Source organism: Herbivorax alkaliphila (assembly GCF_030848475.1).
In the GTDB taxonomy this organism is placed as follows: Bacteria; Bacillota; Clostridia; order Acetivibrionales; family Acetivibrionaceae; genus Herbivorax.
Genome location: NZ_JAVDDS010000012.1, coordinates 1 through 81,471 on the forward strand (window position 1 = coordinate 1; position 81,471 = coordinate 81,471).

At 29.7% G+C, this 81,471-nt stretch carries 72 protein-coding genes, 4 tRNA genes and 1 pseudogene; 48 read left to right on the plus strand and 29 right to left on the minus strand.

Annotated elements, in window-relative coordinates; translation table 11 throughout:
- Positions 1-433 precede the first annotated feature (433 nt).
- The 13 genes from RBH29_RS06060 to rpmH form a co-directional block, all read right to left on the minus strand.
- The gene (locus RBH29_RS06060) at positions 434-1,321 is read right to left on the minus strand and encodes a polysaccharide deacetylase family protein (RefSeq protein WP_306695882.1); all 888 of its coding nucleotides are present in this window, start codon (positions 1,319-1,321) and stop codon (positions 434-436) included.
- Positions 1,322-1,640: 319 nt separating this feature from the next.
- Complete coding sequence (locus RBH29_RS06065; RefSeq protein WP_306695883.1) at positions 1,641-3,776, minus strand: methyl-accepting chemotaxis protein; 2,136 nt, start codon at positions 3,774-3,776, stop codon at positions 1,641-1,643.
- Between the two features lie 506 nt (positions 3,777-4,282).
- The gene (gyrA, locus tag RBH29_RS06070) at positions 4,283-6,775 is read right to left on the minus strand and encodes a DNA gyrase subunit A (protein ID WP_306695884.1); all 2,493 of its coding nucleotides are present in this window, start codon (positions 6,773-6,775) and stop codon (positions 4,283-4,285) included.
- A 489-nt stretch (positions 6,776-7,264) separates the two neighbouring features.
- Positions 7,265-9,388, minus strand: coding sequence for a methyl-accepting chemotaxis protein (locus RBH29_RS06075; protein WP_306695885.1), 2,124 nt, complete (start codon positions 9,386-9,388; stop codon positions 7,265-7,267).
- Between the two features lie 237 nt (positions 9,389-9,625).
- Positions 9,626-10,459, minus strand: a complete 834-nt coding sequence (gene noc, locus RBH29_RS06080) for a nucleoid occlusion protein (RefSeq protein WP_306695886.1) — start codon at positions 10,457-10,459, stop codon at positions 9,626-9,628.
- Between the two features lie 264 nt (positions 10,460-10,723).
- Positions 10,724-11,446: a 16S rRNA (guanine(527)-N(7))-methyltransferase RsmG gene (gene rsmG, locus RBH29_RS06085; RefSeq protein WP_306695887.1), complete on the minus strand. Its 723-nt coding sequence runs from the start codon at positions 11,444-11,446 to the stop codon at positions 10,724-10,726.
- Position 11,447: 1 nt separating this feature from the next.
- Positions 11,448-13,343 carry a tRNA uridine-5-carboxymethylaminomethyl(34) synthesis enzyme MnmG gene (mnmG, locus tag RBH29_RS06090; protein ID WP_306695888.1) on the minus strand — a complete coding sequence of 632 codons (1,896 nt, stop codon included), beginning with the start codon at positions 13,341-13,343 and terminating at the stop codon, positions 11,448-11,450.
- A gap of 21 nt (positions 13,344-13,364) precedes the next feature.
- Complete coding sequence (gene mnmE, locus RBH29_RS06095) at positions 13,365-14,744, minus strand: tRNA uridine-5-carboxymethylaminomethyl(34) synthesis GTPase MnmE (protein ID WP_306695889.1); 1,380 nt, start codon at positions 14,742-14,744, stop codon at positions 13,365-13,367.
- Between the two features lie 266 nt (positions 14,745-15,010).
- A complete protein-coding gene (jag, locus tag RBH29_RS06100) occupies positions 15,011-15,631 on the minus strand; it encodes an RNA-binding cell elongation regulator Jag/EloR (RefSeq protein ID WP_306695890.1) in 621 nt (206 codons plus the stop codon).
- A 9-nt stretch (positions 15,632-15,640) separates the two neighbouring features.
- On the minus strand, positions 15,641-16,537 hold the full coding sequence (locus RBH29_RS06105; protein WP_306695891.1) for a YidC/Oxa1 family membrane protein insertase: 897 nt from the start codon (positions 16,535-16,537) through the stop codon (positions 15,641-15,643).
- Positions 16,538-16,556: 19 nt separating this feature from the next.
- Positions 16,557-16,769 (minus strand): membrane protein insertion efficiency factor YidD, encoded by a 213-nt coding sequence (gene yidD / locus RBH29_RS06110; RefSeq protein ID WP_306695945.1) that lies wholly within the window; start codon positions 16,767-16,769, stop codon positions 16,557-16,559.
- 40 nt (positions 16,770-16,809) lie between these two features.
- A complete protein-coding gene (gene rnpA / locus RBH29_RS06115) occupies positions 16,810-17,148 on the minus strand; it encodes a ribonuclease P protein component (RefSeq protein WP_306695892.1) in 339 nt (112 codons plus the stop codon).
- Positions 17,149-17,364: 216 nt separating this feature from the next.
- Entirely contained in the window at positions 17,365-17,499 is a 135-nt protein-coding gene (gene rpmH / locus RBH29_RS06120) for a 50S ribosomal protein L34 (protein ID WP_069195390.1), read from the minus strand.
- A 745-nt stretch (positions 17,500-18,244) separates the two neighbouring features.
- Here rpmH and dnaA point away from each other — a divergent pair.
- The 12 genes from dnaA (at position 18,245) to RBH29_RS06180 (ending at position 29,939) form a co-directional block, all read left to right on the plus strand.
- Positions 18,245-19,582, plus strand: a complete 1,338-nt coding sequence (dnaA, locus tag RBH29_RS06125) for a chromosomal replication initiator protein DnaA (protein WP_306695893.1) — start codon at positions 18,245-18,247, stop codon at positions 19,580-19,582.
- A gap of 329 nt (positions 19,583-19,911) precedes the next feature.
- The gene (gene dnaN / locus RBH29_RS06130; RefSeq protein WP_306695894.1) at positions 19,912-21,012 is read left to right on the plus strand and encodes a DNA polymerase III subunit beta; all 1,101 of its coding nucleotides are present in this window, start codon (positions 19,912-19,914) and stop codon (positions 21,010-21,012) included.
- Between the two features lie 12 nt (positions 21,013-21,024).
- A complete protein-coding gene (gene yaaA, locus RBH29_RS06135) occupies positions 21,025-21,234 on the plus strand; it encodes a S4 domain-containing protein YaaA (protein ID WP_306695895.1) in 210 nt (69 codons plus the stop codon).
- 197 nt (positions 21,235-21,431) lie between these two features.
- Positions 21,432-22,541: a DNA replication/repair protein RecF gene (recF, locus tag RBH29_RS06140; RefSeq protein ID WP_306695896.1), complete on the plus strand. Its 1,110-nt coding sequence runs from the start codon at positions 21,432-21,434 to the stop codon at positions 22,539-22,541.
- A 104-nt stretch (positions 22,542-22,645) separates the two neighbouring features.
- A complete protein-coding gene (gene remB / locus RBH29_RS06145) occupies positions 22,646-22,924 on the plus strand; it encodes an extracellular matrix regulator RemB (RefSeq protein WP_306695897.1) in 279 nt (92 codons plus the stop codon).
- A 16-nt stretch (positions 22,925-22,940) separates the two neighbouring features.
- Positions 22,941-24,860, plus strand: a complete 1,920-nt coding sequence (gyrB, locus tag RBH29_RS06150; protein WP_306695898.1) for a DNA topoisomerase (ATP-hydrolyzing) subunit B — start codon at positions 22,941-22,943, stop codon at positions 24,858-24,860.
- Between the two features lie 1,188 nt (positions 24,861-26,048).
- Entirely contained in the window at positions 26,049-26,828 is a 780-nt protein-coding gene (locus tag RBH29_RS06155; RefSeq protein ID WP_306695946.1) for a ParA family protein, read from the plus strand.
- Positions 26,821-27,681 carry a ParB/RepB/Spo0J family partition protein gene (locus tag RBH29_RS06160; RefSeq protein WP_459076761.1) on the plus strand — a complete coding sequence of 287 codons (861 nt, stop codon included), beginning with the start codon at positions 26,821-26,823 and terminating at the stop codon, positions 27,679-27,681. Before RBH29_RS06155 ends, RBH29_RS06160 begins: the two co-directional genes overlap by 8 nt.
- A gap of 208 nt (positions 27,682-27,889) precedes the next feature.
- Complete coding sequence (locus RBH29_RS06165) at positions 27,890-28,414, plus strand: DUF4446 family protein (protein ID WP_306695899.1); 525 nt, start codon at positions 27,890-27,892, stop codon at positions 28,412-28,414.
- A gap of 27 nt (positions 28,415-28,441) precedes the next feature.
- The gene (locus RBH29_RS06170) at positions 28,442-29,182 is read left to right on the plus strand and encodes a hypothetical protein (protein ID WP_306695900.1); all 741 of its coding nucleotides are present in this window, start codon (positions 28,442-28,444) and stop codon (positions 29,180-29,182) included.
- Positions 29,183-29,747: 565 nt separating this feature from the next.
- A tRNA-Ser gene (locus RBH29_RS06175) sits at positions 29,748-29,838 on the plus strand.
- 7 nt (positions 29,839-29,845) lie between these two features.
- Positions 29,846-29,939 (plus strand) — tRNA-Ser (locus tag RBH29_RS06180).
- Between the two features lie 126 nt (positions 29,940-30,065).
- Here the strand turns inward: RBH29_RS06180 and pssA are convergent.
- The 3 genes from pssA to RBH29_RS06195 form a co-directional block, all read right to left on the minus strand.
- On the minus strand, positions 30,066-30,614 hold the full coding sequence (gene pssA, locus RBH29_RS06185) for a CDP-diacylglycerol--serine O-phosphatidyltransferase (RefSeq protein ID WP_306695901.1): 549 nt from the start codon (positions 30,612-30,614) through the stop codon (positions 30,066-30,068).
- Positions 30,615-30,922: 308 nt separating this feature from the next.
- Entirely contained in the window at positions 30,923-31,423 is a 501-nt protein-coding gene (locus tag RBH29_RS06190; RefSeq protein ID WP_306695902.1) for a hypothetical protein, read from the minus strand.
- Between the two features lie 31 nt (positions 31,424-31,454).
- Positions 31,455-32,099, minus strand: coding sequence for an S-layer homology domain-containing protein (locus RBH29_RS06195; protein WP_306695903.1), 645 nt, complete (start codon positions 32,097-32,099; stop codon positions 31,455-31,457).
- A gap of 252 nt (positions 32,100-32,351) precedes the next feature.
- Between RBH29_RS06195 and RBH29_RS06200 the strand changes: the two genes are divergently transcribed.
- Entirely contained in the window at positions 32,352-32,858 is a 507-nt protein-coding gene (locus RBH29_RS06200) for a hypothetical protein (protein WP_306695904.1), read from the plus strand.
- Between the two features lie 182 nt (positions 32,859-33,040).
- Here RBH29_RS06200 and RBH29_RS06205 read toward each other — a convergent pair whose 3' ends face one another.
- Positions 33,041-34,756, minus strand: coding sequence for a VanW family protein (locus tag RBH29_RS06205; RefSeq protein WP_306695905.1), 1,716 nt, complete (start codon positions 34,754-34,756; stop codon positions 33,041-33,043).
- Between the two features lie 553 nt (positions 34,757-35,309).
- Here RBH29_RS06205 and RBH29_RS06210 point away from each other — a divergent pair.
- The 7 genes from RBH29_RS06210 to RBH29_RS06240 all read left to right on the plus strand — a co-directional run bounded on the left by RBH29_RS06210 (position 35,310) and on the right by RBH29_RS06240 (position 40,010).
- A complete protein-coding gene (locus RBH29_RS06210) occupies positions 35,310-35,786 on the plus strand; it encodes a metallophosphoesterase (protein ID WP_306695906.1) in 477 nt (158 codons plus the stop codon).
- Positions 35,787-35,951: 165 nt separating this feature from the next.
- Positions 35,952-36,260, plus strand: coding sequence for a DUF2508 family protein (locus RBH29_RS06215; RefSeq protein ID WP_306695907.1), 309 nt, complete (start codon positions 35,952-35,954; stop codon positions 36,258-36,260).
- A 174-nt stretch (positions 36,261-36,434) separates the two neighbouring features.
- The gene (locus RBH29_RS06220) at positions 36,435-36,707 is read left to right on the plus strand and encodes a pro-sigmaK processing inhibitor BofA family protein (RefSeq protein ID WP_306695908.1); all 273 of its coding nucleotides are present in this window, start codon (positions 36,435-36,437) and stop codon (positions 36,705-36,707) included.
- Positions 36,708-36,978: 271 nt separating this feature from the next.
- Positions 36,979-37,557 carry a 2-oxoacid:acceptor oxidoreductase family protein gene (locus RBH29_RS06225; protein WP_306695909.1) on the plus strand — a complete coding sequence of 193 codons (579 nt, stop codon included), beginning with the start codon at positions 36,979-36,981 and terminating at the stop codon, positions 37,555-37,557.
- Complete coding sequence (locus RBH29_RS06230) at positions 37,554-37,862, plus strand: 4Fe-4S binding protein (protein ID WP_306695910.1); 309 nt, start codon at positions 37,554-37,556, stop codon at positions 37,860-37,862. The genes RBH29_RS06225 and RBH29_RS06230 overlap by 4 nt, the downstream gene beginning before the upstream one ends.
- A gap of 16 nt (positions 37,863-37,878) precedes the next feature.
- The gene (gene porA, locus RBH29_RS06235) at positions 37,879-39,063 is read left to right on the plus strand and encodes a pyruvate ferredoxin oxidoreductase (protein WP_306695911.1); all 1,185 of its coding nucleotides are present in this window, start codon (positions 37,879-37,881) and stop codon (positions 39,061-39,063) included.
- An 11-nt stretch (positions 39,064-39,074) separates the two neighbouring features.
- Positions 39,075-40,010, plus strand: coding sequence for a thiamine pyrophosphate-dependent enzyme (locus tag RBH29_RS06240; protein ID WP_306695912.1), 936 nt, complete (start codon positions 39,075-39,077; stop codon positions 40,008-40,010).
- Between the two features lie 255 nt (positions 40,011-40,265).
- Here the strand turns inward: RBH29_RS06240 and RBH29_RS17835 are convergent, their stop codons facing one another.
- The 3 genes from RBH29_RS17835 to RBH29_RS06250 form a co-directional block, all read right to left on the minus strand.
- Complete coding sequence (locus RBH29_RS17835; protein ID WP_373463298.1) at positions 40,266-40,388, minus strand: cyclic lactone autoinducer peptide; 123 nt, start codon at positions 40,386-40,388, stop codon at positions 40,266-40,268.
- Between the two features lie 59 nt (positions 40,389-40,447).
- Positions 40,448-41,281, minus strand: coding sequence for a hypothetical protein (locus RBH29_RS06245; RefSeq protein WP_306695913.1), 834 nt, complete (start codon positions 41,279-41,281; stop codon positions 40,448-40,450).
- A 75-nt stretch (positions 41,282-41,356) separates the two neighbouring features.
- Positions 41,357-42,076, minus strand: a complete 720-nt coding sequence (locus RBH29_RS06250) for a helix-turn-helix domain-containing protein (protein WP_306695914.1) — start codon at positions 42,074-42,076, stop codon at positions 41,357-41,359.
- A gap of 527 nt (positions 42,077-42,603) precedes the next feature.
- On the opposite strand from RBH29_RS06250, the gene RBH29_RS06255 reads away from it, so the two are divergent.
- Positions 42,604-42,864: a hypothetical protein gene (locus RBH29_RS06255; protein ID WP_306695915.1), complete on the plus strand. Its 261-nt coding sequence runs from the start codon at positions 42,604-42,606 to the stop codon at positions 42,862-42,864.
- 292 nt (positions 42,865-43,156) lie between these two features.
- Complete coding sequence (locus tag RBH29_RS06260; protein WP_306695916.1) at positions 43,157-44,152, plus strand: CotS family spore coat protein; 996 nt, start codon at positions 43,157-43,159, stop codon at positions 44,150-44,152.
- Positions 44,153-44,278: 126 nt separating this feature from the next.
- On the opposite strand, the gene RBH29_RS06265 is transcribed toward RBH29_RS06260, so the two are convergent.
- Positions 44,279-45,949, minus strand: a complete 1,671-nt coding sequence (locus tag RBH29_RS06265) for a formate--tetrahydrofolate ligase (RefSeq protein ID WP_306695917.1) — start codon at positions 45,947-45,949, stop codon at positions 44,279-44,281.
- Positions 45,950-46,212: 263 nt separating this feature from the next.
- Between RBH29_RS06265 and yabG the strand changes: the two genes are divergently transcribed.
- From yabG to RBH29_RS06290, 5 genes are all read left to right on the plus strand, one after another.
- Positions 46,213-47,088: a sporulation peptidase YabG gene (gene yabG / locus RBH29_RS06270; protein WP_306695918.1), complete on the plus strand. Its 876-nt coding sequence runs from the start codon at positions 46,213-46,215 to the stop codon at positions 47,086-47,088.
- A gap of 236 nt (positions 47,089-47,324) precedes the next feature.
- Entirely contained in the window at positions 47,325-47,588 is a 264-nt protein-coding gene (locus tag RBH29_RS06275; protein WP_373463299.1) for a Veg family protein, read from the plus strand.
- A gap of 294 nt (positions 47,589-47,882) precedes the next feature.
- Complete coding sequence (locus tag RBH29_RS06280) at positions 47,883-49,457, plus strand: DUF3794 and LysM peptidoglycan-binding domain-containing protein (protein WP_306695919.1); 1,575 nt, start codon at positions 47,883-47,885, stop codon at positions 49,455-49,457.
- Positions 49,458-49,873: 416 nt separating this feature from the next.
- Positions 49,874-50,728 carry a 4-(cytidine 5'-diphospho)-2-C-methyl-D-erythritol kinase gene (ispE, locus tag RBH29_RS06285; protein WP_459076762.1) on the plus strand — a complete coding sequence of 285 codons (855 nt, stop codon included), beginning with the start codon at positions 49,874-49,876 and terminating at the stop codon, positions 50,726-50,728.
- 4 nt (positions 50,729-50,732) lie between these two features.
- On the plus strand, positions 50,733-51,419 hold the full coding sequence (locus tag RBH29_RS06290; RefSeq protein WP_306695920.1) for a GntR family transcriptional regulator: 687 nt from the start codon (positions 50,733-50,735) through the stop codon (positions 51,417-51,419).
- 184 nt (positions 51,420-51,603) lie between these two features.
- Here RBH29_RS06290 and RBH29_RS06295 read toward each other — a convergent pair whose 3' ends face one another.
- Positions 51,604-51,810: a heavy-metal-associated domain-containing protein gene (locus RBH29_RS06295; protein ID WP_306695921.1), complete on the minus strand. Its 207-nt coding sequence runs from the start codon at positions 51,808-51,810 to the stop codon at positions 51,604-51,606.
- A gap of 259 nt (positions 51,811-52,069) precedes the next feature.
- Between RBH29_RS06295 and RBH29_RS06300 the strand changes: the two genes are divergently transcribed.
- From RBH29_RS06300 to RBH29_RS06315, 4 genes are all read left to right on the plus strand, one after another.
- Positions 52,070-53,677 carry an ATP-binding protein gene (locus RBH29_RS06300; RefSeq protein ID WP_306695922.1) on the plus strand — a complete coding sequence of 536 codons (1,608 nt, stop codon included), beginning with the start codon at positions 52,070-52,072 and terminating at the stop codon, positions 53,675-53,677.
- A 166-nt stretch (positions 53,678-53,843) separates the two neighbouring features.
- Positions 53,844-54,578: a PspA/IM30 family protein gene (locus RBH29_RS06305; protein WP_306695923.1), complete on the plus strand. Its 735-nt coding sequence runs from the start codon at positions 53,844-53,846 to the stop codon at positions 54,576-54,578.
- 50 nt (positions 54,579-54,628) lie between these two features.
- Complete coding sequence (locus RBH29_RS06310) at positions 54,629-55,420, plus strand: hypothetical protein (protein ID WP_306695924.1); 792 nt, start codon at positions 54,629-54,631, stop codon at positions 55,418-55,420.
- Between the two features lie 47 nt (positions 55,421-55,467).
- The gene (locus RBH29_RS06315; protein ID WP_306695925.1) at positions 55,468-56,397 is read left to right on the plus strand and encodes a C40 family peptidase; all 930 of its coding nucleotides are present in this window, start codon (positions 55,468-55,470) and stop codon (positions 56,395-56,397) included.
- On the opposite strand, the gene RBH29_RS06320 is transcribed toward RBH29_RS06315, so the two are convergent.
- Positions 56,390-57,514: an MGDG synthase family glycosyltransferase gene (locus tag RBH29_RS06320; RefSeq protein WP_306695926.1), complete on the minus strand. Its 1,125-nt coding sequence runs from the start codon at positions 57,512-57,514 to the stop codon at positions 56,390-56,392. The two genes, RBH29_RS06315 and RBH29_RS06320, sit on opposite strands and share 8 nt — an antisense overlap.
- A gap of 210 nt (positions 57,515-57,724) precedes the next feature.
- On the opposite strand from RBH29_RS06320, the gene sleB reads away from it, so the two are divergent.
- The 3 genes from sleB to RBH29_RS06335 all read left to right on the plus strand — a co-directional run bounded on the left by sleB (position 57,725) and on the right by RBH29_RS06335 (position 61,139).
- Positions 57,725-58,420: a spore cortex-lytic enzyme gene (sleB, locus tag RBH29_RS06325; protein WP_306695927.1), complete on the plus strand. Its 696-nt coding sequence runs from the start codon at positions 57,725-57,727 to the stop codon at positions 58,418-58,420.
- A gap of 17 nt (positions 58,421-58,437) precedes the next feature.
- Positions 58,438-59,829, plus strand: coding sequence for a germination protein YpeB (ypeB, locus tag RBH29_RS06330; protein WP_306695928.1), 1,392 nt, complete (start codon positions 58,438-58,440; stop codon positions 59,827-59,829).
- A 272-nt stretch (positions 59,830-60,101) separates the two neighbouring features.
- Positions 60,102-61,139 carry a CPBP family intramembrane glutamic endopeptidase gene (locus RBH29_RS06335; protein ID WP_306695929.1) on the plus strand — a complete coding sequence of 346 codons (1,038 nt, stop codon included), beginning with the start codon at positions 60,102-60,104 and terminating at the stop codon, positions 61,137-61,139.
- Positions 61,140-61,160: 21 nt separating this feature from the next.
- Here RBH29_RS06335 and RBH29_RS06340 read toward each other — a convergent pair whose 3' ends face one another.
- Positions 61,161-62,201 carry an ATP-binding protein gene (locus RBH29_RS06340; RefSeq protein WP_306695930.1) on the minus strand — a complete coding sequence of 347 codons (1,041 nt, stop codon included), beginning with the start codon at positions 62,199-62,201 and terminating at the stop codon, positions 61,161-61,163.
- 15 nt (positions 62,202-62,216) lie between these two features.
- The gene (locus RBH29_RS06345; protein WP_306695931.1) at positions 62,217-63,188 is read right to left on the minus strand and encodes a DnaD domain-containing protein; all 972 of its coding nucleotides are present in this window, start codon (positions 63,186-63,188) and stop codon (positions 62,217-62,219) included.
- A 413-nt stretch (positions 63,189-63,601) separates the two neighbouring features.
- On the opposite strand from RBH29_RS06345, the gene RBH29_RS06350 reads away from it, so the two are divergent.
- From RBH29_RS06350 to RBH29_RS06375, 6 genes are all read left to right on the plus strand, one after another.
- Positions 63,602-63,678 (plus strand) — tRNA-Arg (locus RBH29_RS06350).
- A gap of 306 nt (positions 63,679-63,984) precedes the next feature.
- Positions 63,985-65,322 (plus strand): ABC transporter substrate-binding protein, encoded by a 1,338-nt coding sequence (locus RBH29_RS06355; RefSeq protein WP_306695932.1) that lies wholly within the window; start codon positions 63,985-63,987, stop codon positions 65,320-65,322.
- A 257-nt stretch (positions 65,323-65,579) separates the two neighbouring features.
- A complete protein-coding gene (locus RBH29_RS06360; protein WP_306695933.1) occupies positions 65,580-66,458 on the plus strand; it encodes a carbohydrate ABC transporter permease in 879 nt (292 codons plus the stop codon).
- Positions 66,459-67,310: a carbohydrate ABC transporter permease gene (locus RBH29_RS06365; RefSeq protein WP_306695934.1), complete on the plus strand. Its 852-nt coding sequence runs from the start codon at positions 66,459-66,461 to the stop codon at positions 67,308-67,310. It begins immediately after the preceding gene.
- Positions 67,311-67,561: 251 nt separating this feature from the next.
- Positions 67,562-68,560 carry a sensor histidine kinase gene (locus tag RBH29_RS06370; protein WP_306695935.1) on the plus strand — a complete coding sequence of 333 codons (999 nt, stop codon included), beginning with the start codon at positions 67,562-67,564 and terminating at the stop codon, positions 68,558-68,560.
- Positions 68,561-68,570: 10 nt separating this feature from the next.
- Entirely contained in the window at positions 68,571-69,326 is a 756-nt protein-coding gene (locus tag RBH29_RS06375) for a response regulator transcription factor (RefSeq protein ID WP_306695936.1), read from the plus strand.
- A gap of 310 nt (positions 69,327-69,636) precedes the next feature.
- On the opposite strand, the gene RBH29_RS06380 is transcribed toward RBH29_RS06375, so the two are convergent.
- A complete protein-coding gene (locus RBH29_RS06380) occupies positions 69,637-70,704 on the minus strand; it encodes a DUF5050 domain-containing protein (RefSeq protein ID WP_306695937.1) in 1,068 nt (355 codons plus the stop codon).
- Positions 70,705-70,952: 248 nt separating this feature from the next.
- Here RBH29_RS06380 and RBH29_RS06385 point away from each other — a divergent pair, with 248 nt between their 5' ends.
- From RBH29_RS06385 to RBH29_RS06405, 5 genes are all read left to right on the plus strand, one after another.
- Positions 70,953-72,491 carry an RsiV family protein gene (locus tag RBH29_RS06385; protein WP_306695938.1) on the plus strand — a complete coding sequence of 513 codons (1,539 nt, stop codon included), beginning with the start codon at positions 70,953-70,955 and terminating at the stop codon, positions 72,489-72,491.
- An 84-nt stretch (positions 72,492-72,575) separates the two neighbouring features.
- A tRNA-Ser gene (locus RBH29_RS06390) sits at positions 72,576-72,667 on the plus strand.
- A gap of 689 nt (positions 72,668-73,356) precedes the next feature.
- The gene (locus RBH29_RS06395; RefSeq protein ID WP_306695939.1) at positions 73,357-74,103 is read left to right on the plus strand and encodes a DUF6577 family protein; all 747 of its coding nucleotides are present in this window, start codon (positions 73,357-73,359) and stop codon (positions 74,101-74,103) included.
- 12 nt (positions 74,104-74,115) lie between these two features.
- Entirely contained in the window at positions 74,116-75,231 is a 1,116-nt protein-coding gene (locus tag RBH29_RS06400; RefSeq protein WP_306695940.1) for a nucleotidyl transferase AbiEii/AbiGii toxin family protein, read from the plus strand.
- 55 nt (positions 75,232-75,286) lie between these two features.
- The gene (locus RBH29_RS06405; RefSeq protein ID WP_306695950.1) at positions 75,287-75,547 is read left to right on the plus strand and encodes an ATP-binding protein; all 261 of its coding nucleotides are present in this window, start codon (positions 75,287-75,289) and stop codon (positions 75,545-75,547) included.
- Positions 75,548-75,641: 94 nt separating this feature from the next.
- On the opposite strand, the gene RBH29_RS06410 is transcribed toward RBH29_RS06405, so the two are convergent.
- Together RBH29_RS06410 and RBH29_RS06415 are read right to left on the minus strand one after the other, a co-directional pair.
- Positions 75,642-76,367: a M48 family metallopeptidase gene (locus RBH29_RS06410; RefSeq protein ID WP_306695941.1), complete on the minus strand. Its 726-nt coding sequence runs from the start codon at positions 76,365-76,367 to the stop codon at positions 75,642-75,644.
- Positions 76,368-76,371: 4 nt separating this feature from the next.
- Positions 76,372-77,361: a type I restriction enzyme endonuclease domain-containing protein gene (locus RBH29_RS06415; RefSeq protein ID WP_306695951.1), complete on the minus strand. Its 990-nt coding sequence runs from the start codon at positions 77,359-77,361 to the stop codon at positions 76,372-76,374.
- A gap of 504 nt (positions 77,362-77,865) precedes the next feature.
- Here RBH29_RS06415 and RBH29_RS06420 point away from each other — a divergent pair.
- The 3 genes from RBH29_RS06420 (at position 77,866) to RBH29_RS06430 (ending at position 79,787) form a co-directional block, all read left to right on the plus strand.
- Complete coding sequence (locus RBH29_RS06420; protein ID WP_306695942.1) at positions 77,866-78,945, plus strand: ATP-dependent nuclease; 1,080 nt, start codon at positions 77,866-77,868, stop codon at positions 78,943-78,945.
- A gap of 96 nt (positions 78,946-79,041) precedes the next feature.
- On the plus strand, positions 79,042-79,329 hold the full coding sequence (locus tag RBH29_RS06425; protein ID WP_306695943.1) for a UPF0175 family protein: 288 nt from the start codon (positions 79,042-79,044) through the stop codon (positions 79,327-79,329).
- Complete coding sequence (locus RBH29_RS06430) at positions 79,323-79,787, plus strand: DUF3368 domain-containing protein (RefSeq protein WP_306695944.1); 465 nt, start codon at positions 79,323-79,325, stop codon at positions 79,785-79,787. The genes RBH29_RS06425 and RBH29_RS06430 overlap by 7 nt, the downstream gene beginning before the upstream one ends.
- Positions 79,788-80,197: 410 nt before the next feature.
- Here the strand turns inward: RBH29_RS06430 and RBH29_RS06435 are convergent.
- Positions 80,198-80,783 (minus strand): annotated as a pseudogene (locus tag RBH29_RS06435) (IS110 family transposase); the annotation flags it as partial.
- Positions 80,784-81,471 lie beyond the last annotated feature (688 nt).

Below are 81,471 nucleotides of genomic sequence, written 5' to 3' on the forward strand. Positions count from 1 at the left end.
CATATTAACACGCTGCACTTCTTATGTCAATACTTTTTTAAAAAAAGTTTTTTTGTCATGTCATCAATCAGCGACAGCTATATTAATATATCAACTTAATTGATTGTTATCAACCAACCTTCATTATCATTTATCACAATTAATTCAATTTGTATTTATATTTCTTAGTTTTACTTGATTATAAGACTTTTTAATAAATAAAGCTCTCTTTTAAACTTTTATTTTATATACAAAACGCTATTTAAAGCAGCAATAATGTTTCTTCCTTAGATATAGCAGTGTCTCTGATATAAGTTTTAATACTTAGCTTTAACTTAAAAATTTATCTTGTTCTAAGACTCCACCTTCTATAAGGTAGAATTGCTCTTATAAATCTTCAGGTGGAGTTGAGTCTCCACCTGAAGCCTCGATGTTTAACTTTAGCTAAACGAGTTCACTTTCTATCATTAATATCAATAAGTTCTGGAACCGTCACAAATTCAACTCCATCTTCTTGAAGTTCAGGAATTATTTCATGCAATGACTGTACTGTACCCAGTAAATCCATAGTCCAATGTCCTCCATCGTGCATAAGTATAATTGCTCCTGGATGAATATTGCTAAGAACATTGTTTTTTATTTGTTCAGGTGAAAGCTGCATCCAATCTAAAGAATCAACTGACCAGCCAATAGCTGAATTTCCCAATTCACCAACTTTCTCAACTAATTCTTCATTCAGTGCTCCATAAGGTGGCCGAAATAAACTTGGCTTATATCCCAGTATTTCATTTAGTACATTTTCTGTATCTGTAACTTCCCACTCTAATCTTTCCACACCCTCTTTGCTGAGATTAGGATGCCAGTAAGTGTGATTTCCCACTGCATGTCCTTCCTCAACTATTCTTTCAGTTATACCTCTATGTGCAGCTGCTCTTGCTCCAACTAAAAAAAATGTGGCTTTAGCATCATATTTCTTTAAAATATCGAGAATTTGAGGTGTATACCTAGGATCTGGACCATCATCAAAAGTTAGTGCAACTCTTTTATCATTCAATGAACCTCGAAGCACTAAAATATTCGGATATTTTTGTTGAAGCAAATTATTTGATATTGGATTAGGTTTTCTCCCTTCTATTTCAGCTCCTCCTTCAAGCTTCATCATCTCAATTTGTTCATCTGTTAAATTAATCCATTGGCCGGTACGGGGTATGTTTCCCATATCAGGTATTTGTTCTCCTTCTAAAGGATTTTGTTCTGATTGATATTTACATGATACAAGCATTATAAGTATTATGATAGAAATAAAATAAAAATACCTTTTAAATAATAGTTTGTTTTTCAAAAGTTTATCCTCCCTCATAAAAAATACAAGAATTTAATAACACATACCTTATTATTAAATGTACCAAAGAAAATTATTACTCAAAATTAATTTACCATAAAGTACAAAAAACGTTCAGTCAACACTGAACGTTTTTTACTATATATATTATCTTATTCTAAGACCCCACCTTTCATAAGGTGGAGTTGAGTCTCCACCTGAAGCCTCGATGTTTAATTTTAGCTAAACGAGTTCACTTTTATAAATGAAAAAATTCATATTATAATTTTTAACTTTATAAAAATTATCCTTTACGCACCTACAAATGTTTTTATATCAGTTATTCTATTTTAAAAACTGATATTGATTCATTAAGTTTTTTAGACATTTCATCTAGGTTTTTCGATAGTTGGGATAACTCTTCTGATGATGCTACCTGTTCCTGAGTTGTAGCTGAAACTTCTTCAGCTATTGATGCGGTTTCCTGAGATATTGCAGATATATTTTGTATTGATTCTGAAGTATCTTTTTTTGATTCAAGAGCACTTTTTATTGACTGAGATACATTATCTACTCGTTCTATTAAACTTTCCATTGATTTATGTATAGATTTAAATGAATTATCTGTTTCTTTAACAATATTTAATTGCTCTTCCATAAACTCATTTGCATTGTGTGCAACTTTTGTAGTGTTGTCAGTCTTTTGAAGAATACCATCAATTATAATTTTAATTTCTTTTGATGACTCTTTAGATTGATCTGCTAACTTTTTTACCTCATTTGCAACTACAGAAAAACCTCTTCCTGCTTCTCCTGCTTTTGCTGCCTCAATTGAAGCATTTAGTGAAAGAAGGTTTGTCTGATCTGCAATTGTAGATATGGTTTTTATTATTTTAACTATTTGTTCCATATCTTTACTTAAATTATTTATATCTTTAATAACCTGCCCAGATGCAGAGCTTGTTTGAAATGCTTTTTCATTTAAGGTTTTTACTATATTTAATGCATTATGACTTAGTTGCTTTGTTCCATTCGCCGTTTCAGCCACAAAATCCATGTTTTTATCCACTTTGTTAATGTCCTCTGATAAAACATTAATGCTTTCAACGCCACTTGATGAATTTTCAGCCTGTTCACTTGCACCAATAGCCACCTGATTCATTACCTCACTAATCTGTTTTGAAGCAATTTTAGATTTCTCAGATGCTGTATTAACTAATAATGAGTTTTTTATAACTTTTTGAGATGAATTGCTTACCTGTCCAATAAGTTTTCTTATATTTTTTATCATATGGTTAAATCCTCTTATTACGTCTGCTATTTCATCTCTACTGTTATCTTCTATATCATGAGCTAGATTTCCCTCTTTACCCTCATTAATTAATTTTCCCATGTTTTTAAGAGGAAATGATATACTCATGGATATAAGATATGAAAATATTATTGAGAAAATTATACAAATGGCAATAAAGAACATAACAGAATTCTTTATTGTATTTGTATCTTCATTAATATATGAAAAAGGTATTTTTCCAACTAAAATCCAATCAGTTCCCTCAATAGACTTATACGAAACCATATGTCCATCAAAATCAAAGTTTGTCGATGTAGAATCCTCATTTGTAAGTATTTTATTTACAAAATCTTTATTCTCATGGTTGCTGCCAAGACCCTCCATTCTCCTGTTCGAGACATATCTTCCGTTAGAATCAATAATAAATAAATCTGCACCTTCCCCAAGATTAATGTCACTATATACATTTAAAAAACTCTCATTTCTCAATCCAATCATAATATAACCAAGTCTTTCGCTTGTTCTAAGATTATTTATTCTCCTTGTAATTATTAAATGATAAGATTCATCGTATTCAACTGGTGTCCAAACAGGACTTCCACCTCCATCTTCAGCAAGTTCTCGTATTCTTTCTCCTTCTTCTATTAAATGATTATTTAAATAATGATTTACTGAATAATGAATCATTTCATCTTCTAAAAATATTGATCCAAAATTGACAGACCTTACTGATGCTAGCCTTCTAGTAAGTACATCTCTTAAATCAGAATTTGCCCTGTGTATTTCATATTCATTTTGGCTTTCATCATTAATAATTCCTAGTGCCTCCTGTACATCACTTGAATGAGCTATTTCTAAAGCATAGTTACCGTGTTTTTCTAATTCTGAATATAAATTACTTTCAGCTTGTTCAATAATTTGTTGAGAATACATTTCTATTTTAGTCTCTATAGAATTTTTTGATAAATTATAAGAAAAAACTCCAAGCAAAACTAAAGGTATTATAGAAAGAATAAGAAATGATGCCATCAATCTAAATTTAACTTTTACTCTTCTAAATACACCAATAACAGTTACTAAAATTGCTAATATAAAATTATTACTACTTTTTTCTTTTTTATCATTATTTTTTTTTAAGATTTTCTTTTTCCCTTTTATCTTTTTGTATAGATTTTTTATCATTATGCTTTCACCTCATTAAAAAAATTAATCCACAGATTATAAATAAAAAAGTCGGCTTCGCCGATTTAAGGCTAGGGTAATTCTTTAAAGTACAGCTTTTCGGTAGACTTTTTTGATGCCAGAAAGCAATGCACTTTATTAGCCATTAAAAAAATTTTATAATTTTACTTTGCCTTATTAAGAACATCGGCAAATTTGTCTTTATTTTTTACTGGTGTTTTTTATTTAAAACTTTAGAATAAAGCGAAAGCACTATGATAGGGTTAAATTGGCATTATATAATAGCTTGTAACTGAAAAAAGCTAAAGCACTATGATAGGATATAAAAACATATTTAAAAGCGAAGGTTCTAATCCCTTCGCTTTTATATTCTTCTAAAACAACACCTTCTACAAGTTGTTGTTTTTCTTATAATCTTAAGGTTGAGTAGAATCTCCCCTTTAAGCTTATATTTTTAGCTAGCTAAAAATATTCATTTTTCTTTAAAACCCTATTAGAGTAAAATTCTAATCTTCTTCTGTTTCTTCTTCACATTCCTCATTATCATCAACTTCATTTATTATCCTTGCAACACTTACTAAATATGTTTTAGAATCCATTCTCATAAGTGTAACTCCTTGAGTTGCTCTTCCTAAAAGACTAATATCTTTAGCACTTATTCTTATAATTGTACCATCTGAACTGATAAGCATAACGTCATCATCTTCACAAACCAGCTTTGTACCTGCAATTTTTCCAGTTTTCTCTGTTACTCTATATGTGAGAATTCCTTTTCCTCCTCTGGTTTGCACCTTATACTCGCTAAGCTCTGTCCTTTTTCCAAAACCTTTTTCTGTTACAACTAGAAGACTTGTATTTTCAATAAATGCTCCCATTCCAATTACTTCATCACCTTCTGAAAGCTTGATACCTCTCACGCCCTGAGATACTCTTCCTAATGGTCTTGCATCCTTTTCATTAAATCTTATTGACATTCCATTTCTAGTAACAAGAATAATATCCTTTTCCCCGTCAGTAAGTCTTACATCTATAAGTTCATCATTTTCTCTTAATGAAACAGCTGTAAGACCTCCTTTTCTTATATTGTTATATTCCATAAGTCTGGTTTTTTTGACTACACCATTTTTAGTTGCCAGAATAAGAAATTGATTTTCTTTATATTCTGTAATTGGAATTACAGTTTCAACTTTCTCATCCTGATCTAATTGCAACAAATTAACAATAGCTGTTCCCTTTGCCTGACGTCCTGACTCAGGTATTTCATAAGCTTTAAGCCTATAAACCTTACCTTTATTGGTGAAAAAGAGCATAAAATTATGTGTTGATGTAATAAATAATCTTTCTACAAAATCTTCTTCTCTAGTGCTTAATCCAACAATCCCTTTTCCTCCTCGTCTCTGGCTTTTATAGGTATCAGCAGGAATTCTCTTTACGTAACCATAATGAGTAAGGGTTATAACACTTTCCTCTTCTTCAATTAAATCTTCAATATCTATATCACTTTCATCTGGCACTATTTGTGTTCTTCTCTCATCCGCATATTTATGCTTTATTTCATTTAATTCATCTTTTATAATATTTAAAACCATAAATTCATTTGCCAAAATATCCTTAAAATATTTTATCTTTTTTAAAAGTTCCTGATATTCATTTTCAAGTTTTTCTCTTTCTAAGGCTGTAAGCCTTCCCAGTCTCATATCTACGATTGCCTGTGCCTGCTTATCAGTAAAAGAAAATCTTTCCATTAAACTTTCTTTTGCAAGAGCTTCACTTTTCGATGCTCTAATTATTCTTATAACTTCATCAAGATTATCTATTGCTATTTTTAATCCTTCTAAAATATGAGCTCTTGCCTCAGCTTTATTGAGGTCAAATTTTGTCCTTCTTACAATAACATCTTTCTGATGATTTATATAATAATCAATAGCCTGCCTCATATTAATTACACGAGGCTCAAATTTTTTATCCTCTGTCTGAACAAGGGCAAGCATGTTAACGCTGAAACTATCTTGAAGCTGAGTGTTTTTATAAAGCTGATTTAACACAACATTTGCATTTGCATCTTTTTTTAGTTCTATAACAATTCGCATTCCATTTCTATCTGATTCATCTCTTAAATCAGAAATGCTTTCTACTCTTTTATCTTTAACCAATTCAGCAATTTTTTCAACTAATCTTGCTTTATTAACCTGATAAGGCAATTCTGTAACAACTATCCTCTGCTTATTTGTGTTCATTTGTTCTATATTTGTAACGGCACGAACTACCACTCTTCCTCTTCCTGTTTTAAAAGCATCTCGAATTCCCCTTTTTCCAACTATAGTTGCACCTGTAGGAAAATCAGGACCTTTTATTACCTTATTGAGATCTTCAGCTGTTATCTCAGAATCATCTATTACCTTGTTTATTCCATCTATAACTTCTCCTAAATTATGAGGTGGAATATTTGTTGCCATACCAACAGCAATACCTGAAGATCCATTTACCAAAAGATTTGGAAACCTAGAAGGTAATACAACAGGCTCAAATTCATGATCATCAAAATTAGGTTTAAAATCAACAGTATCTTTATTTATTTCCTTCAACATTTCCAGAGAAATTTTAGACAACCTAGACTCTGTATATCTCATTGCTGCAGGTGGATCCCCATCTACAGATCCAAAATTACCATGACCGTCAACAAGCATATATCTAAGAGAAAATTCCTGTGCCATACGAACCATACTATCATATACTGCTGCATCTCCATGAGGATGATATTTACCCAAAACTTCACCCACTGTAGTTGCACACTTTCTGTGTGTTTTATCAGGAGTAAACCCTAGACCATGCATTGCGTAGAGTATTCTTCTATGTACAGGTTTTAAACCATCCCTTACATCTGGTAAAGCACGGTCTATTATTACACTCATTGCATAATCTATAAATGACTTTTTCATTTCTGACTCAATATCAACAGGTATAATCCTTTGTGTGTTTGTTTGATTATTATCTGACATCTCTGTACCTCTTTTCCTATATTTCTATTTCAAAATGTTCTATGTTAATAAGTAATGGTTAAGAACTAACATCCCTTTTCATCGCTCAAAAACCGTTAAATCATTGGAGTTTTGTGCTTGAGAATAGGGCGTTATTTCTAAGTTAGTCCAAAAAATTCGCTGTCTACCATGAATTTTTTTATTTTTTAGAGAACTCTGTGGTTCTTTTACGATAAATTTTAAATTATTAGTCATTCATATCTATTTTAATAAAGATTTATAATACTGTCCACTTTTTTTAGTATATTTTTCACCACTTATAAGTATATTAAATTTATTCCCCTGTTAAAAGCCTTTCACCTCAAGACTTTAACCAAAATTTTAGATATATTACAGCTACATATATAAAAAGAGCATAATATGAAATTATGCCCTTTTTATTACCAAATTATTCTTTTTAATCATTATACGTTATAATATTTATTTAGCTTTAGCTAAACGAGTTCACTTTTACTCTGTTTTAAAAACTGATATTGCTTCACTTAGCAAATTCGCCATTTTATCAAGGTCTTCAGATAAATTTGTTAGTTCCTCTGAAGTGGCTGCCTGCTCCTGTGTTGTAGCAGATACTTCCTGAGCTATTGAAGCAGTTTCCTCGGAAATAGCTGAAATATTTTGTATTGATTCTGAGGCTTCATCTTTTGATTCTAAAACTTTTTTAATAGAACCAGATACTTCCTCAACACAATCCATTAAATTTTTCATAGATTTATTTATTTCTTTAAAAGAATAATCAGTTTTTTTAACTATCTTTAATTGTTCGTTTACAACTTCATTAGCCTCATAAGCAACATCTTTTGTATTTTGGGTTTTTTGTAAAATATTCATTATTATATTTTTTATATCTTTAGATGAATCTTTAGATTGATCTGCAAGTTTTTTAACTTCATTTGCAACTACAGAAAAACCTCTTCCTGCATCACCTGCTTTTGCAGCCTCTATAGAAGCATTTAAAGAAAGCAGGTTTGTTTGATCTGCAATTTGAGACATTGTTTTAACTATCTTCACTACTTGTTCCATATTAGCACTTAAAGAATCAATATCCTCAATTACTTTTTCTGATGCTGAATTTGTTTGAAAAGCTTTATCATTTAGTAATTTTACAATTTCAATAGCATCGTAACTAAGTTTTTTTGTATTGTCTGCAACATCAGATACTGTTTCCATACTATTTTCAACTTTATTAATTCCCATTGCAAGGGTACTTATACTTTCTGCACAACTTGCAACGTTTTCAGCTTGATCTGCTGAACCAACTGCTACCTGCTGTATAACTTCACTTATTTGTTTTGAACTTACATTAGATTTATTTGCTGAACTATTAACCAGTTTAGAACTTTTTATAACTTTTTTAGATGAACTTCCAACCTGATCTATTAACTTTCTTATACTTACTAACATATGATTAAAACCTGTTATTACATCTGTTATTTCATCTTTTCCATTATCATTTATAGTTAAAGCTAAATTTCCTTTTTTTGCTTCATTAATTAAATTTCTCATTTTATTTAACGGCTTTGCTATGCTCATAGATATAATGTATGAAAGCATCATGGAAATTAAAATAAACAGTACAACAAAAAATATCATTGACAGTCTTATTCTGTTAGGCTCTTCATTTATATATGAATAAGGTATTTTTCCTACTAAAAACCAATCAGTACCACTTATCTTTTCGTAAAAAACCGCATGTTCATTAAAACTTATAGAAGTATTATCAGCTTCAAGATGTAAGTTATTAATTAAATCAGGCTCATCATAATATTCACCAAGGTTTGTCATATTCCTGTTTGATACATTTCTTCCTTCTGAATCAATAATAAATAAATCTGCCCCATCTCCTAAATATATATCTCTATATAAATTACCAATAACACTATTTTCTATGCTCATAAATAAATATCCCTGTTTTTGATTTGTCCTCAAGTCATAAATTATGCGTGCAGATAATAAATAATAGTCATTATCTCTTTTAACTGAACTTATTATTGTAGATCTTTCATTTTCTTCTATAAGTCCTTTCATGTCCTCAATAACTTGCTCATCATCGAAAAAACTATTACTGCGTAAATCTATTTGTGAATAATTATCCGGTAGTACTCTAGCAAATGAAATAGAATTATTGTTAGACAGTCTTGACACTAAAAAGTCACTTATTTCTCTTTCTGCTGATATATTGTTTTGATTTGTGTCATCATTAAGAATTCTTATATTTTCCTGTAACGTTTGTGAAGTGCTCAATTCAAAAGAAAAATCTCTAAGACTTTCTAATTCATTATCTATATTATTCTCAACTTGATCTACTATTTGATTTGTGTAATCATTAATTTTAGTGTTTATTGAGTTTTTTGATATAGAAAAGGAAAATACACCTGTAATTATAAGGGGTACTGTTGATATAGCAATAAGAGTTATTATTAATCTGTTTCTAACTTTTGTTCTTCTAATTATATTATAATCTTTATCAAATACCTTTTTAAAATCTGTATCTTTTATTTTTTTTACCTTATCAATAAAATTATCTTTTAAATTTTTTAGTAGGATTTTTGATTTATTGCTAAATTTACCTTTCATTATTTCTCACCTCAAAATATATTTAAAATTAATCTTTCCTAATATATTTATCGGTATAATTTAATAAAAATTAAACTAATTTTTCTGGTAAAATATTAATTATATTTTAAAACCCCACCTTATATTAAAGTGAATTTTCTATTATAGCCTTCAGGTGGAGTATAATCTCCACCTGAATCTCTTATAATATATACATCTATCGTTTAAAGGGTTAAAAATCAGATTATTTTTTAGCCCTTACTTAGGCACTCTTACAATAAATTCATAATAGCTTCCTCTGTCAAATTGAGCTGCTTTTGCATCCACTCCTGACTTTTTCATAAGTTCTATAGCTTGCTTTATTGTATTTACAAATATTCTGATATCTTTTATAGCTTTAGTAAACTGTGGTTTGTTTTTCTTTTCTTTTTGTCTTTTAGTATACTTTTCAATTGCCCTTTCTATTAAATCCTCTGTTTTCTTAACATTCAAACCTTTTTCACATACATGCTTCAAAACTTTTAGTTGAAGCTGTTCATCATGGAGTTTTAGAAGTGCTCTTGCATGTCTTTCGGTTAAATTATTATCAGAAAGCATTTTTTTAACAAGTGGGGGAAGTTTTAATAATCTTATTTTGTTTGCTATTGTAGATTGACTTTTACCAATTTTATGAGCAAGTACTTCTTGTGTAAATCCATGATCATTAATTAAATTATTATATCCTTCAGCCTCTTCCATATAACTTAAATCTTCTCTTTGAAGATTTTCTATAAGAGCTAAAACTGCAGAATCATTGTCATTAATATCTACAATTATAGCTGGTATATCTTCTAATCCAGCCATTTTAGAAGCCCTTAATCTTCTCTCACCTGCTACAAGCTCATACATATTGTTTGATATTTTTCTAACACTAATAGGTTGAATAATTCCATATTGCTTTATTGATTCACAAAGTTCTTCCATTGGAATTTTATTAAATTGTTTTCTAGGTTGATATGGATTTGGTCTAATGCTTTCAACTGGTAAATTAATAATGTTTTTTAAATTCTTTTTGTTTTCCTCTCTTGCTATTTGTAATCTGTTTTCTAACATAGGGCACCATCCTTTGCAAATTTATTATATTTATCATTTGTTAAACTTTTATCTAGCAATAGTACTTATATATATCTTATATTTTTGTTGAGGCAATACTTATTTCTCTAATTTATATATACCACTATAAGTTATAGATGTAAAATACTTATTGCATTTAATAAAAATATTGTACAAATGAATATTCTACCACGAATGTATAAATCCTTTTTTTTAAACAAAGAATCGTTCGCCCAAATGCTTTGTATTACTGCATTTTACGAGTTAAACCAAAGGCTTTTTTGAAGGTTTTCCACTTTTTCTGGGATATTTTGTCGGTGAATGTCGAAACTTTTTTATAATTATTATATTTCTTTTTATATCTGAAAAAGGTAAATCAAATTTAATAACATCTTCAACTTTACCTCCTAATATATCCAGAGCCTTTTTAGAATTGTCTAGTTCTTCCACTTTACTGCCTTTCATTGCAATAAAAAGACCTCCTACCTTTACAAATGGCAGACAGTATTCAAGCAAGACAGGTAAATTTGCAACTGCTCTTGCCAAAGCTATATTAAATATTTCCCTAAAATCTTTTGATACACCTTTATCTTCAGCTCTTGAATGAATAGCTTTTATGTCTTTTAAATCTAGCTTATCTATTACTTCATTTAAAAATTTGACTCTCTTTTCAAGAGAATCTAAAAGTGTTATATTTAAGTCTTTTTTTATAATTTTTAAAGGTATTCCCGGAAATCCTGCTCCAGTACCTACATCAATTATATTTTTGTGTTCTTCTTTTATGAATGGAGATATACTTATTGAATCAATAAAATGTTTAATTATTATTTCCTTTTCATCTTCAATTGCTGTTAAATTTATTTTTTCATTCCACTCTAATAAAATGTCTTTATATTTAAAAAAATTATCAATATCTCTCTTTTCCAAATCAACATCAAATTTTGATGCTCCATTTAATAGAAGTTCACTCAAGCTGTATTCATTCAATTTATAAATCTCCTCTCTTTTTTAAAGATTCTAAATAAATTAAAAGCACTGAAATATCTGCAGGAGATACTCCCGATATTCTTGAAGCCTGTCCAACCGATTCAGGTTTAACCTTATTAAGCTTTTGCCTTGCTTCAATTCTAAGCCCTTTTATTTCTTCATAATTTATATCTTTATTAAGTTTTTTCTTTTCAAGCTTCTTAAACTGTCCAACCTGCATCATCTGCCTTTTTATATACCCTTCATACTTTACTGTTACAGAAACCTGTTCTTTTATTGTAAAACTTAAATCAGGCATATTATCATCAATTTCTTTTAGTGAATCATAACTTATTTCAGGTCTTTTTAATAAATCTTTAAGTTTAACACCGCTTTTAATAGGTGTGCTGTTCATTTTTTTTAGGTATTCTATTTGTTTTTCTTTCGGCGGAACTACAGTCTTTTCTAACCTTGAAATTTCTTCTTCTATACGTCTCTTTTTTTCTTTAAATTTTAAATATCTCTCTTCAGATATCAAACCTTTATCATATCCTAAAGGAGTAAGTCTTAAATCTGCATTATCCTGTCTTAAAAGTAGTCTATATTCCGCTCTTGAAGTCATCATCCTGTAAGGTTCATTTGTTCCTTTTGTTACAAGGTCATCTATTAGTACCCCTATATACGCCTGAGATCTATCTAATGTTATAGTCTCTTCTCCTTTTATTTTAAGTGCTGCATTAATTCCTGCTATGAGTCCTTGAGCTGCCGCCTCTTCATATCCAGAACTTCCATTTATTTGACCTGCAGAAAAAAGCCCGTCTATATTTCTAAGTTCTAATGTAAGTTTAAGCTGAGTTGGATCTATACAATCATACTCAATAGCGTAGGCACTTCTCATAACCGAAACATTTTCAAGACCAGGTAGAGTTTTTATCATTTCATTTTGTACATCTTCTGGAAGACTTGATGACATACCCTGTAAGTACATTTCCTGTGTTTTTAGACCCATTGGTTCTATAAATATTTGATGTCTTTCTTTATCCTTAAATCTTGAAACCTTATCTTCTATTGACGGACAGTACCTTGGACCTATTCCCTCTATTAAACCCCCAAATAAAGGAGATCTATGAAGATTATTTCTTATAACCTCATGTGTCTTTTTGTTTGTATAAGTAAGATGGCATAAAATCTGCTCTATGTTAATTTCTTCATTTTCAAAAGAAAATGGTATTATTCTATCATCTCCCGGCTGTTCTTCCATTTTAGAAAAATCTATACTTCTTTTGTTCACACGAGCAGGTGTTCCTGTTTTAAATCTCAATAAATCTATATTTAGTTCCTTTAAACTGTCTGAAAGTTTATTAGCAGGAAATAGACCATCAGGACCACTACTATAACTTATATTACCAATTATTATTTTAGACTTTAAATATGTTCCTGTGGTCATAATCACAGCTTTGCATTTATATATTGTACCTGTATGTGTTTTTACACCTGTTACTTTTTTTCTCCCACCTATATCTTCTGTAATTAATTCAATTATTTCTGCCTGTTTTAAATCTAAATTTTCCTGCATCTCCAACACATTTTTCATTTCCGACTGATATTCTCTTCTATCTATCTGAGCTCTAAGTGAAAAAACCGCCGGCCCCTTTGCTCTGTTGAGCATCTTTGACTGTATAAGTGTCTTGTCTGCAATTTTTCCCATTTCTCCACCTAAAGCATCTATTTCCCTTACAAGATGCCCCTTAGCAGTACCTCCTATGCTTGGATTACATGGCATATTTGCAACACTATCTAAATTAATTGAAAAAATTACTGTTTTAATATTCTTTCTAGCTGATGCCAATGCTGCTTCACATCCAGCATGTCCTGCACCAATAACAACAACTTCATATTCACCTGCAATAAATTCCATAATTATCCCTTCCATTTCTCGCTATTTACCAAGACAAAATCTTGAAAAAATTTCATGAATTACATCATCCTTTACAGATTCACCTGTTATTTCTCCTAAAAAATCTGCCGCACTAACAATATCTATTGACATTAAATCTAAAGGCATTTTATTTTTATATGCAGCCATTGCATCATCAATACTTGAAATTGCCTTATCTATTAAAGATTTATGCCTTATATTTGTCAAAAGTATTTGATTGTTTAAATTAATTTCTCCCTTTGCAAAAAGTTTAGTTATCATATCTCCTATTTTGTCAATTCCTATTTCTTCTTTTAGTGATGTTTTTATATATTTTATTTCCTTAAGATTTTTTTCTATATTATTAACATCTTTTTCACTTACCTTATCAATTTTGTTTATCAAAACAATAAGTTTTTTTGATGATATTTTTTCTAGTATAGCAGAATCTTCATGGGTAAAACCTTTTTTAGCATCAATCATCATAATAACAAGTTCTGCTTCTTCAACTGCCCTATGTGCCTTTTCAACTCCTATTATTTCAACAGCATCTTTTGTCTCTCTAATTCCTGCAGTATCAATTATTCTTACTGGAACCCCATTAATATTTACATATTCTTCAAGTATATCTCTTGTAGTACCTGGTATATCAGTTACTATAGCTCTGCTTTTTCCTGATAATTCATTTAATAAAGATGATTTACCAACATTTGGTTTTCCAATAATAACTGCATCAATACCTTCTCTTAAAATTCTACCTCTTTCAAAATTTTTAATTATTTCCTCTAAGTTTTCTTTTATAATTATTATTTCCTCATATATCTTTTTACCTGTAATTTCTTCTATATCATGTTCTGGATAATCTATAGAAACTTCAATATGAGCCAGCATCTCAATTAATTTTTTTCGGAAATTCTTTAGTTTAAAAGACAGCTTTCCTTCAAGTTGATTTACAGCTGCTTTTGAACTTTCTTCTGTTTTTGAATTTATAACATCAATAACAGCTTCTGCCTGAGATAAATCAATTCTTCCATTTAAAAATGCCCTTTTAGTAAATTCCCCAGGCTCAGCTGGTTTTGCACCTTGCTTAAAAACCAAATCTAATATTTTTTTTAAAACAACCATTCCACCATGACAGTTAATTTCAATAATATCTTCACGAGTAAATGTATTTGGTTTTTTCATTTTAGTAAGAAGCACTTCATCAATGGTATCCTCTTTTACAGGATCAATAATTTTTCCATAATTTATGGTATGGGATTTTATTTTATCAAAATTATTTTTTCCTTTAAAAATGGTTTTTGCTATCTCAAAAGATTTATCTCCACTTATTCTTATAATACCTATGCCGCCTGTTCCATGAGGAGTTGAAACAGCTGCTATTGTATCTTCAACAATCATTTTATTCCTCCAAGTACTATAAAATATTCTATGTTTTTATAATTTTAATGATATACTTTTTTATAAACTATATTTTTAAACAAAATGGTTCAAGAATTAATATCCTGAACCATTCAATAAGCAACATAATTATTTAGCTTATGCACTAAAAAGCTTTTTATCTTTAACTCACTTACCTAGCACTCTTCAAATTCCAAAAACAAAAGTTCAGATTATCTAAATCTCTCACTTTTAAGTCCATCAAATTCCTATACTACAAAAAATTTTTACTTTAAACAAATCATAACTTTTCTATTTGGTTCTTCACCTACACTATAGGTCTCCACATCTTTATGCTCCTGTAGGGAAGAATGAATTATCCTTCTCTCATATGGATTCATTGGCTCTAAAGTAATATTCTTTTTATACCTGACAACTCTATCTGCCAATCTGCTTGCTAATTTAATCAAAGTTTCTTCTCTTTTTTGTCTATAATTTTCAATATCTATTACTACCCTTTTGTAAATTTCCTTGTCTTTGTTTATAACAAGGCTTGTCAAATATTGAAGAGAATCTAACGTCTCGCCTCTTCTTCCTATAAGTATGCCTATATCATCACCTGTTATATCCATAAAAATAGACTCTTCATCCTCTTCAATCAAAATATCTGCATCTACATTCATTTTTTCAAATACATCTAATAAAAACTCTTTTGCTTTTGCTGCCATTGACTCTTTTACAGTTACTCTAACCTTCGCCTGCTTATTACCTATAAGTCCAAATATACCTTTTACACCTTCATTAATTATTTCTATATCCACATTTTCTTTAGAAGTATCTAATTCTAAAAGAGCAACATCAATGGCGTCTTCAATGGTCTTAGCCGATTTTTCAATACTATTAGTCATTTATTTAAACTAACCCTCCTTTTTATTTATCATGAGTTTGTTAACAAAAATTTGTTGCACTATTTGATAAATATTACCTATTATCCAGTAAAAACCTAGTCCTGCAGGAAACTGAAATGAGAATATAAGTGTCATAGCAGGCCCTATTAAAAGCATATTTTTTTGCATTGACTCTGCTACATCAGCTTTTTCATCCTTTTTACCTTTTTTACTGTTTGTATTACTCTTATTTCTCTTTGATATCATCTTTGTTGAAAAATATGTTGTAATACATGCTAAAAGTGGTATTAACAACAAAGGTAAATAGGTAGCCATTTCAGGTCCAAATAGTAGTTCTGTATCAATAGTAGGATTTATTCCAAGATTTAAACCTAAAAAATTAAAATCAATCAATCCAAATTCAAGAGCAGCAGACACCTGTTCATGTCCTGTTATTAATTTGTCTGCCGGTACTTTATCTACTAATTTTTCAATGGTACTTTCATTTAATATTATATCCTTATATTCACCATTAATTAAAACATCTTTAAATTCTCTGCCCTTTAACATATATGTCAAAGGTCTTCTTATCACTGCAAAAAGAGATATAATTATTGGCATTTGTACAAGTAATGGAAGGCAGCCACTTGCAGGATTATATTTATGTTCCTGATAAACCTTCATCATTTCCTGACTTAATTTCTCTTTATCATTTTTATACTTCTTTTGAATATCCTTTATTATAGGTTGTATTTCTTGCATTTTTGCTTGGGACTTAACCTGCTTTAAAGTTAAAGGCAATATTAATGTCCTTATAAATATTGTTAAAACAATTAAAGATAACCCATACTTATACAATTCAAAAGGTATTGCATCATATATAAAATACAGTATTTGTCCAAAAAACGATGGTATAGCACTAAACATTATCTTTTACCCCTTCTTTTTACTTAACCGGATCATATCCTCCTGGATGAAACGGATTACATTTTAGTATTCTCAAAACCGATTTAAAGCCACCCTTTATTATACCATATTTATTAATTGAGTCTATAGCATACTGAGAGCATGTTGGATAAAATCTACAAGTTGGCATTATCTTAAGTGGAGATATCCACTTTTGATAAAATCTTATAGGTAATATAAATATTTTTTTTATCAACACTATCTCTCCTTTATTTGTAAATAAAAACCTATTTTTATTTACTTACCATATTTAACTTTTTAAAAAGAAATTTCATCTCTTTTTTAATTTCAATATACTCAGGCACTTTATCAGTTTTTCTAGCAATAACAACCAAGTCATAGCCTATTTTTATATTTTCTTCTATTTGTCTATAATTTTCCTTTATCAATCTTCTAACTCTATTTCTTTTGATACTTTTACCAAATTTTCTGCTTGCTGTTATTCCCAGCCTATTATAATTATGCTTATTTTTTAAAACATATAACACCATAAACTGTCCAGCATAAAATCTGGCTTTTCTATAAACTCTTCTAAATTCGTAATTATTTTTAAGTGAAATGGTATGTTTCATTATATCTCCTACATCTTTTATTAATTTAAAAAAATTTATTAATATCCTGCCCATTCACTTTTAGTTCCTTTATCTTATCCTAGATTCACCTTTTATCTATAAGGTGATTTTTTTATAATCTTTAGATGGAGTAGAGTCTCCATCTAAAGCCCATTTTTAACTAAAGCTAAAAGATAATCACAGGAACTTAAATAAAAAGACCACATTCATGCGGCCTTATGCTGAAAGAACTTTTCTTCCCTTTAATCTACGCCTTCTTAAAACTTTTCTTCCATTTGATGTCTTCATTCTTTTTCTAAATCCATGTTCTTTCTTTCTCTGTCTTTTCTTAGGTTGATACGTCCTTAACATTTTAAAACACCTCCATTCTTAAGAATATCAAATATTTTTAAACATCATTTAGTTACTTTAACATTGACATTCTCCTCTTCCTAAAGGAAAAAAAGATTCTTACTTCACAGAGCTATTTGATGCAAACTCTACACAAGCATTGTCGGCATGCCCTACCGAATTCTTATTTAAATCTTGCTTATATTACCTTCCTTAAGGAAAGTGTCTTACAGCAAAACATATAAGATAATATTTTAAAATAACGTAACAATTATATATTAAATCGATATTTAATGTCAAGAAACTATTTTCATTTCTTTTGTTTATAACTCCAAAATTTTTTTGTGGATATCTTTTATTTTTTATGTTGAATATTCTACAAAAGTCTGATAGTATAGTTTATACCTGTTGATAACTTACTAATTATCAACAGGTATATGTTGATAATTAGTTTATACAACTAAATATGAATTTTTTTTAAACTATATATTTACCAGTTAATTATATGCATCTTTTTAAATAATATACAAAATTATTTCAATTATGCTTAAACATTGTTAGAATTGTCAAAGATTATACTGATAATTTTTGTTAAAGAGCTTAAATTTAATTTAAGACAGTGTAATCTGGACTTTTTTAGTTGATTATTATTTATTTTCGCTCTTTTATTTAACAAACAACAAAAATATATAGTTATTATTTGTTTAATTTTAGATATTTTATTTTAAATTAAAATTGTTTTATTCTTTATTTTTGGAGGAATTGTATGAATATCAATATAAATGATGTTTGGGGAAAAGCTTTAAATTTGCTAAAAGTTGAGCTTACCGAAATAAGCTTTAATACATGGATTAAAACTATTACTCCTGTGAGTTTAACCTCTGATACCATTAATTTATCGGTACCTGCTAGTTTTAATAAAGGTATTTTAGAATCTAGGTATCAAAGTCTTATTATGAATGCTATAAAACAGGTTACTTTTAAGGAATATAAAATAAATTTTGTTGTTCCTTCTGAAGAAGACGATATTGAAAATTTGGATAAACAAAAATCTCAAAAAAATAACGATGATGTAGTAAAATCCATATTAAACCCCAAGTATACATTTGATACATTTGTTATAGGAAATAGTAATAGATTTGCACATGCTGCTGCTTTAGCTGTTTCAGAGGCTCCAGCTAAGGCTTACAATCCTTTATTTATATATGGAGGGGTGGGACTTGGAAAAACTCACTTAATGCATGCCATAGGTCATTTTGTATTAAGTGAAAATTCTTCACTTAAAGTTTTATATGTATCATCTGAAAAATTTACAAATGAACTAATTAATGCAATTAAAGATGATAAAAACGAAGAATTCAGAACTAAATATAGAAATATCGATATACTTTTAATAGATGATATACAATTTATTGGTGGTAAGGAAAGAACGCAGGAAGAATTTTTTCACACTTTCAATGCTCTTTATGAAGCAAATAAACAAATTATTATTTCAAGCGATAAGCCACCTAAAGATATTACAACATTGGAAGAACGTCTTAAATCAAGGTTTGAATGGGGACTTATTGCGGACATGCAGGCACCTGACCTTGAAACAAGAATTGCAATATTAAGAAAAAAGGCCCAGCTTGAAAGTCTTGATGTTCCTAATGATGTTATGGTTTTTATTGCTGATAAAATAGCATCTAACATTAGAGAACTTGAAGGTGCTTTAAATAGAGTAATTGCTTTTGCTTCTCTTACAGAAAATGAAATTACAATTGATTTGGCAAATGAAGCATTAAAAGATATTTTGTCTGCCAATAAAACGAAAGTAATTAATTGTACATCAATCCAAGCTGTAGTTGCAAGATATTTTGATGTAAAACCAGAAAACTTTAAATCAAAGAAAAGAACTAGGGATATTGCTTTTCCAAGGCAAATTGCTATGTTTTTATGTAGAGAACTTACAGATATGTCTCTTCCTAAAATAGGAAATTCTTTTGGAGGAAGAGATCATACTACTGTTATACACGCATATGAAAAAATTAAAGAAGATATTGAATCAAGTTCAGAAACAAGAAGAGCAGTAAATGAAATTAAGGATAATATCTTGGGAAAATAGATAGTTTTTATTTTATATAAAGTGAAATTAGTTAGCTTAAACTTTTATTAAACTGGTTAACTCATTTTTGCTAGAGATAAATAAATGTTATCAACAGAAATTGTTGATATGGGGAAAACTTCTTGTGAATTAACTGTGTATAACTGCTTTAACTTTAATCTAATGTTAACTTGTTGATATAAGGATACAATTTATCTACATATTGATAACAGGTTCAAAACCTTTAATTTTAAGACTTGACAGCAGTTATTCACATAATTAACAGCACTTATTGTTATTATTACTGGTTTTATTATTTATATTATATAAAACAGGAGGCTTACTTTTTTATGAAAATTATAATTTCAAAAGAACTTCTGATGGAAGGAATAAATATTGTTCAAAAAGCAGTATCAACCAAAAATAATGTATCTTTGCTTGATGGGATACTGCTAGAAGCAGATGAAATTTTTAAAATGACTGGAAATGATTCGGAAATTAGAATAGAATGTATTGTGTCCGCCGATATTAGAAAAAAAGGCTCTATTGTAATTAATTCAAAAATGTTTGGAGATATTATTAGGAGAATGCCTGAATCTGAAATAATGATTGAATTAATTGAAAATAATGATGTTTTAATTGAGTGTGAAAATTCACATTTTAAAATAAAAGGAAACCCAAGTGATGATTATCCAGGATTACCTGAAATAGAGGCAGAAAAGTCATTCAAGATAAGTCAAAAAATAGCAAGAGATATGATTAGAGAAACAATATTTGCTGTTGGAGAAGATGAAAACAGAGAAATATTAACAGGATCTTTAATAGAAAGCAACGAAAATGAGTTAACTTTTGTTTCAATAGATGGATACAGAATGGCATTGAGAAGAAAAACTGATGATATGCAAAATACAAATTTTAAAGTTGTTGTTCCAGGAAAAACATTAAATGAAATATCAAAAATATTACAACCTGAAGATGGCGAAGTTGAGATATTTAGTTCAAAAAACCAGATACTTTTTAAATTTAATAACTGTATGGTTATGTCCAGATTACTAGAAGGAGAGTACTTAAACTATAAAAGCATAGTACCTGATGAGTATGAAACGAAAATAAGAGTAAATACAAAAGAATTGCTTTATAGCATAGAAAGGGCATCTTTAATGTCTTCTGATGGAAGAAAATATCCTGTAAAGTTTGTTATTGAGGATGATAATTTAATTATTTTATCTAATACAGAAACAGGTAATGTAAGGGAAGAAATAACAACTGAAATGGAAGGGAAAAATATGAGTATAGGGTTTAATCCTAGATATTTTGTAGAATCACTTAGAGTAATTGAAGATGAGACTGTAGATATGTATTTTAATTCAGAGGTTGGGCCATGTACAATTAAACCAATTGAAACAGATGAATTTGCATATATGATTTTACCTGTTAGAATAAATAATTAAGGTGATGATTTTATGAAAAATATTAAAATAGAAACAGAGTATATAAAATTAGATCAATTTTTAAAATGGGCGGATTTAGTACCAACTGGTACTGAATCAAGAATATTGATCTCTGAAGAACAAATTAAAGTTAATGGAGAAATAGAAACAAGAAGAGGCAAAAAGTTAAGAAAAGGTGACATAATAGAAGTTGAAAACAATCAATATAAAATTGTAAATTAAATTGGTTTGTATAGGGTGTATATATTAAATATTTTCATTCACTTAAATAACATATGCCCATTTGTCTCAGTATAGCAATTTATAAAAAATTATTTTTTGTAAAATTCTATATTGGAGTTTAGTAAAAAAATCAAATTAGAGAGTATTATAAATAACTTATAATTTTAACATATGGTTTTATATAAGGAGAAAAAAATTTGTACATAGAAAAGCTGGAATTAGAAAATTTCAGAAATTATAAAAATATAGAAGCTTCTTTTTCAAAAAAGGTTAATGTAATATATGGTGAAAATGCTCAAGGTAAAACAAATATTATTGAGTCTATTTTTTTATGTGCAGCTGGACGTTCTCATAGAACATCAAAAGACAAAGAATTAATAAATATAGATGGCAAAAAGTTTAAAGTTAAGTTATTATTAAATAGAGATACTCAACAAAAAAAAATAGAGTTTTTTTATGAGTTTGGAAAAAAACAAATATTAATAAATGAAATTCCAATAAAGAAAATGGCAAATTTGATGGGAAATTTATTAGCTGTTATATTTTCTCCTGAAGATATTTTAATCATAAAAGAGGGACCTTCTTTGAGAAGAAGGTTTATAGATATAACTATTAGTCAATTAAGACCATCTTACTTTTATAAATTACAGCAGTACAATAAAATTTTAAAGCAGAGGAATAATTTATTAAAAGAAATACAAAAAAATAAAAGTTTAATTGATACTCTTGATATATGGGATGAAAAAATAGCTCAGGTTGCATCATCAATTTTAATTGACAGAAAAAAATTTATTGATAAACTTAATAAAATTTCAAAAAAAAATCATTATAATTTGACTGATGATTGTGAACAATTAGAAATAAAATATAAAACTTTTTTAGAAGAAATAAATAATAAAAGCGAAAAAGATATAATAGATGAAATTATAAAAAAGTTTTCAAAAAGTAGAAATATAGAATTAAAAAGATGCGTTACAATGGTTGGTCCTCATAGAGATGATTTTGAAATAGTTATAAATGGCATGGCTGTAAAAAAATTTGGATCGCAAGGACAGCAAAGAACAGCCATATTATCGTTAAAATTATCTGAAATAGAAATTATAAAAGAGGAAACAGAGGAATATCCAGTTCTTCTTTTAGATGATGTTATGTCAGAATTAGATAATAAGAGAAGAGATTTTTTATTTAAGAATTTAACAAATATACAAACATTTATCACATGCACAGAAAAAGATTTTTTTAAAGAAAAGATGTATAAAGATATATTTTTTTTAAAAGTTAAAAATGGAAATATAAAAAGTTTATAAAGATTTTTGTTTTATTTAATTTAAGAAAAAATAATTGAAGTTTCTATTTAATTTGGATAAAATAAAGTAGATAGGTTAGTATTAAATAAAAATGGAGGACGTAAATGTTTTTGCATATTGGTGGTGAGTACGTAATACCAGTTAAAAATATTATAGCTATAATGGATTTAGAAACAACATCAATTTCTAAAGATACAAAAGAATTTTTAAAAATTGCAGAGGAAGAGGGGTTTATTGAAGGTATTACTGATGATATTCCAAAATCATTTATAATAACTGAAGTTGATAAAAAGAGTAAAATTTATCTTTCAGCAATATCATCTGTTACGCTCCAAAAAAGGGCAGGCTTTTCAAGTGGCATAAAAAATTATATAGATAAATAGAAATGAGGAGGGAAATATGTTAGAAAATTTAGATATAAATTCTTATAATGAAAGTAATATACAGGTATTAGAGGGATTAGAAGCAGTTAGAAAAAGACCTGGTATGTATATAGGAAGTACCGCTAGTAGAGGTTTACATCATCTTGTTTATGAGATAATGGATAATAGTATTGATGAGGCTTTAGCAGGTTATTGTAATGAAATTCAAGTTATAATAAATAAAGATAATTCAATAACAAATATTGATAATGGAAGAGGTATTCCAGTGGGAATACATCCTAAAATGGGAATACCTACAGTTGAAGTAGTACATACAGTTTTACATGCAGGTGGAAAATTTGGAGGAGAAGGATATAAAGTTTCCGGTGGACTTCATGGAGTAGGAGCTTCTGTTGTAAACGCATTATCTGAGAATTTAGATGTAGAAGTTCATAGAAATGGAAAAACATACTTGCAAAAATTTAAGAAAGGAATTCCTGTAAATACTTTAGAAATAATTGGAAATACTGAAAAAACAGGAACAAAAACAACTTTTAAACCTGATTCCGATATTTTTGATGAAATAGAATATGATTATGATGTTTTAAAGGCAAGATTTAGAGAATTGGCATTTTTAAATAAAGGATTAAAAATAATATTAAAAGATGAAAGAGAAGAAGAAGTAATAGAGAAAATTTTGCATTATGAAGGTGGAATTATATCTTTTGTTGAGTATATGGATAGAAATAAAGAACCAATACACGAGCCGATTTATATAGATGGATATAAAGATGGTTCATATGTGGAAATAGCAATGCAGTATAATAAGGACACTTATGTTGAAAATATTCATAGTTTTGCAAATAATATTTCTACACATGAAGGAGGAACACATTTAACAGGTTTTAAAGCAGCAATAACCAAGGTTTTAAATGATTATGCGAAAAAGAATAATATTATAAAAGAAAATGAGAAACTTTTAGGAGAAGATGTAAGGGAAGGTCTTACTGCTGTTATTAGTGTTAAATTAAAGGATCCTCAATTTGAAGGACAGACAAAAACAAAATTGGGGAATAGTGAAATAAGAGGATTTGTAGACAGTATTATAAGTGAGAAATTTACTAGTTTTCTAGAAGAAAATCCAAATGTATCAAAACAAATTTTGGATAAATGTTTAAATTCTGCTAGAGCCCGTGAGGCAGCAAAAAAAGCTAGAGAATTGACAAGAAGAAAAAATGTTTTAGAGTCTGCAACTCTTCCAGGTAAACTTGCAGATTGTTCAGATAAAGATGCTTCTGTTTGTGAAATATATATTGTTGAGGGAGATTCTGCTGGAGGATCCGCAAAACAGGGAAGGGATAGAAAATTTCAAGCAATTTTACCATTGTGGGGAAAGATGCTTAATGTTGAGAAGGCTAGGATTGACAGAGTTTATGGAAATGATAAATTGCAGCCAGTGATAACTGCTTTAGGAGCCGGTGTTGGAGAAGAGTTTGAAGAAGAAAAATTAAGATATCACAAAATAATTATAATGGCAGATGCAGATGTAGATGGATCTCATATAAGAACATTATTGTTAACGTTTTTTTATAGATATATGAAACCATTGGTTGCAGGAGGTTATGTATATATAGCTCAGCCACCTTTATATAAAATTAGTAAAGGTAAGGAAGAGATTTATGCATATGATGAAAGGCAATTAGATATAGCGTTGAAGGAAAATGAATGGGAAAAGAGAGATTGCAGTATACAAAGATATAAAGGTTTGGGTGAAATGAATCCTGAGCAGTTATGGAGCACAACAATGAATCCTGAAACTAGAAGAATATTGAGAGTTGAATTAGAAGATGCTGTTGAAGCAGATGAAGTTTTTACAACCTTAATGGGTGATAAAGTAGAACCAAGAAAAGAATTTATACAGTCTCATGCAAGAAAGGCACAAAATATTGATATTTAGAATTGTAAAAGTATAGTTTTTTGATGAAGGTTAAAAATCATCTTTCTTTGTTATAATAGATTGAACAACTCTATTATAATTTTGGTTGATAGGGTAGAGGATATAATAATTTTTAAAAGATAAATGTTTCACGTGAAACATTTATCTTTTTTAAGATAAAGATAAATATTAAAGTTTAAGGTGGAGATTTAGAATAAAATGAGAAAATATTTTAGTCGCATAAATTGTATATATAATAGGTTTAATAAAGGGGAAAGATATTCTGGAGATTAAAGATATAGATAGGGAAAAAAGAGAAGAAAGTATTTCAGAGATTAAAGATATAGATAAATAGGGATAAAAGAGAAGAAAATATTCCAGAAATTAAAGTTACGCAGTTAAGAGTCTGTAAATACTCCTCGAGGTCGAGCAAAACTCGCTAACGCTCAAACAATGCTCTCCCTGTACTCGTCGTAAAAACAGACTCTATAACAAGCTCCACAATATTTCTTTCATATTTTCATTCACGTTTTATTGAGAGAATAATCAAGAGGTAAATATAGAGAAAAGTAGAGATTAAAGATATAGATAAATAGTCATAAAAGAGAAGAAAGTATTTCAGAGATTAAAGATATAGATAAATAGGGATAAAAGAGAAGAAAATATTCCAGAAATTAAAGTTACGCAGTTAAGAGTCTGTAAATACTCCTCGAGATCGAGCAAAACTCGCTAACGCTCAAACAATGCTCTCCCTGTACTCGTCGCATAAACATACTCTATAACAAGCTCCACAATATTTCTTCCATATTTTCATTCACGTTTTATTGAGAGAATAATCAAGAGGTAAATATAGAGAAAAATAAAGATTAGATAGAGAAGGAGTAAATATAAAAAATAGATTTGTTATTAATACATCTTGTGATATAATTTAATAATAATGTGTTTATTTATTATATTAATAAAAACTATAAAATATTTATTTTTTATGCTAAAATAAATATTTGTGAAAAGTATATTATAAAAGACAGGCATTTTTGTGTTTTTTAAAGTTGAATTAAGACATCTTTTTTAATTAAAAGTAAGGAGTCAATGTTGACAACCTTTGTGGAGAGTCTGGATTAAGTAGTTCTGTGAAGTAAGAATTATTCTTTCTTTAGGGAGAAAAGAATGTCAAAAAATATGTATATAGATGAGTCAAGGAGTGGTTTAATGACAAAGGTAATTGCAGTAGCAAATCAAAAAGGTGGAGTAGGAAAGACAACTACTGCAGTAAATTTAAGTTCTTGTCTTGCTTATAAGGGAAAAAAAGTTTTACTACTGGATATCGACCCCCAAGGAAATAGTACAAGTGGATTGGGTGTTGATAAGAAAAAAATAAAAGGTTCTACTTACGATGTATTGATAAATGAGGAGAATATAGAAAAGTCTCTTGTTGATACAGCAATTGAAAATTTAAAATTATGTCCTTCAAATATTGAGCTTGCTGGTGCTGAAGTGGAGCTTGTCTCATCTATATCAAGAGAAAATAGATTAAAAAATTCTCTAATTGAGATTAAGGAAAAATATGATTATATAATAATAGATTGTCCTCCTTCATTAGGATTATTGACTTTAAATTCACTTACAGCAGCAGACACAATTCTTGTTCCAATACAATGTGAATATTATGCATTAGAAGGATTAAGTCAATTAATGGAGACGGTTAAATTAGTTCAAAAACATCTTAATGAAAAACTAGATGTTGAAGGAGTAGTGTTGACCATGTTTGATGCAAGAACTAATTTATCTATACAGGTAGTGGATGAAGTAAAAAAGTATTTTAAAAATAAAGTGTATAGAACTGTTATACCTAGAAATGTAAGATTGAGTGAAGCACCTAGCTTTGGACTTCCAATAATATTATATGATGCTAAATCAAAAGGTGCCGAGTGTTACTTGGAATTAGCGGAAGAGGTTATAGAATATTCTGAGGAGGAAAATAATGATTAATAAAAAGGGATTGGGAAAAGGGTTAGGTGCATTGATTTCAGAAGCAAATAATTCTGACGAAAAAAATGGAATATTAGAATTAGGAGTAAATGAAATTGAACCAAATAATAATCAACCGAGAAAGTCTTTTGATGAAAAATCCCTTGAGCAATTATCTGAATCGATAAAAGAACATGGAATAGTGCAACCTATTATAGTTAAAAAAGAAGATGAATTATATAGAATTGTTGCCGGAGAAAGAAGATGGCGAGCAGCAAGACTTTTAGGAATAAAAAAAGTACCTGCAATTGTTAGAGATTTTTCAAATAAACAGGTAATGGAAATTGCTTTAATTGAAAATATACAAAGAGAAGATTTAAATCCAATTGAAGAGGCAGAAGCATATGAGAGATTATTAACTGATCATAATATGACTCAAGAGCAAATATCAAATTCAATAGGGAAAAGCAGATCAGCTATAGCTAACTCATTGAGATTGTTGGCATTAAAAGAGAGCATCAAAAATTTTTTAGTAAACGGACAAATCACAAGTGGCCATGCAAGAGCATTATTATCTATAGAAAGCACTGAAGAACAAGAAAGTATATGTAAAGAAGTAATTGATAATGATATGAATGTAAGAGAAACGGAAAAATTGATTAAAAATATAAAAAATAAAAATAAGCAAAAAAAAGTTGAGAAAAAACAAGATAATTATGAATTTGAAAGAGTTGAAGAAAATTTACAAAATATATTAGGTACAAAAGTAAAAATTGTTAATAAAAATAAAAAAGGAAAGATTATGATTGAATATTATTCAAATGAAGAATTAGATAGATTAATTGAATTAATTGGTAATAAAAATAAAAAATAGGACGCTCTGAAATTAATCATACTCGTTTTTAAGACACTCTTTAATAATAAAACACATAGAAAATATAAAATTGCTTTAAAAGCAAAATAAAAACGTTATAGTTTAAATATAAATTTTATTAAATGTTTCACGTGAAACATTTAATAAAATTTATTAATTAGTGCATCAATCATCAAAAAAATATTTCTAATATAAAAGAGGAGATAATATGACATTAATATTTGATAATTTATATTATTTAATTGAAACATATAACATTGAAATAATAGCAATTGGTATTATATTTGTTTTAATTCTTTTTATGTTATTCATATCAATTAGTATAAAGTTTAAAAAATTTAAGAAAAAACATAAAAAAATAATTGATGAAACAAAAGATAAAAACGTAGAAAAAATGCTTTGTGATGTTTTTAATTTTACAAATGAAACATCTCTTAAAAATAAAGAAGTGGAATATAAATTAAGTAAGATAGAAAGGGATATGCAACATTGCATTCAGAAAGTTGGAGTTTTGAGATATAATGCTTTTGAGGATGTTGGAAGTGAATTGAGTTTTGTTGTTGCACTTCTTGATAATAATGATAATGGAGTTGTTATTAACGGGATATATGCAAGAGAGAATTCAACAACATATGCTAAGTTAATAAAAAGGGGAAATTCAAAGTATATTTTATCTGCGGAAGAAATTCAAGCCATAGATATAGCTAAAAAAAGCAAAAATATAATTAGTTAAAAATATAGTTGTTAAGGGAGAATAAAAATGTATAATAAAAAAGGTAAAAACTCAATATGGATCTATGCTATAATATTATTTACCTGTGCATTTATTTTACTTCTACTAACAGGTTATAGTCAAATTAAATTTAATAAAGATATTGATGATTATAGAAATAAATTAATGTCCAGTGAGGAAGAAAAAAATATTTCAAGTCATAATCTAAGAACTGCTCTAGAGGAAAATGAAATGCTATATGAGAGAATAGAAGAATTAAATAATATTTTAAAAGAAAAGGAAGCAGATTATGGAGAAATAAAACAAAACTTAAAAAACAAAGAAATTAAAAAGAATCAATTGATAAGTAATTATGAATTGATGTTAAAAGCAGAAGAACACTATAATAATGGAAAAATAACAAAGAGTGCTGTTATTCTATTGGAAGATGTAAATAAAAACAAATTAAATAAGAATGGATTAAAGAAATATAATGATTTAAAAGATAAAATATATGAAGAAGCTGCTTGGGAATTTTATAAAAAAGGATATGATAAGTATATTAATAAAGAATATGAAGATGCAAAATTTAATTTATACTATTCTTTAGATATAACTGAAGATGAATTTTTTTCAGATGATTGCCATTATTATATTGCTTATTCTGGTTATAGAATGGGTGAGTATGATTTGGCAAGAGAGTATATAAAAATGCTTATGACAAAATATCCGTCTAGTAATTATATTGAAGAAGCAAAAAATCTATTAATTATTATAGAAAATGAGTAGAAAAGTGATTGCATATATATCGTAGGATGCAGGGCTTCTGTTTAAGCGAACTAAGGATTCCCTAGCAAATTTTTAAGGTAAATTTTAGATTTTAAAATTTACCTTAAAAAGTGAACTCGTTTAGCTAAAGATAAACATCGAGGCTTTAGGTGGAGAATCAACTCCACCTGAAGATTTATAAGAGGAACTTCACCTTATAAAAGGTGAGTCTTAGAATAAGATCAAAAGAGAATTTGTAAAAGGTAGATTTAAGTACTACTTACAGTTGGTATTTAAAGGCTCACTACCAGTTAAGGAAAAAAGCTAAAAAATATTTTAAACTACAGGAAGAACTTGGGAAAATTCAGTCAAATCCTTTATATTGAAATTCTTAGAGAAATAGTTAATGTATGGGTTTCGGTCTATATAAGAAGTCTACGTATCTAAGAGCACCTGTCTTTAGACATAGTGAGTTTCAGCTTATAAAAGACTGAGTTTTAGACTGAAAAAAATTTGCCGTAAAAAGACATAAGAAAACACTTGACAAGGGTGTGGATTACATGTTATATTATTTCTTGTGACGCGTGGAGAGATGGTCGAGTTGGTTTAAGGCACCGGTCTTGAAAACCGGCGTAGGTGTGAGCCTACCCTGGGTTCGAATCCCAGTCTCTCCGCCATATTAATGGAGAAGTACCCAAGTAGGCTGAAGGGGACGGTTTGCTAAACCGTTAGGTCGTAATTGAGCGGCGCGAGGGTTCGAATCCCTCCTTCTCCGCCAGAATAGCACCTTTAAAGATATAAAGGTGTTATTTTTATGTGTGTATAATAGGTGAAGAAGAGATATTTTAAGGGCAAAAGTTTTGTATAAAAAAAAGCACCTTTCAAAGTATGAAGGGTGCTTTTTTTATCTCTTTTTTATGCTAAACTTACTTATCATTAGAAATGATAGAAAAATCAAAACAATTACAGCTAAAGCTGTGTTGGTAGTTGTATAACGGTTATTAATTTGAGCAAAGGAATTATATAAATTCGCAATTGTAAGAAGAGTACCAGCAACAGTTATAGGAAGCCCCATAAAAACATTGTCAAGATTACTTATATTAAATCTCGCAAGTCTATAAGCACCACATAGTACAAATATAAGAGAAAGAAAATATCCTAAAGCTCCAAAAGGCATAAAACTAATTTTCCATGCAATAACTACAGGGGCAACACCAAAAGATATTAAGTCAGAAAGTGAATCAAGTTCTTTTCCAAAATCGCTGGTTACTTTAAAAAATCGGGCTACCTTACCGTCTAATCTGTCTGTAACAGCTGCTATCATTATAAGAAGGCAGGAATATATAAAGCTTGAAGGTGAATCGTTATTAACTACCATTAAAATAGCTGTTACACCAAGAGACAAATTTGTAAAAGTAATAATATTAGGAATACAACACTTAATTTTTTTCAATTGACCACCTCAGAGTTTTTTATATGTCTACTATGATTATAAAGAAAAAATCACAAATCTACAATAGTATTATTTAAGTAAATTTATAAAATTATAAAAAACTTTGCTTTTAGGGAAAGGGATCTATAGAAATTCCTAGCTAAAAACAAATTATTTCCACCATAAGAAATTATAAAAAAGTCGGCTTCGCCGATTTAAGACTAGGGTAATCCTTTAAAGAAAAGCCTTTCGGTAGACTTTTTTGATGCCAGAAAGCAATACACTTTCTTAGGCATTAAAAAAAGCAGAAGTTATATAACTTCTGCTTTTTAGTGATTGATAAATTTACTATAAGCACTAAATGTAATTATTACTAAAGCACATATATTTACTATAAGTAAATAAAAGCGTTTTAAAAAACTTTTCTTTTCCTTTAAATCATCATCAGTATTTCTATTTAAGTTGTTAATTAAAATGTTAATCCAGTGCACTACCACAAACATTGACAAAGCTTTTAGCCAAAAATGATGTAGATAAAATGTACAGTATAACAAAAAAAGTATTACAATAAGTGACTTAATTGTTTGAAATCCTTTTCCTAATTTATTTAAATCCAAGTTTATCTGATTTTCGATTTCTTCTAAAAATTCTTTATCATCATCATCTTTTTTTTCATTAATTCCAAATAAGTTATTATAAAAAGACTTCATAGAAGCAATGGCTATAATAACAGAGGTAATAATATAAAAAGCTGTGTCATTTGAGGATATAGCCACAATAGGTATAATTATTAACATTATAATAATTAATAACATATATTCTAATTGCATTACATCTCTCCTAAATCTTTTACTTTTTATATTAGTCGGACTTTAGCGGGACTGTCAGAGCATTGTATATTAGTACAGACATTTCACCACGTGTAATCTGGGTGTTTGCTTCAATATTAAGGTTTTTGTCCAATTTAAGCTCTGTAGCCTTTTCTACCACATTATCAGGCCATTCACCATCTAAAGTGTCTTCATAGCCTAAGGCATTAATTATAACTGCTAAAGCTTCTGCGTAAGTTACATTGTTGTTTGGTGCTATTGTGTTATCAGGATAGCCTGTAACAATGTTATATTTTATTGCCAGCTTAATATTGTCATATGCCCAGTGATTTTCTTCAATGTCTTTAAAATTTATTTCTATATTATCTATATCGGTATCCTTATGATATCCCATTAGTCTTACAACTAAAGTTATAAATTCACTCCTGAGTATTTTGTTATTAAGCCTTAAAGTGCCATCTTCATATCCCTTTAAAATATTTAATTTCACAAGGGTCTGTGCACAATTGTCTCTGACTTCTTTAAAATATTGCTCGTCAAATTCATTGTCAATTTCTTCATTAATTTCTTCATCAAAATTTTCATCAATTTTTTCATTGTTTTCAGCATTTAAATACCCAGTTGAAAATGAAAAAATAAATAGAAAAATTAAAATAAAAGATATGTATCTTTTCATAAAAAATCTCCCTTCTCGTTGTGTAGTTATTTCAATTATACACTTAAAAGATATATATTTAAAATTAAAATATAATTACATTTAGAAATAACCCACTTATAAATTATACACAAATATAAAAATACCTCAACATATAAAAGGTTGCAGAGGTGTATATAATTAAAAATTAAAAATATGTTTTAAAAATAAATGTATAAACTAAACAGTTTTATCTAATGATAAAAACAAACAATAAGACAGGAGGGTGATTTTATGGCAAAAACAATGGTTGCAATTTTTAATAATCAAGATAATGCACAAAAAGCGGCAGAACAATTAAAGGAGCAGGGACTTAGAACGGATGATATTTCAATTGTTGCAAGAAAAGGCGATGAAGAACAAAAAGGAAATATGACAATGGGAAAAGATGATGGTGAAGGAAATGAAATGAAAAATGACAATATATCTGATGGTGTAGTAACTGGAGGAATATTAGGAGGAGCTGCAGGTCTTCTTATTGGAGCAGGAAGTATGGTTGTTCCAGGCCTTGGTATAATTGCGGCAGCAGGTCCTGTAACAGGCTTGTTATCTGGTGCTGTTACAGGTGGAATTGTTGGAAGTCTTGTAGATCTAGGAATTCCAGAAAATAGAAGTAAAAAGTATGAAGAGGATATAAAAGAAGGTAAAATACTATTTAGTATGAAGACGGATGAAGATAAAATTGACGAAATATCTTCAATTTTAAAAAATAACATGGCAGAAAGTGTTAATAACTACTAAAGAATGCCTTAGAAATAACGCCTATTCTCAAGGACAAAACCTGATGAAGTAACTGGTTTTGGACGACGAGAATGGGATGATAGTACTTGGCAGAGACATTTTCTTGGATTTGTTTAAGTAAGATGATGTAAAAGATTATAATAAGGACTCTAACTTTTGAAGGAGGAGTCCTTGTTATAAAATCAATTGTTATCAATAGAATTTTCAATTTCTTCTGATGCAGGAATCGTATCTTCTGGAATCTCAACTATTTCAGATTCATCAATAGATATTTCAGAATCATCATCATCATCTTCATCAGATGATGATTCAACTGGTTTTGTTCCTCTTTTTACTATTTGATCATAGGGTCTATAGCTGCTACGGTGTAAATATGTTCTTTCTGTCTCAACGCCGTCTATTTTTACTACTTTATAAGTGTCATAAACATATCCAGATTTACCGCTTTGAATAATTACAGTTTCTCCTTCATACATATTTGGATCATCAATATATTTAACAGTTGCTGGAGTAGAACTGATTTGTACATTTACAATTTCTATTGATTTTTCAGGTGTTTCGTTAGTACCAACAATTTCAAATCCGATGTTGTTGTTTGATATGTCGGCATCAATTCTAATTGGCCAATTGGTGTTGTTTTTAAATTTAAAGTCAAGTTCATTATAAGAAACAGCTGCATCTTGACCATATGGAACATAGCCTACTGTGAACATATGATTCATTCTATAAACTGTTTCTAGTCCAGAAAAAAGTACGGCATTGTATAGAGTGCTTGAGACCTGACAAATACCTCCCCCTACACCGGGTACAATTTCTCCTTGTACATAAATATTAGCAGATAAATATCCTCTCTCACTTGTTCGAGGACCAACAATGTCGTTAAAGGAAAAGACATCTCCAGGTCCTAATATTGTTCCATCAATTTTAGAGGAAGAAAGACCAATGTTAACACCTCTGTTAGCATCGTTTTGAGTGCTTGTTGAAAAGTAAGTGCTGTGTGTTCCAAGTATGTCTCTAAAAAGATAATCGTCTATATTTTCAGTTTTTATTTCAGGTTTAACAAATGAAACAGGTAGGTCTTTTTTTACGTCATATGTATCTTTATTATTTTCTATAATTTTTTCAAGTTCAGATTTATTAATTTTCCGACCTATGACATGAGGCATAACAACAACTTCATTGTCTTCAACTATAACATGAGCATTTTTTGCTTCTCTAGAAATTTCATTATACATATTATCTAAATTAACATAATCAGGCATAGTTGTCTCGGTTGGAACTTCAAATGTTTCACTTGAAACTGTTTTTATAGAATTATGTATGTGCTCAAATGCTTTATCTTTTATTAGAGCTACACCTGGTTTTCCAGTATAAAAGTACATAGTGTTTTTATCCTCAATAATATCAGGATTTTGAACTTCTATAAGTGAATCATCATAAAAATTTTCTATAGAGTCCATAAGCTTTTCTTCATTAAAAGAAAATTCTAAATCAAAAACCACTCCATTTTTTCTGGTATCTATAATATCTTTAAAACGTTTGAATACATGACCTTCCCGCCCAACTTCATATGCTTTATTTACAGCATTTTCAACATCATATAAAACATTAAATTCAGATAAATCAAATTGTTTGGAAAAGTCATCTTTTATCAAAGTTATTTCTACTTCATCAATTTTTTCTGTAAAATTTGATTTTAAAATATCATATGCTTGGGAATAGGTCATCTTTCCCATATTAATATCATTTACATATACACCGTTATATATTTTTTTATTAGAGAAAATGATAATTGTAAAAATCAGAAATGAAATAAAAAAAACTGTAATAACAGATAACAAAGAATATGTAAGAGCTTTGTTTTTGACTTTAAATTTTTTAGTTACCGGATTAATCATAAAAAAACACCCCAATGAAATCTCAGGGCACGAAGCCCTTTTAATATTAATTCTTTCATTTGATTCAAGAATTCTAATTTAAATAAGTATTTTTGTAAACTTAAGCTGTTAATATTATTTTACCAAATATTTTTGTCATTTGACACCTAAAATAAAAAGATATTTATGCCAATTCAATATTTCTATAAGTATGACAGAAAAGTTTTAACTATGAATGTCTATTTTTGATACTATTTTATTATCTCAAGTTTATAAAAAAAACACAATAGAATTTTTATCATAAATATGCAAAAATTGATTTTTATACTCAATATCATATTCCATTTTTTACAAAAATGAGTCACTTTTATAAAGACAATAGATGAATATAATTTTTCTTTACAATTATAATATGTTGTTTATAAATAAGATTATTTTATTTATAATTAGCTTAAGGAGGATGTAGTGAATCTTAGTATCTTATAGATTTAAAAAAATTATGTTAGGATAACATGTGATTTTGATAAAAGTTAGGGTTGAGGGAACAGCCTACTTTAGAATAGAGGAGAGATATATGAGTATATTAGTTTTTAGTGATTCCCATGGAGTTACTAATGATATGATTAAAATATTAAAAAAGAACAAAAATTTTGAATTAGTTATACATTTAGGTGATTTTGCTAAAGATGTAAATGTGATAAGAAAAAATTTTGAGAAATTAAATTATGAGGTGGTGAGGGGAAATAATGATTGGAACAGGGAGATACCATCAGAAAAGATTATTGAAATAATGAATAAAAAAATATTTATAACACATGGTCATCATTACGGAGTTAAAAATGATTATACAAGAATAATTAACAAAGGAAAAGCACTAAAAGCAGATGCAGTACTTTTTGGACATACCCATATTTCAGAAGAAATGTTTAGTGATAAAATGCTTGTTTTAAACCCAGGAAGTATAGGAAGACCTGTAAATGGAATTAAGACATATTGTATTATTGATGTTAAAGATAATAAATTCTGGACTGAATTTAAATCTATAAGATAAACTATTTTTATACAAAAAAAGAATAGAAAGATAAATAATGTGGAAAGTTATGTATAGACCCTGTAAATTTTGATTATACTTATATTAACGTATGAATGTGAACATTTCAAAAAAGATAGAATAGTATGGTATAAAAATATTATTTAATAGTATAAGGTGATTTATATGGGTTTAAATACAGAAAATAATGAAAATATTAAAATTAATAAAGACAGTTCTTTTACAAAATTTCTAAATAAATTTTTGTCAAGAACAGAAAATCACATTACTTGTGAGAATAATATTTTAGATGAAGAAGGGCTGATTGAATGTATAGAAAAAGCAAGAAATGATTGGACTAACGCAATCAGAGATTTTGAATATGCGGAAGATGAAGAAATAGTTGATTACTACACCTATAAAATAAAAGCCTGTCAGGTAAGATATGAGTACTTTTTAAAAATTGCAAAAAGAAAAGGGATAACATGTAAATAAGGAATATTTGTAATAAAATTTTGAACAGGCATATATATTTAGATTAAAGAACTATATTTTCTTAAAAACATTACTAAAAAAGGTGTGCTTTTTATATATTGCTAAAAAAGTACGTGCATTCATAAAAAAACAAGGCTTTTTAGAAAAATAGTAAAAAGTAAAGTGGGGATTAATATGTATAATGATTATAATATAATAGTTGCCTATGTAATTGGTATAATAATCTTATTTCTTTTAGGAAAATTTTTTTCCTTTCCTATGAAAATTGCTGCAAAACTAATATTTAACTCTATACTGGGCGGAATAATTATTCTAATCATTAACTTTGTAGGTAAATTTTTAAATTTTAGTATAGCATTAAACCCTTTTACTGCATTTATAGTTGGAACACTTGGAGTACCAGGTGTTTTGTTAATCGTAATATTAAAGTATGTTTTTAATGTATAACTTTAACACTTCTATAAACAATATGGTATTATATGCAAGTAAAAAAAGTACATTTTAAAAAAAATAGAAAATGATGAAAAAGTACAAAAGATTGTATACAATGAACATAATTAAGTTCAATCAAACCAGAATTAAAGCTATTCCTTTAAAGATTCCTTGACAAAAAATAAACGGACATTTATACTGTAATCTGTGTGATTGTTTTAACAAATTTTAAAACCAAGCTGATTTAATCAGCACAAATTTATCATAAATAAGGGGGTTTACCACCATGGACAAGGTTGTTGAAATAAGATGGCATGGGCGTGGCGGACAAGGTGCTAAGACGGCATCATTGTTGCTTGCGGATGCTGCATTCAATACCGGGAAATACATACAGGGCTTTCCTGAATATGGACCGGAGAGAATGGGTGCACCAATTACAGCATATAACAGAATTAGTGATGAAAAACTGACTATTCACAGTAATATTTATGAACCTGATTATGTAGTAGTTGTTGATGAAACTCTTTTAGCTTCTGTACCTGTTACATCAGGATTAAAAGAAGATGGAGCAATTATTATTAACACTACAAAAACGCCAGATGAAGTAAGGACTGCTTTAAAAGGGTATAAAGGAAAGGTTTGCACGATAGATGCAAGAACTATATCAATTGATTCTTTAGGCAGATATTTTCCTAATACACCTATGTTAGGAGCGGTTGTTAAAGTAAGTAAAATAATGGATGAAAAAGATTTTTTAGATGATATGAATGAATCATTTAAGCACAAATTTGCTAAAAAGCCTGAAGTTATAGAAGGTAATATTAAGGCTTTAGAAAGGTCAATGCAGGAGGTGAAGGGGTTATGAGCAAAAAAGAAGTAAAAATAGTAAGTCCTGACGTTACATGGAAAGATATTACTCCAGGTGGTAATATGCCAGATGCGGGAAATGCTGAACTATTTAAAACAGGTGATTGGCGTTCAATGAAGCCGATATGGATTCAGGAAAAATGTAAGCAATGTCTTCTTTGCTATCCTGTTTGTCCCGATACATCTATATTAGTAAATGAAGAAGGAAAAAGAGTAGAATTTGACTTTGATCACTGCAAAGGCTGTGGAGTATGTGTAAAAGTTTGTCCATTTAAAGCCATTGACTTTGTAGAAGAAGATTAGAAGGGGGGATTTAAAAATGGCGATAAGAGAAAGATTAAGTGGTAATGAAGCAGTTGCAATAGCAATGAAGCAAATAAATCCAGATGTAGTTGCTGCTTTTCCGATAACACCTTCAACTGAAATCCCACAATATTTTTCAAACTATGTTGCAGATGGTGTTGTTGATGCAGAATTTGTTGCAGTTGAATCTGAGCACAGTGCTATGTCAGCTTGTGTAGGTGCACAGGCAGCAGGAGGAAGAGCAATGACTGCTACTTCTGCAAATGGACTTGGACTTATGTGGGAAGTTCTTTATATAGCTGCATGTTCAAGACTTCCAATAGTGATGGGCGTTGTTAACAGAACAATGTCAGGACCGTTAAATATTCATAATGATCACAGTGACTCAATGGGAGCTAGGGATTCAGGATGGATACAGTTTTACTGTGAAAACAATCAAGAAGCATATGACAATATGCTCATGGCAAACAGAATAGGTGAACACCCAGATGTAATGTTGCCTGTTATGGTTTGTCAGGATGGTTTTATCACATCGCATGCCATAGAAAATATTGAACTTGTTGAAGATGACAAAATTAAAGATTTTGTTGGTGAGTATAATCCTGAGATGTATTTATTAAATAGCGAAAAGCCTATATCAATGGGTCCATTGGATTTACAAGGTCATACTTTTGAACATAAAAGACAACAGGCACAGGGAATGATAAATGCCAAAAAAGTTGTAAATGAAGTATCGGAAGAATTTTATAAATTGACTGGAAGAAAGTATGAGTTATTTGAAGAATATATGACTGAAGATGCGGAAGCAGTTGCGGTAATATTAAATTCAACAGCTGGAACAGCAAAGTATGTGGTAAATCAGTTAAGGGCACAGGGTAAAAAAGTAGGTTTAATTAAGCCTAGATTATACAGACCTTTCCCTGTAGATGAAATGGTAGAGGTATTGTCTAAATTTAAGGCTGTTGCTGTTTTAGATAAGGCTGATAGTTTCAATGCTGCAGGAGGACCTTTGTATACTGATGTAACAAGTGCACTGTATTCAAAAGGAGTATTTTCACCAAAAGTGATAAATTATATTTATGGAATAGGTGGAAGAGACGTTAAGGCTGATGACATTGAGATTGTATATAATAAAATTTTAGACATTGCTGCCACAGGTAAAGTAGATTCTGTTTACAATTACCTTGGGGTTAGAGAATAGGAGGTGCAAAAATGGCTTATAATTTAAAGCAAGCGGCAAAAAAACCAGAAAGATTTACTGGTGGACATAGAATGTGTGCAGGTTGTGGAGCGCCTGTTGTTGTAAGACAAATCCTAAGAGCATTAAATCCAGAAGATCATTTAGTAGCAGGTTGTTCAACTGGATGTCTGGAAGTTTCATCATTTTTATACCCATATACTTCTTGGGAAGATTCTTTTATTCACAATGCTTTTGAAAATGTAGGTTCTACCATTGCGGGAGCAGAAGCTGCTTATGTTGCATTAAAGAATAAAGGGAAAATTAAAGGTGAGACTAAATTCATTGCCTTTGGAGGAGATGGAGGAACATATGATATAGGTCTTCAGGCATTGTCTGGTGCAATGGAAAGAGGACATGACATGCTTTATGTATGCTATGATAATGGTGCATATATGAATACTGGAATTCAAAGATCTTCTGCTACTCCTAAATATGCAAATACTACTACATCACCTGCAGGAGAGGTAATACCTGGAAAATCCCAATCAAGAAAAGATCTTACAGAAGTTATGGCAAACCATCACATTCCTTATGTTGCTCAAACAGCTGCAATAGGAAATATGAAAGATCTTTATGAAAAAGCTGAAAAAGCATTATATACTAAAGGACCGACATTTTTAAATGTTATAGCTCCATGTCCAAGAGGGTGGCAATATAATACACCTGACCTTATGGATATAAACAAGCTTGCAGTAGAAACATGTTTCTGGCCTTTGTATGAGGTTATAGATGGCAAGTATGTTGTTAACTATAAACCAAAGAACAAAAAACCTGTATCAGAGTTTTTAAAGGCACAGGGAAGATTTAAGCATATGTTTAAAGCAGGAAATGAACATATGATAGAAGATGTACAAAAAGAAGTGGATAAGAGATGGGAAGCACTTTTAAAACTTGCAGGGGAAGCATAAATTTCCTCTAGCTGAAGCTGAACATATTTATCTTAAATATAAAACAAAAAGGAAACCGATTTTTTATAAAAGGGTTTCCTTTTTGTTTTAAATTGTAGAAATTTATATTTACTAAAAAAGTCTGCAAAAAGCAAACTTTTTGGAATAATGGTTATATTACAGGATTTATTGCTGTAAGCATAAAGGAAAGAATATATGTATAAATACAATGTTGAATACTACAATAAATAGATCAGAAAAATAGAACTGTAGTGATTAATTCATTAAAGATTTTGGTGTTTTAGGTTGATATAATAATGCCCAACATGCTGTAGCAGCAGATACTAAGGATAGCACTGTTAGAAGAACAGCAAAGATGTTTAATAGTTTCTTAAACATAGTTAATAACCTCCTATAATTAATATTTTTAAATATATGACTTATGTATGATTAACATTCTAATTTTTTGTTATATGAGTTTTTAAATTTTGCAAAGCATCTTTAGCTTCACCATAGTTTTGCTGATTAATAAGGCTGTCTATATATTCTATACTTTGTATAACCTCATTATTATTTAATGCACTTTTATTTTTATAGTGTATATAAGTACCTCGTAAAGCTACACTCAAAATAACAGTAATAAAGAGAGTTATACATATATTTATTCTTAATAAATTTGTATTTGATGAGCTAATATTATCATTAAAGATTAGAGTTCTAGCCATAACTGTAGTTAAAAAAATTAAAGAGAGTATTGAAAGCAAATATACAACAATTTGAAGATAAAACTCTTTCTTTTTAATATTAGTTTTTTCCATATCAAGTATTTTAAATTCAAATTTATAAAATATAAAAGCCAATATAGTCTGAGTGAATCGAATTAAAAAAACAAATGGAATTAGCTTCGAATAATTGTTATACAAATCCTGCTGAGATTTTATTTCTAATATATTTTCTAATATAATTGACAAAGGTATCTCAACAATAATAATTAATAAAAATCCAAATACTGCTACCGTTATTGATTCGTAAAATTTATATTTTAATACATATATCAACATTAATACAAAAAATAGTATGGAAAAAATAGTACTTTCAAGCTCAAAGTTAAGAAATTTTCTGCTAAAGTAATTTAGCAAAGTTATAGTAAATAATACTAGAATACTTTTTGTGAAATTCCCCTTAGACTTTAGAAAATTTTTCTTTCCAATAGAAATAGTACCAAGAATAAAAATAAGTATTTGTTCAGGAAAACTTATTAAAATAAAACTAATAAAAGAAAGATCATTCATAATTTTCATCACACTCCCTTAATCGGTTTTGATATACTATTAATATTTTAAAACCACTACTATAAATAGTAATACCTATTTTAAAGTATCTCTTTCATTTACAATTGTTGATACAAGTAGTTTTAAAGTATCAGGGTTTAGTTTCTTTTTTTGAGCTTCCATGGCTACTTTTATATATGGAAGATTATCTTCCGAGATTATAAAATCCCTTACATCTTTTTGCAATTTATTAAAAACAATGTAATTCTCATCATCTTTTTCTAAAGATTGCTTGTGAAGATTTTCTCTATATTTAAATTTTTCTTTTTCTAAAGTTTCTGGTGTATTATATTTATACCAAAAATCCAGAGAAACCTCTGCATATTTACAAAGTATATTAAAAGTGCCTGGAAAAGGTTCTATATCACCACTTAAATAACTTTTTATTTGTGAAGATTTAATATAATAACCAGTTTTTGTATAAATATCATCAGATAACTTTTCTATAGACATATCCCCTCTTATTAAGTCAATATTGCTTACAAAAACAGATAAATCAAAAGTTTTATCTGAGCTAGAATCTCCTTCTAAATAACCAGCAACTTTCATCAATTCCTCATAGGGATAGTTGTACGTTTTTGAAATAATCTTTAATGTTTCAGGTCTAGGATTAGAATCCTTACCTGTTCTAGGGTCAACACCTTTTTCAAGTATACTAAGATAAGAGTAGCTTATCCCCATTTTGTTAGCTGCTTTTCTTATTGACCAGTTTTTCTTTATTCTTATTTGGCGAAACAGATTACCTAGCTTACTCATTATACCACCCATAAAATCATTAGTAAATAATTCTTAAAAACAACAAATTATCTAAAATCTATTTATCTTTTTTGTTAAAAAACAAACATTTTAATATAAATTATATCATATAAAAATATATTAAAGATGCTTTTATTTAAAGATACAAAAATTAGTTTTAAAAGAATGTATCAATACAAGAAATATTTTATAATATATACATGAAAAAATCAAAATAAAAATCAAATATTTATAAAATATATCATTAAGCAGAAACAGTCTTGATATAGAAGTATAATATAGGTTAAAAGGAATAATGATATAATTATTACCTTAAAATTCATTATATTATTGACAAAATTAGCACAATAGTATAATATTACATACAGATATCAAAGGGGATTTGAAACAGATATTTATATAGTGAACTCGTTTAGCTAAAGCTAAACATCGAGGCTTCAGGTGGAGTCTTAGAATAAGATAAAAAGAGATAAATTTATGTATATAAAAAATTAGACTATATATTTTTTTAGAAGGGAGATAACTTAATGGATTATATGAAATATAAATTGACAAAAGAATCAATTAGATTTATTGAGTTATGCCAAAAGCATGTCTTAAAAGAAGAGATTACAATTGAATCGTACAATATGATGACAGATGTAAAAATTGACTTTCTAAAAAATATAATGGAGGTGGAAAGAACAAATAATTTTATGAGAAACAGATTTTTTAATAGGGTAAATAATATATTGAAAATTAATTCTTTGATTCATTCCTGTTATTGGTCAAAAAAGGTAAATGTGTAGCAAAGTAATTTATGCTAAATTATAATATTTAGGCATTGTAAAGTGTAAATAATCAGACTGATACAAAAAACAGTAATAGTGAATAAAAAAATAATATATAGTTGATTTTTATAGCAGGTGGAGAACATTCTCCATCTGTTTTTAATTTATATATTTAAGTAAAAACAGCATCTTTAATTCTAGAGTAGAAAAAAAGTGAATATACTTGTTTGTAGATTGCTATTTATAGTTTTGCTGTGCAATTACAATAAGAAAAAATGTATAAAAAACATTGGTTTGGAGGTATTTTTATATGCAGGATATTGAAAAACAATTATCCAATATTTATGGAATTAATATTGAAAGCCTACATAATTACAAAAATAATTGTGTAGCAGAAACCCAATTTGGAAAAAAAATTATAAAAAGAATGAGTATTTCACCGGAAAGAATACTATTTATACATGGTGCAAAAGAACATTTGTACAGCAATAATTTTAATAATCTGGACAGATATATATGTACAAAAGAGGGAAACCCATATGCATGTATAGATGGTTTTTACTATACAATGACAGATTTAAAAAATGGTAGAGAGTGTAATTTTGATTTAAGAGAAGATGTTATAAAAGCTTCTAAGACTCTTGCTGGACTTCATTGTGCATCAAAGGGATATGTTTCCCCCAAAGAGTCTATAAAAAGGAGTGATTTGGGGAAATTGCCTGAATACTATAAAAAGAGATTAAATGAAATAAAAAGAGTGAAAAAACTAGCTCAGAGGGAGAGAAGCAAGTTTGATTATTTAATACTTAAATACATTGACTATTTTTATGAAATAGGAAAAGATTCACTAAATAAAATATATACTTCAAAATATAATGAGCTTGTTGATAAAGCAAGGAAAGAGAAGAATTTTTGTCATCATGATTATTCTTACTGCAATATAATATGTGATGGTGAAAAAATGTCAATAATAAATTTTGATTATTGCAGCTATGAATTAAAAGTTTACGATGTAGCAAATTTTTTAAGAAGAAAAATGAGAAAATGCTATTGGAATATTGAGGAGGCAAAAACAATTATAGATTCATATACTTCTATTGAATCCATTAGTGATAATGAGTTTATGATTTTATACATAATGTTACAATTTCCTCATAAATTCTGGAGAGTTATAAACAAGTATTATAATAGCAGAAGAACGTGGAGAGAAAAAAAGATTTTAATAAAATACCAAGAAGTGATAGATGAGATAGAACATCATAAAAATTTTTTAAGTGAATTTAAAGCATTATTTTTAAGTGGGTAAAATTATGCCATTTTACCGAGGTACATATAAATATAAATTACATGCACCTTATTTTAATTAAATCATTAAAAAAGCTAAAGGAGCATTTAGCCCCTCTAGCTTTGAAAATGTAACCATCAAAAAAATTTAAAATAATCCATAAATGGTTCCTTCTTCATCTAAATCTATCTTTTCTGCAGCTGGTGTTTTAGGAAGTCCTGGCATAGTCATGACGTTACCTGTAATTGCAACAATAAATCCAGCACCTGAAGACAATTTGATCTCTCGTACAGTTATTTTAAATCCTTCAGGTCTTCCAAGAAGAGAAGGGTTATCAGATATGGAATACTGAGTCTTAGCCATGCATACAGGTAGTTTATCCATGCCAAGGCTTTCTATTTTTTTGATTGTTTTTATTGCGGAGGGCGTGTACTCAACGCCAGCAGCACCATAGATTTCCTTGGCAATTGTTTCTATTTTTTGTTTAATTGGAAGATTTGTGTCGTATAGGGGTTTGAAATTTGACTTTTTAGTTTTTGTCATGTCAACAATTTTTTGAGCCAAAATTTTTCCACCTTCACCACCTTTGGTAAAAACTTCTGAAAATGCACATTCTACATTTAGACTTTTACATCTTTCTTTAATATATTCAATTTCATCATTTGTATCGGTATTAAAATTATTAATAGCTACTATAACAGGAACACCAAATTTATTTATATTTTCTATATGTTTTTCAACATTGACAAAGCCTTTTTTTAGTGCATCAATGTTTGGAGCACTCAAATTATTTTTGTCTACTCCACCATTATACTTTATACCTCTTATTGTAGAGACTAAAACAGTAGCATCAGGTTCTAATTCACCATATCTGCATTTTATGTTAAAAAATTTCTCAGCTCCTAAATCTGCTCCAAAACCTGCCTCAGTAATGCAATAATCGGCAAGTTTTAATCCTAGCTTTGTAGCAGCTATGCTATTGCATCCATGGGCTATGTTGGCAAATGGTCCGCCATGCATAAGGGAAGGAGTATTTTCTAGAGTTTGGACTAAATTTGGTTTAATGGCGTCTTTTAAAAGCAGAGCCATTGCACCATTAACTTTTAAGTCTTTAGCATATACAGGAGAATCATCAAAACTATATGCCACAATTATTTTTCCTAAACGCTCTTTTAAATCTTTAATATCTTCAGAAAGACATAATATTGCCATTACTTCTGAAGCAACTGATATTAAAAACCCATCTTCTCTTGGTACTCCATTTGTTTTTCCACCCAGTCCAACTACAATATTTCTAAGAGCTCTGTCATTCATATCCATTGCCCTTTTCCATATAATTTGTCTTGTGTCTATACCAAGTTCATTACCTCGATGTATGTGGTTGTCAATTGCAGCTGACAGCAGGTTGTTTGCAGCGGTTAATGCGTGCATATCTCCAGTGAAATGAAGGTTAATGTCATCCATTGGAACTACCTGAGAAAATCCTCCACCAGCAGCACCACCCTTAACTCCCATTACAGGTCCTAAAGAAGGTTCCCTCAATGCAATAATTGATTTTTGTCCTATTTTTGACATTGCCTGACCAATACCAATTGTTGTAGTGGTTTTTCCTTCACCTGCAGGAGTAGGGTTTATAGCAGTTACAAGAATTAATTTACCATTTTCTTTTTTAGAAATTCTTTTCCACAAATCAGGTGACAATTTAGCCTTATATTTTCCATAAAGCTCTAATTCATCTTCTGAAATGCCTAAATCATAGGCTATTTGATTAATTGGTTTCATTTCACATGATTGGGCTATTTGTATATCTGTAAGCATAACTTACCTCCTTAGGAAACTATAATATAAAATATATTACTATTATAACTATTATTCTTAGTTTTTTTCAACCTATACCCGAAGCAAGGTCATAGATATTAGAGTTTAAGAACATTCACTTTAATAACAGGTACCCTAGAAGTATGGGGATAGATATTAAATATGAATAAGAGATATAAGCTTTTGTAATATTCTTTTCACATATAATTCTGTTTAAACATATTATGTATAACAGTATATATGATGTTCTGAGGTGGTTTTAAATGACAATACTAAAAATAGGAGATATAGTGTCTAGAAAGTCCTATGGATCTGATATATTATTTAAAGTAGTTGATATAAAAAGAGATGGAGAAAAGAAAATTGCCGTATTAAATGGTCTTTGTTTTAGATTAGAAGCTGATGCACCAGAAACAGATCTTATTGTTAGAACTGAGGATTATGTGAAAAATTATAATGAAAAGATGAAAAGAACTGTTAACTTAAAAGTTCAAAATCTAGATACTCCAAATAGAAAATTAGTAAAAAAAAAATTTTATCGAAATTATTGGTCAAGAGATGAAAAAAAATTTGAGAAACCTGGGAAAGTACTTCATATAGATGGGGACAAAGATTATCTTGCAGCATGTTTAGAACAGTATAAAAAATTTAAAATAGAAGCTGCAGGTGTATACCTTAAAGAAAAAGATCAGCCTCATAAGGTAGGAGAGCTTTTGAAGCAATACAGACCTGATATATTAGTTTTGACAGGACATGATGGAGTAATAAAAAATGACAAAAATTATTCAAATATCAACAATTACAGGAATTCTAAATACTATATTCAGTCGGTGAAAGAAGCAAGAAAATTTGATGGGGATTTAGACAGTCTTGTTATTTTTGCTGGTGCCTGTCAATCAATGTATGATAAGATTATAGAAGCAGGAGCAAATTATGCCAGTGCACCTTATAGAGTTCTTATTCACGCACTGGATCCAGTATTGATTTGTCAAAAAATTGCGTACACAAAAATAGACAAAGTTGTAAATCCTGAGGAAGTAATAAGCAAAACAGTCACCGGTGTCAAAGGTATAGGAGGAGTAGAAACAAAAGGTAAATACAGGAATGGTTTTCCTAAAGAACCGTATAATAAAAAATAATCAATAAAAAGCATGTTTAAATAGCATCTCCCACAGAGAGCACAAAATATTGTTTGTAAGAGTTTTAATAAGACTATATTTAGTAGAAAGCAGTTAAGCCAAATGATTGTGAAAAAAACTACAATAAAAAAGTACTTGACACAAGTAAAAAGTACTTGTTATAATATATGTTTTTTTTGACAAGCTGTTCGGTATATGATATAATATTTTCAAACAGAAGATGAGGTGATTTAATAATGGAAAATAATAGCCTGTTTCAAATAAAGAGAGATATAGAAACCTGTGTTGGTCAAAAAATTCAGCTTAAGGCCAATAAAGGCAGGAGAAAGGCGTTTATTAAAGAGGGAGTACTTGAAAACACCTATCCTAGCATCTTCATAGTGAAGTTTGAGAATGATTATGAGGCAACAAGGAGAATATCTTTTAGTTATACTGATATACTTACTAATGCAGTTGAGATAGTAGTGTGCAAGGATAACAGAAAGATATGTGTTAGTTAAGGTGTAAAATGTATAGAGGATGAAAAAAAATTTCTTAGATAAATAAAAAAGTCAGGTTTTAAAACCTGACTTTTTTATTTATCTAATTTTAGCTTTATCTAGGAGCATCTCAGTAGTATATATACTCGCTTTATTTAAACCAATTGACTTTTTTAGTAAAGTGAAAACTCAATTTTTTTTATGTTTTTAGAATATTTATAATGTCTTGTCAATATATATTAATAAGTCTTAGCATAAAAAGTAAAAATGGAACAGGTATAGCCTTATGAATATTAGAAATAGGAGGAATATAAAATGTCCCTTGAACTTATTAAAGAAACTACAAGAATTAATTATTTTACAGGTGAGGGTTCATCCCAAACAATTGTCGAGCATGATATAATTGTACCAGACATAAATCCTGATGTTTTGAGGATTCTCCTTTTAGATGGAGAAGTTATTGAAGAAAAATCTGAAGCATTGCAGGATAAGGTTTCTGTGAAGGGAACTGTAAGGTATAAAATATTGTATGTGTCTGATGACAAGGATCAGTCTATTAAGAGTATAAATGCTTCACGAGATTTTTCATACAGTTTTGATGTGGAAAATGCCAATTCTAAGATGAAAACGCGTATTAAAAGTGATATAGAACATATTGATTATGAAATTTTAAACGGAAGAAAAATAAATTTAAAGACCATTATAAAATTAAAAGCGAAAATAATAAATGAAACAGAGCAGGAGTTTGTCAGTGAATTAAAAGGGGTGGAAGATTTACAAATACTAAGAAAAAATATTGACATATACTCATATTTAGGTGAGAATACATCAAATTATACATTAGATGAGGATTTAGAAATACCAGCTGGAAAGCCGTCTATAAAAGAGATTTTAAGAACTGATGTAAAAATTGTTGGGAAAGACTATAAAATAGCAGATGACAAAATAATAGCAAAAGGTGATATAAATATTTTAACACTTTATATTGGAGATACAGAAGAAAGAAGCATTGAATTTATGGAGCATGAAGTTCCATTTACTCAAACTCTAAAGTTTCAAGGAATAGATGATGATTCTGAATGTGAAGTTGACTATAGAATTGAAAATTTTTCCTTTAACCCTGATGAAGACAGTGATGGGGAATTAAGAATTTTAAAAAGTGAAATAAAGGTTTCTATATGGGCTCAGGCAAATAACAGGAGAAATTTAGAAATTATATCTGATGCATATAGTATGAAATCAAAAATAGATTTTGAAACAGAGTCATTTAAAACAAGCAGAGTTATATGTCGCGACAGCAGTCAGGTAATATTAAAAGAAACTGTAAAAATAAATGGAGACAGTCCGGACATTTCAGAAGTGTTTAATGTATTATCTAGGCCCAATTTATTTGAGAGCACTATTTCAGATAAAGGTGTAACTATAGAAGGATGTGTAAATAACAGTATTTTATATGTTGCAAACAATACAGAACAACCAGTTTTTTGTCATTATTACGAAATACCATTTAAACATACTGTTCAACTTAAGGATGTAAAACCAGAGATGAATTGTGAAGTAGATTTAAATATAGAACACTGTAATTATAGTATGGTTTCTGAAAATGAAGTCGAGATTAGAGTGGTTGTGGATGTAGATACAAAGGTAGTAGATCAGATGGAGTACTTATTAATAACTGAGGCTGTTGAAAATGAAGAACAAAGAATAGACAATGGTGAATTTGCAAGCTTAACAATATACTTTTCACAGCCAGGAGATAATCTGTGGAAAGTTGCAAAAAAATATTTAACCACCGTTGAAGATGTGAAAAAATTCAATAAAATTGATGAGGAAGAACTAGGGGTTGGAAGACAAATTATTATTCCACGAAAGGCAAGTTCTTTTAGTTAAGAATAAGGGATTTATAAAAACTTTTTAGTTTTTGTAAATCCCTTATTTATGTACGCCATTAAAAATACCTGCCCATTGAGGCTAAATGTTAATATATACACCCTTCTCTTTGGGGTGCATGTTATTTATGTGAATGAAAATATGGAAGAAACATTGTGGAGCAAGTTGTAGAGCGTGTTAATACGACGAGGAAAGGGAGAGCATTGTTTGAGCGATAGCGAGATTTGCTCGACCCCGAGGAGTATTTACAGGCTCTAAACTGCGTAACTTTAGTTTCTGGAATATTGTTCTTCACATTTAACATATACACCCTCTCTTTGTCACGTTGTTGAAAAAGGAAGGTATTTTGTATATAATATAAAAGCATATTGATTGAGGAAAAAATAACAGGACAAAGATGGTGCAAAATGGATTCAATATTTTTAAAGGCTAATGCAAAAATTAATTTATCTCTTGATGTATTGGGGAAAAGAGATGATGGATATCATGAAGTAAAAATGATTATGCAGTCAATAAACCTTCATGATGAAGTTTTTATGCAAATTACAGAAGATGGAATTGAAGTTAGTTGTAACAAACACTGGGTTCCTTCTGGCAGCGGCAATATTGCATATAAAGCGGCAGAATTATTAATGAAAAAGTATGGGGTTAAAAAAGGTGTTAAGATAAAAATAATCAAAAACATTCCTGTTGCAGCTGGACTTGCTGGAGGAAGTGCAGATGCAGCAGCTGTTATTAAGGGAATTAATAAATTATTTTCTCTTAATTTAAGCCAAAAAGAATTAATGAACTTAGGCAAAGATATAGGAGCAGATGTTCCTTTTTGCTTAAAAGGTGGAACTGTGCTTTCAGAAGGAATAGGTGAAATGTTAACACCCACTAAACCTTTTCAAAATGTCAATATACTTCTTGTTAAGCCTAAAATATCTGTATCAACACCTTGGGTTTATAAAAATTTAAATATAAAAAACATATCAGAAAGACCAGATACAGAAGGGATATTAAATGCAATAAAAAATGAGGACATTGTGTATGTTGCAAAAAACATGAAAAATGTATTGGAAACGGTTACTGTAAATAGATATAGAGTTATTCAAGAAATTAAGAATAAGCTTATAAAATATGGAGCTTTAGGAAGCATAATGAGTGGAAGTGGACCAACAGTTTTCGGGATATTTGAAAACAAAAAAAAGGCATATTTTGCATATGAAAAAGTAAAGAACAGCAGATGGCAATGTTTTATGACAGAAACACTGTGTGAGGAGAGATAGTATTATGGCAAACAAATTTGCGAAGATTAATTTTAATGATTATAAACCTTTAAGAGAAGTAATTTTTAATACATTAAGGGAAGCTATTATATCTGGAGAATTAAAGCCAGGAGAGCGTTTAATGGAAGTAAAGCTGGCAGAAAAGATGGGAGTTAGCCGTACGCCGGTTAGAGAAGCAATTAGAAAACTGGAATTGGAAGGCTTAGTTGAAATGTTTCCTAGAAAAGGTGCTCATGTTGCTAAGCTTTCTGTTAAAAACATAATGGATGTTTTAGAAGTTCGTGCTTCACTTGATGGTCTTGCCACTTCTCTTGCAGCTGAAAGAATAAAAGATGAAGAAATAAAAAATTTAGGCCATATTCTTTCTCAGTTTGAGTCCTATGCAAAGAAAGACAATTTACAGGGAACAATAAAAAAAGATGTTGAATTTCATGACTTAATTTATGGTGCATCTGGAAATGACAAGCTTATTCAAATTGTATGCAAGTTAAGAGAACAAATTCACAGATTTAGGGTTATATACTTAAAGGATTACAGCAGTCATAAAGCTCTAGTTAAGGAGCATGAAGATATATATGAAGCAATTTCAAAAAGAGACAGAGATAAGGCTCAAATTTATGCACAGAGACATATAAAGAAACAGGAAGAGATAATAACTAAAGCTCTTAAAAGTGTTACGGAAAATGAGTGAGTAAAGATTTTAAAAACCTGCTTTATGTGATGCAGGGTCTTAAAGTGAACTCGTTTAGCTAAAGCTAAGCATCGAGACTTCAGGTGGAGACTCAACTCCACCTGAAGATTTATAAGAGCAACTCCACCTTATAGAAGGTGGAGTCTTAGAATAAGATAAAATTGTCTACAAATACATTGTCTTTTTAATCAATTTCATAACCCATCTTAGATATATGTTTTTTAATTTCATCAGGGTTAATATCAGAAGGATTGTATTCCACTTTCAATTGTTGGCTTTTTAAGTCAACTGACAAATCACCAATACCTTTTATTTCTCTAACACTTTCTTGAATTTTATCGGAACATGCACTACATGAAAGAGTGGGAACATTAAAAACTGTAGATTCCATGAAAGCCCTCCTATACCAAATTATTTTAAAGATTAAAATTCTTTATAGATGTAGCATTATCAAAAACTAAATTATTTATTCTTTTTTAAATATTAATTTAGAGAGGGTGTATATAATAAATATGAATAATCTGCACCTAGTTAGAGCATAAAAATACATTTATTAAATACCATACTATTGATATGCACACTCAGTATGGTAAAATAGAAATAAATATAAGGGAGGATAAAGAGAATACATTTCTCTATTTAATTAAATTATGTGGTATGATAGATTTTTGAATATATATAAAGCAGGAATATCCCATGAATTTATTCTCTATTTTAATATAAGAGATGTTGTTGATAACTTTAGATTTATTGACAGGTACATTTATGAGGAGTTTATAAAACAAAGAAATTTTTCAATTGTGGCATTTTACGATATTTCCAAAGGGTTAACTTTTTTAGAACCGGAAATGGAAAGAGAATTTAATAAAATTACTTCAAATGCTGCAGAAGGATTAGCTTATGCAATGCCTTCAAAATTATTTCATTACATTGACGTGGCACTAAAGAGTACAAAAATGGCTTTGTTTATAGATCATGCAGAAAAGATGATACCATCTGGAGATGTGGCATCAATGTCAACTGAAGAAAGAATGGCACTTATATGGATATGCGAATGGTCAAACAGTCCAAAAATATCTTCTGTGGGAAGCACTATATTTTTGAAGGCAAATAATCTTGCTGAAATAAACAATGAAGTGTTAAGGTCAGCGTACCGGGTGGAGCCTGTATTTGTAGAACTACCAACTGAGCAGGAGAGAGTTGGGTATATACAGCATCTTTTAAAGGATGAAAGCGTTAAAATGGATATTACCATTAATGATTTTGCAAAGTTATCATCTGGGCTTAGCAAAAAAGCAATAAAAGATATTAAGCTTAAATCTGAAGCTGAAGATGTTCCTATAAGCTTTGAATTTATAAAAGACAAAAAACATTCTGTTTTGAAAAAGGAATATGGTGATGTACTTGAATTTATTTATCCAGAACTGGGCTTTGACGATATAGGAGGAATGGAAAGGGCAAAAAATTATCTTTTAAATAATATTGTTGAACCTGTTAGAAAAGGTGACTTGAGAAGAGTTCCAATGGGAATACTTTTATGTGGACCTTCGGGTACAGGAAAAACACTGCTTGTTAATGCTCTTGCAAAGACAAGTGGTTTTAACTGTGTTAAAATAGATATGTCTAGAATACTAGGACAGTATGTTGGTGAAAGTGAGAAAAATTTTAAAAAGTGTTTGCTAGGAGCCCAGTCTCAAGAGCCGGTTATAGTTTTTGTGGATGAGATAGACACTGCTTTTAGAAGAGGAGAGAGCGGTGATAATGGGGTGAGCAGAAATATTTTCAATGAATTTTTGCAATTTACTAGCAATACAAATAATAGAGGAAAAGTTATATTTATTGCAGCAACAAATAGACCGGATCTTCTAGATGCAGCATTAAAAAGAGCGGGAAGGTTTGACAAAAAAATACCTGTATTGTTGCCGGAAGAAAATGAGAGAGCGGAAATATTTAAGATACTTATTGAAAAATATGGATTTGAAACTGATGTTGAAGATTTTTTTCCTTTTTCAAAAGAAACGTTGAATTATACAGGAGCAGAAATTGAAACGGTAATTAGAAAGGCTTATGAGATAGCAAATGAGGATAATATTGAAAAAAATATGTTGACAGAGGATGTATTGAAAAAAGCTATAAATAGGTGTCGGCCAAGTACTCAGCAGGTAGAATTTATGACTATGTTAGCGATTAAAGAATGTGACGATAAAGATTTACTTCCTGAAAAGTATAAGGATGTATTAGATAACAGAGGAAATTAATGAAGTGAACTCGTTTAGCTAAAGCTAAACATCGAGACTTCAGGTGGAGACTCAACTCCACCTTATAGAAGGTGGAGTCTTAGAATAAGATAAATTTACTGTTTACAAAGGTCAGTATTTAGTATAAATTAATGTATAGTGATAATTTTTCTGAGGAGGAGCACATATGGGTTTTTTTAGCAGAGTAGGCATAATGATAAGAGGTTTTTTTGGGAAGTTTGTAGGAGGATTAGAGGAAAACAATCCAGACCTTATATTTGAAGACATAAAAAACCAAATCAGTAAGGCGCGTAAAGAAGCTGAAAAGCAGATAATGGAAATTCAAACAAATGCAGAGCTTATAAAGATTGAAATGAAAAATTCTGAAAAAAAATTAGATGCAATAAAATCCAGAATAGAATCTGCAAAAAGACAAGGAGACAAGGAACTTTTAGTAGAACTTCTTATGCATGAAGAAGAATGTCAGACTGTATATGAAACCCATAGAGCCACACATGATAATGCTATTAAAGAAGTTAAAACAATAAGGGAAAATTACAAGGTGTTTGAATCTGAAATGAATTCAAAGCTAAACGAATTGAAGAATTTAAAGACTCAGGAAAAAATGGCTAAGCTAAAGGAAAATATAAATAATGTAAATGCAAAGTATGCATCTAAAAATAATAACGTTGGAAATATAAATGATAATATGGACAGGGCAAGAGAAATAGTTAATAAAAAAATTGCACAGGCAAATGCAGTGGAAAGTCTCAACGATGAAAATATGGATATGAAGTTAAAGAAACTTGATTTAAATTCTGCACGTGATAGAGCTAAGGCAAGAGCAGAAGCTATATTAAATAGTGATGAAGGATTTGAAGTAAAGGAAAAAAAGCAAAACAAGAAAAAGACGGAAGGGTAATTTTAAAAAAGTAAGTATAATTAAAAACAAGGGTTGTAGGTATAGTTGTTATGAAGCTTAAATTATTATTTAGTTCTTTATTTGGTAGTAGGAATATAGGGATGCTTTTTATTCTTATGGCAATTCCATTGGCGTTAATGATTATTACAGGAGAAAGATGGCTAATTTATCCTGCTAGTGCTGGTGTTGGTGCCATATATATAGGGTTGGTAATTCAAAGCTTTACCAGCAAAAGTTTTCAGGATAAATTTATTCACAAAATGAAGGACAAAAGAATAAAAAAACTAAATAAAATGTGTACAAAGTTGGCAGAAGATGCAAAAAAACATACAAATCCAGCATATTATAAAAAGCTGCGTTCTATTATGAGCGACAAAAATGAAATAGTAAAGTCCTATCAAAAAGACAGTCCGGACTTTTTAAAAGAAAAGATAACCGAGCAGACTTTAAATTTAGTTGTGTCATATATAAGGCTTTTAAAAAGTTTTTGTGTAAGAACTAAAGAGCTTAATTCAGTAAATATAAAGCCTGTGATAGATAGAATTGCTCAAAACACCAGGAAGTTAAACTTTATAAATGATTCAAAAGTACATGAAAATGTAGAGAAGATAATTGAAATGGATCAAAAGATAGTATCAAGACTAAAAGATGAAAAGATAAACTTAGAAAGAATAGATACCCGGCTTGATTATATTAAAAGTACAGTATATATGTTTAAACAGCAGATAGGTTTAAGGCTTGAATCAGAAGATATGCTGGAAAAAATCGAAAGTGCTGTAAATGAAGCTACTGCTCTTGAAAATGTTTTAGATGAAAGAAACAAAAAGAGAATTAGAAATTAAAGTATAAAATTTTAGGAAATAGTTTTTGCAGTTGGGATGGGTTTATGATGAAAAAAAATGTGATGTCAATAATAACAATAATTTTAATTCAATTTTTGCTGGTGTCGTGTATTCAAAGCCCAGAGGATAGTGATTCTACACACAGAGTAGATGAAAGCTATTATGAGAACAAAGCAGTTGTAATTGATACAGTGGCAGATGTTTTTAAAGAGCCTGATTTATCATCTGAAAGATTAACTCAAGTGCTGTTTAATCAGAAGGTTACAATTCTTGAAGACAGTGAAGGGTGGGCAAAAGTTGAAGTGGTTGACGGTCATATTGGGTGGATTAGAGCAAAATATATAGATGAAAACTGCAAAAGCATAATGGATCAGCTCTATGATGACAGGGTTGTAGTTACCGGAAAGACAAAAAGAGTGTTTACAAAGCCAGGAGAGGGAGCGACAATAAAGAACGTGGTAATGGGTACTGAACTTTATGTTTTGACCATAATGGGGAATTATTACAAAGTAGCTTTGCCATGGGATATGACTGGATGGGTTGAAAGAAAAGATACAATTGTGGTGCCTGTAAAAAAATCAATAAAAAAAACATCAGAAATAGATTTAGTTACTACTGTAAATAAATTTATTGGTACTTCGTATCTTTCAGGAGGTATAAGTGACTGGGAGGGTATAGATTCCACAGGTCTTGTATACATATGTACCAGAATAAACGGGATTGAAATTTTAAGAAAAAATCTTTTAGATTATGATGCTGTTGAAGGTGAGAATATAGAAATTCAGAATATTAAACAAGGGGATTTAGTTTTTTTAAATAATGGCAGGGAATTTGAAAAAGTTTTTGAAATAGGTATTTTTATTGGAGAAGATCAATTTATATATGCTGACAAATCTGAAGGAGCTGTTGTCTCAGCCTCTACACAAAGCGAAAGGTTTCAAAACAGGTTGATAGGTATAAAAAGGATATTTAATTAATAGTGAATTTGTAAGCAAGGTCTTCCATCAACTTTAGTATGCTTTCACCTGAGTGAGGCATAGAGAGGTTTTTGGCCATTTTCTTCATGTGTTCAAATCTTAGCCAATTGTCTAATGTTTGGCATAAAATATTTTCAACATCATCATTTTTTGAAATTATTATTGCAGCACCTGAAGTTACAAGAAATTTTGCATTTCTCTCTTCCTGACCAGGTATGGGAGAAATTATGAACATAGGTAATTCTTTTATAAGTGCTTCTGATATAGTCATACCACCAGGTTTGGTTACAACGACATCTGATGCATCCATCAGTTTGGAAATATTATCTGTATATCCATAAACTTTTATATTTTTATTAAAGGCATAAGAAATATTTTCAAGTTTTTTCTTAAGTTTTTTATTTTTTCCGCACACAACTATTAATTGTACTTCTCTAAAGCTTTTTGCAAAGTTTATAAAGGTGCTTTCTAAATCTCCATAACCTAAACTTCCACCCATAATAAGAAGAGTAAACTTGTCATCTAAGGACAATTCTGATTTTGCAACTGTCTTTTTCTTTTTATTTAAAAAAATCTGTGAGACAGGTACACCGTATGAAAATATAGTTTCCCTTGGAATGCCACATCTTATCATATCCTGTTTTATATATTCATGTCCCACTATAAAGGCTTCAATATTTTTGTGAAACCATAAAGGGTGATTTACATAATCTGTTAAAACTGCAATTGTGGGTGTAAAAATTTTATTTTCTTTTTTTAAATAAGAAACCATTTGCAGAGGAAAGGGATGGGTACAAACAATAACAGAGGGCTTGAATTCTTTAACCAGCTTTTCAATTTTATATGACAGCATAACACTTATAAAATGACTTACCTTACTTAAGCCTTTTTTGTATTCAGATAAATTATACAATTTTCCATATAATTTAGGATTTAATTTAATTGTCTTTAGATACCCATCTACAATAAGTTTGTGAGCTAAAGGATTTACATACTTAAAAGTATCCACAACCATATTTTTAGAGTGGGGATATTTTTTTTCTATATATTCTTTTAAAGCATAGGCAGCTTTTAAATGTCCAGCTCCCATTGATATTGATAAAAACAAAACATCCATAAAATACCTCGATTAGTAAATAGATTTTATTTAAATACTATAGTTATTATTTGGCGAAAAAACCAATGTTATACCATAGGTTTTATTAAAATTACATTTTGGCTGTGAATATTTTTTGCAAAAAAACAAAAAATAACTTTGGAAAAACTCCACCTTATAGAAGGTGAAATCTTAGAATAAAATAAATATAATTTAGAAAGGAGAGATAAATTGAAAAAAATTAAAGCACTGATTATTCTTATTATTATTTTTACCATTGCAATACCATTGTACTTTGGAAGAGATAGTTTCATTACACCTATTGCTGACAGGCTAGAGGTTGGTATGGAAAGTCATAAGGTAGAGCAGGTTCAACAGAGATTAAAGAACTGGGGTTATTTTGAAGGAAAGGTAAATGGAGTTTATGATAAAAAAACAATGTTATCTGTACAGGACTTTCAAAAAACACATAACCTAGAAGAAACTGGAATAGCCGAAGGGGACACATTGACTGCAATGGGACTTACAACCATTGCAAAATGGGGAGAGGCATCTGCTCAAGCAGATGCAGTCAGAAATGAACAACTTATGGCAAGGGCAATTAATGGAGAAGCAAGAGGAGAACCATATGAAGGTCAGGTTGCTGTTGGAGCAGTTATTTTAAACAGAGTAAGGGACGCAAGTTTTCCAAATACAGTAGCAGGGGTTATTTATCAACCACTTGCTTTTACAGCAGTGGCAGATGGACAGATAAATGTTCCGATAGATCCAGACTCAACTGTTATAAAGGCAGCAAGGGATGCACTTAATGGATGGGATCCTACAAATGGATGCTTATATTATTGGAATCCAGCAACTGCAACCAGTGATTGGATTTGGAGTAGAAGCGTTGTAAAGAAAATAGGCAAACATAATTTCGGAAATTAAAAACAGGAGGTGTGAATTTGAGTATTAGAGAAAAGCTAAAAGATTTTAAAAACAGATTGTCAGACAGGAAAATGTACAGCATTACAATTATAGTAATAGCATTAGTAGCAGGGTGGGGGATGTATCAGTACAAACATGCGGCAGATTTACGTCAGGAGTTGGATAATCAATACAATCGAGCCTTTTATGAAATGGTTGGGTATGTAGACAATGTGCAGGTACTATTGATGAAATCTCTTATAACATCTACACCAAGTGGAACTGCAACAACCATGCAGGAAGCTTGGAGACAGGCAAATATGGCTCAGACAAATTTAGGGCAGTTGCCTATTTCCCAGCATATTTTAGCAAATACATCTAAGTTTTTGACTCAAGTTGGAGATTTAGCGTACTCGATAAATCACAAAAATATGCAGGGGGATAACTTAGATGATGAGCAGTATGATTTAATTGAAGAGCTTCATGGATATGCAGTCTCTTTAGATCAAAGCTTAATTGATTTGCAAAATCAAATTTCAGCAGGCAGGATAGAATGGGGAGAGTTGGCTGATAAAGGAACCCCCCTTTTCCAAAAGACTTCAGGAGAACTGCCAAATGAACAATTTGAAAATATAGACAAGACATTTATGGATTATCCTGCTCTTATTTATGACGGGCCTTTTTCTGACCATCTGACAGAAATTGAACCAAAAGGGCTTACTGGAGATAAATTGGATCAAGAAGAGGCAAAAAAAAGAGTTATAAAATTTTTTGGAGAGGATAAAGTTGAAAGCGTTAATGAAATAGGGGCAAATGACAATACAAAAATTAAGACATATAGCTATAATGTTGTATTTAAAAATGCTCCAGATGACCAAACTGCATCTATAGATGTTACTCAAAAGGGCGGACATGTATTGTGGATGCTTCATAATAGACCAACAGGCAATGAGACTATAGATATAGATGAAGCAAAAGCCCTAGGTAGGAAGTTTCTCCAAGATAGAGGATATGAGGGAATGGTAGATACCTATTATTTAAAAGAAGATAGCACGGCTACTATAAATTATGCTTATGAGCAGGAGGGTGTAACTATATATCCAGACCTTATCAAAGTTAAAATAGCATTAGATAATGGTGAAGTTGTAGGGTTTGAAGGTGAAGGATATATTTATGCACATACTGAAAGAGACATACCAGAACCTAAAATATCTTTAGAAGAAGCAAGAGAGATGATTACTGAAAGAATGGATATAGTTAGTTCAGGGCTTGCAATAATACCTACAGATTATAAAACAGAGTTGTTTACCTATGAGTTTAAGGGAAAATTAAATGACAGGGATTTTCTTGTCTATATTAATGCTGAGACAGGCCAAGAAGAGAGAGTTTTAATGATAATTGATACTCCAAATGGAATACTGACTATGTAGGTTAAAAAGTTATAAATTAGTAAGCAACTAATAGTATATATAGTGAATTTTAAAAAAATTTTAATATTTTTCTTAACTAAAATAACATATACCCTACATTCAAGGACTTAAAGATGATATAATATTATCATCTTTAAGTCCTTAAAAACAATTTAATTTTAAAAAAGGGGTGCATATATTAAAGTTTCTGCCATGTTTTAATTTGCTTAAATAACATTCACCCTTAAAAAAGAAGGGGCTTTAAAAATTAAAAAGAATTGTGAGGGATAGATATGGAAAAAAGAGATGTTGCAGGCAATTCTGAAATTAAAGGTTTTAAAAATCCCAGTCTTATGCAGGTAGGTATAATATATTCCCTTTGTGTGTTGCTATACTTTTTTATAGGAAGCATGCTTATGGAAAGAGATTTTAATAAAGGTGCCATAATTAATCAATTTGTATTAATATTTCTTCCACCTGTCTTATTTCTAGTTTTATTTAAGTTTGATTTAAAAAAAGTTTTAAGGTTAAACAAAATAAGGCCTGTAACACTTGTTATAATATTTTTCCTTACAGTATTTTCAATTCCTTTAGTTGCTATAATTAATTTGCTAAATCACTTTTTGGTTAAAGCACTTTTTGGAAGAGCTGAAGTTATGCAACCACCAATATCAACTGATTTTCCAGGGGTTTTAGTAAGTTTTTTTGTTATAGGAATTGTAGCAGGAATTTGTGAAGAAGTGCTTTTTAGAGGAGTTATTCAAAGAGGTTTTGAAAAATATGGAGTTAAAAAAGCAATTATAATTACAGCATTACTTTTTGGACTAATGCATCTTAATTTTCAAAGTCTTTTTGGAACATTTCTTTTAGGCGTACTAATTGGATTTATAGTTTACAGAACAAATTCTCTTTATGGAGGTATATTTGCTCACTTTGCAAACAACTCCATAGCAGTTGCTTTAAGCTTATATGCACTAAGAGCAGAAGAGTTTTTAGGAGATATTGAAGTAGAGGGAGATATATTTTCACAATTTGAAAATCTACCTTCAGAAATGTTTGCAGCTACGGTAATTGGTTTAATAGCAGGATATTCTTTAATTTTTATATTTTTTGGAGTGATTTTTGGGTTTTTAATGTATTTATTTATTAGAAACACATCAAAAACAAAAGTTGATAATTTAGAAAAAAAAGAGCCTGTTAAATTAAAAGCTGTTTTGGCGTTTGTACCTGGACTTTTAGTGATTGCATTTGTATATGTTATACAGGGGCTTTTGATGGGTGAGTTTGTAGAGCCTGAAATCATTCAAAACATATATGAATATATGTTTTAATAGTAAATTTTATAAGTGAGTTTACCTTTTAGAGTTGTCTTCATTAAATTTTTTTAACATGCGTATGTCCCGACCTGCGAATTTAAATAAATCAAAGCCGCCGATTATTCTTGAGACAACTCTTTCGCCATAATAATCGTTAAGTTTATTGATTCCAATATTTGTAGAAATAATGGTTTTACAGGGTCTGATAATATTGTTTTCTTGGCGTATGTTTATGATGTTTAAAAGTTCTGCATATCTTGCAGCTGTCTGAGATTCTGTACCAAGGTCATCTATTATAAGAAGTTCTACATTATAAATATTGTTGTATACTGTATCATCTAAAATCTCTCCTCTTTGAAATTTTAAATTATGCTGGTTTATAATGCTGAAAAGAGAAGGAGAAGATTGGTATAAAACAGTTCTGCCTCTTTCTAAAAGCTCTTTTGCAATGCAATTTATCATAAAGGTTTTCCCAACCCCAGTTGGTCCACTGAAAAAAAGATTTTTTTCCTCTGGACTGCCTATGTTATCAATAAAAGAAAAAGCCCGGGTTTTAATTTTCAGTATGTTTTCCCTAGGTGATATTTTGATTCCAAATTTAGACATATCAACAACATCAGGATAATAATCCTGATTAAAGCAAGAAAAATTTTCTCTGTCTAAAAGTTTTAAGTTTGACTGACTAAATAGATTGTTAATATATTGTTGCTTAAAACAAAAACATTTTTTAGTACCATTTGAAGTAATAGTAAAACCAGTGTCTTTACATTTATCACAGTAAAAATTTCGCTCTAAATAATCAGGGTCATTGAAATGTTTTTCAAGAAGCAGTTTTTTTTCTCTTTTAAGATCAGAAATCTTTTTTAACAACTGATCTAAAGCTTTATCAGAGGATACAGATTTTAAAAGTATCATTTTATTATACTTAATACCATTTATTTGTATTTGCCTGTCTATTTCTTCAATAAGAGGAACTTTAGAATAAACTAAAGCTCTCTTTTTTGAAATTAACTTATATGTTTCTTTTTGTCTGTTTTCATATTCTGATTTAATTATGTTGTATATATTTTTGTTCATATTACCTCCAGAATTTTAAGCATTTTCATAAAGGCTTTCAAGATAGCCTTCATCGTATTGACGTTGATCAAAATTCTCTTTTTGAGGTATAGAAGTTGATGGCTTTGTATTTTTAGGCGATGCTTTTTTTCGATTAGCATCATACACAAGTATTTCTTCTTTGGTCTTTAGGCCATTTTTATACCAATCTGTAATAATACTGTTTATGTAATTAAAGTTTGGGTTGGTTTTTGAAGTAGTTTTTTTAAGTGCAATTTCTATAATTTCAAAAGTATACCTATAATCCATTACCCATTTTTCTAGATACTTTTCTTCGTATTCTGTAAGATTGCGATTTAATTTAAGTTTTTTGACAATTGACTTTCGTACATCTTTGAACTTTTTGTATTCAATAGAATAATTATCTAAGTCAAAAGAATTTTTTATATTTCTGCTTTTCCAATTTTCTGCAACCTTTTCTATGTATGATTTTGCTAGGCCATTATGATCAAAACAATATTGAAAAAGTGCCAGCATAACATCTTCATCAAACTTAAATCTGTCAAACCAGGAGTCTATATCAGTGTACCATGAAGGCGACATAACACCTTGGAAAAATGTATTGTTTATTGTGTAGATAATTTCGTTACGCTTTTTATTTCTCTCAGTGTTTTTAACAGCCTCTTCGGGAGAGGACGTTGTTTTTAAACGGTACAATTTTTTAATTTCTTTTTCTTTTAAATCATAAAGGTGCAGACCGTTTTCTTTCCATACCAAAACCCCCATGTTATCAAGAGATATTAAGGATTTTTTGACGTCTGATACATCCATATTAAGATTTTTAGCAAATTCTTCAGTAGAAGCTTTTTTATTGTGTTTACTTAAAAACAGACAATATAAATATACCTTTATACAATCTGAATTCATTAAAGGCATATATTCAGTAATAAAAATATCCGGAACTAATGTGTCCGAATATAAAATTGACTTATAAGAATCAAACAACATTTAAACTCATCCCTTCTTTATTTTTGGGAAAATATTCTTGTGTAGTGCATAAACATTATATCACATAAATTTGGTATGTTACAGGAATAATAAAACTTATATAATGTATTCTTAGGAAAAAACCTATGAATTAAACCTCTTTTTTTGAGATATCTTAAATAAGCTAAAGAATGACTTAGAAATAACTTTGCATTCTCAAGGAGAAAATTCAAAGGAGTATTTATAGAAGCTAAACTGCGTAACTTTAGTTTTTAAAATATTGTTCTTTACTTTAATGTATAGATGAAGAAAAAAATGTAGTTGATTTTTTTGAGGTTTTATATTACTATAATATATGTTGAGTAATTGTTATTGACATCTTCTCATAGTTAATTGAGGGAGGTGATAACAAAAACAAAAAGAATAAAAAATATGTGCCCATAGCTCAATTGGATAGAGTGCTTGACTACGGATCAAGAGGTTGAGGGTTCGACTCCTTCTGGGCACGCCAACCTAAAGCTTGAAATATGAATTGTTTCAAGCTTTAAATTTTCTAGGAGGTGGTAAAACACATAGAAAATTATAATTTTGGAATAAATATTTTTAATAGAGTAGAAGGAATTTAAAAATCTGTATAGAATATAATATCAGTAGTCCTATAATAAAGGTATTTTTACTAAATATTTAGAGTATTAAATTCCTTTGAATCTACTAAAGTAAAAATATTGCATATTATAGGTAAAAATAATCCGTTGCATATTTGCATGGAAGTGCTTATAATTATGTAGTAAAAAACACAGACAGGGGGAATGCAAAAATGAAGAAAAAATTAGCAATTTTGTTAGCGTGTATGATGATGATAGTACTTATTGTAAGTGGATGTGGTAATGGTGACACAGAGGTTGACCCAGATCCAGGTACAGAAGATCCAGGTACAGAAGACCCAGGTACAGAAGACCCAGGTTCAGATGACCCAGCAGAAGAGATTGAGTTAGAGCTATGGAGTATTGCAACTGAAAGTGATGCATTTAACAATGCGTTTAACATGGCAATTGCAGATTTTGAAGCTGCAAACCCAGGGGTTACAATAACCCATGAGACGTATGAAAATGAGTCATATAAGACAAGTATTGTAACATCGGTACATGGAAATGACCTTCCTGATATATTCTATACTTGGGGTGGAGGATTTTCTGCACCATTCGTAGCATCAGGAAATGTAATGTCTCTTGAAGAGTATTTTACTGATGAGTATAGCTCTCAGATATCAGATGCTGGATTGTCTTATGCAACATATGATGGGGAATTATACGGTATAACGTATACTACTCCTATTTCAGCATTATTTTATAACAAGGTAATATTTGAAGAAAATGGAGTTGAGCCACCAACTACTTTTGATGAACTTATTGAAGTATGTGAAACACTTATAGATAATGGTGTTACTCCAATTGGAATAAGTGCGGCAGACACATGGGTGCTTGCAATGACTCATGACAACTTAGCACTAAAAGCTGCAGGACATGAAAAAGTATTATCAGCGTTAGAACATGGGGATGCTAGTTATAATCATCCTGATTTCATTGAGGCAGCGGAGAAATTTCAACAGCTAGTTGATATGGGAGCATTTATAGATGGTGCATCTGGAATGTCAAATGATGAAGCAAGTGCTGAATTTTATGAGGGAAGAGCTGCAATGTTTGTAACAGGAAGCTGGATGGCAGGTTCTATTCAAACTGATCCAGAGAATCCTGAAGACTTTGATGTTGCTCCATATCCTGTAATAGGAGATAATGCAGCATCAACTGATTTCATGGGTGCTGCAGCTGACACACTTATGGTAAGTGAGTCTACAGAGCATCCAGAACTTGCAGCAGAAGCAGCAATAGAATTGGCAAGAAGTATTTCAAAATATTCATACCTTGATGGTGCAGGGCTTCCTGTATGGGAAGTGGACTATGATGACAGTGAAGTAAATGAGCTTACTAAAAAGCTTGCAGATTATGTAGAAGGTGCAACATCCTTTACGCTGTGGTTTGATATGCTTATGGAACCAGAACAGGCAGGGGACTATTTGGACTTACTAGAGGCTCTGTATTTTGGTAATATTACGCCAGAGGAATTTGCAGAAAGAATGGATCAACAACTTAATTAAATACTGAATTCATAATCATACATTTAAAAGTCTTATATTAAAGTTATTCCAGTGGCTGCTACAGTCAAAGTAGTAGCTTCGCTGGGGTAAATCGGAAAACTATATTTTTTCAAAAGAATCTAAAGAAAATAAGGTCTTTGAGAAAAATGGTGTATAAGAAATCAAAACCTTTCGAGCAAATGCATAAACATTCAGTATTTGTTAAGAAAGGTTTTGATTATTTTTTTAAAGAAGTAAGTTAAATAGGAGGTCAAAATATGGACTCTTTGAGAAAAAATAAATTAGCCATATTTTTATTTATGTTTCCTGCAGCAGCATTGTTTCTTATGATAATCATTATACCAATTTTTATGTCACTGTATTATAGTGTATTAGATTATAATATTGCTGAAAGTACATTTGTAGGTATAGAAAACTATAAGGAATTGTTTACAAATGCCAATATAAGGTTTCCTAAAGCTGTTGGAAATGCAATGTTGCTAGCGGTTTTATCTGTTTTTATTCAATTGCCTATATCCCTTGGATTAGCTCTATTATTGGCAAAGGGAATAAAAGGGGAAAGATTTTTTTTAGGGATGTTTTTTCTACCTGTATTACTATCAACAGTTGTTGTAGGTCAACTCTGGAAAAAGATGTATTTTCCCACATACGGTATACTAAATGTTATGTTAGAATCAGTTGGGCTGGATAATTTAGCCAGAAATTGGCTGGGAGATCCGGGAGTTGTTTTAATTGCAGTTTTTATTCCTTTGCTTTGGCAATATGTAGGATACCACATGCTTTTAATGTATGCAGGTATAAAGACAATAGCCCCAGAGTTAAAAGAAGCTGCAAAAATAGATGGTGCAACTGATGGACAGGTGTCAAGGCTTATTGTTATTCCAATGTTAAAACCAATTATTAGAATCAGCTTAATTTTTGCAGTAACAGGATCTTTAAAAGCATTTGACTTAATATATGTATTGACAGGAGGAGGACCTTTAAGAGCTAGTCAGGTGCCAGCTACTCTGATGGTTGAACAGGCCTTTGACAGATATCGATTTGGACTTGGAAGTTCGATTGCAATTTCTATTATTTTCTTATGTTTCTTATTTGCAATAATTATAAAAGCCAGTATTAGAACGGAGGAGATGTAGATGGAGAAATTCAAAAAAGTTATTAGTAAGTTTAAAATAAAAACAATATTTACATATACTGCACTAAGTATATGGGCACTTATAAATATATTTCCGTTATACTGGCTGTTTACGTTTTCTTTAAAAAGCAATAGTGAAATTTTTGGAGGAAATGTTATAGGACTTCCAAAAGAATGGATGTGGTCAAACTTTCATAGAGCTTTGACAGTTGGTAACGTTAGCAGGTATTTTATAAACAGTGTAATTGTAACGGGAATTACAATAGTGATAACTGTTATTTTTGCAGCAATGGCTACATATGCATTGACAAGGCTTATATGGAAGGGAAGAAAATCAGCTAACAATATTTTCATGTTAGGTTTGACCATTCCAATTCATGCAGCAATTTTACCTATTTTTGTTGTGCTTAGTAATTTAAAAATGCTGAATACTTATCAAGCACTTATTGTTCCTTATGTAGGTTTTGCATTGGCAATGGCTATTTTAATTTTTAGTGGTTTTATGGCGGGAATTCCAAAAGAGTTGGATGAGGCTGCGTGTATAGACGGATGCAGTGTATATGGAATATTCTTTAGAATAATATTACCACTTTTAAAGCCTGCTATTTCTACGGTGGCTATTTTCACTTACTTGCAAGCGTGGAATGAGCTAATGTTTGCAGTTGTATTTATTAGAAGTTCAGATTATAGAACATTAACGGTTGGAATTCAGTCACTTGAAGGTACTTTTTCAACAGAATGGGGACCTATTGGAGCAGCACTACTTATTACTACAATTCCAACGCTGATATTATATGCGTTTATGAGCAAAAAGATTCAAAAGAGTTTGATGGAAGGTGCAATTAAAGGCTAGTTAACTTGTTTAGTTTTAGATAAATATAAGAGATTCAGATGGGGACTCTACTCCATTTGAAAATTATTGATATTAATGCTTCAGGACGAGGTAAGTCTCTTCTTGAAGCTTTTTTGGTTATAATACTAAAACATTTCGCTAAATGATAATATATATATCCCTATTTTCAATAAGTTGAGAAGAAATAATATATTTGTTACAATTTAAATATACAATTTACATAAGAGGAAGGCTATTTAAAAGTAAAAGTTATGAGTTATAAAATAAAAGAGATAGCAAAGTGGTTTAACTGTAAAAAATTAAGAGAAAAATTATTAATTATATTCATACAATTAATAGTAGTACAGGCTATTGTGGTTTTTGCTACATATTTGATGTTGCAAAAAAATTCAGATCAAATGATGATATATATCTTAGCAAGTACAATTATATATATCATTTTTTCATGTATAACGGGTACATTTATATATATGCATATAGTAAAACCCATTGAAAAACTTATTCAGTATATTGATATACCAAAATCAAAAAAAAACAGTGAACCTAATAAAGAGATGAAAAATAAGATAGAAAAACATATAATGGATACTACAAAATTAATTGAAGTTGATAAAATAATTAATGAACTGCTATATAGAGAAAGAGAAATTAAAAGAGCTGAAATGGAAGTTCTTCAAGAAAGAATAAATCCTCACTTTCTATACAATGCATTAGGCACTATAGCAAATCTTGCCCTTGAAAATTCTGATGAAAAAACCTATGACGCTATTGAAGCTCTTGGGAATTTTTACAGAAAATTTTTAAGTGGAGGTAATAAAGAAGTTTCTTTAAAAGAGGAAATTGAAATGGTAAAGAATTATTTAAAAATTCAAAAGTTAAGATATGAAGATGTTTTTGAGGATAAATATGAAATTGATGAAAACTTACTGAATATTGTCGTTCCTAAACTATTTTTGCAACCTTTAGTTGAAAATAGTTTGTACCATGGTGTAAGATTAAAAGAAGGGAGGGGAACTATAAAAATATCTGTGTATCAAAAAGAAGAAAAAATTCACATAGTTGTTTTTGATACAGGTGTAGGAATGAGTGAGAAGCATCTAAAACAAATAATGGACAAAGGAGGTAAAAATGGTTTTGGGCTTAAATCTACAATAGAGAGAATACAATATTATTATAGTACTTCAGATGTATACGAAATTACAACTAAAGAAGGGTTTTATTTTAAAATAGATATTAAGATTCCAATGTAGGGGGATTTATATGTATAAAGTAATGATTATTGATGATGAAAAGTCACTTCGGAATCTATTAAAAAATATTATACAGATAGAAAAACTTGATTTAGAAGTGGCAGGAGAGGCGGCAGGCAGCATTGAAGCTATTAACACCATAGACGAAATAAAGCCGGATATAGCTTTTGTAGATATAAAAATGCCGTTTATGGATGGAATTGAATTTTCAAAAATAGCAATTAAAAGGTATCCAAACTTAAAAATAATTATTTTATCAGCTTTTAATGATTTTGAATATGCAAGAAAGTGTGTTGGAACTGGTGTCTGCGAGTACCTGCTAAAACCTGTAAATCGCAAAGAGATAAGAAAAATTTTATTAAAAGTAATAGATGATATAAACTCAAAAGAAGCATCAAAAGAAAAGCTTTTGACAGAAGATGATTATCAGATGGTTCATAAAAATGATACGGTGTGCAAAATAAAGTCATACATAGAAAAAAACTATGTACAGGCAGATTTAAATGTTGCATCTATTGCTCAGACATTTGGATTTAATGCAAGTTATTTAAGTAGACTGTTTAAGATGGAAACTAATATTAATCTTATTGATTATATTAGTGAGTGCAGAATGAAAAAGGCAATTGAATATGCAAAGAAGGGGACGCTTATGTACATTACTGCAAAAGAGGTGGGGATTCCAGACCCTAATTATTTCGGAAAGTGCTTTAAAAAACATACCAATCAGAATTATTCTGAATTTAAAAAGTATAAAGATGCAAAGTAAATTGATGTAGCTTTATATAAAGATAGGAATTTTAGATAGCGTCTTAAAATAAGCTTAATTATTAGAATTAGCACTGTTTTATAAAGTTAACAAAAATTAAAGATATAAGTGAAATTGTTTAGCTAAAGCTAAACATCGAGACTTTAGGTGGAGACTCAACTCTATCTGAAGATTTGTAAGAGAAAATTCATCTTATAGAAGGTGGAATCTTAGAAGAAGATTAAGAATAAGAAAGAGGATAAAACATTGTTTTATCCTCTTTCTTATGTTAAATTACAAGAAGGACTTTCCATTTATTATTTTCTAGCAATTAAAAGCCTTCTGACCTATATAGTGTTTCAACAAAAGTTGTGCTATTATTGTCCACATCTATTTTATATAAATCAAGTTTTGATTCTAGGGAATCACCGATTCTTTTTTTTTCAGTTAAAGTATAAAAGATAGATTCGCCGTCGTATGCAAAGCCATTTAAAATCATCCTTGAAGGAGGATCAATTGAAGTGTCAGGAGCATGTTCTCCAATCATATTTAACACATCATTAGCTTTGCTTATTGAAAATATTTTAATGGTTCTTGGATCTTCAATACTTTGAGCTCCAAAATACATTGTGTCACTTATAGAATATCTTGCCGATCGTACAACTGTATTAGGATAATCATTACTTAATAGTGAATCAAGCTGAGATTGAGTATAAGGATATCTCATTTTGAACTTAGAATGATAATTATCATTAGGGAACACTGTTATATCACTACCGTCTAAAGATGCAGCAACGTACTCGGATTTAAGAGTTCCTGAAGGCTCACCAGGGAAATAAACCACTGGCTCATAAAGTACAACGTCATTTACTACAAGCATTGAACGAATTCTTTGACAGTTATAGTTATCAATTTCTTTTTTATCGCTTCCGTCAAAAGATGTTCTTATTACCTGATGACCCTTGTTGCGATCAGTTTCATTGTCATCTTTAATATCAGCTCGGCTATAATACAACTCTTCCTGGTAAACATTTAAATTGGATATCTTTCCAGTGTCTAGTTCAAGCCTATTAGAGCCATCTTTATCAATTCTATACAAACCATGTTCGTCAGAATAAAAGATATATTGATCTGATACCCCTAGTGCATCAGCATTAAATGCATTTTGAATATCATCTTCAACCACAAAAGACTGATTCAGTTTCTGGACTAAGTTAGATGATGTATCTACTTCTCCAGGCTCATCAGCTGATTCGTTTGAAGTTAATCTTAAAGCTAAAACTATAACAAGAGCAATAATAGCTATAGATACTACAGTTAAAACAATTTTTTTTGGTTGTTTATTATTGGGACTTCCATTTGGTTTTTCGTTTCCAAATAATGGCACTTCGTTACTCATTATTAGACCTCCTGATAAAATTCTTTTGTTTTTTTAAAAAATGCACGTTATCATTTATTAGGCAACAATAAATCTGATACTAAACCATTATAACACAAAAACAATCAATATTGTACAACTTTTATTTAACAATTTTAAATTATTGTACTTTATAGTATAAATTTAATGTTTAAGTTTTTATAAGAATATGTTATCATATTAAATATCGTATTTTAAAAAGAAATTATTATAAAGTGGAGGGGAATTTGGTGAAAAGGATATTTGTTATTACATTAGTATTAGTATTAGGCATCGTTTTAATAGGGTGTTCTGATTCAGAAGAACCGGAAGAGGTACCAGAAGAAGGGAAAGAAGATATAATAAAGGATGTAGAGTTGACGGATCAATATAGTATAAAGGAAGAAGTTGAGGTAATTTCTTCTGGAGGAGCTGAATCATCATTGACTTATCCTCTTGTAGAGGGTTTAATTGAAAAGGATGTTGAGAATAAGGTTAATGACAGAATAATTGACAGAATGGGAAGGTTTAAAGAATCAATTGAAAACATGGAAGAAATATCAGGTGAAGCGGATGATTATTTGGTAGTAACATATGATGCAAAGCACAAATCAAAAGAAATGTTAAGTATAAGATTTGGTGTTAATGCGTATATGGCGGCTTTTGGAGAAGAGGATTCTACAATTATCAGCAAAACATTTGATTTAAGAACAGGTAATGTTTTAGGAATAGAAGATATTTTAGAAGGGAACTTTGAAAGTGAACTAAACTCAATACTAAGTCAAAAGTTTTCAGAGTTAGATGTAGAATTAATAAATGAATTTAAAGGGATAGAAGAGGGGCAAGAATTTTACTTAAAAGATGATAACTTAGTTATTTACTATAACACACTTGAGTATACTACTCAAGAAGATGGATCTTTAGAATTTGAAATTCCCTTTAGTGAAATAGATGGAATTTTAAAAGCTCCTCTGGTGCTTGAACGGATTAACAGCCCGGAATTAGATAATTATAACATAGCAATTAATGAAGATACAAAGCCTTTCGAGGCTTTGTTTTTTATTGGGGAAAATATTAAAAAGGCATCTTTAGAAGATGCGACAACAATGATTTTAAGTTTTGAAGAAATACAGGATAAATATATTGGAATATATGAAGAAATGTTAATTGATAATGAAATACAACAAAAGCTTTTTGATGCATTTGGAAACAAATTTAATAGAGAAAAGGTTGAGAAAATAAATGATGTTAACTTGGTTTCATTGTTGACAGAAATAATAGATGGCGGTTATATGATTATAAACTTAGAGGGATTATTTACTGTAGTTAAAGACTATAGCGTTTTAGAAGAATACAGTGAATATTTAACTGATGATATAAAAGACTATATTGCTCTTAAAGTAGATGAATCTGAAAGTTTTAAAGGCTTGAAGACTGGGCAAAATTTGTCGTGGGAGCAAGTAAAAGATAGAATAATAAGCTATGAAAAGTATATAGAAACACATCCAGATTCTTTAAAAGAATATGTGATTAGTAATGAGCATATGTATTTTTGGCATTCATACATTTTTGGTTTTGACGGGATGCCAGCTTTTAATTATTCTACAAATAAAATTAATGATGAATTGATTCAGAGCTACAGGGAATTTGTTGTTGAAAATGAAAAATCAGAAACAGCAAAGATAATTGAAGATTATTTAGAAGTTTTAGAAAAAAATAATTACAGGTTAAGTGAAGAAATTGATGAGTACAGAAGGAGTTTTGCAAGTATAAATGAAAATTATTTTTAATAAATTCATTTTTAAGATTTATTTAGCATTGACAAAAGGCATACATTTTTCTATAATGTAATAGTTGTTGTAAATAAAATATGTGGAGAGATGGCTGAGCTGGCTGAAGGCGCACGACTGGAACTCGTGTGTACGTTAATAGCGTACCGAGGGTTCGAATCCCTCTCTCTCCGCCAAAGGTAAGGGTTTTACTTGTTGGAAGTAAAACCCTTACTGATTTTAAGGGCAAAATTTCTAACATTTTTCTAACATTAATAAAAATTTAGAGTTTTTTAAGACTTTTTATCATCTTTTTCTTCAGTTGATTTAAAAATTATATCGTCTAATTTTGAAGCGACATCATTTTGCATCTCTTTTATTACATGTGAGTATAAATCTAGGGTTATGCCAATGCTAGAATGTCCTAATCGCTCAGAAGCTATTTTGGCAGGGATATTGTTTTTATAATTTTTTTAATGGCAAAATATTGTTGGTAATGGGCAATTTTTTTCTCATTCTTATCAAACAGTGTAAAATATCTTATTAGCTTAATAATTCTTTCTGTTTATCTTTCAGAATGTAGAAGAGATACTATTTTTTTAGCTTTCTTTATCGGAGAGATAATAAAAGATCTTCCCAACGCATTTTATTTTTGTGCGTAAGAGTGGGGGAGATAGAAGAAATATTTAGTTTAAAAAGCCAACCAAGCGGAAATAAAAACAAAAATTCCTCTTGGTTGGTTATTAGGATTTTAAATTATAATAAAATCAAAATAATCATTGAATTACATAGTGTATGGGTGATACAATATAACAAGTAAAAGTCAACCAAGCGGAAAAAAAATAAAAATTCCGCTTGGTTAGATAATAATGATGGAGTGATAAATTTGAGAAAAGATAAATTAAGAATAAATGATATTAGAACACAGTTTAAAGAACAAGATTTTATTACTTATCATGAACTTTTAAAGTTTTACAGAAGGGAAGAACCTGATTTAAAAATAGGAACTTTCAAATGGAGAGTGTATAAATTAAAAGAGAAAAAGGTTATGAATTCATTTAAAACAGGAATATATAGGTTGGAAAAAAGAAAAGAATTCATGCCGAATATAAACCTTACACTTAAAAGGGTATATAACCATGTAAACAAACATTTTCCATATATAGATATTTGCATATGGGAAACATCTTGGTTGCATAATCTTATAAATCATCAACCATTTAATTCTTTGACGATTTTAGAAGTAGATAAAGATATAATTGAAGCTGTATTCCAATCATTAAAGGAAAAAAGAAGTGACGTATTTCTTGATCCTAAAGGGAAAGATGTAGATAATTACATTTCAAATGAAAATGCAGTTATAGTTAGGCCAATAATTAAAGAGTCTCCTGTTAGAACATCCGAAAAAATTAGAATTTCAAAAATAGAAAAAATTCTAGTAGATATTTTTTCTGACAAGGAACTTTTTAGAGCATATCAAGGTCAAGAACTAATAAATATATTTGAAAGGATATATGAAGAATATAGTGTTAATATAACAACTCTATATAGATATGCGAAAAACCGAGGTATAAGAGAAAAAATAATTAATTTTATTATTTTAAACACACAAATTGACAAAAAATATATATAGGAGTTGATAAAATTGATTGCAAAAAAAAATTTTACAAAAGAATGGATACAAGATAGAGCTAGAACAATTAAAAAGGGTAAAAAACAAGCCTGTCCAGAATTAATTGAAAAAGTTATCAATGCCTTATACTTGCTTGAAAACCTTGTAAATTCAAAGTTGAAGTTTATTTTTAAAGGTGGAACTTCGCTTCTTTTGTTGCTCAATAAAACTCATCGATTTTCAATTGATATAGATATTATTATTGAAAAACAAATGAACTCAAACGAACTGAAAATTCTATTTAATAAAATCATAAAGAATAGTATGATATTCTATAAATACGAGGAAATAAAAAGGAATAATTTCAAAAACATACCGAAAGCTCATTATAAATTTTATTATAAGTCAGCATTAGATGGAACAGAGAAATATGTTTTATTGGACATACTTTTTCAAGAAAATCCATATATAGAGTTAGTGGAAAAAAATATAGATTGTACATTTCTAGAAGTGGAAGAAGAATCAAATGCGGTTATTATGCCTTCTATAGATTGTATATTAGGAGATAAGTTAACGGCTTTTGCTCCCAATACCACAGGAATACTATATGAAAATAATAAAGAGTTGGAGATAATTAAACAATTATTTGATATAAGTAATTTGTTTGATGAGATAAACAATTTAAAAGTTGTAAGGGAGACCTTTATTAATGTGTCAAAACGTGAAATTGAGTATCGTAAGTTAAAGGATATGACATTTGATAATGTCTTAGACGATATAATAGCGACTTCAATAGTTATTGCTTTTAGAGGTAGTATTCAAAAAGAAAAGTATAAGCAACTAGAAGAGGGAATAAAAAGAATAAAAAGTTACATATTTAGTAGGAACTATATTGTAGAAGATGCTGTTTTAAGTGCAGGAAAATCTGCTTATGTATCACTATTATTAAAAAATCCTAATTTGAATTTAGAATATTATGACCCAAAAATTGATATTAATAAATTAAGTATTTCCAATCAGCAATTTCATAGAAGCTTTAAATCTATAAAGAAATTTAGTCCAGAAGGGTTTTATTATTGGTATAAAGCTTTAGAGTTATATGAAAGAATAATGAGTCAAGAAGTAGCTACTACTATGGAAATAAAGTAAGTATATCCTTTTTATTGTCACCACACATAGAAACTACAGCATAAGTGGTTCAAAAATAAGGATATTTATGTTTGAAGACCAGATAGAGTTTCATAGTCCTGGCAGACTTCCTAATACTGTAACAATAGATAAGATGAAAATGGGTGTTTCTTACGCACGGAATCCTTTTTTGGCAAAACACATGGAAAATCTTAGATATATTGATCAGTTGGGAAGAGGTATACCTATGATATTAAAAACAATGAAAGAAGCTGGGGCGAAAGAACCACTGCTTAAAGAGTCTGGCGAGGAGTTTGTTTTGACAATATACAAATAAATGAGCAAAATATCACAGAGATATTATTTGGCTAAGGTGTGGGAAAAGGGTACGATTCTTCCCTAAAAGAACCGTACCTGAGTTTCTTTAGTCCTTATAATTCTCTTACCACTTCTTCATCAAGGATCTCTTTCCTCTGCTTCCAGTCGGGCATAAGTGATGTTATAAAGTCATAAAACTTTGCATCATGATTTCTATATTTAAAATGAATCAGTTCATGTAGCACAACATACTCAATACAAAACTTTGGAGCTTTTATCAATTCAAAATTTAATAAAATAGTATTCTTACCCTTTAAGCATGAGCCCCACCTTGCCTTCATAGTTCTAATTTGGATCTCTGGTTTTTTTACACCGTATTTTTCAATAACAGGATAAACCCTATTCAAACTATCATTAAAGTTAGTTTCGGCTTTTCTCCTGAACCAGTTATTCAGCAATTTTTCTTTTCGCTTATAATCCTTCTTATCATTTACATAAATATAGATAAATCCCTGATAGTATTTGACGATTTCTTCATCTTCAGTTTCCTCCACTTTCAGCCGATACTGCTTTCCTAGATATTTAAAAGTCTCTCCACTTACATAATCCTTTCCAGTTACATATTCAGGCTGAACATTCTTGAAATAACTAACATTTTTCAATATCCAAGGTGCTTTACCTTCAACAAACCTTTGTATATAATCTAGAGGTACTTCTTTTTTTGCAGATATGGCTATTGTCATATCAGGCTTTATATTCAAGTTAATATTTTTTACATTTTTTCTGTGTAATTCAAATTCAATTGTTTTTCCGCCATAATTGATCTTATGTTTTTCCATATATCTAATATCTCCTAAGTGCTATCGTTTTAATGTTTTCAATTATCTTGTCAATTTGACTGAAAGACAGGTTGGAGAAATGCTTCTTTTTTGCAAGGTAAAGTAGATCATTAATGTCGCTTGATATCATATTATGAACATCAGAGTTGTCATGCCAGTCCACTTTCCAATGTTTTTCAATTATGAGATTTATATCTGTAGCAATGTCTGCCAGAATGTTTTCATAGTTATATATATTCTGTGTTTCTATTACGGCATCATTTCCAGATGAATATAAGCTCTCATCTTCCAATATTTCTTTTACAACTCCATATAAAGCTTGGGCATTAACATTGTGCTTTATTTTTTCTGGATAAACTGTTCCAGAGTAACCTTTTCTGAAATTCTGCATAACTTCACGCATTCTTTTTAAATAATCAGCATCAGAAATTCTTTTTTCTTTGTATTCATTAATGATTTCTTCAATACGTTCAGAAAACTTTTTATAGTAAGCTGGATTCTCATCCCATTTTTGGTTTATGCTTTTAGTTATCCTAGTACGAATAGCATCAGCCTTTGCTCTGGGGGTTCCCAATCTCATAAGTTCGTCTTCAAGTTCTTCTTCATTCAGCACATCAACAGGAGCAGTAATTTGAATTACATCTTCAGCAGCTATATATGTATCCATAAGGTTTCTCATTTTGCTTTCGTATTCCTTATGGTCAATAGTATCAGAATATCTTAATTTTACTGATGCTCTTAATTCCTGATAAAACTTAAGATCTTTTTTATATAGAGATATATCCTTTTCTCCAAGAGCATTATATACATGCTCTGACTCCAAAGCTATACCAAAATACTTTCCAAATTGACTGAGATGGTTATAAAAATTATTTCGTATCTCTTCATCTGCAAGAACAAGTTCGTGCTCTTCCTTATCCTCTTTATTTTTTACACCTTTGAAAATAGCAACTACATTTGAATAAGCCTCACGAAGTTTGCCTACTACACTTATAACATCTACAAGTTTCTAAAGAATGCGATGTATATTGAGATGATGATGAAGAGGAAAATCTTATTGTATCTTATGAGTGTGATAATTTATGCAACGTTATTGCGGATGCATTTCAAGATGGTTTTGAATGGCTCGATATTCTAGAAAATAATTAAATTAAACTTGAAAAAATCTTTAATCTTGATGTTGAAACGCAGGATATTGATATTATTGCTTCTCTTCTGCTGTACTTAGTTGTAAGTATAACTTATGAAGATAAATTTATAGATGCGTTGAATAATGGGTACTTGATTTGATTGATAAAAAGGCTGGAATACTGGAATTAAAAGAATGGTGACTCCAGGAATTGGGACAGACAAAAGGAAGGTTCAGATACATGAATTTCATTGAATTTGAAGAAGCTCTTTATATTAAAATAATTGTCGTAAGTTAAAAATTATTAAGGGTGCTGTAAATTTAATAAAGGTCATTAAGAAATAATAACCAAGATGTGAGGTGATATGTATGTTTGATAATTTAGAAAAATTAATAAGTGATGTTACTACAATGTATGATAAAGGGATAATAAAAAATAGATTAAAACAGCTAAAAATACATCACTTTCGTAAATTTGCCAATGATTCCGAACTGAATTTTACATGTCCACTTACTGTAATAGTTGGGAAAAACGGCAGTGGAAAAACTACTGTGATGAAAGCAATCAAATTACTTTCTGGTAAACAACTGCCACAAAACGAGTTTTTTGAAACAGTAATTGATGATGGGGGATTTGAAAATACAGATATTTCATATTTACTGGATGGTACAGTCTTGCAATACAAAAGATTACGTCAAAATAAATGGGGAAAAGAAGGAAAGCTCCCACCGCAAATTGGTATAGAATATATACAGACTAAAACTATGATAGGAGCAGTTGATAAAAGCTTTTTGTATGATAATGTTGAAAAAAAGATCAATCGAATACAAAAAGTTGAATATATAATAAAACAATCTCGAAAATTAAATCAAAATCCGAAAAGCACCAGCGAGAGAAAGCAAAGACGTTCTTTCAGTGATAGTTCCATTCAATCTGTAAATGATATATTACAGGGAAAAATTAAATCAATTGAGATAGTAAGGCATAAGTATTTCAGCGGGACATGGGGTACCAGTGTTATTTTTAATGATGGCTGTCAGTATTCTGAATATAATGCTGGTAGTGGAGAATTTGTTGTTGCTAATATGGTTGATAAAATAGAGAGAATGTCTTCGACAAGCATACTTTTGTTAGACGAACCGGAGGTTTCATTGCACCCAGGTGCACAGAAACGTTTAATTTGCTATATTCTCGAAATGATAAAACGCAAAAAAATACAAGTAATTATAACCACACACTCAACAAATATCATTGATAGATTACCTAAATCAGCAATAAAGTGTTTCAGAAAAATGGAAAATGGCACAATTGCAATTGGGGAAGAAACTTTCTTTAAAAATGCTTTTTTAGAGTTAGAGGCTGATTTTGTAGATAAAAAGTATATAATCGTTGAAGATGGTATGGCAAAAAATATTATTGATAGAATATTGACATTCTCCTCTCCCTAAAAGATATATTGATTATGAAAAGATGATAGGGAAATGTGATATAATAGTATTAAGACAAATAGATTTTGAATGATGTAATGAAGGAGTGTTGCTAAAATGAATACAATAAAAATAGAATTAGAGGTGCCTGAAGCTTTAGCAGGATATGTAGATATAAAAAACCCAGAGTATCAAAGAAAAGTGAAAGAATTAATGCTGTATGAGTTAATAAAAGAAGGAAAGATATCATTTGGTAAGGCTGCTGAAATTTTAGAAATAGATAAAATGTCTCTTATAACTAGCTTAGGAAGTCTAGGGATTTCTTATTTTGAAAATGATATAGAAGAAGTTGTTGAAGATGCGAACAATGCTAGAAAAGTAATGGGGGAAAATAATAGATGTTGATTGTATCAGATACAACGCCCATTATATCATTCATTAAAATTGGTGAGTTAGATTTACTTGAGGATATGTATGGCGAAATTATTTTGCCAGAAGCTGTCTTTAAAGAGCTTACAAATAATCCATCTATGAGTAGAGAAGCCAAAATTGTAAAGGAAAGTAGTTTTTTAAAAGTAAAAAAGATAGAGAATGAGTTCGCAGTGAAATTACTTCAAAAACAACTCAACTTGGGAGCTGGTGAAAGTGAAGCTATTGTGTTGGCTGATATACTAAAGGCTGATTTGCTTATTATTGATGAGAGAAAAGCCAGAGGTATTGCTAAAAATATGGAAATTAATATATCAGGAACACTTGGTATATTAGTAGAAGCCAAGAGACAAAAAAAGGTAGGAAAACTTAAGTCTTTACTAGACTGTTTGTTAAGTAATAATATTAGAATAAGTAAAAAGCTATATAAATGATGTGTTAGTATTAGTAAATGAAAAAGATTAATGTAGAGTAATTAGATGAATTACAGTGATAACATTTTGATAACATTACTACAAATAATACTATAATAAAAGGTTGTACACCATGATACTAAATAACATATAAAACATCTATAAATGTGGATGAGAGAGCACTATATGGTACAACATGATACTGTATGAAATGACTAGATTTCAACTGGAACTCGTGTGTACGTTAATAGCGTACCGAGGGTTGGAAGCCCTCTCTCTCCGCCACAGATAAGGGTTTCACTTATTAGAAGTGAAACCCTTATTGAGTTTAGAAACAACCTGACGGTTCTTTTGTTTCGCCATATTTTTCATGATCTGATGGATAAAAAAATTTGGGTGTTAAGAAATTCCGAGAATATCTAGACAAATTTAGCGTTTAGTATGTGTTTAGAAGTAGGGTACTTCTCCAAAATTGCTAAAGCTGTTTGAGAACAGGCGTCCTTAAATACCATCGGTGAAGTTCAGCATAATCTGATCTATAACCCCTATAAGGCGGTTTTTGTAAGCTGTAAGCTCATCACATAGATTGAAATACTGACGACACAAGCTGCGAAGACATTCAAGTTCTTCGTTTGGGATATTGGTAGATTTCAGTTCTTGAAAACGATATAGGAGTGCAATCCTACGGGCATCGACTTTATCATTTTTTACTTTTCTTATCCCCAAATTTTTGATAGAATCAGTTTGTAAAGGTTTGATGACACAAACATCAAATCCAGCTTTACAAAGGGAATGGAAAAGGATTTTGTGGTAGTGCCCAATGGATTTCATGACAACGACAGGCCTAGCTGCAAAGTCTTTTTCCGCTTTAAGTAGTACATTAACGGCCTTGTCTATATTTGATGAGACATCATGGAAAATCTTTAATCGGGATACAACAACATTATCAGGAGAAAGCACTGCCATCTCACTAAAACGCTTTCCTACATCAATTCCGGCTATTGGTAAATGTTTTATAAGCGATCTCCTAAAAAATAAATTTGGACAACTGAAGTCATCCATTCTTCTCCTGTAAGTAGGCAACCTAGCATGTGACACAAGGAACCAGCCTGAAAGCTGACCTCAACCAGCCAAATCGTATAAACTTACTGGAATGGATTGATAGTCTTAAACACAGGTACTCTTCTTCCAAAGAAAGAAGTCCTAGGAGGAGTTACAGCAACCCTCCGCGTCCAGAAACTTGTCAAGGTTCAGACCAACTATTTGCTGGTAAAAAGGCTAAGGTGAGAAGCCAGTGGTTTGCTTAATATTTAGAAATGAAATCAATGTTATGTAATTTATTAAGAATTGGTAACTACAGTAGATAAGTATCTGCTGTTTGCTTACAACTATATTGTACTAGGTGGAGGTTCTCTTATAAATCTTCAGATGAAGTTGAGTCTCTACCTGAAGCCTCGATGTTTAGCTTTGGCTAAACGAGTTCACTAACCCAACTTTCAGCTAAAATAGTTTCAACTCAGCTTATAGCTTGAAAGTGTTTTTTAAGATTTTTTAGCATTCTTTTTCTGTATATTTTTATAAAATTTTGGTTCTTGACGACAAAAACAATGCATAAAAAGGCATTGGAATGTTGGCTGTTTTTTCATAAGTTTTTAGGGTAAGTAAGATATATAAATATTTATACCTACTAAAGTTTTTATACGAG

Coding starts and splice junctions, on each gene's coding strand:
- gyrB (WP_306695898.1), top strand. CDS start 22,941: ATGTTAGAAAATTTAGATATAAATTCTTATAATGAAAGTAATATACAG.
- RBH29_RS06075 (WP_306695885.1), bottom strand. CDS start 9,388: ATGAAAGGTAAATTTAGCAATAAATCAAAAATCCTACTAAAAAATTTA.
- RBH29_RS06065 (WP_306695883.1), bottom strand. CDS start 3,776: ATGATAAAAAATCTATACAAAAAGATAAAAGGGAAAAAGAAAATCTTA.
- RBH29_RS06340 (WP_306695930.1), bottom strand. CDS start 62,201: ATGAACAAAAATATATACAACATAATTAAATCAGAATATGAAAACAGA.
- RBH29_RS06355 (WP_306695932.1), top strand. CDS start 63,985: ATGAAGAAAAAATTAGCAATTTTGTTAGCGTGTATGATGATGATAGTA.
- mnmG (WP_306695888.1), bottom strand. CDS start 13,343: ATGGAATTTATTGCAGGTGAATATGAAGTTGTTGTTATTGGTGCAGGA.
- RBH29_RS06370 (WP_306695935.1), top strand. CDS start 67,562: ATGAGTTATAAAATAAAAGAGATAGCAAAGTGGTTTAACTGTAAAAAA.
- dnaN (WP_306695894.1), top strand. CDS start 19,912: ATGAAAATTATAATTTCAAAAGAACTTCTGATGGAAGGAATAAATATT.
- RBH29_RS06195 (WP_306695903.1), bottom strand. CDS start 32,099: ATGAAAAGATACATATCTTTTATTTTAATTTTTCTATTTATTTTTTCA.
- RBH29_RS06425 (WP_306695943.1), top strand. CDS start 79,042: ATGAATACAATAAAAATAGAATTAGAGGTGCCTGAAGCTTTAGCAGGA.
- RBH29_RS06245 (WP_306695913.1), bottom strand. CDS start 41,281: ATGAATGATCTTTCTTTTATTAGTTTTATTTTAATAAGTTTTCCTGAA.
- rnpA (WP_306695892.1), bottom strand. CDS start 17,148: ATGAAACATACCATTTCACTTAAAAATAATTACGAATTTAGAAGAGTT.
- RBH29_RS06275 (WP_373463299.1), top strand. CDS start 47,325: ATGGAAAATAATAGCCTGTTTCAAATAAAGAGAGATATAGAAACCTGT.
- dnaA (WP_306695893.1), top strand. CDS start 18,245: ATGAATATCAATATAAATGATGTTTGGGGAAAAGCTTTAAATTTGCTA.
- RBH29_RS06160 (WP_459076761.1), top strand. CDS start 26,821: ATGATTAATAAAAAGGGATTGGGAAAAGGGTTAGGTGCATTGATTTCA.
- RBH29_RS06345 (WP_306695931.1), bottom strand. CDS start 63,188: ATGTTGTTTGATTCTTATAAGTCAATTTTATATTCGGACACATTAGTT.
- RBH29_RS17835 (WP_373463298.1), bottom strand. CDS start 40,388: ATGTTTAAGAAACTATTAAACATCTTTGCTGTTCTTCTAACAGTGCTA.
- RBH29_RS06190 (WP_306695902.1), bottom strand. CDS start 31,423: ATGCAATTAGAATATATGTTATTAATTATTATAATGTTAATAATTATA.
- RBH29_RS06155 (WP_306695946.1), top strand. CDS start 26,049: ATGACAAAGGTAATTGCAGTAGCAAATCAAAAAGGTGGAGTAGGAAAG.
- porA (WP_306695911.1), top strand. CDS start 37,879: ATGGCGATAAGAGAAAGATTAAGTGGTAATGAAGCAGTTGCAATAGCA.
- RBH29_RS06225 (WP_306695909.1), top strand. CDS start 36,979: ATGGACAAGGTTGTTGAAATAAGATGGCATGGGCGTGGCGGACAAGGT.
- RBH29_RS06230 (WP_306695910.1), top strand. CDS start 37,554: ATGAGCAAAAAAGAAGTAAAAATAGTAAGTCCTGACGTTACATGGAAA.
- RBH29_RS06310 (WP_306695924.1), top strand. CDS start 54,629: ATGAAGCTTAAATTATTATTTAGTTCTTTATTTGGTAGTAGGAATATA.
- RBH29_RS06320 (WP_306695926.1), bottom strand. CDS start 57,514: ATGGATGTTTTGTTTTTATCAATATCAATGGGAGCTGGACATTTAAAA.
- RBH29_RS06315 (WP_306695925.1), top strand. CDS start 55,468: ATGAAAAAAAATGTGATGTCAATAATAACAATAATTTTAATTCAATTT.
- RBH29_RS06360 (WP_306695933.1), top strand. CDS start 65,580: ATGGACTCTTTGAGAAAAAATAAATTAGCCATATTTTTATTTATGTTT.
- RBH29_RS06280 (WP_306695919.1), top strand. CDS start 47,883: ATGTCCCTTGAACTTATTAAAGAAACTACAAGAATTAATTATTTTACA.
- RBH29_RS06205 (WP_306695905.1), bottom strand. CDS start 34,756: ATGATTAATCCGGTAACTAAAAAATTTAAAGTCAAAAACAAAGCTCTT.
- RBH29_RS06420 (WP_306695942.1), top strand. CDS start 77,866: ATGTTTGATAATTTAGAAAAATTAATAAGTGATGTTACTACAATGTAT.
- yaaA (WP_306695895.1), top strand. CDS start 21,025: ATGAAAAATATTAAAATAGAAACAGAGTATATAAAATTAGATCAATTT.
- RBH29_RS06170 (WP_306695900.1), top strand. CDS start 28,442: ATGTATAATAAAAAAGGTAAAAACTCAATATGGATCTATGCTATAATA.
- RBH29_RS06215 (WP_306695907.1), top strand. CDS start 35,952: ATGGGTTTAAATACAGAAAATAATGAAAATATTAAAATTAATAAAGAC.
- RBH29_RS06165 (WP_306695899.1), top strand. CDS start 27,890: ATGACATTAATATTTGATAATTTATATTATTTAATTGAAACATATAAC.
- rpmH (WP_069195390.1), bottom strand. CDS start 17,499: ATGTTAAGGACGTATCAACCTAAGAAAAGACAGAGAAAGAAAGAACAT.
- RBH29_RS06200 (WP_306695904.1), top strand. CDS start 32,352: ATGGCAAAAACAATGGTTGCAATTTTTAATAATCAAGATAATGCACAA.
- remB (WP_306695897.1), top strand. CDS start 22,646: ATGTTTTTGCATATTGGTGGTGAGTACGTAATACCAGTTAAAAATATT.
- RBH29_RS06210 (WP_306695906.1), top strand. CDS start 35,310: ATGAGTATATTAGTTTTTAGTGATTCCCATGGAGTTACTAATGATATG.
- RBH29_RS06300 (WP_306695922.1), top strand. CDS start 52,070: ATGTGGTATGATAGATTTTTGAATATATATAAAGCAGGAATATCCCAT.
- yabG (WP_306695918.1), top strand. CDS start 46,213: ATGACAATACTAAAAATAGGAGATATAGTGTCTAGAAAGTCCTATGGA.
- jag (WP_306695890.1), bottom strand. CDS start 15,631: ATGACTAATAGTATTGAAAAATCGGCTAAGACCATTGAAGACGCCATT.
- RBH29_RS06240 (WP_306695912.1), top strand. CDS start 39,075: ATGGCTTATAATTTAAAGCAAGCGGCAAAAAAACCAGAAAGATTTACT.
- RBH29_RS06410 (WP_306695941.1), bottom strand. CDS start 76,367: ATGGAAAAACATAAGATCAATTATGGCGGAAAAACAATTGAATTTGAA.
- RBH29_RS06375 (WP_306695936.1), top strand. CDS start 68,571: ATGTATAAAGTAATGATTATTGATGATGAAAAGTCACTTCGGAATCTA.
- RBH29_RS06220 (WP_306695908.1), top strand. CDS start 36,435: ATGTATAATGATTATAATATAATAGTTGCCTATGTAATTGGTATAATA.
- RBH29_RS06430 (WP_306695944.1), top strand. CDS start 79,323: ATGTTGATTGTATCAGATACAACGCCCATTATATCATTCATTAAAATT.
- RBH29_RS06265 (WP_306695917.1), bottom strand. CDS start 45,949: ATGCTTACAGATATACAAATAGCCCAATCATGTGAAATGAAACCAATT.
- mnmE (WP_306695889.1), bottom strand. CDS start 14,744: ATGATTGTTGAAGATACAATAGCAGCTGTTTCAACTCCTCATGGAACA.
- gyrA (WP_306695884.1), bottom strand. CDS start 6,775: ATGTCAGATAATAATCAAACAAACACACAAAGGATTATACCTGTTGAT.
- RBH29_RS06305 (WP_306695923.1), top strand. CDS start 53,844: ATGGGTTTTTTTAGCAGAGTAGGCATAATGATAAGAGGTTTTTTTGGG.
- RBH29_RS06380 (WP_306695937.1), bottom strand. CDS start 70,704: ATGAGTAACGAAGTGCCATTATTTGGAAACGAAAAACCAAATGGAAGT.
- RBH29_RS06250 (WP_306695914.1), bottom strand. CDS start 42,076: ATGAGTAAGCTAGGTAATCTGTTTCGCCAAATAAGAATAAAGAAAAAC.
- noc (WP_306695886.1), bottom strand. CDS start 10,459: ATGTTAGAAAACAGATTACAAATAGCAAGAGAGGAAAACAAAAAGAAT.
- RBH29_RS06105 (WP_306695891.1), bottom strand. CDS start 16,537: ATGTTTAGTGCTATACCATCGTTTTTTGGACAAATACTGTATTTTATA.
- RBH29_RS06365 (WP_306695934.1), top strand. CDS start 66,459: ATGGAGAAATTCAAAAAAGTTATTAGTAAGTTTAAAATAAAAACAATA.
- RBH29_RS06290 (WP_306695920.1), top strand. CDS start 50,733: ATGGCAAACAAATTTGCGAAGATTAATTTTAATGATTATAAACCTTTA.
- RBH29_RS06335 (WP_306695929.1), top strand. CDS start 60,102: ATGGAAAAAAGAGATGTTGCAGGCAATTCTGAAATTAAAGGTTTTAAA.
- RBH29_RS06295 (WP_306695921.1), bottom strand. CDS start 51,810: ATGGAATCTACAGTTTTTAATGTTCCCACTCTTTCATGTAGTGCATGT.
- RBH29_RS06255 (WP_306695915.1), top strand. CDS start 42,604: ATGGATTATATGAAATATAAATTGACAAAAGAATCAATTAGATTTATT.
- RBH29_RS06260 (WP_306695916.1), top strand. CDS start 43,157: ATGCAGGATATTGAAAAACAATTATCCAATATTTATGGAATTAATATT.